This is a genomic window from Nocardia sp. NPDC058640 (assembly GCF_042716995.1).
Classification (GTDB): Bacteria; Actinomycetota; Actinomycetes; order Mycobacteriales; family Mycobacteriaceae; genus Nocardia.
The window spans coordinates 1-112,800 of the sequence record NZ_JBHXRG010000005.1 but is presented as its reverse complement, the minus strand read 5'-3'; the positions used below and the strand labels follow the sequence as shown (position 1 = coordinate 112,800).

The following is a 112,800-nucleotide window of genomic DNA, read 5'->3' as shown; positions in this document are numbered from 1 at the left end:
CCGGGCCATGGTGGTCGTAGACTCGGTCGGTACCACGCTCACCAAATCCGGGGACACGCTGCTGGCCATCGCCGAGGGCGCGATCACCCAGGACGCGGTGAGCACCGAACTGGGCGAGGTGATCGTTGGCCGGGCACCCGGCCGTCGCACCGACCGCGACATCACCCTGTTCAATTCGGTGGGCATCGGCCTGCAGGACCTGGCCGCCGCCCGCCTGCTGATCGACAAGGCCCGCGCCAACGGCATCGGAACGGAAGTGGATCTCAGCACATGAGCGAACTCACCGATAACGACATCACCCACCTGCGACGCGCCATCGACCTCGCCGGGCACGCCCTGGCACTGGGCGACCGCCCTTTCGGCGCGGTCGTCGTCGACGGTGACGGCACCGTGCTCGCCGAGGGCGTGAACGCGGTGAACACCACCGGCGACGTCACCACCCACGCCGAACTGGTCGCGATCACCCTGGCCACCGCGGCCGGCCACGCCGAGGACCTGCGCGGCGCCACCGTCTACGCCAGTGGCGAACCCTGCCCGATGTGCGCCGCCGCGATGGTGTGGGCGCAGGTGGGCCGGATCGTGTTCGCCGCTGCCGCAGCCGAATTCGGCCCGATCGTGCCCGGTGGACCGAGTTTCGCGCTCACCTGCGCGGACCTGGTCGCGACGTCGAACGTCCCCGTGCAGGTCAGCGGACCACACCTCGGCGAGGAAGCTCTGGCGGTCTTCCGAGCGGCTGCGAAGGCCTAACCGCGCGAGATCGTGCCTGAATCGCAGGGCTGACTCAACGGTGCCGCGAAGGCCTAGAACACAGCAAGGGCGCGGCGCCTGATCGACGTCGCGCCCTTGGTGGACGATCTACTTCACCGCGACGAACTCCTCCGGTTCGCCCAACTCCTTCTGCTCCTCGATCGCCTCGGGCGTGCCCGGCACCTGCGTACCGCGCAGCGACATCCCCTTGGTCTCGATGAGGAAGAACGACGCGATCAGCCCGACCGCGCACGCCCCGAACATGTAATAGGCCGGGATCATGTCGTTGCCGGTCGCGCCGATCAGTGCCTCGTTGACCACCGGTGCGGTGCCGCCGAACATCGACGTGGCGATGTTGTACCCGATCGCCACCCCGGCGAAGCGCACGATCGTGGGGAACATCGCGGGGAAGGTGGCCGAGATCGTGGCCAGTTGCGGGGCGTAGAGCAGGCCGAGGACGGCGAAACCGACGATCGCGCCGGTGAGGGAGGAGCCGATCAGGTGGTAGACCGGGATCACCGCGATCATCATGGCCGCGCACGAGAACATCCACATCGGCTTGCGCCCGATCCGGTCCGACAGCGCACCGAGGAACGGCAGTAGGCACAGCATGGCGATCTGGCCGATCAGTGGTACCAGCAGCGCGTCGGATTCCTTCATACCGAGAGTGGAACCCAGGTAGGTGGGGGTGTAGCTCAGCAGCGTGTAGTTCACTACGTTCAGGGCGATGACCAGGCCGAACAGGGTCAACACCGGGCGCAGGTACTTGGTCACCAGGTCGCGGTAGACACCGACCGTCTCCTCGGTGTCGTCTTGGCGTTCGACTTCGAGGAAGACCGGGGATTCCTCCACCCGGCTGCGCAGGTACATGCCGATCAGGCCCAGTGGTCCGGCGACCATGAACGGAATGCGCCACCCCCAAGAATCCATGGTCGCGTCGTCGAGCACGTTCACCAGCAGCAGCGCGACCAGGTTTCCGAGGGTGAAACCGGCCAATGTGCCGACTTCTAGGAAACTTCCATAGAAGCCGCGTTTGCGATCGGGTGCGCATTCGGCCATGAATGTCGCCGCGCCACCGTATTCGCCACCGGCGGAAAGTCCCTGGATCATGCGCAGCGCGTAGAGCAGAATCGGCGCCGCGATGCCGATGGTTTCGAAACTGGGAATCAGGCCGACAGCCATTGTCGAGCCGGCCATCAGAATGATCGTGGTCGCCAGGACCTTCTTGCGCCCGATCCGGTCACCCAGCGGGCCCCAGATCATGCCGCCGACCGGCCGGATCAGGAAGGAGACGGCGAACCCGAGCAGCGTGTAGACCAGCCCGGACTCCCCGTCGCCGGGGAACAACGATTTCGCGATATAGGTCGCCAGATAGGCGTAAACACCGTAGTCGAACCATTCGACCGCATTACCGATCGCCGACGCACCGATTGCCCGGTGCAGCACCGATTTCGATTCCTCTGCCATCCCACAACACCCTCTCGTCGTCGCCTTTCACGGGTACCCGGCCCCTTTGCCGACAAACGTTACGAGCGCGCGAAGAACCGCCGTTATGGCCTCTACACTGCGAAGATGAGCCTTCGACACGGGGTATATCTGGCGCCGTTCGGCGAACTCGCCGACCCGCGCGCACTGGCCGAAATCGCCGTGGAAGCGGAGGCGGCGGGCTTTCACGGAATATTCGTCTGGGACCACATCGTCCGGCCCGAAGAACCGAATCTGGCCGTGGGTGACACCTGGATCGGGTTGGCCGCGATCGCCGCGGCGACCACCCGCCTGCGGTTCGGTCCGCGCGTGACGCCACTATCACGGCGGCGGCCGCAGGACGTGGCGCGCGAAACCGTGGCGTTGGATCTGCTCGGCGACGGGCGGCTGGACCTCGGCGTGGGCCTCGGCTCTGATTCGACCGGGGAGTTCTCCCGGCTCGGTGAAGTGGGTGCGCCTCGTGAGCGGGCGCAACGTCTCGACGAGGCGCTCACGGTGATCACCGAACTGTGGTCGGGCGAGGTCGTTCACCACGACGGCCCCCACTACCGAGTCGACGGCCTGCGGTTCCTGCCCCGCCCGGTCCAACGCCCGCGCATCCCCATCTGGGTCGCCGCGCAGTCGCTGCATCAGGGGCCGTTGCGTCGGGCCGCGCGCTACGACGGGCTGTGTCCGGAGGCGACACCCGATGAGTTGGTGCAGATGTTGGCGATCATCGCCGACCATCGTGGTGACCTGGACGGATTCGACGTGGTCGTGGCGTCACCGACCGACTCCGAGCGTGACGCGTACGAACGCGCGGGCACCACCTGGTGGTTGGCGCAACTGCCGATGATCTGCCCTCGCGCCGAGGCGATCGCTCGCGTTCGGCGCGGACCGAGCTGAACATATCGAATTATCTTTCTCGACAACAGGATTCAGCCCAGGGCATCGAGTTTGCGCGCCAGTACCGCACGTTCGCGCTCGTTGCCGCACCGGTGATGCGCCTCGGTCAGTTCGGTCCGGGCTTCGTCGGTGCGGCCGAGGCGGGTGAGCAGTTCGCCGCGCACACTCGGCAGCAGGTGCGAGGTGGCCAGTTCGCCCGCGGCGGCCAGCTCGTCGATGATCGGCAACGCGGCGGCCGGACCGCTCGCCATCGAGACCGCCACCGCCCGGTTCAACTCGACCACCGGCGAGGGCGCGAGTCGGCCGAGCGCTTCGTACAGCAGCACCACCCGATCCCAGTTGGTCTGCTCGACAGACGATGCGACAGCATGACATTCGGCGATCGAAGCCTGCAGACCGTACGCGCCCAGACCGCGACCCACCGCGCCGGCTTTCACCAGCGCGGCCCGTCCTCGCACGATCGCCGAGCGGTCCCAACGGCGGCGATCCTGCTGTTCGAGCAACACCGGCTCACCGTCGGGACCGGTGCGCGCCGGGAACCGGGCGCAGGTCAGTTCGAGCAGCGCGAGCAGGCCGTAGACCTCGGGTTCGGTGGGCATCAACTGGGCCAGCACGCGCGCGAGTCGTCGAGCTTCGCCTGCGAGGTCGAAGCGGATGAGATCGTCGCCGGCGCTGGCCGACGAGCCCTCCGTGAAGATCAGGTAGATCACCCCGAGCACCGATCCGAGCCGGGCTTTGCGCTCGGCCGTCGGCGGCACCTCGAACGCGACTTTCGCCGCGCCGAGGGTCTTCTTCGCACGCGTGATCCTGGCCTGCACGGTCGCGGTCGGGACCAGGCAGGCCTTGGCGATCTCGTCGCTGGTCAGGCCGCCGACCACACGTAATGTCAAGGCCAGCTGGGCTTCTCGTGACAGCACCGGGTGGCACGAGATGAACATCAGCGCCAGCACGTCGTCGTCGATCTGATCGGGATCCCACAGCACCTGCGCAGTCGGCACCGGTTCGCCACCTGTGAGCGAACCGCCTTCTTCCAGGTCGGCAGCCATCGCCGCATACCGGTCATCGAGTGCCGCCCGGCGGCGGAACGCGTCGATCGCGCGCCGCCGCCCCACAGTGAGCAACCACCCGGCCGGTTGACGCGGCACGCCATCGCGCGGCCACGTCACCAACGCCTCCGCCAGCGCTTCCTGGGCGAGATCCTCGGCCATCGCGAAATCGCCGGTGTACCGCGCGAGCGCGCCGACGATCCGAGCCGATTCGATTCGCCAGACGGCAGCGACCGCTTCACGGCCGGTGTGCTCGGTCATCACGGTTCAGAGCTGGCCGGTGGCTTCACGCCACGCGCGCTCCTCCACGATCCACTTGTTGTCCTGCGGGAATTCGTCGATGCTGGGCACCCGACGGATCTCGGTCTTGGTGCCGGGTACGACGACGGGCATGCGCTTGGCCCACTCGATCGCCTCTTCCTTGGAAGCTACGTTGAGGATATAAAAGCCGCCGAACAGCTCTTTCGTCTCTCCATAAGGTCCGTCGGTGACCACCGGCGGCTCCGACGAGTAGTCGACGACCACGCTCTCGGCGGCGTCGTCGAGTCCCTCGGCCGCCACGAGCACCCCGGCGCTGATCAACTCGTCGTTGAACTTGCCCATGGTTTCGAGCATGTCGTTGAAGTCGACGTCGGCCATCGCGGCCCAGGCTTCGTCGGTGGCGCGCATGATCAGCATGTACTTCATGGTTTCGTCTCCTCGGATCGGTGTGGACCCGCGTGCCGGGCCCTGCGTTCATCCCTAGGTCGAACGGGCACCGGTGCGAATCGACACCAGGCCGAAAATTCTTTTCACGAGTACCCGGCAGCCTACGACCAACGGGCCCGGCGTGTGACCGTGAAAGACCCGATTCGGGTATCCACGATCGTGTGGCGTGATACAGATCGAGAAGGTTTGTCAGGTAGACAGGCAGGAACAGAAGGAGTCACTCGTGAGCGCAGTTCTCGTCGAGCAACGCGAGCATGTGCTCGTGATCGTGCTGAATCGGCCGCAGGCCATGAATTCGGTCGACGCCGAGTTGAGTGCCGGCGTCGGTGAGGCGCTCGAGCGAGCCGAGGCCGATCCGCAGATCCGCGCGGTGGTCCTCACCGGTGCGGGTGAGCGGGCGTTCTGCGCGGGCGCGGATCTGAAGGCTTTGAGCCGCGGCGAGTCGATTCTGTCTGCGGGACACGAGGATTGGGGTCTGGCCGGGTATGTGCGGCACCCGATCAGCAAGCCGACCATCGCGGCGGTGAACGGTTTCGCGCTCGGCGGTGGCACCGAACTCGTGCTGGCCAGCGACCTCGCCGTCGCCGCCGAAACCGCCACCTTCGGCCTGCCCGAGGTCGCGCGCGGACTGTTCGCCGCGGCCGGTGGCGCGTTCCGGCTGCCCGAACAGTTACCGCGCAAGATCGCGATGGAAATGATCCTGACCGGCGAGCCGATCACCGCGGCCCGCGCGCTGGAACTGGGCCTGATCAACCGGGTCGTGCCCGCCGCAAACGTGCTCGATGCCGCTCTCGAACTGGCCGGTCGGATCGCGGAGAACGCGCCGCTGGCGGTGCAGGCGAGCAAGCGGGTGGCACTGGGCATCATCGACGGCAAGCTCGCCGACGACGCCGCCTGGGACCAGACCAACCGCGAGATCGTGGCCGTCGCGGCGACCGAGGACATGCGCGAAGGTGGCATGGCGTTCGCGCAGAAGCGCAAGCCGAACTGGCAGGCGCGCTGACCGATGCGGATCCTGGTTCTCGGCGCCTCCGGTTTCGTCGGCAGTGCGCTGCACGCGCACTTCGCCGCGCACCATGAGGTCGTCGGGACCAGCCGGGGCGGGCACGGCCTGACCCCGGTGGATCTCGCCGACGCCGATGCGGTGCGGGCGCTGGTCGGACAGGGGTTCGACCTGGTGATCCACACCGCCGGTGTCGTGGATCTCGGTGCGGCGCAACGCGATCCGGCGGCCGCGTTTGCGGCCAACGTCGCACCGATGGTGCCCCTGCTCGACGCGATCGGCGGTGCGAAGCTGATCTATCTGTCCACCGACAATGTCTTCGACGGCACCCACGATCACTACGACGAAACCGCCGCGCGCGCACCGATCAACGTCTACGGCGAAACCAAAGTGGCCGCCGAGGATCTGGTGCTCGCGCACGACCGTCACCTGGTCGTGCGCCTGCCGCTGGTCTACGGACGCAGCCCACTGTCGAACAAATTCCTGGCCCGGTACGCCGCGTCCGAGATCGCCGCGCGCACCGATATCGTCTGCAATCCGCTGTACCTACCGGCGCTGGCACCGGCGCTCGAGCAGCTCGTCGACGAATCGGGCGTCGTCCACATCGCGGGCACGGAAACACTGAGCCGCTACGAACTGATGGTGCGAGTCCGCGACCGGCTCGCCGCACCGGCTCGCATCGTGGCGACTGATCGCTTGTCCGCGGTCCAAGACTGTCCGAGGCCGTTGCGCTTGGTCATGCGCAGCAACAGGCACAGCCTGACCGGCCCGGACGTGGACACCGCCCTCGACGATCTGTGCTCGAACCACCACTGAATCATTCAGTGCCCCAACCGATTCGGATCGTCAGTGCTGCGCGCTGATCGCTGACCCCATCCATCGACGCAGGTACCGGCGCAGTTCGTCCTCGGACCGTGGCGGGTCGCCCGGCGACAGGAAGAACGACTGCATCGTGCGCAGGACGTACTCCACGAGTTCACGCAGGGCAGGTTCGTCGTAACCGTGTGCGCCCCAGTCGACATCGAACCGGCGGATCATCGTCATGCCGAAAGCCTGTGATTCCGCGGAGGTGAGGCTGTCGGGATGGGCGTTGGCGTACGAACTCGATAGCAGAATGCCCAGGTGCGGGGTGCGGCGGACGTCGGTGAGGGTGAAGACTACGGCCTCGGTCATCGCGTCGACGGGGTCGGTGCGGCCGCTGACGTGCCGGGTGAGGCGGTCGAGGAAATCGTCGACCGAGGCGATGCCCGCGGCGGTCATGAGCGCGTCGGCGCTGGGGAAATACCGGTAGACAGTCTGGCGGATGACGCCCAGCGATTCCGCCACGTCGGCGATGCTGATCTCCGCACCGGTCGCGCCGATGAGTTCCACTGCGGCAGCGATGATTCGGCGCGCGGCCTCCGCATCGTCCGCCGGTGGACTACCACCCCATCCACGTCTTCGCGCCACCGGCCAGACGGTAGCACAAGCCCAGGTCAGGGCGAATTCCACGAAAGCAATCATACACACGACGGCTTGTTCGTATGATTGCCTCATCAATCGAGTGATGAGGTAGCTCCCGTGACCGAACTTCACGTTCGCAAAATGGATTTCGCGTTCGCCGACTACGACGTGCCGTTTCTGTGGAACCCGCGCAACCCGGCGTTCTCGTCGATGGCCAATGCCGTGTCGTTCCTGGCGATCGGCTTCGAGAAGATGATCGTGCAGCTGATCACGCAGGCGAAACCGCTGATCACCGACCCGGAAGTGGCCGCGGAGGCCGATGCGTTCATGCGCCAGGAGGGTCAGCATTCCAACGCGCACCGCCAGCATGTGAAGGCGCTGATCCGCCGGTATCCGGGTCTGCAGCAGACCCTGGACGCGGTGATCGGCGAGTTCGACAAGCTCACCGCCGAAACCCCGGTGAAGTACCGCCTGGCCTACACCGCCGACCTCGAGGCCACGTTCACGCCGGTGTTCAAGCTAATGCTCGACAACGACGCGACCCTGTTCGCCCCCGGCGACGATCGGGTGGCGTCGCTGTTCATCTGGCATTTCGTGGAGGAGGTCGAACACCGCAGTTCCGCGCTGATCATCTTCAACTCGGTGGTCGACAGCGAGCTGTATCGCATGCGGGTGGCGCTGCCGATCTTCCGGCATGTGATGCGAGTGATCCGCGTGGCCTGTGAAGGCTTCAACGAGCATGTGCCGCTGGAAGATCGAGAGGTCGATGCGATGTCGATGTTCGCGATGTACCGCAACCAGCAGACGCTGCGACGGTGGCTGCCGTGGCTTCGTCCCGCCGAAAACGGCACGATGCCACGCGCTTTCGACGATCTCGGTCTGCGCGAACAACTCGTCGCGATGGTGGGTATCGCGCGCAGTCAAATGCCCGGACACAATCCCGAGCACGAGGTTCTGCCCGCACTGGCCGACCGATGGTTCCGTCGCTACGACGACGGCTATGACGTAACCCGTTGGTACACCGCCGATTCCGTCAGCTCGTAGAAGGTACCCCGATGGCCGACCACTGCTCCCCCACCTTCGCCGACCTCGCCGGACAACTCGGTTTCTCCTGCGAGGAAGCGGGCGGACTGGTCGAATTCCGCAGCCCGTTCGCCCTGGAGAACTGGACCCTGCCGGTCCTGGAACTCACCATCGTGCTCGGCGCCCTGCTGGCCCTGTGGTACGCGATCGTGCGCCTGCGCCGCCACGGCGACCCCACCAACCTGGTGCTGTGGTTCGGCGCCACCGCCTACCTGTTCGTCATCGAACCGCCGCTGTACTTCCCGGCCGCGTTCGGCATCGAAGACCACGTCGACACGATGTTCGCCCACAACGTGTTCACCGTGGACTTCCTCTGGGGACGACTGCCCCTCTACATCATCGCGATCTATCCGCTGATGGCGACGATGGCGTTCGGCATCATCCGAATGCTGGGCATCTTCCGCCGCTACGGCGTACTGATCGGCGCGGCCTGCGTAGGTTACGTCCACCACGCCTTCTACGAGATCTTCGACCACCTCGGCCCCCAATTGCGGTGGTGGGAATGGTCTTTGGACAACCCACTCAACCAGCCGATGTTCGATTCGGTCCCGATGGGCAGCGTCGTGGTGTTCGCCGCTCTATGGCCGATGTCGCTGGCCTTCTGCGTGCAGTACTTCGTCGGCCGCCACGTCGACGACGGCAAGAGATTCACCGGCATCGAATTGACTTGGCGCACAATCGTCATCGGCCTCCTAGCCTCGGTAGGCACCTTCCTACTCCCCCTCCCCGCCACCGTCATCGGCATGAACAACACCACCATCCGCGGCATCGTCTACGCACTGGAACTGGCCGTCCTCGCGATAGGCGCCGCCCTCGTGATGATCCGCCAATGGACCGCACTGCGCCGGGGCACCGCGACACCCCCGCAGTACACCGACCCCTTCGTCCAACGATTCGCCACCCTCTACCTCATCATCTTCGCCGCCCTCTGGATCGCGGCCCTCCCCGATTTCTTCGCCGCCATCAACGGCGAAACCACCAACGGCGACCCCATCGGAAACCTCTGGTACACCGCCGCCTGCTTCGTAATCGCCACCGCGTCGGTCCTTGCCACCTTCACGGTGCCGCGTTCACAGGCGACCCCAGAAGCCCCCGCCTCGGCGGTATCGACAGTGCCGAGTTGATCAAAGCTCGCCGTCGCAGTATCGCGGTGCGCGCGGCGGTGAAGGCGATAGTGGTGCCGGTGACTGCCATCCAGATCGGTAGGGGGTAGAACACCAGGCGTTCGGTGATGCCGATCTGTAGGCCGACCGTCATCAGGACGGTGCCGGTGAGGCCGGCGGTGGCGCACAGGCCGGACCAGATCGCGGCGAGGCGGCGGTGCTTCCACAGCCAGATCGCGAGCAGGATCAGCACGATGTGGCGGGAGATGAAGGCTGGTAGCACGGCGAGAAAGTGCACGACGATGCCGTCGTTGGAGGGGAACAAGCCGGTTGCCGCGGTGCTGAGTCCGATGATGGTCGCGAGGGCGACGATCGACCATTGGCGGCGGCCTCGGGGTAGATAGTCCAGCAGTCCTACCGCGCCGACGATGGTCAGTGCACCGAGCGCCACGAAGGTCGCGTTCATCACCAAATGCAGTGGGGAGCAGGCATTGTGGGTGCAGGTGGTGATGCCGAGGTCGCTGATGGTGTCGTAGCGGAAGCTGTAGGGCGTTGTCCATGCGGTGGCGGTGACGAGTTCGGCGAGCAGGTAGGCCAGTGCCAGCGTCCACGTCAGTCCCGCGGCGATGTGCCGAAGACCGTGATGCACGGGGTCGACTACATCTTGGTGTATCGCGCCATGGCGAAACTGTAGAGACCGTAGGTGATGATGCCCAGTCCCGCCACGATCAACAGGGACGCTCCGAACGGTTGCGCGCCAAGGGTTTTGAACGCGCCGTCGAGTCCGGTGGCTTCGCCGGGATCGGATCGAACGACCGCCAGTATCACCAGCAATCCGATGGCCGCGACGGCTGAGCCCTTCGCGATGTATCCCACGGTGCCCAACCGGCGAACCAGATCGCTCGGGGAGCCTTCCAAGTCGGCGAGGAAACTGCGCGTGGCTCCCTTGTAGACGTGATAGCCGCCGATCGCGATGATGATCAACCCGGCGGCGACCAGCGCGATCGTGCCCACAGTGGTGGCCATCATCGTGGCAGTGATCCCGGTGCTCTGGTTACTGCTGGAAGTGCCTGCGCCCCTGGCGAATCCGACGGCGGAGAACGCGAAAGCGAGGTAGACCACCGCCAAGGAGAAGGCCTTTACCCGATTGACAGCCTCGGATTTCTTGCTGTCGGCATCGGGTCTGGACGAGCTGCCGAGCACCGCTTCGGCCAGCCGCCACAATGCCATCAGCGAGAACGCCACCACACCCACCCAGAGCGCGACGACGCCACCCGGCTTGGCGGCCAGTTCGGTCATGGCACCCGATTGGTCGGCGGTGCCCGTCCCGCCGCCGAGGGCGAGCCGGATGGCGATGTAGCCGATGATCAGGTGCACGATGCCGCTCATCACGAAGCCCGCGCGGGCGAATCGTTCGAAGATGCTGTTCTGGGCGACCCGGGCCACGGCGGTGGAGGAGTTGTCGTAGGACGGTGGGGAGTGCGGCATGGTGGTTACCCTGCGTGTGGTGGATCCGTCGACGTGGACCGCGACGGTCGTCGCGCAGGATCTACTGCGGGGGTCTGATCGGGCTAGTTTTTGAAGGCGTCCTTGATTTTGGCGCCGGACTGTTTCAGGTTGCCCTTGACTTGTTCGGCTCGACCTTCGGCCTCGAGGCGTCGGTTACCGGTGGCTCGGCCGACCGCCTTCTTCACCCGGCCCCTGGTGGCCTCGATGGAATTCGCGATCTTCTTGCTCGTGCTCATGACGGTTTCCTCGCTGTGTGAAACCAAGTCAACGCCGTATTACCGCTGGTGTCAACGATGTTGATCTACCGTCTGGTTTCCAGGCGCCGCAGCGCGCTGTCGTCGACCCCCACCCGACGACGTCACATCTGGCTTTGATGCAGAATGTGAAGGTGAGTATTACCAAACGGACGCAGGCCGGAACACCGACCGCTACGGGATCGACGGGTGTCGCGGCGCCCGTGCGCGGCTAGTTCGATGTCGGACCAGGAAGACAGGCCGGAGTTCACCACCGAGGGCAAGCAGTCGAACGTTGTTCGACTGCCGAAGCGGCCACGGCGAGGTCGAGAGGACTCGGGTGAGGGTCCGCGTCGGACATGGTTCCCCGACCCCGTCGACGATCCCGCGCAGACCCGCCCCGTCACCCGGGCCGAATTGCAGCGCGAGACGGAAACGCGACCGCTGGAGACGGTGGATCACGACGACAGCGTCATCGACCTCGCCGCGTCGCGTCGCAAACGTGCGAACACCCCGCCCGGAGTCGCGCGCCCGATGGTGCGGCCGCGCAGAATCGGGCGTAGCGAAGACCGCTCACAGCCGGACGGACCTGTTCAGCAGCCGTAGTGGGTGACCGCCGGTCCGCGGTGACGGCTGCCGGCGTGGACCCGGCATTTTCGTCCACTTTGCCGCGTCTCAGGTCGGAAAACAGGTTGAAGCGGGCCGAAGTGGTCGAAAATGCCGGGGTGCTGACATCGCCGTTTCGTCAGACCACCCGCACGCTCAAGATTCGCGGGCGGCGATGGCGGCTTGGATTCGCCGCAGGGTTCGTAAACCCTTCTTCGCGGCGACGCTGACCATGCCGTCGAACACCGTCTGACCTCGGTCGTTGGCCATCAGGCGTTCCAGGGTCGGCACGGCCTGGTCGTTGCCGGTCGACCCGAGGGCCACGGCCGCCCAGTAGCGCTGGTCCGCGTCGTCGCTGTCGGCGGCGGCGATCAGTCGCGGGAGGATTTCCGGGGCGAATTCGGACAGCGCGCTGGCGATGTAGCCGATCCGGTAGTACTTGCGGTGCTCGAATTCCTCCCACAGCGCGGACAGGGCCGCGTCGCCGCCGATCATGCCCAGCGCCTCCGCGGCCCGTTCGCGCATTCCCGCCACCGCGTCCTGCAGCAACGGCACCAGCGCCGGCACCACCGATTCGTCACCGAGCGCACCCAACGCGATCACCGCTTGTTCGCGCGCCATCTCCTGCGAGTGGTCCAGCATCGCGACCAACCCCGGAACCGCGTCCCGGAAGTCCAACGCCGCACAACCCATCGCGGCCCACGCCTGGCAGTTGTACCGAGTGTCGCCCAGCGACGCCAGCAGCGGCGCCCTCAGGCTTTCGTCACCGAACACCGCCGCCCGATTCAACGCCCGGCTGTACAGCGACCGGTGATAGTCGGGATAGTCGCGCACCAGCGCCCGCAGCGCTTCCTTGGCAGCATCGTCACCGTCCCCGGCCTGCTCGAGCAGACGCCGCAGATTCTCCTCACGGGTCTCTAGATCGCCGTCTTTGAGGGATCGCGCATCAGCTGGGTTCACCCCCCAACGGTACCTGTCGACGATCTTGTCCCCCGCCCCGTTCCGGTGTCAATCGGTCGGGAGCTATTGAATCCGGCGGGTTCGGTCAATGTGAGTTCGAGCAGGACTCCTGCCTTCACCCACGAAATGTTCGGCTCGATAAGCTGGCAGTCATGAAGCCGCCCGGCCCGGAGTCTGCGTCGAGCTACGAGGAAGCGCTGCGTGCCGCGCGGGACTTGGCGCAGGATCCCGACACTGTCATCCCGTACCCCCACCACGGGCTCGAGAATGCCCGGTACGGCCGAGGCTTCGCCTTCTTGGACACGATCAGAACCGACGGCGGCGACACCGACGGATACATTCTGGTGACCACGACCGCCTACGGTGGCGGACTACTGTCGACGGTCGGACGCACCATCGAGACGGCGATCGCCGAACACCTGGCCCGGGCCGAACACTCCCACCGGGACATCCCCGACAGCGAACTCTCGCCGGCGCACCACGTGGCGATCGAGGCCTACGACACCGGCCTCGCACGCATCGATGACCTGCCCGGGCGTGCATCGATCGATGACGCGACGGCCGACTACGCCGAGTTCGTTCTGATCAACCTGCGACGCGGTCCCGACCGTGGTGACACCGGGCGTAAAGTCCTCGCCCGCAACGACTCCCTGATGCCGGGGCCCACCGCGGGCCGACGTTACACGCAACCCTGCCCGCGCTGTGAGCAGCCCGCACTCTTTGCGGCCCGCTACCCCCGCGCAGTCTGCGGCGACTGCATCACCCGGGCCACCGACCGTACCGGCCGCCGAATCACCGGCTTCAACACTGATCTCAGTGGCGGAGTGATCGCCTACTACACAGACACCCTCGAGGATTCCGCCGGCGTCGGCTCCCAGCGGGAAGAATGCGTCGAGGTCACCCGAACAGGCGCGTGTTTTATCGACGGGCATCCGGCCACCATCCAGGAGGCGCGCTTCGGTGGGATCGTCATCGAGATGGCCTCCAACGACCGATCACGTCGCAGATGGTTTCGACGGCCGAAGAAGATCTGACGAACGGCGGCCGCGGTCGATAGTGTTGTCCGGGACAGGGATTGATCGGACGGGGTCATGGTGGACGGATCGGTAGTCACACGGGTGTCGGGGTATTGGGCTCGGTCTCGGTCCGCGCGTTATCCGCTCGCGGCAGTATTGGGGATGCTCGGCGCGGTGCTGTGGGCGATGCAGGCGTTGGGTGTGTGGATGCAGTCGCAGGAAGGCAAGTGGCAGGACGACTATCTGTCGGTCGGCAGCTCGACGGTCGCTACCGACTCCCTGCTGACGATGCTGGCAGTGGTGTTCTTGCTCATCGCCGGGCTGCTCGGTCGGGGAGCCGTACTTCTGTTGCGGGGCAAGCGGTCCGGATGCTCGTGGCTTGTGACCGGTGCATGGATGGTGATCCTCGGTCAGCTGTTCGCGGCCGTCCTTGCGTGGATCCCCATCGACGCCTTTTACCACTCCGCGCCCGCCAACCTCGTCTTCGCTACGCCCTTGGTGGTCTTCCCGTTGCTCACGGTCTTGTGTCTGACGGAAGGCCGGCGGGCGCCGACAGGAGCGGACTGACCTGACTTCCGATTCGGCTGCCGAACCCTCACGAATTCGAATGGGGTGGTACCGGATTGTCGATTTGTTCGCGGAGGATGTCGCCGTGACCTGCGTGTCTGGCGAACTCTTGGATCATGGCCAGCAGGGTGAATCGCATGCTGACGGTTTCGCCGGGGATTTCTACGGTGTCGTCGAGGTCGAAGTGGGCGGCGATGTCGCGGGAGCGTTGGCTGGCGCGTTCGAACTCGGCGATGACGTCTTCCAGGGATTCGTCGTCGGCGACGGCGAAGTTGCCCTCGTCGCGGCGTGAGTATCCGTCGCATTCGGATTCGGCCAGCCCTGCCCAAAACCGTTGGAACCAGATGCGTTCCGCGCCGGCGGCGTGCTTGATCAGTGAGATCGGTGTCGTCAGTGACACCACGAGCCGCCGACGGGAGTCGGTGTCGGACAGGCCGCGTGCGGTTTCGATGAGGGCTTCGCGGTTGCGGTCGAGCATGTCTTCGAGGATTGTTCGCTCGTCGCCGTTGGTGATTCTGTTGGTAGTCATGGAGTTTCGCTCCGTTCCCGGTGTTGCGGGCGCAGTGCGCGCAGCACGACGCGGTATGTGAGGACGGCGGGCACGACGGTCAACAAGAGTATGCGCAGGGTCAGTACGGTGGCGGCGAGAATCGGGAAGGCGGTGCCGAGGCCGTCGGGTGAACCGAAGCCGTGGCGGGCCGACATGGTTGTCAGGAGGGTGTGCAGGGCGAGGTACAGGGCGAGCAGGATCAGGGGGACGCGAATCAGCCGCCAGCCGAAGGACATCGGGCTCGACATTTTCATCGGGCCAGCTCCGGTCCTGAGGTGAGGAAGGCGAGTAGCAGGGCGTTGCCGATGACGCCGCCGGTGGCGAAACGCGTGCGATCGCCGCTGCGCAGGGGCAGGCCGAAGAGGTCTGTCGTGCGGTACAGGCGGGTGAACTTTTCTCGGTGGCCGAAGGCGCGGGCGGGGGCGAGTGCGAAACCGGTGGCGGACATCGATATTCCGAGGATCAGGGGGCCGCTGTCCATGTCGCCGTTGCCGCTGTGGCCGTCGCCGTACTCGTCGATTGCGCTGAAGCCCAGGAGGTTTCGTTGCTGATCGAACAGTTCCGCCGCCAGTTCCTCGGCCAGTGCCCGGTCCGCGAAACCGGCGAAGTAGGCGGCCAACCCGGTCCCTGAGGCGCGTGGGGCATCATGGGCTCGGCCGTCGACTCCCATGCGTTGGATCACCAGCCCGGTATCCCGGTCGATCTGCACCGCACGCACCTGCTGCGCCCAGTGCGCGATGACGGCCGTGTGATCGGTGCCGGTGGCCCGACCGTGCACCGCGATCGCGGCTGCCACCGCCGCCACGTCGGTCGGGTAGGCCTCGCCCGGAAAGGTGTCGAGCAGACCCGTCGGTGAAGCGAGCAGTCGCCGTTCGAAGGCCCGGATCAGCGCATCGTGCTGGGCCGCGAGGTGGGGTGGGAAGGCCGGGTCGACCAGTCGCGCCATCCCGAGCGCCAGCGCCGGGTAGGAGAGGTAGGCGTGCCCGTCCGGGCTGTCGAGCTCGGCCAGTCCGTCCCGGCCGTGCCAGGACGACGTGAACTCGCTGCGCAACTGCGGCAACAAACTCTTGACCGCCGCACGGGTGACGACGGGCGCGTACCGGTCCCGCCATTCGGGGTGCTCGAGCGACACTTGAGCCAGTCCCAGCGCCGTCATCTGGTGCGCGAGCAGCCCCCACATGCCGACAACCCGATCCGCCCCACCGCCGGCACGCCACTGATCATCATCGTCTTCGAAGGCCACCATTTCCTCGGCGAGACCACGCACGGTCGCCGGATCACCCCGATACCACTGGTCGGCGTCACGACCGCACCACCACCGCGGCAGCAGGCACGCGACCGCAACCGCCGCCACCAGGGCAACAACTATCGTGAACCGACGGCGAAAGCTGTGCCGCGCCGTGCCGGTGGAACTCCCCATGCCCCGAAGGTACCTGCGCGGCGCGGACTTTCGCCCTGAGCAAGGTGTCTACTTTTCGGGAAGCACGCATCCGGCGTCGAGGATGCCCACGTCGTAGAACAGTTGGTAGCAGGACGGGTCGTCGGGCAGTTTCCAGTGGAAGCCTTCCAGGGCGAAGACCACTACCAGGTTGGCGGCAATGACCAAGCCGCAGAACAACAGTGCGCATTTTCCGATGGTGGCAAAGGAAGAGGGAATCCTGGTCGCGGCGGTGGCGTGCGACAGGCTCAGGACCACGCCGACGGTGGTGATGGCGGCGACATAGAGGACCAGAGCCCAGACGTAGAGGTGCAGGCCGAGGACTTCGCCACCGTAGCCGGAATCGCCGGGCAGGATGTGCAGCATCGTCTGACGCCAGGCGGTGAAAGCGCCTCCGACACAACCGACTATGGCCAGACCCCAGCCGACCGCGTAGTCGCGCGGCGCGATGTGACCGTTCATGCCTTTGCGGACGATGTACGCGCCGCCGAGTGCGGCCAGCACCATGAACATGCGCTGCAGCATGCACAGCGGGCACGGATATTCCCAGTTCAGGAATTGCACGGCGAAACCGCCGCAGATCACCGCACTCCACCCGAACACGAAAATGACCGCGAGCCAATACTGCAGCGACCCGAGCGGGCCGGACTTCTCCTCGGTGGCGGCCACGGCCGCTGTTTCGCTCACCATGTCAATCCGAGGCCGAGTCCGCTGGTGATGTGCACTTTCAACAGCACCGCGCACAGCACGAAACCGATCCACCACGCGGTCAGCACCGCTCGCCGTGAACTGTCGCGAAAGATCAGCACCAATGCGATCAACAAGGCTGCGAATATGACTGTGTCCATGTGCCCCGACGCTACTCGGCGGCAGGGCGAAATCAGCCCGACGCGCCCGGATAACGCCAGCTCAGGAGGCTGTCAGATCAGTGCCTTCTGTGTGCGGATTCGGCGGCGCACGTCGCGGATCATCGCGTGGGTGCCGGCGAAGCGAATGAATCTCGGGATGAAGCGGTTGATGAAGCCGACGAACAGGAAAAGGTGTTCGAAACGGCGTTGGTCGGCTTCGGACCAGTCGATGGCCATTTGGTCGCGGAAATGCGGGGGCAGGAAGCCCGCGGTGAGAAACTGCAGGAGGTTGCCGAACAGCAGGCGCGTGGACCAGTGGATCATGCGCAGGTGCAGCAGATCGTCGATGTAGGCGCGGAATTCGTCGTCGCAGACTACTTGTTCGCACGCTTGCAGCCAGTAGCGGTCGAAGTCGGCGCGGGTCGGTGGCCACATGTCGGGGTGGACCTGCAGGGTGGTGCCGAAGGTATCGGAGCCCTGGTAGAACACCTCGAGTTCTTCGGGTGTCATTTTGCCGCACAGCAGTTGGTGGGTGTCTTCGAAGCCGACGTAAATGGCGGCGGCGACGTACATTTGGAGATCGCGGTCGAAGGCGTTGTACTTCACCTTCGAATCGGGGCCCGACTTGACCTGGCGGTGCGCCACGTTCACCGCCTCGCGCATGGCCAGCTTGTCCTCGTCGGTACCGAGCACGGCCACCGCGAGGTAGGCGGAAGTGGTGCGCAGGCGCTTCCACGGGTGGACCATGAGGGCGCCGGACTCGACCTTGCTCTCCAGCACCCCGGCCGCGACACCTTGGTGCGCGAACTGCATCGCCACGTTCGCAGCCGCACCCGCGAACATCCAGAAGTCCAGGGCGTCGGCGAGTCGAGCGGGGCGTTTGCGGGGTGATCGGTGGGTGTCGGGGATGTGCAGGCGCACGCGGTCCAGGGTCAGCGTGGTCATCGGCGAACCTCCTGCGGTCACCGACAGTCGGCGACCTTCCGCCACTAAGTTAATCACCATTCTCTACCCATCGGAGAGAATTACTAGTAACTTAACTCGCAGCACGGGGGTGGCTCAGCCTGCCTCACGGCTCTCACATCCTCCTACTACGAAGAATTACCGGCAACATCGTCGATTCGATGACGAATTGTCGGCAGCATCGTCGAACGGTCGACGACGTCGGCTCCCAGCCTGCACCACCGACCGGCTCTCGAAGGAAGGAACACCGGTATCGCCATGTTGCGACGACTGGACAGGTTTCTCAGTTACGAGATGAAGGTGTCGGAGTTCCTCGGCACGATCGTCATCCTCGGCATCCCCTATGGTCTGGTCGGGATCATCTGGACCTTCACCCATACCGACCATCTGCGCGACCTGCACGGTGTCGATCTGGTCATCTCGTTTCTGGGATCCATCGTGTGCTGGCCGGTGCTCACCTTCGCGAACGTGACGATGACCTGATGATGGCGGCGGTCTGGGTTATCGACATCGTGGTAATCGTGATCAAGATTCTTGGTGGTGTTACCAAGGTGAATCCTGTTCTGCGCGTGGGTATGTGGATTGCGTTACTGTGCGTGGCAGCGTTGAGTGCAGCGGCGGTGGGTGCACTGATGGTCGCGCTGGAACGGTGGTTGAGCGCATGACGAAACCCGAGACATCGGAAGTCGACAAGATCATCGACAGCGCCGCCGGACTGTGGCGGCGACACCCGCAGCAGTCGATCGAGACCCTCGGAAGGCAGGTCCTGCTGGCCAGGGCCGCGATCGCGCAGTTGTTCCTTTCCCTTGTGCAGCGGCGGTTTCCGTTCCACGAGTTCATCAAACAGTGCGCCTTCATGGCCAATGTGTCCGCGCTGCCGACGGTGTTCGTCGCGATCCCGGTGGCGGTGGTGGTATCGATCCAGGTGGGCGCGCTGGTCAACCAGGTCGGTGCAACCACCTTCATCGGAGCGGTCGTGGGTCTCGGGATCATCCGGCAGGGTGCGCCGCTGGTGACCTCGCTGATGATCGCGGGCGCGGTCGGTTCGGCGATCTGCGCCGATCTGGGTTCGCGCACCATCCGCGAGGAGATCGACGCGATGCGGGTGATGGGGGTGGATCCGGTGCGCAGGCTGGTCGCGCCGCGCCTGGCCGCCGCGGTGCTGGTGAGCATGCTGCTGTGCGGGTTCATCGTGTTCGTCGGCTTCGCGACCGCGTACCTGTTCAATGTCTATGCCCAGCACGGCACTCCGGGATCGTTCATCGGTTCGTTCGCCTCGTTCGCGGTGGCCAACGACCTGATCGTGGCCCTGTTCAAGGCGGCCATCTTCGGCTTGCTCACGGCGATCATCGCCTGCGACATCGGATTACACACCAAGGGCGGGCCGGGCGGGGTGGCGAACTCGGTGAACTCCGCGGTGGTGTCGTCGGCGCTGATGCTGTTCGCCACCAACATCATCGTCACCCAGCTCTACAACACCTTCTTCCCGTCGAAGGTGGTCTGAGATGGCCGCCGAATATGTGCCGCCCGCGATGAAGCCGGTGCGGATGGTGGGTTCCGCCGCCAAGGTGCCGATCCGGGCGAATCAGCGCGTGGGGCATCAAGCGATCGTGTTCTTCCAGGCGTTGTTCGCCGTGCCGTTCGCGCTGCGCCACTATCGCAAAGAAGTGTCGCGGCTGATCGCCGACGTCGGGTGGGGTAACGGGTCGCTGATCGTGGGCGGCGGCACGGTCGGGGTGGTGGTGGTGTTGTGCGCGTTCGGCGGCATCACCGTGGGCGTGGAGTCGTACACCGCGCTGAACCTGTTGACCATGGGACCGCTCAGTGGTGCCATCTCCGGTTTCGCGACCACCCGCGAAATCGCGCCGATCCTGGGCACTCTCGCGTTCGCGATCCAGTCCGGTTGTCGGTTCACCGCCCAGTTGGGGTCGATGCGGATCTCGGAGGAGATCGACGCTCTGGAATCCATCGCGATCCGGCCGCTGCCGTACCTGGTCACCACCCGGATGATCGCGGCCACGGTGACCATCGTGCCGCTGTACACCCTCGGACTCGCGGTGGCGTACATCTCGACCAAGCTGTCGGTGCTGTTTCTCGGCGGCACCACCGCGGGCACCTACGACCACTACTTCTTCCAGTTCCTGGTGGGCGGCGACGTGTTCTTCTCGGTGCTCAAGGTGGTGGTTTTCGTGCTGCTCGCCACGTTCATCCAGTGCTACTACGGGTATGTCGCCACCGGCGGTCCCGAAGGTGTCGGGGTGGCGGCGGGGCGGGCGATCAAGATGGTGATCGTGGTCATGGTGTTCACGAATCTGTTTCTCACCCTTGCTATCTGGGGCATCGACCCCGGATTCCGGATCTCGGGATAGGTCGATGATTCTCGATCCCAGTGGGCGCGGGCCCAAACCGTTCCAGCTCACCCTCGCGGGCCTGGCCGTGGCGGTGACGCTGGCCGCGGCGATGTATCTGCTCGGGATGCGCTACAACGGCGAGTTCGAAGACACCGTGGTGGTGCGCGCGGAGCTGACCAGCACCGGCGACGGGCTACCGCAGCGCGCGGACGTGAAGTATCGCGGGATGCACGTGGGTGCGGTGTCGGCGGTCGACATGGTCGCCAAGGGCAGGCTGCAGCACGCAACCTTGGAACTGAAACCCGGTCTGGCCGAAACGATTCCGAATACCGTGACCGCGCGGGTGATCCCGGACAATATCTTCGGCGTCACCTCGATCCAGCTGGTGGACAACGCACCCTCGACCACCACTTTGCGCGCGGGCGCCACCATCCGCGAAGACACCAGTTCGGCCACAGTCCAACTGCAGACCACGCTGAACACCTTGCGCGAGGTGCTCACCACGATCCAGCCCGAGAAACTGGGCCGGGTGCTGGCCACTCTGGCCGCCGCGCTCGACCCTGCGGTACGGGTTCCCGGTTCCACCATCGAGCGCCTGGATACCTGGCTCACCGAGGTGCACCGGATTCCCGAAATCGGTGGTCTGCTGGGCGATCTCGGGCGCGCGTCGATGGCGTTGAGCCAGTCCGCGCCGGAACTGGTCGGGATGCTGGGCGACTCGCTGACCGCCGCGAACACCCTCAACGAGCACCGCACCCAACTGGTGGCGCTGCTGACCCAAGGCAGCTCCACCGTCGACGCGGTGAACAGTCTGTTCGCCGCGAACCCGAACTCGGGCAAGGAACTGGTCGACGGGTTGGACACGGTATTCGGTGCGCTGGCACAGGATCCCGACGCGTTGCGCACCACCGCGGTCAATTTCAATGCCTCGTTGCGAAAGCTGCAGCAGGTATTCCACTTCGGGCCACGCAAGCAGATGGTGTGGAAGATGGATGTGTCGTTCACGCCGTTCCAGCAGTACACGGCGGCGGACTGCCCACGCTATGGGGACATGGCGGGGCCGCGGTGTGGTGGGCCGACGGTGCCGGAAGTGGCTCCGCCGCAGGAGTATCCGGCGCAGCAGCTCCCCCGGCGTCTGGAGTCGGCGGGCCCCGCGCCGATCGTGCAGATTCCCGGCCTGCCCGGCGCACCCGTGATTCCGGGCCTGCCCGCGCTTCCCGGCCCACCCGTGATTCCCGGCCTGCCTACGATTCCGGGCTTCCCGACGATTCCCGGGCTGCCCGTTATTCCCGGCCTCACCGCGCCAGCCGCCGCACCGCTACCCAATTCCGGTGCTGCCGTGCCGATCTCGGTGCGAGGAACGGACGCGGTGGCGGCGGTGGTCGGTGGCCGACCCACCGTCGCCCAACTGCTGCTACTGGGTCCCGTCCTCGGAAATGTCACCCTCGTCCCCGAAAGCGCGGTGTAGCAGATGAAATCGGCCAAGCCACTGATCGGGTTCAGCTTCTTCGTCGTTCTCACGGTGGTGCTCACCTACACCGTGTGGTCGACGCTGCAGCGCAGCGTGCCGGGCCCCACCAACAGCTACTCGGCACTGTTCACCGACGTGCTCGGCCTGCGCGTGGGCGACGACGTGCGCATGGCCGGTGTGCGGGTGGGCCGCGTGGACAAGATCGATTTCACGCACGACTACACCGCCCGCGTCGACTTCCAGCTCGAGGAACGTCAACACCTCACCGATACCACGAAAGCCCTTGTCCGCTACCAGAATCTGATCGGCCAGCGCTACATCGCTTTGGCCGCGGGCGAGACGGCGGGCATGACCGTGCCGCCGGGTTCGCAGATTCCGCTGACCCGCACCGAGCCGTCCTTCGACGTGTCCGCGCTGCTGTCGGGTTTCGAACCGCTGTTCAGCGTGCTGCAACCCGACCAGATCAACTCCCTGTCCGAAACGCTCATCCAAGCGTTGCAGGGTAACGAGATCTCGTTGTCCGCGTTGATCACTCAGGCCGCGGAGCTGGCGAACACCTTCGGCCAGCGCGACGAGATTCTCGGCGACGTGCTGGTCAATCTCAGCTCCGTGATGGCGGGCCTGGCCAACCGCAGCGGCGAACTGGAAACCCTGATCACCCAGACCCGCAGCCTGATGGACGGGCTGTACGCGGAAGGACAGTCGTTGAAGAGTTCCGTCGACCGGGTGGCGGTGGCCACCGACTCGCTGGTCACGCTCATCGGGCAGGTGAAACCGGGCATGGGACAGGCCCAGCGCACCGCCACCCAGGGCGTGATGATGTTGCTGTACAACGGTGTCGCGCTGGATCAGGCCGCGGTGGAACTGCCCGATTTCCTCAACGGTGTCGCCCGGTTCACCAGTTACGGCGCCTACGGCAACGCCTACATCTGCCGCCTGGACGTCTCGCTGTGGAACACGGTGTTGCCGCCGGGGATCTTCTCGCAGGTCGGCGGCGATTCGCAGTCGGGGGTGTGCCGATGAGAGGCTTCCTGCGCGACAACCGCAACCTGCGACTGGGCCTCGGCGCGGTGCTCGCGGTGGCGGTGCTGCTCGGCGGTTCCAGCCTGTTGGCTCAGCTTCGATTGGGCGACAAGGTGATTCACGCCGAGTTCGCGCAAGCGGCCGGTTTGCGGCCCGGCGCCACCGTGGACATCTCCGGTATCGAGGTCGGGGCGGTGCGCGCGGTCGACCTTGTCAACGACCGGGTCGATGTGACCATGGCCGTGCGCCGCGACCTGCGCCTGGGCGCCGACGCGACCGCGGCGATCAAGATGTCGACCATCCTGGGACGCCTGCACATCGACTTGAAGCCGGGCAAGGACACCGCCCCGCTGCCGGGTAACCGCATCACCGTCGAAAAGACCGCTGTCCCTTACAACTTGAGCAAGGTCATCCAGGACCCGCAGTACACGTCCTCGTTCGAACGCATCGAGCGCCTGGACCCGACGAAGCTGCGGACCGCGCTGGACCTGCTCGACAAGCAGATGGGCGACTCCCCCGCGATGGCCGTGCAGGCCATGGACAGCGTCGGCGCGCTGGCCAGGGTGATCAATGCTCGCCGCGACGAAGTCGACGTGTTGCTCACCAGCATGGATCAGGTGTCGCAGCTGGCGTCGGACAACCGCAACAGCGTGCTGGTGCTGCTCACCCGCGGTGAGGCGATCGGCGCCGCGGTGCAGACCAGGCAGACGCTGTTGTCCCAGCTGCTGGACAATGTCGCGGCACTGTCGAAACTGTTGCAGGACATGGGTATCGAGAACAACGGGGAACTCGGTCCGCTGATCACCAACCTCAACACCATGGCCGACGGCCTGACCAAGAACAAGGGCAACCTGGACCGGCTCTACGAGATCGCCCCGGTCACGTTGCGCCAGTTCAACAACGTGGTCGGCAACGGCCCCTACGGCGACGTGTGGGCACCGTGGCTCTTTCCCGACAACTGGCTGTGCTTCGCGCAGGCGATACAGGGGTGCAACTGATGAGAAGCAGAGCGAAACTGGCCGCGCTGTGCGTGGCGGCCGCCGTGATGTCGGGCTGTTCGCTGCTGCCCAGCAGTGTGTCGAATCTGGGTGAGCGGTATCTGGGTGAGAACAAGCGGATCAGCGCCGATTTCGAGAGCGTGGCGGGGCTTTATGTGGGCAACGAGGTGGCGGTGCTCGGCGTTCCGGTGGGGGTCGTCGAATCGGTGACGCCGCGCGGCAGTTATGTCGAGGTGGTGATGTCGGTGAAGGGCGACGTGCGCATTCCCGCCGATGCCATGGCCGCGTTGATCTCGCCGCAGCTGATCACCAACCGGCACGTCGAACTCGCGCCCGCCTACACCGGGTCCGGTCCCGAACTGGCCGACGGCGCGCATCTTCCGTTGGCGCGCACCAGAACTCCCGTCGAACTCGACCGCATTCTGGAGAACTTCGACCAGCTCGGTGCCGCGCTCAAAGGCGACAGCGAGGCGGGCCCGATGGCCAGCCGGGTGCTGTTCCCGCTGCTGGACGGCAATGGCGACCGACTCCGTGAAACCCTGGACTCGCTGTCGGGGGCCTTCGAGGTGACCCTGGCCAACAAGGACCAGATCGCGAACACGGTGATCCGGCTCAACGAGATCACCCAGATCATCGCCGACAACGACCAGACCGTCCGCGATTTCAGCGGTCGCATCACCGAACTGATCGCCCTGCTCGGCGAACAGGCACCCGGTTTGCAGGCGGTGTTGAAACAGCTCGACGACTTCATCACCAACACCTCCACGGTCGTGGGTCAGAACCAGGATCAGCTGGCGGGCGCGCTCACGAAGTTCGTCGCCATCGCCGCCCAGATGCGGGCCAACGCACGCGGTCTCACCGAGATCGTCGACGTCGGGCCGCTGTTCTTCGACAACATCGACAACGCCGTCAGCCGCGAACACCAAGCGCTGCGCCTGCACGGGCTGCTCGAGAAGGCGGTGCTGGACGGCGAGGCACTGTCGCTGTTCTGCGAACGCGTGCAGCTGCGCCATGACGGGTGCCGCACCGGCAAGATCGCCGACTTCGGACCCGACTTCGGGCTGACCGCCGCACTGCTGGGCATCACCAAATGAGCGCGCGCACAGGGCTTTCCGCTGCTTTCCTCGCGCTCGTGCTCGCGGCGAGCACCGCGTGCTCGCTCACGGTGCGGGAGCTGCCGATGCCCGAACCGGGCATCGGTGGCCCCGGCTACACCCTGCACGCCACCTTCCGTGATGCGCTGAACCTGCCCGACCGTGCCCAGGTGAAGATCGGCGGCACCGATATCGGTGTGGTGACCGACATTTCGGCGACATCGTTTTTGGCGAATGTCGAAATGCTGATCCGGCAGGACATCCAGTTGCCGCGCGGCACCACCGCCGAACTGCGGCAGGCGACGCCGCTGGGCGATGTGTTCGTCGCGATGACCCTGCCCACCGACGCGCAAGCCGGTGCACCACTGCGCGCGGGGGAAACCATCAGCCTCGAACACACCGGCTCGGCCGCCTCGGTGGAACAGTTGATGATGTCGATCTCGATGCTGATCAACGGTGGCGGCATCAACCAGGCCGCGCGGATCACCTCCGAACTGGATTCGATCTTCGCCGGGCACGCACCGCAACTGCGGCACCTGGTCACCGAGATGACCGATGTGATCGCCGCGCTCAACGCGCGCACCGGCGACCTCGACGCCACCCTGCACGGTTTGCAGGTGCTCACCGGCGAACTCGCCGGCCGCAAAGCCGAACTCGGTGCCGTGGCCGACAGCTTTCCGCAGGTCATCGGGCTTGTCGCGGAGAACAACCAGTCGATCGTGGACCTGATCGGCAAGGTCGCGGTCACCATGGACGCGCTCGGCGACTTCAGCACCAGCAACGGGCCGCAGTTCGTGAGCCTGTTCTCGAGCGTGCAGAAGCTGATGCAGGGGTTCACCAGCATGGGTGACGACCTCACCGGCACCCTCGACGGGCTGCACACCCTCTACCCGTCGCTGATGGCCTCCCTGCAGGGGCCCACCCTGGCCGTGGCGGCCACGGTGTCCTATCTCAGCATCGGCGCACTCACCGACCCTTCGGGCAGTCGCTTGCCCGAAGGCGGCGACGTGCCGGCGTTCATCGGCAGCCTGGCCGAGGTGCTGGCCAAGGTGTTCGGGCGCGTGACCAGCGTGCCGCAACCCGCACCGCAGGAGGGTCCGCGATGAACTCACCACTGTGGAACTGGTTGGTGCGCAAGCGGATTGCGGTCGCCAATGCCGGGTTGGTCGTGGTGCTCGTGCTGGGCTGTCTGTATCTGGGTGGTGCGGTGTTGCGGATCGATCCGAGCCGGTCGCAGTACGGCGTGACCGTGGAGTTGGCGTCCTCGGGCGGGCTGTCGGTCGGCAGCGATGTCACCTTTCGCGGATGGCGGGTCGGGCGGGTCAGCGCTGTTCGGGTGTCCGGTGACGGGGTCGCGGCGGTGGCCGAAATCGACGGTGGCACACAGATTCCCATCGGGGGAACCGTTGCGGTGAACAGGTTGTCGGCGGCAGGCGAGCAGTATCTGGACTTCCGGCCTGTCTCCGACAGCGGGCCGTATCTGCGCGACGGCTCGGTGGTCGAGCGTGCGCGGACCTCGGTGCCGGTGCCGATGCAGTCGCTGTTGGCGAATATGAGCGGACTGGTCGGTGGGATGAATCCCGAACGGCTCACCGTGATCGTCGACGAACTCGACAAGGCACTCGCAGGCGGCCCGGATCGGTTGCGCAACATGATCTCCGGGATCAGCCAGGCCATGGCGGGGATGACCGAACTGCTGCCGCACACCCAGCAGCTGTTGCACAACCTGCAGGTCATCGCCGAGACGACCTCACACGCGCAACCCGACCTCACCACGCTCACCGGGTCGGGCACTGCCCTGTTCCGCCAGTTCACCGCCGCCGACGCGGAGTTGCGGCACCTGCTGCAACAGGGGCCGGGGCAACTGTCGACGTTGGGTGGGTTCGTGTCGCGCACCCACGACCCGATCACCGATCTGGTCACGAACTTCGTCGCGATCACCAAGGCCGCCAAGCTCCGGCAACCGGCGCTCCAGGCGCTGTTCCCGTCGCTGAGTCGCTTCGCTGATGCACTGGGCGTCCCGGCGCACGATGGCGGCTTCTTCACGCTGATCGATCCGTGGCCGCGGCCGTCGTGCGAGTACGAGACCCTGCCCGTGGTGCCCACCATCGAGACCACCGATACCCGGGTTCGGCTCTACAACTACTGCGTCACCACCAATCCCGCTCTGCAAGTACGTGGTTCGGCCAACGCGCCGCGCCCCGCCGGCCCCGACAACGGCGCGGGCCCACCGCCTGGCGTCACCGGCAACGAACTGTCCCAGCCCGCAGTCCCCGCACCACGTTGAGGAATTCGACCATGAGCAACGACGACACCGTGACCCCTGACGATTCCGACGCGACACCTGCGGGCCCCGCTGTCGAGATGGCGAAGGTCGCCGAATCGACCACCGCCGCGGCCGCTGAACGACCGACACCGGAAGCGTTGGTCGACCGCGAGGCACCCTCCTCCTGGTTGCGCGGGCGCACCGCCGAACGAGCGGGAGTGGCCGTGGTGCTCGCCGCGGCGCTTGCCACCTCGGTGGTGTTCTTCGTGCAGAACCACCACAGCCAGAGCCTGCTGCAAGCCCACGAACAAGCACGCGAGGCCGCCTGCCACTACGGCCCGATCATGGCCGAATACGACAGCGAACACCTCGACACCTACTTCAAGTCCGTGCTCGACGGTGCCACCGGTGACTGGAAGAAGCAGTTCGAATCCACCAGCACCGAGTTGCGGGAAGTGCTCATCAAGGGCGAGGTCACCTCCGAGGTCACCGACACCCAGTGCGCGATCCGCACCGCGAACGAGGACGCCGCCGAGGCGATCGTGATGGTCCGGCAGACCATTACCAGCCTGGGCACCGGGCACAAACCCAAGCCCGGCCAGCTGTCGATGATGCTGAGCCTGCGCAACGACAACGGCCGCTGGCTGGTCGAGAAGGTGAACTCCCCCACCCCGCCCACCCAGGCGCAGTGAGCGAATCCGGTGAGCTAGCCCCCGGCTACCGGGCGATATCATGACCAGCGAGATGGGCAGGACAACGAGCGAACACGCAGCACCGGCGACCGCGGACACGCCACCACGGGTGGTCAAGCGCAGGCCGAAGAACCGTCGTGCGCAGATCGCGGCGGAATCGGCGGCGGCGTTCGGCGCGCACGGCTACCACGGCGTGAGCATGGACGACATCGCCCGCAGGCTCGACATCAGCTCCACCGCCCTCTACCGGCACTTCCCGAGCAAATACGCGCTGTTCCGGGAGGAATTGCTGCGGTTGTCCGGGCTGGCGATGACCGCGGTCGAGCTGCCCGACGACGCGGTGCACTGGTCCCCACGTGCGCGCCTCGATCATGTCCTGACCGCGGTCATCGACCTCACCATCACCAACCGACCCACCGTCGCCCTGGCCCGGTGGGAGCGCCGCTACCTCGCGCCCGCGGACTTCCACGAACTCATCAACCAGTTCACCGCCGCGCTGGCCGCCATTCGCGCCCTCCTTCGTGAAGTACGCCCCGAACTCGACGGTTACGACCGGGTGGTCCGCACGGTGTCGATCCTGGCGATGATCAGCAGTATCGGCGACCACCATGCGACGGTGTCCGCGAAAGCCCTTGCGCCGCTGTTGAAATCGACCAGCTGGGCGTTGATCGATGCCGATCTGTCGGGCGAGAGCACTGCCGTCCCGGTCGACCAGGCCGTGCCACGTCCGCAACCGTTCAAACACGAACTGTTGCTGCGCAAGGCGGTGGAACTGTTTCATGAGCGCGGGTATCCCAACGTCAGCATGGAAGACATCGCGGTGGCCGCGGATCTGTCGGCCGCTTCGGCGGTGTATCGGTATTACCGCAGCAAGAGCGACCTGCTGGCCGCGGCGTTCCGACGCGCAGCGGACCGGGTGTCGGGGGCGATCGCGCCCGCGGTCAGCGCCGCCGAGACGCCCGCGCAGGCGCTGGGGACGCTGATCGACCTGTACGTGCGCGGGTCGTTCGAGGAACGGGCGCTGACGTTCGTCTACTACGCCGAGTTCGCCCACGTGGACCCCGCTGATCAGGTGACCCTGCGCCACCTGCAGCAGTTGATCATCACCGAATGGGCCGAACTGGTGGCGCGAGCCCGACCGGAACTGTCGATCGGCGAGGCCAGGATTTTGGTGCACGCGTCGTTCAGCCTGGTGGTGGACCTGGCCCGCACCTTCGGTGACAACGGAATCTGCCCGCAGCACACGGTGATCCGGATCCTGCAGACCATCGCGCTGGGTGAGCCGCTGCAACGCTGATCGCGTGGTCATTATTCCCGATGTCGTGGCACCGCAATATTGTCGGACTACGCTGGCCCGCAATGCCGCCCATCGAAGAATTGAGGGGAATAAGCGTGACCAGCAGCGAATTCGCGTACACCGGGTGCGACAACCTGGAGGCGATGACCGAAGCGGTCAACTACAACAGGTTTTTGATCGACTGCGTGGATAAACATGTCACGTCCCCGCAGGAACGAATATTGGACTTCGGTGCGGGTCGGGGCACCTATGCCGACATGCTGGCGCAACGGGGCACCAAGCCCGATTGTCTGGAACCCGACGGCGAGTTGCAGCAGTTGCTGGAGTCGAAGGGGTACCACGTGGTCGACTGTGAGACCCCGCCGGCATCGGAAGCCGAAATGTACAGTCTCATCTACTCTTTCAACGTTTTCGAACATATCAAAAATGACCAGGAAGCCTCGGAGCACCTGATGTCGCTGTTGCGTCCGGGCGGCACCATGGTGATCTATGTGCCCGCGCTCGAGGTGCTGTTCACGTCGATGGACACCAAAGTCGGACATTACCGGCGTTATCGCCGCACCCAGCTCAACCGGATTCTGCGCAACGCGGGCTTGGAGATCGTGGAGTCGCGCTATTGCGATCCGATCGGGTTCTTCGCCACGCTGGCCTACAAGTTCGCCGGCAACGACGACGGCACGATCAACACGCGTGCGTTGAAACTCTACGACCGTGCGGTGTTTCCGCTGAGCAAGGCGTTGCAGCGGGTGACCGGCAAGATGTTCGGCAAGAACATTCTGGTCGTGGCCACCAAGCCGTGATCGTCGACCTCGTCGCCACCCCCCGACGGTGGCGACGAGGTCAGCGGGTCACAGGCCCAGCGTGCGGCCGATGATGTCGCGTTGGATTTCGCTGGTGCCGCCGAAAATGGTGGACACCAGCGCGCCGCGGACATGCTTTTCCATGTCGAATTCGCGGGCGTAGCCGTAGCCGCCCATCATCTGCATGCCCTCCAGTGCCACCCGTTTGCTGGTTTCGGTGGCTTTGAGCTTGGCCATCGACGCTTCGCGCGCGAGTATTCTGTCCGGGTTGGCGTCGGCTTCGCGGGCCACGCTGTAGATCAGCAGTTTGGTGCATTCGATCTCGGTGGCCAGGTCGGCCAGGCGGTGGCGCAGGGACTGAAAAGTGCCGACGGGGCGACCGAATTGCTTTCGCTGCGTGACGAATTGGAGGGTGTCGTCGAAGGCGCGTTCGGCGGCGCCCAGGCTCATCGCGGCCAGGATGAGGCGTTCGAAATTCAGGCCCGTCATCAGTTGGCGCCAGCCGTTGCCTTCCTGTCCGACCACCGCATCTTCCGGCAGCAGGCAGTCGGTGAAATAGAGGTCGTTGGTTTCTCGTTGGTTGCCCATCAGCTCGATCGGGGTGATCTGCAGGCCGGGGGTGTTGGCGGGCACGTGGAACATGGTGAGCCCCTCGTGTTTTCCGCCGTCCTTGGAGGTGCGGGCGACGAGGAGGATGTTCTCGGAGATGTGGGCGTTGGAGCACCAGGTCTTCTGGCCGTTGATCACCCAGCCGTCGGCGGTTTTCACCGCCTTGGTGGACAGGTTCGCCACATCGGAGCCGGCCTCGGGTTCCGACATCGAAATCGATTGCGACGCACCACGAACGATGCCGCGCAGCACTTCGTCTTTCTGCGCCTCGGTGCCGAATTTGGCGTAGGCGCCGCCGGTGATCAGCGTCGGACCGATCGCGCCGATCGGCAGCATGCCGCGCAGGGATTCCTCGAGCAGGATGCACATGTCGACCATGGTGGCCGCGGACCCACCGTATTCCTCCGGGACGGTCAGCCCGAGCCAGCCCAGCTCGGCCATTTTCGCGTAGACGCCCGGGTTGTGTTGTTCGGTGTCGTTGGCGGTCAACGCGTCTCGCTGTTCGCGGGTGCCCGCTTCGCGCTTGGCGAAGGCGGCCACGGCCGCGGCGAAATCCCTGTGCTCCTGGCTGAATTCGACGCCCATCGGTGTTTCGTTCCTCATCTTCGAGTCGTGGTGGATTACTTGGCGCGCCCGAAACGGCGGGCGGTGATCTTGCGAACCAGCTGCATGGTCTGTTCGGTGCGCGCGAACGACTGCAGGGCCATGCCGGGGATGGCGAAGCGCTGCCGGGCGATGGAGTGCGGACGGGAGAAGCCGAGAAGTCCTGCGGCGCCGTGGATTCGGCCGATGCCGGACTCCCCCACGCCGCCGAACGGCAGTGCCGGGATCCCCCCGTAGGACAGGGGGCTGTTGATCGAGGTCGCGCCGACTCGCAGCGCACGGGCGATCTCCGTGCCGCGTTTGCGCGAATACACCGAGGAGGCAAGGCCGTAGCGCGACGCGTTGGACAGCTCGATCGCTTCGGCGACATCGCGGACCCCGCGCACGGTCAATGTCGGTCCGAAGGTTTCCTCGCGGACCGCGGTGGAGTCCTCGGGGACGTCCAGCAGCACGATCGGGCCCACGAACGGTGCGTTGATCGACTCGGACCCGCCGAAGACCGCGGTCGCGCCCTTGGCCAATGCGTCGCCGACGTGTTCGGCGACCACGTCGATCTGACTGGGCAACGTCATCGGACCGTACGACGTGCCCGGCGTGAGTTCACCGACCCGCGCGGTGACCTCGACGAGGAACTCCTTCAGTACGGATTCGACCACGTAGCAGCGTTCGGTGCCGACGCAGGTCTGGCCGGAGTTCGCCATCGCCGACCACACGATCGCGTCGGCGGCCGCGGGGATATCGGCGTCCTCGGCCACGATCGCCGCGTCCTTGCCACCGCATTCCAGGACCACGGGCGTGAGTCTTTCGGCTGCGGCGGCCATGATCCGCTTGCCGGTGGCGGTCGACCCGGTGAACGCGATCATGTCCACCCCGGACTCCACCAGCGCGCGACCGGTATCGCCAGGACCGGTGACCGCGCTCAGGATGCCTTGTGGCAGTGCGGGATTGGCGGTGGTGAAGGCGTCGACCAACCAGTGCCCGATCGCGGTGGTGAGCTCGCTGGGCTTGAACACCACGGTGTTGCCCGCGGCCAACGCGTAGGCGATCGATCCGGTGGGTGTGTAGACCGGGTAGTTCCACGGCCCGATCACCCCGACCACGCCGTGCGGGCGCTGCTCGATCACCGCTTCGATGTTGGCCATCAGCAGCCCCGGCCGCACCTTCTTCGGCTTCAACACCTTGTGTGCGTTGGCGCCCGCCCAGGTCATGTGCTCCACCGCGAGGATCACCTCGAGATAGGCGTCATCGGTGGGTTTGCCGTTCTCCGCGGTGATCAGCGCGCAGAACTCGTCGACATTGTTGATGATCTGCGCGGCCCACCGTCGCAGGGCCCTTTTCCGCTCGGCGAATCCGAGGTCACGCCACTGCTGGGCGGCGCTGCGAGCACGCTCGACGGCGGCATCGACAGCGGCGGAATCGTCGATGACCCAAGAACCGATCTGTTCACCGGAAACAGGGTTGACGCTGGTCAGCGTTATCGCAGAAGCGGTTGTGGCAGTGGGCGTTTCGGTCATCTTCGACCATCCTTCGAGTAGTCACGACGCGGACCGCCTCACACTGTTGACAGTCCACCTCAGCGGCCGTTAAGTTAATCCCAATTCTCGCTAAGTTAATCACGGTTCTCGCCGGTTGCACAGAGCTTTTCGAGCTTTCGCGACATCGGGGAAGAAACGTCGAAACCGGACGGAGGGCGCGATGTTGCGCACCCGATTCACCGAGGCATTCGGTGTCGAGCACCCGATCGTGCAGGGCGGAATGATGTGGGTCGGTCGCGCCGAACTCGCGGCCGCGGTCTCGGAAGCAGGCGGCTTGGGGATCATCACCGGCCTCACGCAACCCACTCCGCAGGCCTTGCGGGAGGAGATCGCCCGTGCCCGGGATCTCACCGACAAGCCGTTCGGCGTGAATCTGACCATCCTGCCGTCGATTTCGCCGCCGCCGTATGCGGAGTACCGGCAGGCGATCATCGACAGTGGGGTGCCGATCGTGGAGATCGCGGGCGGCAATCCGGCCACGCACCTGCCGTTTCTCAAAGACGCGGGAATCAAGGTGCTGCACAAGTGCACCAGCGTCAAACACGCGCTCAAAGCCCAGCAGGTGGGTGTGGACGGGGTCAGCATCGACGGGTTCGAATGCGCGGGTCATCCCGGCGAAAACGACACGCCGGGGCTGGTTTTGATCCCCGCCGCCGCGCGTGAGCTCGAGATTCCGATGGTCGCCTCGGGCGGCATCGCCGACGCGCGCGGGCTGGTCGCGGCGATGGCGCTGGGTGCGGACGGGGTGAATATGGGCACCCGGTTCCTGTGCACGGTCGAGTCGCCGATCGCGCAGGTGGTGAAGGAGCAGATCGTGGCCAATACCGAACTGGATACGAAGTTGATCTTCCGGACGCTGCGCAATACCGCGCGGGTGGCCGACAACGCCGTCAGCCGGCAGGTGGTCGACATCGAGCGTGGCGGTGGCACTTTCGACGATCTGCGCGATCTCGTGTCGGGGGCTCGTGGCCGCAAGGTCTATGAGGACGGGGATCTCGATGCCGGGATCTGGAGCGTAGGGCAGTGTCAGGGGCTGATCCACGACATTCCCACCTGCGCCGAGCTGATCTCGCGGATGGTGCGCGAGGCCGAGGAACTGATCGCGGGTCGGCTGGCCGGTTCTATCGTCGAGGCGGTGGCGCGATGAGCCTGCTGGTCAACGAAGAGCGCGGGGTCCTGCGGATCACGATCGACCGGCAGGCGCGGATGAACGCGGTCGACCTCGCGACGATGAGCGAACTGGGCGAACTGATCATCGCCGCCGAGACACGGCCCGAGGTTCGGGTGATCGTGCTGACCGGAGCGGGCAAGGCGTTCTGCACCGGTGCCGATCTGGCCGCGGCGGCTGCGGCCGGGGGCAACGAGGCTTCGCCCGAGGTGGTGATGGATCGCGCGAACGATGTGGTGCGCGCGATCGTCGACTCGCCGCTGCCGGTGATCGCGCAGGTCAACGGTCCTGCCGCGGGGGTGGGTGCGCCGATCGCGCTGGCCGCGGATCTCATCTACGCCGCGGACACCGCCTATCTGCTGCTGCCGTTCACCTCCATCGGGTTGATGCCCGATGGAGGTGCTTCGGCGATGGTCGCCGCGGCGATGGGACGCGTGCGGGCCGCCGAACTAGCGCTGCTCGGTGCGCGGTTGCCCGCGGCCGACGCCGCCGCCGCCGGGTTGATCACCCGCTGTGTGCCCGCCGACCGGCTATCCGACCAGGTCGAGGCCGTGGCCGCCCAACTCGCGGCGGGTCCTCGACGCGCGTTGCAACTGACCAAAGCGGCCATCAATGCCGCGACCCTCACTCAGCTGGACGACGCGCTGGCCCGTGAGAAGACCGGCCAGAGCGAACTGCTGACCTCCGCCGATTTCTACGAAGGCATGACCGCGATGCTCACCCGCCGCCCACCGCACTTCGACGGCGCCGTGCTACCGACCACCGACCCGGTCTAGGTCAGGCAGGAACTGTGGCAGGTTCGCGGCTGAGGAATTCCTCGATCGCGGGCCAGGTGGTGTCGGCGGCGGCCGGGCTGGCGAGCAGGCCGAGGTGGCCGCCGCTGACCTCGACGAACTCCACCTCGGCATTGGGCAGGACCTCGAGGCCGCGGCGGATCGCGGCGGCGGGCACGACCACGTCGCTGCGGCTGCCCGCCAGCAGGACCCGGCAGGTGACCTTGGACAGTTCGATCACCAGGTCCGAGCGCAGGCGCAGGGAACCGTTGGCCAGCTCGTTGCCCAGCACCAGGCCGCGGTGGATCTGCCAGTAGGACCGACCGGGGTAACCGGGCATGGTCGACATGAACCGGTCGGTGGCCTCCATGCGGGCCAGCGCCTCGGGATCGAAAGCGTTGCGCGCCATGTACATCGGACGGGCGAGCTCGCGGTCCAGGGCTTGGATGCGGAAGCCGAGGCGCACGAATTCCTGCGGGATGCCGCCCATGATCTTGACCGCCAGGGCCATCTCCCGGCCGCCGGTGACCTTGGCGAGCAGGCGCAGCGGCATCAGCATCGCGGTGCCCGCCTGGTCGATCGGCGAGGCGAGGCAGGTAATCGAGGCGATCGGCAGGTCCGCGTGCGACGCCGCGGTGAGCAGGGCGAACACCCCACCCAGCGACCAACCGATGAGGTCGACTTCGGCACCGTCGTGTTCGGCACTGACCCGACGGATCGCCTCGGGCAGGATGTCGTGGGTCCAGTCCTCGAGGCCCATATCGCGGTCGGCATAACCGAATTCGCCGTAGTCGACCACGTAGGGCTGGCGACCCTGATCGAGCAGATAGCGCACCAGACTCTGGCCGGGGCGCAGGTCGAAGCACGAGGCGGTCACCGCGAGCGGGGGCACCAGCAGCACCGGGTTGCCCTTGGCGGGCGTGCTGCGGTGGTAGCGCTTCAGCTCGCGGTGCGGGCCATCGGCCACAGTGGTCGACGGCGCGGGACGGTAGGGCTCAAGCCCGCCGCCGAACGACACCGACCAGATATTGCGTACCGCGCGCGGCACCTCATCGATGATTCCCACCGGTATATCCCCTTAGCTGACCACGTTCCGACCCTGCGTTTCCCGTATCTTACCCTGGAGTAAGTTACCGGACGCAAATCGGCGGTCAGGCGGCCCGACGCCGCCTGCGTGGGTGCCGACCATCGCCGCGAAGGGCGTTCGAGGCGGTCAGTGGGCGGCCGAACAGCGCGCGCAGTGCGGCTCGGGCCAGCGCGGCGAAACCGTGCCGGCCGGCCGGAAGGGACAGCACAGTGCGCACGGTGCGCGTCTGCGACGGCGTGGCGGGCACACCCGCGAAGCGGTCGGACAGCCAGTTCAGGCTCAGCGGTGTGGACAGTGGGAGCAGGGTGAGGTGTTCGCTGGTGCGGTCGCGCAGGTAGGTCACGTGGGCGCCGTTGTCGCGGTAGCGCTGGACCAGCGCGTCGATGTCGGCGACCGCGATGATCTGGTCGTGCACCGCCTGCACCACCAGCAGCGGCATCGCGGGCGCTTTGTCGCCCAAAGCCAGGTCGGCGAACACGGCCAACATCGCTTCCATCGCAAGGACTTCCGCGAACGGTGTGGTGGCGTGTCGGTTGACGTTGTAACGGGCCAGGCGCAAAACCGCGGCGGCGGTGGTCGACCGGGCGGCCTTGTCCAGGACCGCGCGTCCTTCGTCGCTGAAATGTGTGGCGACCAGCTCGTCGAAGGCGGGATAGACCCGGCGCAATCCGGCCACGACCAGGGTCGGCAGGCCCGCGTGCAGGGTGCCGTTGAGTCGGTGGAAGGTCGACACGAGGTCACCGACCGGGGAGCCGAGGACCGCGCCGACGATGTCGAGTTCGGGGGCGTAGGTCAGTGCCATTTCCGCGGTCCACGCGGTGGCAAGGCCGCCGCCCGAGTAACCCCACAGGCCCACCTGGGTCGTGGAGTCGAGGCCGCCGGGTTCGAAGGCCAGTGCGGCGCGGATGCCGTCCAGGGCGCGATAGCCGGGTTCGCGTGGTGCGCCCCAGGCGCCGAGCATCCCTTCGTGATCGGGGATCGAAATCGCCCAACCCCTGGTCAATGCGTCGGCGAAGCACAGCATTTCGATGTGGGCGAAGGTACCGATGGCGCGGGAGCCGCGTTGCAGCGCGTAGGAGGGGAACGCGCGCGGGGAGACCGCGTCGATGGCGCACTGGAACGACAGCAGCGGGGCACCGGCGGTCACTCCTCCGGCCGGTGCGAGCACGGTGGTGACCGAGGCTTCGGGGATTCCGTTGAGATCGGTTGTGCGGTAGAGCAATTGCCAAGCTTGCGCCTTCAACCCGATCAGGCCGAACGCGGCGAGTCTGACCGGTCGCCAACGCAGGATGGTGCCTTCGGGCAGTCGCTCGAAGCCGGGGCGTGGTGCGTAGAACGGATCACGGTCGGGCAGCACCGGATGTGTTGGTGCGGGCCAGCTTTCGGCGGTCATGCGGCCCGGCACGCGGGTTCGCTGGACAGCGTCATCGATGTCTCCTCGGTACGAGTTGCCGCTCAGCTTAGTAGTACCAGCGGTACCGAACAAGGTTTGACGCTACCGCGTGTCACAGTTAACTCGGCGGGTCACACCTGACTGGAGGCGGTGAACTCCGCGATCGACGTCAGGGGGTCCAGCGTGATGCCGACCTCGCGCAAGCTCGCGTCGATGATCGCCCAGATGGCGATTTGTAGATACGCCGACAGTTGCGCGGCGTCCATCGGTTGCATGGAACGGCTCAGCCAGCGGTTCACGCTGCCGTCCACGAAGCTGACCAGGCCGAAGGCCATCGGTTCGGCTACCGCCACCGGGGCGGATTGGGCGCGTAGTGCGGTTTCGAAGACCTCGCGGACGGTGCCCGCGATGGCGATCTTGGTGCCGGAGACGATGGGTGAGTTGTGGTCCTTGGTGCCGCTCGAACCCGCGCCGAGGAAGTAGTGCAGGCGGGGGTTGGTGGCGATCCAGCCTATGTAGGCGTCTACGGAGCGGGCTATTGCCTCGGTGACGGTGCCTTCGGGGTTCAGGGTGGGGGCCAGGACTGCCATGAGGTCTTCGACGATGCGGGTGCGGAGGTGTTCGTCGAGGTCTTGGCGGTCTTTGAAGAGGCGGTAGAGGACTGAGCGGGGGACGCCTGCTTGGTCGGCTATTTCTTGGACGCCTACTGAGGGGCCTTGGGATTGGACGGCTTTGAGGGCGGCGGCGAGGATTAGTTCGCGGCGGTCGGCGCGGTGGCGGTCCCAGCGGCTGGCTCTGCCGTCTGTGTTTTGCGCGGTCACTGGTCCTCCTCACTGTGTACCTGGTCTGTGTGGCTGGGGGGCTGTGTTTTTGGAGCGCTGGCGCGCTCGAGCGGGCCCCAGGGGGCCCTGATCTTCCCTCCCTCCGGGTACTCCTTCGTCGCACCCTCCGGTCAGTCCAGATCAGGGCGGGGCCCTTTGGTAGAGACTTCCTGGTGATTTCCCGAACCGAAAAGGCGCTGCCCCTTTGGGTCTGGCCTTGTCGGTCGTTACCCGGATCGAAAAGGTGATGTGTCCTTTGGGTGGGGACTTTCTGGTGATTGCCCGGCCCAGAGGGATGTAGTTGTGTTGCTACGGACTGTAGTACGGGGGGTTTCAGCTATCCCTCCGGGAGGGGTGGGATCGGTCGGGCGTTGGGGCGTACGACTATCCCTCCGGGAGGGGAGGGTTGGGCGGGCGGCGGGGGTTGCCGACGCCCGACCGGGGTTACGTGGTTGCTGTGGCGTCTCGGGGGAGGCCGAGCATTCGTTCGCCGATGACGTTGAGTTGGACTTCGGTGGTGCCGCCGTAGATGGTGGTGGCTCGGCCTGCGATGAGTTGTTCCATGGCGTGGTCGCTGCGTTCGCCGGGGACGGAGACGACGCCGGCTGTGCCTAGTTCGGCTACTACGTATTCCGAGATGGCTTGTCCGAGTGCCATTCCCAACAGCTTTCCTACGCTGGAGGTGGTGGATACGTCTATGCCGGATAGTTGTTTGAGGACTACTCGGGAGCCGATGACGTCTACTGCTCGGCTTTCGGCCATGAGTTCGCCGAGGTGGTAGCACGCTACCGGGGAGAGGTCGCGGTCGGTGGCGAAGCGGAGTAGATCGGTGTCGGTGGCGTAGGCCTCCATTTTCTGGCTCAGGGCTACTCGTTCGCCTGCGAGGGTGGTGCGGGCTACGTGCCAGCCTTGGTCTACCTCGCCGACTACGTTCTCGTCGGGGATGAAGACGTCGTCCAGGAAGACCTCGTTGAACAGGGCCGAGCCGGTCATCTCGCGTAGGGGGCGCACGGTGATGCCGGGGGTGGTCATGTCGAGCACGAAGTAGGTGATGCCTTCGTGTTTGGGCTTGTCGGGGCTGGTGCGCGCGATCAGCATGGCCCAGTCGGAGAACTGGGCGACGGTGGTCCAGATCTTCTGGCCGGTGACGCGCCAGCCGCCGTCGACCTTGGTGGCCTTGGTGGTCAGGCTTGCCAGGTCCGAGCCGGCGCCGGGTTCGCTGAATAGCTGGCACCACACCAGTTCGCCGCGCAGGGTGGGCACGACCAGTTCTTGTTTCTGCCGGTCGTCACCGTGCGGGACGATCGCGCCGACTGCCCAGGTGCCCATCAGCAGCTGCGGCATCTGGATGCCGGAGGCTTTGATCTCCTGCGCGATCACGACCTGCTCGAGCGGGGTGGCCGAGCGGCCGTAGGGGCGGGGTAGGTGCGGGAGGTTCCAGCCGCCGTCGCCGAGGGCGATGAGTTGGTCGTCCTCGTCGTCGATCGCCGCGATCTCGGCGAGCTCGGATCTGATTGCGGCGCGGAGGGTTTCGGCTTCGGGGGGTAGTTCCAGTTCGCTGGACAGGGTCAGGCCCGACAGTGCGTAGTCGGCTACTGCTTCGGCGCGGGTGTCCCGGGTGCCGAGTTGGCCGCGTAGGGCCAGGGCGCGGCGGTAGTACAGGTGGGCGTCGTGTTCCCAGGTGAAGCCGATGCCGCCGTGGACCTGGATGCATTCCTGGGCTACCTGCACTGCGGCGTCCGGAATGATCAGTGCGGCAATGGATGCCGCGTAGTCGGCGGTGTCGTCGTCGCGGTCCAGTGCGGATGCGGCATCCCAGAGGACCGCTCGCGCTTTCTCCAGGGCGATGCCCATCTGCGCGCACTTGTGTTTCACGCCTTGGAATTGGCCGATCGGCCTGCCGAACTGTACGCGGGTCTTGGCGTATTCCGACGCTGTCGCCACGCACCACGACATCACGCCGACCGCCTCGGCACCGAGTACCACCGCGGCCAGCGAGCGCACGCGCTCCGAGCTCACGTCCAGGACGCGATCCGCTGAGATCTCGACCGAATTCGCTTGCAGCGCAGCGGTACCGCGCAGGACGTCGATCGATTCCTGCACTGTGACCGTGAGGTCGACGGGGTCGAAGGCCACCCACCGTTGTGTGCCGTCGATGAGCACGGGCGCGATGATCACATCGGCCGACAAAGCCCCCAGCACCCCATCGGCTGTGCCGTCTACGACGAGGATTCCGTCGCGCGACACTGCGGTCAGCTTCGAGGTCAACGCCACCGCGCCGGTCAGCGACCCGTCTGCCAGACCGGCTAGCTGCGTGTCGAATCGGAAGGGGGCGATCGCTGCCTGCGCGAGGACCGCACTTGCCAACACGGTCGAAACGAACGGACCGGTGTGCAGGCCCCTGCCCAGCGGTTCCAGGGCGACGGCCAGCGTTACCAGCCCGGCACCCTGACCGCCGAGGTCCTCGCCGATGTGCAGGCTCAGCAGGTCCTGGCCCACGAGCGCGTCCCAGTACGGCACCTTGTCCGAATCGCGGGATTCGACTGCGGCACGCACGATCTCGCTGGTGATGGTCCGTTCGACGAAGCCCGCGACCGAGTCGGCCAGCGCCAGATGATCTTCGCTGACGCCGACGCCGAGTTCATAACTGTTGCGCGCCATGGCTACTGGGTCACTTTCAACTGGGCGGCGACCTCGTCGATGGTCCACGGGCCGTCGGTTTCCACGGTGCGCACGTCATGCCAACCGGCCAGTTCGACGATCGCACCGCCCTGCACCGCGAACACCTTGCCGGTGAGCGCGCAGTCGGCCTCGGCCAGGTGCGCGACCAACGGGGAGATGTTGGCCGGGGCGAACGCGTCGAACTCACCCTCGGGAACCTCGGCGGCGAACAGCGCGCCCATGCCGGGGGTGGCCAGGGTCAGGCGGGTGCGCGCGATCGGGGCGATCGCGTTCACGCGCACGCCGTAGCGTTCGAGCTCGTCGGCGGCGACCAGCGTCAGCGCGGCGATGCCCGCCTTGGCCGCGCCGTAGTTCGCCTGGCCCGCGTTGGGCATGAAGGTGCCCGATGCGGAGGCGGTGTTGATCACCGACGCGTTCACCGCATTTCCTGCCTTGGATTGCGCCTTCCAGTACGCGGCCGCGTGATGCAGGGTGGCGGCGTGGCCCTTGAGGTGCACCGCGATGACCGAGTCCCACTGCGACTCGTCCATGCCCGCGATGAACGCGTCGCGCAGGATGCCCGCGTTGTTCACCACGATGTCGAGGGTGCCGAATTCGGTGATCGCCTGGTCTACAAGGGCTTTCGCGCCGTCCCAGGTGGCGATGTTGTCGGTGTTGGCCACCGCGGCACCGCCCGCGGCGACGATCTCGTCGACCACCTGCTGGGCCGGGCCCGCGTCGGTACCGGTGCCGTCGTTGGCGCCGCCGAGGTCGTTGACCACGACCTTGGCGCCTTCGCGGGCGAACAGCAGTGCGTGTTCGCGGCCGATGCCACGTCCCGCACCGGTGATGACCGCGACGCGGCCGTCAAGCTTTCCCATGAGTGTTGTCTCCTAGTTGATTTCGACGCGGCCGTCGGTGATCGCGATCTGGCCGGCCGCCTCGGTGTCGAAGGCGAAGGCCTTGGTGCCGGGCTCGGTGGCGTCGGTGGGCCAGAACGTGGTGGTGATGTCCTGGCCGGGCAGCACCGGTTTGGCGAACCGCACGGCCAACCTGCGCAAGCGGGTGGTGTCGCCGTCGGCGAGTTCGGTCAGTGCGGCCCACGAGGTGAACGCCATGGTGCACAGGCCGTGGTTGATGATGCCGGGAAGCCCTGCCATGCGGGCGATTTCGTCGTCGAGGTGGATCGGCATCGGGTCGCCCGAGGCCGGTGAGTAGCGGAAGGTCTGGTCTTGGTCGATATGCGCGGTGACCTTGGCGGCCGGGTCGCCTGCCCGACCCTCGTCGGTGATCCGGTGGGTGGGCGCGAGCTCCCCCTCCCCCGGTCCGGCGTCGACCTTGCGGAAGAACGCCGTCATCCACTGCTCGTTCACCAGTTCGCCTGCCGCGTCACGGGTTTCGGCGTAGATGACCACGGTCGAACCGTTCGGGCGGCCCACGTAACCGATCGGCTTGGCCTTCACCACCAGTTCGTCGCCGGCGCGGATCGGCCGGTGGAACAGGAAGTCCTGCTCCCCGTGGACCAGCTTCATCAGCAGCTCCACCGGCGCGACCGACAGCGCGGCCGGCGCCATCGAGGTGAACACCGGCACCACCGCGAACACCGGCGGCGCGATGTCACCCGACAGGTGCGCGGGGATCGGATCATTGGTCGCCGCAGCGTATTCCGCGATCCGTTCGGCGGTGACCGAGAACCGTTCTTCCTCGGTCCACTCCCCCAGCGCGGAGCCGTCGAAGACGACTCCCGCCGATTCCGAGGTGGTCACGCGGCCGAACCGACGAGCTCGGTGAACTTGGCCATCGATTCCTTCAGGTCGGCCTCGGCGTGCTTGGCCACGGCCTTGCCGATCGGGCCCACGATCATCGCGCCCTTGAAGCTGGCGTCGAACGCGGCCGAGGAACCCGTGTCGGTGGCTTCCACCTTGAGCACGAATTCGATGGTGACACCGGCCATTCCGGCGCCGGTGATGCGCAGGAACGAGTTCGGCACGACCTCGGCCACGGTCCACTCGATCTTGTTGGCCATGTTCATCACCGACACGACCTCGGTGAAACGCGAGCCCGCGGCGAGCTCGGCGGGCAGTTCACCGCGCCAGCCCTCGTGGATGGTCAGCCACTGCTCCCAGTTCGCGAGATCGCTCAACCGGGCCCAGGCCAGCTCGGGGGCGACGGGCAGGGCGGTGGAAACGGACACAGATGCCATGGTGTTACTCCTGGTGTGATTCGGAAGGGGAAAGGTCAGCGGTTGGCGGGGCGGTAGGCGGTCACCACGACGGCGCCGCCGAGACCGATGTTGTGCTGCAACGCGATTCGCGCATCGGTGACCTGGCGTGCGTCGGCGTCGCCGCGCAGCTGCCAGGTGAGTTCGCTGCACTGGGCCAGCCCGGTGGCACCAAGGGGGTGACCCTTGGAGATCAGGCCGCCCGACGGGTTCACGACCCACTTGCCGCCGAAGGTGGTGGCGTTGTCGTCGACGAGCCGACCACCCTCGCCGGGCGCGCACAGGCCCAGCGCCTCGTAGGTCAGCAGTTCGTTGGTGGAGAAGCAGTCGTGCAGTTCGATGACGTCGATGTCGTCGGGGTCGATCCCGGCCTGCTCGTAGACCTTCAGCGCCGCGGCACGCGACATGGAGGAGCCGACCAGGTTGATTGCGGTGGGTTCGCTGAAGGTGGACGCCAGGTCGGTGACCATGGCCTGCCCGACGATCTCCACGGCCCGATCGGCCAGGTTGTGCCGGTCGACGAAGGCCTCACTGGCCAGGATCACCGCGCCGGAACCGTCGGAGGTCGGCGAGCACTGCAGCTTGGTCAGCGGGCCGTAGATCTGCTTGGCGCCCAGCACTTCCTCGAGGCTGTATTCCTTCTGGAACTGCGCGTACGGGTTGTTCACCGAGTGCTTGTGGTTCTTCACGCCGATCTTGGCGAACTGCTCGGCGGTGGTGCCGTACAGCTCCATGTGCTCCTTGCCGGCGGCGCCGAACATGTACGGCGCGGGCGGCATGGCGAACTCCTGCAGTTCGGCCAGCGCCAGCAGGTGCTTCATCATCGGCTGTTCGCGGTCGTCGTAGGTCGAACCCAGCGACCCCTTCTGCATCTTCTCGAAGCCCAACGCCAGGGTGCAGTCGGCCAGCCCGCCGCGGATCGCCTGGGCCGCGAGGTACAGCGCGGTGGACCCGGTGGAGCAGTTGTTGTTGACGTTGACCACGGGAATACCGGTCAGGCCCAGTTCGTAGACCGCGCGCTGACCCGAGGTCGACTCGCCGTACACGTAGCCGACGTAGGCCTGTTCGACCTGGTCGTAGTCGATTCCGGCATCGGCGAGGGCCTTGGTCCCCGCCTCGCGTGCCATGTCCGGGTAGTCCCATTCCAGCGATCCGGGCTTCTCGAACTTCGTCATGCCGATACCGACGACGAACACCTTCTGAGTCATCTACGCACTCCCATATGCCGCGTGCCCCAGATAGGTGAGACACCGTGTACAACCAATTTAGGTTGGACACGGCGTCCAGGTCAATACCCGGGGGAATGCGGCGGAAAACGCAGCAGGGGCCGCACCTCGAGCGGTGCGGCCCCTGCGGTGACGGCGAAGATCAGCCGGCACTCAACGACGTCAACAGACTCACGATCGTCTTGGTGATCACTTCGGCCAGGAAGTCGGCAGCAGATCCGGTCATAGGTAGAGCTCCTCCTCGGTCGGGCGAAACTTCATCAGGTTGAAACGATCGAACGTCGAAAGTCTGCAACACAATTCTGTTGCCCGTCACAAGAATTCGCGAAAAATCGCTGTCGGACTTGTGAAGTAATTCGCCTACTCGTCGGTGTTGCAAACAATCAATGACAGCGGGCGGACCGGTGCCGGCAACCGTGGCTCTGGCATTTCCTCGAGGTCCGCCAGTGTGGTATGCACGAAGGCCGCAATCCGATGGCGCGCAGTAGGACTGAGCCGACTCACCCGGTCCGAGGTCAGTGGACTCGTCGTGAAATCCTCGCTATCGAGGACCTCGATTTCGGGCACCGGCCAGTTCCGTTCCAGCTCTTCCGAATCCATCGCCAATCGTGCATGCACAGCCACTCACCCCACTGTCTCGCGTCATAAATTCGTATCTCGGGCGAATTACAACACGCACGCCGCAGCGCCAACAAGGATTCTTATTGCGAAGCTTGTGCGTATCGCGCACGGGCGCACCGTGGTCGCGTCCCGACCTCGCGCGGCGCGGCTGCCTAAACTGGGCGGTCAGTGTTGTCTACGAGGGAGGCCGGTCGATGTCGGGTTTCGTGTACAACGGTGAAATCGTCTCGTTGAGCATCGCGGACGGCGATACGAAGTTTCTCGCCCATCTGCAGCTGGTGACCGAGGTCAAGTTCCAGACCGACGAGGGCTTCCAGGTCGGCCTGACCGGCGTGGACAGCGCGGGCAATCCCGTGCGCAACTACTACTGGTTCCATCCGTCGATCCCGCTGAAGTTCTTCTACGACGGCACCGGTCAGGTCGACTTCGATCAGGATTACTACGACACCATGTCCGAGATGTCAGCGGGCCCGTTCGGGGTGTTCCTCGGCCAGGTCAGCGACCTGCCGTTGGCCTTCCCGGCAGACGAGCCCGCCGCCGACGACGACGCGGCCAGCGAGAACGCCGGGTAGGTCGGCGCGGGTTCCCGCTCGGTCGATGCCACCGGCCAGTGGCCCTGCGTCTGCGGGCGCACCGTGGAGTTCAGGCGCATCTTGGGCAGCGATTCCTTGTTCTCGACCTCGGACAGACTCACGATGATCAGCACGAACATGGTGACCACGCAGATCACCCCGATCAGCGGGCCCAGCAGCTGCATCGCCTGCGCGCCCGAGGGCGGCGGCGCGTTCTGGTGACCTTCATGCGCGTGCATGGCCGACATGCCGGTGTAGTGCATTCCGCACACCGCCACGCCCATGATCGCTGCCGCGCCGATCGTGGCGGGAAGGCCCTTCACCCGCAGCGTGAACCACAGCGCGACGATCGAGGCGACCACCGCGATCACCATCGACAGCGACACCACCCACATGTTGTAGCCGACCGCGGCGGTGGATTTCATCGCGTACATGCCGGTGTAGTGCATGCTGCCCACGCCGAGACCCGCGATCGTGCCGCCGCCGACCAGTGCGGCCAGGGTGGGCTGCGGCTTGTTCACCATGAACAGACCGATGCCGACCACGATCATCGCTGTCACCGCGCTGAACAGCGTCAGCGGGATGTCGTAGCGGATTTCGGAGCCTTCGATCGTGAAGCCGAGCATCGCGATGAAGTGCATGACCCAGATGCCGGTGCCGCCGATGGCGATCGCCGAGCTCACCAGCCAGCCGGTGCGTCCCTGTTCGGCATTGCGGCCGCGCGCAGCGCACTGCAAACCGAGCAGGCAGCCGACGAACGACATGAAGTACGCCAGGACGGGAGTGATCCACCCGTAAGAGAAGTGATAGATGTCGAGCAACGCCGTGTGAACCCTCGAATCAGTGCCGCAGCTCTGCCACGGCACACCGAAATCCGACCGACGACAGACAATACTGTGCCGCGGGCAACATTTTGGCTCTGGACGAGCGTCCGGTTTGTTTTTGAGCTACGACCTGGGGTTATGCCGCGAGATGGTGAGCTGATTCACGTTTAGCCACGCTAACTACTGGCTAGGGTTGATCTTGCTGACGGGCCGTGGCATTCAGCCAGTTACTACCTTCATCCCTGCTGACCCGACCGTCGCGATTTCTTCGCGCCCATGATGTCGGCCCACCACGATTGCAGCGGACTCGGCTCGGGCCAGTGGACGGTCGGGTCTTCTTCTTCGGGGTCGATGGGCGTCAGGTCGGAGGGGTCGTCGGCGAGATCACTGGTCATGCGAATGTTCCTCGAAGCGATCGACGGTGCGCTGCGGCACCGACAGAGCAGGAATGGAAGCCGTGACTCGGCTCGAGCACCTACGGCCAACCGTACACGGCGCCGGTAAACCACCGGTCTCGATTCAACCGCGCACCACCACGATCCGAGTTCGCTTCCGCAGCAACCGGTTTGGTGATCTCACTTGGGCACGAACACACCCGTCAGATCCGCTTCACGAATAGGAGCGTCGGGGTTGGCCTGCGCGCCACACATCAGATCTATTGCGGCGATGGACAAGTCGACGGTGTTCGGGTCGGTCTTCGCGTTGTCGCCGCGCTCCTGCTCGAGGAACTTGGTCACCGTTGTCCGCCGGTCGTCGGGGTTCTGGGCGGTGTATTCGCTGCATGGCGTGTCGCCGCCCTTGTTGACCGCCTTCTCCACCTGATCGCAGCCCGTGGCCAGCAGGGCGGTCGCGGCGAGTGCGGTTGTCATATAGCGCAGTGTCATCGTGTGGTGCAGTGTCGTCATGTGGCGGGTTTACCCGGTTTCGCCCGATGCACGCAGGGCGAATCTTGTACTGTCGCAAACAGATCAGATGCTATGCCGCTGGTGGTTCCCGAGCTGGGTGGGCGCCGCTGTCACAGTCGCAGAGGAGCAAGGCTCATGGCCGAAACGCAGACCCCGATGATCCGGACCGACATCCCCCATTCCGCGCGGATCTGGAACTACTGGATGGGGGGCAAGGACCACTACGAGATCGACAAGATCGCCGGTGACGCCGGGCTGGCGGTGGATCCCGACATCTCCACCATGGCCGTGCAGTCACGGCAGTTCCTGATCAGGACCGTGCGGTTCCTGGCGAAGGAGCGTGGCATCAAGCAGTTCCTCGACATCGGCACGGGGCTGCCCACCATGCAGAACACCCACGAGGTCGCCCAGGGCGTAACTCCCGACGCGCGCGTGGTCTACGTGGACAACGACCCGCTCGTGCTCACCCACGCCCGCGCCCTGCTGACCAGCACCACCGACGAGGGCGTGACCACCTACATCGACTCCGACTTCCACGATCCCGAACAGATCGTGGCCGACGCCCGCAACGTGCTCAACTTCAACGAGCCGATCGCGGTGATGTTCATGGGCGTGCTCGGTCACGCCAAGACCTACGACGATCTGCTGCGCATCGTGCGCACCGTGGTCGGCGAGGTGCCCTCGGGCAGCTACCTGATCTACTGGGACGGCACCGACGACAGCCAGGCCTACGTCACCCTGTGCGAGAACTACACCGGCACCGGCGGCACCCCGTACGTCCCTCGCCCCCAGGCCCAGATCCGCAGCGTGTTCGACGGCATGGAACTGGTCGAACCCGGCGTTGTCTCGATCACCCAGTGGCGCCCGGAGACAACCCAGGTCGGCGAAGTCCGCCCGATCTCCGCCTACGGAGCGGTGGCCCGCAAGCCCTGACCGACACCCACATCGCCGAGCCCGTCCCACCTTTCGCCGTGCGGCTTCGGCCGTAGGTGGCGGTGTCGGCCCGGCGGTTCCGCTAGTGTCCGAACAGATTCGTCTGAAAAGGTGCTGGTCGGAAGGATTCCGGTGTCGCTGTCACGTCGAAAGTTGTTCGCTGCCGCCGCGGCTGGGGGTGCGCTGGCCGCGGTCGGCATGCCTGTGGGGCGGGCGCAGGATCGGCTGGGTGCCGAGGAGTTCGCCGCGCTGGCCTCGCGCGGGTACAACCGGCGGTTTCAGGCGCGGCCGGCGAACATCTTCGTGCCGGGCAACACCGAGGAGGTTCGGCGCGCTGTCGCGGACGCGGTGGCGCGGGATTCGCGGATCGCGGCGCGTTCGGGCGGGCATTGTTTCGACGATTTCGTGGACAACGCGCAGACCCGGTCGCTCATCGACCTCGGCCGGTTGAACGCGGTGGGGTGGGACGAGCAGCATCGCGCGTTCTCGGTGGGTGCTGGTGCTGACATCGGGTCGGTGTACAGCGCGCTGCATCGGTGGGGTGTCACGTTGCCCGCGGGGATCTGCCTGGGTGTGGGGATGGGCGGGCACGTGTGCGGTGGTGGTTATGGACCGTTGTCGCGGCGGTTCGGGTTGGTCGCGGATCATCTTGCCGGGGTGGAGGTCGTCACGGTCGATGATGCTGGTGAGGCGAATGTTGTTGTCGCGACCAAGGATTCACCTGCTCGCGACCTGTGGTGGGCGCATACCGGTGGCGGGGGCGGCAACTTCGGTGTGGTGACGCGCTATCTGCTGCGGTCACCGGACTCCGATGGTTCCGACGCCGCGCTGGCGTTGCCGAGACCGCCGCGCACCATGCTGAACGCGCGGCTGATCTTCCCTGTCACCACCCAGGATTCGTTCGTGCGCTTGCTGGGCAACTATCTCGGATTCTTCGAGCGGCACAGTGCGCCGGGCAACGAGTTCGCCGGTCTGTACGCGCCGTTGATGATCAGGACCACCGGAACCGGCGCGGCCGAGATGTTGATCCTGCTCGATGGTGAAACACCTGATGCGCGAAGACGTTTCGACGATTTCGTGGCGACGGTCAGTGCAGGTGTGTTCCCGCCGCCGATTCTCACGCCCGTCGCGGAGCTGTCCTATCCCGACACCGCGGCACAGGTCTATTACGCGAAGGGTGTGAACACCACGCGGGTCAAGGTGAAGGCCGCCTACTTGCGCAGGGCCTACTCCCCCGAACAGCTGCGAATCTTCTACCGCTACATCACCGATCTCGGTTTCCTGGGCGAATCACAGCTGGAATTCCTGCCGTTCGGTGGTGCGATCAACGCGGTTGCCGCTGATGCCACGGCGATGCCCGCGCGGGATTCGTTCATGAAGGTGCTCATTCACGCGTCGTGGCGGTTGCCCGGCGACGATGACCGGTATGTGCGGTGGGCGCGCGAGATGTATCGCGACGTGCACGCTTCGACGGGCGGTGTTCCGGTTCCTGGCGGGGAGTATGGGGGCAGTTACATCAACTACCCGGACCCTGATCTGGCCGACTCGGCATGGAACACGTCCGGATTGCCGTGGCACGCCTTCTATTACGGTGACAACTATGCGCGGCTGCTGCGAGTCAAGCAGGCATACGACCCGAAAACTGTTTTCCAGCACCGTCTTTCGATCGGTCGGCCCGACTGGTGATGGTCAGGTGAGGGCGAGCACGCGACACGGGCCGCCGGTGCCACCCGCGTGCTTCGGCGCGCCGATGACGACCGTGGCACCCTTCGCCGGCACAGAGGCGAGGTTGGCCAGCATCTCCACGCCGTAGCGACCCGCACCCAGAAGTGCTGTGTGCGCACCGTATTCGGGATCGACGCCGCAATCGAGACTGAGCGTGTCGACTCCCGCCCCGACGATTCCGCATTGTGCGACAAGGTATTCCGCTGCCGCAGCGGAGAATCCAGGCGCGTGTGGCGTGCCGCGGTGGTCGAGGTTGAGGAAGGTCGACGGTTGCGTGATGCGCTGTTCCCACCCGGAATACATCGCCACGAAGGCCCGCGGCGGAATCTCTCCGTGCTGCGCACGCCAGCTGTCGATATCGGCGACGGTCACCACCGCATCGGCATCGACGGCGGCCTTGGCGCTGATATCGATGACGACCAGCGGCGCGACCAGGTCCTCGACGGGCAGGGCTTCGGTGGTGGCGGCGCCGGGGACCCGATGCGCGGGCGCGTCGATGTGCGTGCCGGTGTGCTCCCAATATCCGAGCGCGAACTGCCCGAACCCGCCCGACGCGTGCCAGGCCACGGGCACCATTACCATCGGCGGATTGCCCGGCCAGACCGGCAATTGCGGGGTGAGGGTGTGCGTGAGGTCGACAACGCCGGTGCGAGGCGCGGCGACAGCGGGGGCGGCGGCGGCCGCGACAGCGGTCAGTCCCGCCAGACCGAACAGCGCCCGTCGGCTGGGACGTAGCGCACCGTCATGGGCGAGACGAACGATCTCGGGCGTGCACATCGGACTCAAGATAGTCCAGTGCAGCAGGTCCGGCGCCTACTTACCCGGTTCTCCACCGACAGGAATCAGGGCTCGGTGCAGATTGTGGGGCCCCAGACCACGCGCGAGCCCGAAACACAGTGCAGCACAGCCGAGTCCGGATAGAACAAGCCCAATAGTGAAGATCGCCGGATACCCGGCCAGGTCGCCGACCACCCCCGCAACCATCCCCGCCACTCCTTGAACGATGACGATCGCACACGCGAACAGCGTGTAATCACTGCCCGCGTGATCGGGTTCAGACGCATCCATCATCAGCGCGAACACCGCAACAGTGGCCGCCCCGCCGAAGACGTGCTCGGCCAAGCTCGCGGTCACCAACAGTTCGAAGCCTCCGATGCCCAGCGAGGCGAACAGGAACAACGAGATGCTCGCGGTCTGCGTGACACCGCCGATCAGCAATGCCCGCTGCCGCCCGTAGCGGTAGGCCAACCACCCACCCAGCGCCGCACCAGCCAGCGCACCCGCCGAGGACAGCACGCCTTTGATCAGCGCGATCTGGCCCAGTGTCAGGCCCGCATCGGACATGAACGGCCCGGTGAGCGCGGACGCCATCGTGTCACCGAATTTGAACGCGCCGATCAGCGCGATGAACGCGAGCACACCCGGCCGCCGCAACCTGCTCCACCAGGCACCCACCAACCGCACCGGCTGCACACGTGGCAGCTGATCCGCGACCGGTTCCCGCAACAACCACACCGGCACCGTGGTGAGCACGATCAACCCAGCCATGGCCAGGAACAACGCCCGCCACCCGGCCAGCGCGTACAACCACAGCAGCGCCCCGCCACCCACGATCATCCCGACCCGATACGCACCGACCTGAATCCCATTGCCCAGCCCACGCTGCCGCGGACCCAACAGCCGCACCGCAAGACCGTCGGTGGCCACATCCTGGGTGGCCGACAGCAGGTTCACCACCACGATCCCAACGAACATCCACCGCAACGACGACGACAAATCCGCACAGGCCAACACCAACGCCACCGCGGCGGACAGCAGCTGCAACACCAACAACCAGGTGCGCCGAGTGCCGTACCGGTCCACATACGGCGCCCAGAGAAACTTCAACGCCCACGGCAGGAACAGCACACTCGACGCGCTGATCGCGGTCAGCGAGTAGCCCGATTCGCGCAACACCACCGGCAACGCCTGGGTGAAGAAGCCGTAGGGCAGCCCCTGCGCGAAGTACAGCGACGACAACAGAACCAGCGTGCCCGCGGTGATCACACCCGGTCGGGTGGTGGTGCTCATGCGCACATCGTCGCAGACGATCACCGCGTGGGCGGTGCGCTGCGAATGTGTTCGAAGACCAAACTGGTCTCGGTGGACGCGAATTCGCGGGTCGCGCTCAGTTCCGCGGTCACGAACTCGCGCAACGCATCCGGTGATGCCGCCGACACCTGGATCAGGAAGTCGACGGTGCCCGCGAGGAAATACACGTTCACCACCCCGGGCAGCGCGGCGAGCTTGGCGCTGAGTTCGCCGATGCGCGCGCGGGCCGCCGGTTGCACCTGCACGGAGATCATCGCCTGCAGCGGCAATCCCAGTGCCTCGGGTGCGATGTCGGTGTAGAAGCCGCGGATGGCGCCGAGCTCGCGCAGTCGCCGCAGGCGCAGCGAGCAGGTGGACGCGGCGATGCCCACGCGGGCGGCCAGGACGTTGTTGGGGACACGGGCGTCCTCGGCGAGTTCCGCCAGCAGGTGCCGGTCGATATCGTCCAGACTCGACGGTGAACCACGGAACGGCTGCACGGGGTTCGGGCGGTGCTGCTCAGGCGAGGGCATGACCGCACAATACGCAAGTTTTCGACCAAATTTCGCTGATCGTACAGACATGTCGCAGATCACCGCACCAATGCTCGACTCTCATGTCAGAACTCGACCATCCTGAGTAGGAGAAATCATGCGCATCGGCGTCCCCAAAGAAGTGAAGAACAACGAATTCCGGGTGGCGATCACGCCGATCGGTGTGCACGAACTGGTGGCCAACGGCCATCAGGTGACCATCGAAGCCGGGGCCGGCGTCGGGTCGTCGATTCCCGACGAGGAGTACCTGGCCGCGGGCGCGCAGATCCTCACCGACGCCGATCAGGTGTGGGCGGGCGCGGAGATGGTGTTGAAGGTCAAGGAGCCGGTGGCGCAGGAGTACCACCGCCTGCGGGAAGGTCTGGTGCTGTTCACCTACCTGCACCTGGCGGCGGATCGGCCGTTGACCGACGAGCTGCTGGCCAAGCAGGTCACGGCCATCGCGTACGAGACCGTCCAATTGCCTTCGGGCACACTGCCTTTGCTGTATCCGATGTCCGAGGTCGCCGGTTGCCTGGCACCCCAGGTCGGTGCGCACGCGCTGATGAAGCCGTACGGCGGACGCGGTGTGCTGATGGGTGGTGTCGGCGGTGTCGACCAGGCCAAGGTGGTCATCATCGGCGCCGGTGTCGCGGGCCAGAACGCGGCCAATATCGCGTTGGGCATGGGCGCGGACGTCACCCTGCTCGACACCGATCTGGACAAGCTGCGAATGTCGTTCTGGCGCTATGACAATCGCGTACACGGCCTTGCCTCGTCGAAGTTGGCGATCGCCGAGCAGGTGCGCGCGGCCGACATGGTGATCGGCGCGGTCCTGATCCCCGGCGCCGCCGCGCCGAAGCTGGTGAGCAACGAGCTGGTCGCGCAGATGAAGCCCGGTTCGGTACTGGTCGACATCGCCGTGGACCAGGGCGGTTGCTTCGAGGACACCCGCGCGACCACCCACGCCGACCCGACCTACCAGGTCCACCAGTCGACCTTCTACTGCGTGGCGAACATGCCCGGCTCGGTCCCCCACACCTCCACCTACGCCCTGACCAACGCCACCCTGCCCTATGCGGTGGCGCTGGCGAACAAGGGTTGGGAGCGCGCCTGCCTCGAGGACCCCAGCCTGGCGCTTGGTCTGAACACCCTGGCCGGCACCATCACCTACGCCCCGGTCGCCGCCGCCCACGGGCTGGGGGCGCGCGCAGTAGTGTGAGTCGTTCACCTGCGGGGACAGGTGTCGAGTCGGACGAAGGAACTGCGGATGATCCACGAGCAACAGATCCTGATTCCCGGCGACACCTGCTGGCAGATCGCGCGAGCCGACCGGCTGGCCTGCATCGTCGACGCGGCTGACTATTTCCGTCATGCCAAGTCGGCGATGCTGCAGGCCCGCCGGCGGATCGTGCTGATCGGCTGGGACTTCGACACCCGCATCGAATTCGAACCACGGGGAAAGACCCTCGAAGGGCCGAATCAGTTGGGCAAGTTCTTGGCCTGGCTGTCGAAACAGCGACCAGATCTCGAGATCTACGTGCTGAAATGGAAGGTGGGCGCGTTCGCCGCGATCGGCCGCGGCATGACGCCGATCTTCGTGGTGAACTGGATGACCGACCGGCGCCTGCACTTCGAAATGGACGGCGCGCACCCGATCGGTTCGGCCCATCATCAGAAGATCGTGGTGATCGACGACCAGCTCGCGTTCTGCGGCGGCATCGACATGACCGTGGACCGCTGGGACACCAGTAATCACCACGACGACAACACCTTTCGCGCCGAACCCAACGGCAATCGCTACGGCCCGTGGCACGACGCGACCACCGCCGTCGACGGTGCCGCGGCACAGGCCATCGGCGAATTGGCAAGGGCCAGATGGGAATCCGCCACCGGACAGCGACTCGAACCGGTCACCGCCGAGCACACCCCGTGGCCGGAAGGACTCGAGCCGACGATGCGCTCGGTCGACGTCGGCATCGCGCGAACACTGCCCGAACTGGCCGAGCGCACCGAAGTCCGTGAGATCGGGGCGCTGTATCTGGCCGCGATCGCGGGCGCGCGCCGGTCGCTGTATATCGAGAGTCAGTACCTGGCCTCGCGCACGCTCGCCGAAGCGATCGCCGCCCGGCTGCGCGAGACCGACGGCCCCGAAATCGTGCTGGTGCTGCCCCGAAACGCCGACGGCTGGCTCGAACAACAGGCCATGGACGGCGCCCGCCGACGCCTGCTGCACCTGCTGTGGGAGGCCGACACCGGCAACCGCCTCGGCGTCTACTACCCCGTCACCGCCGCCGGTGCGCCGATCTACGTGCACGCCAAGGTGTTGGTCATGGACGACCGTCTCCTGCGCGTGGGCTCGTCGAACCTCAACAACCGTTCGATGGGCTTCGACACCGAATGCGACCTCGCTGTCGAGGTCACGCCTACCACCCCCGACGCCGAACACCTGCGCGAAACCATCCTGGGCATCCGCCGCCAACTGCTGTGCGAACATCTCGGTGCCGAACCCGCGAAGTTCGACGCGACTCTCGCCGAAACATCGTCGCTGGTGCGCACGGTGGAGGCCCTGCGCGGCGAGGGCCGGACGCTGGTGCGGTTCGAGCCCGACACCGTCGCGAACGAGGACAGTCCCCTTGCGGAGAACGAACTGATGGATCCTGAGCGCACCCCAACGACGCTGTGGGGCAACCTGTTTCCGAGCCGGGGTGTCCGGGCGGACTGAGCTCAGGTCTGGAATGTCAGGAGGCCGCGATGTCGGGCAGATCTATGGCGATCGCGGTGCGCGCCTCGGACAGCATTGTGCGGCACTCCGATTCGGCCGCAGTGATCGAACCGCTGGGTGCGCCGTGGGCGCGCAGGTCGGCCAGGCGTTCGCAGGCCGTCAGCGCGGCGCCGAGCACCCCGTCGGCGAGATCGGGCCGATACAGCTCGATTCCCGCCACCGCTCGACGCAACTCACCCAGCGCGGTCTCGGCTTCTTTCGAACGGGTGCGATCACCGGCCGCCCGCAATAACCGAGCGGCCGCCAAAAAGGCGCGACAGGCATCGACATACTCCTTGCGATGACCGTCTCGGCGATCGACTTCGCGCATCTTGATCGCCAGTCGCGTGGCATTACGAGCGCTGAGCAGACCGTTGGCGACCACGGCCACATTGCCCACGATCGCGACCGCCGCAGTCAACCACAATTGCAGAGTCATCTCCCCAATGAACCACGAACTTCCCGACCCCGCAGGATCACCATCGCGCGGCCCCGACGCCGGTGCGCGGCGCGGCCACGATACTGTGGGGCAACGATCGGCCAGTGGGAGAGTCAGGTGTACCGGACGCCGGAGCAAGTCGAACCGTCCGGATCGGGGCATCCGCACTGGATCACCGTGCAGACCACGCGAACGGTGCTGATCGTGGTCCACACCATGACGGCGTGGAATCGACTGGCGGATATCCTTCCCGTTTTCGATTCCGACCGCCGAATTCAGCTGCTCTTCACCTTTCCTGATGTTTCCCACGTGACAGGCGATGTGGAACGCCACCTCGACGAATCCGGGGCGATTCGCATTGCGTGGAGCCGCGCGATATCCGACGAATTCGACCTGGCGATATCGGTACATCACAGCGGTGATCTTCATAAAATTTCTGCGCCTTTAGCTGTGCTTTCGCACGGAATTGGCTATACTAAAATAGCTCAGGAAACAGGAAACAGGAAACAGGAAACAGGAAACAGGAAACAGGAAACAGGAAACGTCTACGGCTTGGGGCGGCGGTGGTTGGTGCGGGATGGGTCCATTCCCGAAGCCATTGTTCTTTCGCACGAAGACGACCGCGAACGCCTGGCCCTGACAGTCCCCGAAGCCCTGCCCAACGTCGTCGTCGCCGGCGACCCCTGCTTCGACCGTATGCGAGCCAGCCGTCACCTGATCCACGCCTACCGCACGGCACTGGGCGCCACCGCCGACACCACCGTGGTGACCGTATCGTCCACGTGGGGACCGGGTTCGGTGCTCGGCCGGCATCCTGACTTGATCAATGACCTGCTCGCCGAACTCCCCCTCGACGACCACATCGTCGCCGCGATAGTCCACCCGAATGCCTGGTTCGCGCACGGCCCGTTGCAGCTACGCACGTGGTTCGCCGACGCGCTGCGTGCGGGCCTTCGCCTCATTCCACCCGTCACCGGCTGGCAGCACACCGTTCTGGCCTCCGATATCGTCATCGGCGATCACGGCTCGGTCACCGGATATGCGGCAGCACAGGGCATTCCGACCGCGCTGGCCGCCTTTCCGCGTGACGAGGTAGCCGACGGCTGCACCATCGATCTGCTGGGAAACCTGGCGCCGACACTGCATCCCCTGCGGCCCCTGCCCGAGCAGATCGCGCGGACGATCACCGAGTACGACCCGGGCACGATGGGTGACCTGCGCGCATCGGCCACCTCACACCCCGGCGCCTGTCTCGATACGCTGCGAGCCACGTTCTACCGCCTGTTGCAGTTGCCCGAACCCGATCGCATCGCCCCTGAATTTCCCTATCCCGCAAGTGATCTCGTGCCTTATCAGGAACACGTCGGTGCCTGCTGGATATCTTGTGAATGGAACCCGGACGGTCTGGGTGGCAATATCGCGCGAATCCGTCGCTGGCCGGCCGACGTCACCGCACGTCGGCGACGCGGTCACCGCACCACCGACGCGACACTGGTCGTGCACGAAGACCATCCGCGACGCGATCTGAGCGCCAACGCCGATGTGGTCGTGGTTTCGAAAACAGACGCCGATTCCGACGAATTGCTGTGCCGCACACTGGAACAGCGGCCCGGATGCTCGATGGCTGTGATCGAGGTCGGTCCCGGACGAGTGCGGCTGCGATACCGGAACGGCACCACGCTGGAGGCGTTCTCACAAGGCTCGCTCACCGGGCCGCTGCCTGTCGCCTACATCGCCGCCGTCGCGCACATCGACCCGGACACAGCCGCCGGTGAAGAACCAGAGGCCTACACACTTATGGTCGGAGAGCACCGAATTACGTTCTCACTCACCAATATTGACTCCTCTCCTGAGTAGCCCAACCCCGCACACGGACAGTCGACGCGTGGACAGGCGCCGTATACAGTGAGGCATCCGTCTCGAAGGCCGGTCGCGGGGAGGGCATGTCAGTGAGCGCGAGCATGGTCCCGCCGTGGGCCGATCCTTTCCTGCCTCGACAGCCCGTCATGGACGACATGGCCGCGCAGATCGAACTAGACCACCACCGCGGCAAACCAGCCCTGTTGTACCTGCACGGCCTCGAAGGACTCGGGGTCTCGTGCACCGTGACCCAGTTCTGGAACCGATACCAGCACCTGATCAACGGCCCGCTGGTCTGGCTGTCCGGACGCCACCCCGACGGCAACACCGTGCCGCTAGGCGAATTGCTCTCGCGCGCCCTGCTGAAATTCGCAGTGCCAGAAGCCGATCAGGGGACCACCGAGTTCGAGAAGGCCGATAGTTTCCAGGCCGTGGCCAGCAGCCACAAGAAGTTCCTTCTCGTCGTGGACGACATCGACAATATCGCCCAGATCCTGCCCTTCATCCCGGTCGACGCGCCAGACGCGATCATCATGGCCACCAGCGCTTTGCGGTCCAGCACACTGGAGCAGCGGGGGTTCGCACCGTTCACGCCGGACCTGCTGTCCGCCGAGGCGGCCGAGGAGCTGTTCCGCGCCGGGCTCGGCGATACCGCCCTGTCACTCGACGATGCCACGATCGACCAACTGACAACGTTCTGCGGCGGTATCCCCCTGCTGATCAAGGTGCTGGCCGCTCAGATCTGCGGCAGGCCGCCGAAAGCGCGAATACTGTTGTCGCAGTTACGCAAGTCAGGCGTCCGGCTGCTGAAGCTCGATGACGAACAGCGCATGCAGCGCTTCCTCGACACCGCCTACGACAACCTCACCGACGCCGAGAAAATCGCGTACCGCCGCCTCGGTTCCCTCCCCGCAGCGCATTTTGGCGTCGACGCGGTCGCTGCGATCCTCGGCATCGAAGCCGACGCCGCCTACGAATTGCTCGAACGCCTCACCGAGCTGAGCCTGCTCACCTGCACCGACCCCGCCCGCGACCGCTTCGCATTCCACCCGGTGCTGCGCGACGACGCACGCGCCCGAGCGCTGGCCACCGATGACCCGACTGTGTTGCGGCAGGCCGTCGAAGACTGGGTCACCTGGTTTCTGCGCGAGGCGTTGCCTCGGGCCGCGGTGATCTCGCAGCGCTGGTGGGTGTCGCCGGTGTCGGACCTGATGGTGGCCCTGCATCCGGACGGTGTTCCGCTGTTCACCCGTCCGGCGGCGCTGGCATGGTTCGACGCCGAGGACGCCAACCTCGTTGCCGCAGTACGAGCCGCGCACCGGGCTGAACTGCACGGCCTGGCCTGGCCGTTGTGTGTCGCCCTGTGGAAGTACCTGCACCTGCACGGCCGGTACGAGGCCTGGATCGACACGCACGTGCTCGGCCTGGCGTCCGCGGAAGCAGCAAGTTGCGACCTGGGCATCATGCAACTGTCCTCGCAGCTCGGCAGCGCCTACCTGGAACTCACCGAGTACGCCGACGCGCGCGAATGCTTCACGCGCGCACTGCAGTTGGCGCGCACCACCGACCACCTGCTCGGTGAGCAGAGCGCACTCGAGTGGCTGGGCAAGATCGCCGCGGCGCAGGGACAGTTCGCCACCGCGCTGGCGGCGTACCAGCAGTCGTGGGACGTCGTCGTCGCCTCCGGCAGCCTGATCAGCCCCGCCGAACAGGCCAGGGCGTTCGCTATTCTGCTGCTGCAGCGTGCTCGCGCCGAATACGCCTCGGGCAACCTCGCCCGCGCGGTGACAGACGCCCAACAGGCCATCGACTACTTCGTCGACGAGCCGACCGAAACCGACAACACCGCGAAGGCCCGGCTGATCCTCGGACGCGCACAATCGGACCTCGGCTCGACCGACGAAGCGATCGCCACCTTCACCGCGGCTTTGCGGGGTTTCGAGGCAGAGGACGTGCGTAAACAGCAGGCGCACACCCGCCGCCTGCTCGGCGACGCCTACCGCGCAGCGGGCAGGCCGACCGAGGCCATCGACCAGTACCGCAGTGCGCTCGACTACTACCGCAGCGTCGGCAACGCGCTGGCCGACGCTGTTGCCCGCGCGATCACCGAACTGTCCGGGACGCCACCCACCGAGTAGGAAAATCACCGGCGATCGCGCACGCTTACTCTCGAAGGTATGGAGTTCCGCAGAACAGCGTTTCTCGTCGTGGCTGTCGGTGTGGTGTGCGCGTGCTCTGCCGGTCCGGAGGACGGTTCCCAGCTGTCGACCACCCGGACCGGGTCATCGGGCGTCAACTCCACTGTCACCGATGGGCTCGACGCGCCGTGGTCGATCGCCTTTCACGGCGCGACCGCGCTGGTGAGCGAGCGGGACAGCGGGCGGATCCTCGAAATCGGTTCCGGCGGAACGCAACACGAGGTGGGCGTCATCGATGGTGTCGAAGCGGTAGGTGAGGGTGGACTGCTCGGAATCGCTGTGCGCGATGGACAACTGTTCGCCTACTACACCGCCGCCGACGACAATCGCATCGAGCGCTTCGACCTCACCGGAGTACCGGGCAGCCTCCAACTCGGCAGCGGGACAACAATTCTCACCGGGCTGCCTGCCGCGACCAATCACAACGGCGGTCGGATCGCATTCGGTCCCGACGGGATGCTCTATACGACAGTCGGCGACGCGGGCAACCGCGCAGCCGCCCAGGATCGCGCCGCCTTCGCCGGAAAGATCCTGCGAATGACCCCGGACGGGAAAGCCCCTGCCGACAATCCCATCCCCGGCTCGCTGGTCTACAGCTACGGTCACCGCAACCCGCAGGGCATCACGTGGGCTCCCGACGGCCGGATGTTCGCCAGCGAATTCGGTCAAAACACTTGGGACGAACTGAATCTCATCCAACCCGGCGGCAACTACGGTTGGCCCGAGGTCGAAGGCCTCGCCGGGCGCGCGGGTTTCATCGACCCCGTTCAACAGTGGAAGCCGTCCGAAGCCAGTCCCAGTGGCATGACGATCATCGACGGGTCGGTCTACATCGCGAACCTGCGCGGCGAGCGACTGCGTCAGATCCCGCTCGACAACCTGACCCACTCGACCGAGCACCTGGTCGGCGAGTACGGGCGCCTGCGCGATGTCGCCGTCGCCCCCGACGGTTCCCTGTGGTTGCTGACCAACAACACCGATGGGCGCGGCGATCCGGCCGCCGGGGACGACCGGATCGTGCGCCTGCCGATCGACAGGTGAGGTTCAGCGCTGCGGGTGCAGCACCAGCACAGTGATCTCACTGGGTGCGAAGACCCGCATCGGCGGCCCCCAGTAGCCGGTGCCGCGACTGGTGTAGAGCTGAGTGTTGTCGGCGTGCTTGCTCAGACCCTGGACCACCGGCTGATCGAGGCGGACCAGATAGTGGAACGGCCAGATCTGACCGCCGTGCGTGTGCCCGGAGATCTGCAGTTCCACCCCGGCCGCGGAACTGTCGGCGACCTGTTTCGGTTGGTGCGCCAGCAGGACCACCGGCAGCGCGGGGTCGGTGCCGGCGAGCGCGGCGGGCAGGTCGGGGCCGTGACCGGCCACGTCGGCGCCCGCCGGGTCGTCGATACCGGCCACGACCAGTCGGTCACCGTCGCGATCGACGGTTCGGTGCGCGTTGTGCAGCGGCTGCCAGCCGATGGACGCCATGTAGTCGATCCAGCTCTGCGCGTCGTCGAGGTACTCGTGGTTACCGGTGATGTAGAACCGGCCCAGCGGCGCTTCGACCCCCGCGAGCGGCGCGACCTGATCGCGACGCTTGTGGACCGAACCATCGACGAGATCGCCTGCCAGACCGACGATATCGGGCCGCTGCGCATTGACCTTGTCGACAACTTCCTTCGACCATTGCTCGCGATCCAATGCCGCGAAGTGGGTGTCGGTGATGACCACCACGCGCAACCCGTCGAGCCCGTCGGCCAGCCCCGGAATCGCGATATCGACGGTGCGCACCTGCGGGATCCGCCGCGCCTCGTACACCCCGAACACGCTGAGCCCCAACGCGATAACCACCACGGCCACCGCCACACCCCACACCCCGGCTGACCCGCAACCCCTTTACCCCCGCGACACCGAGCCCGCCCCGCACCACCAGCCCGATCAACGACCAGACGAAAACCACCCACAACACCCCGAGCGCGACGTCACCGACGATCGCCGCGGGATCGAACTGCGGCGGCCCGTGCCCGAGGACCATGGCGACAGGGACACACACATACCCGACAACACATGCCCCCGTGCCGATCCGGTACGCGGTCCCGCTGCGCCCGGTCGGCCCCGCGACCAACACCCACCACGGCACCGCGAACATCACTGCCAGGACCAGCACGATCGATATCAGAAGTACAGCGGTGCCCACGAGTTCCCGTCCCACACAGGGCCACCCCGGTCGAGCGGCACTGCCCCCGATCATTCCAGCTCGGGTTCGCGGGCTTCGGCGGCGTCCTGTGTCCGGCCATCGCGATCACGGTCTCAGCGGATCCGTTCGTCGCACCGGCGATCTCTGATTCCTCCCACCTCCCCAACAAACAAGAGCACTGCTCTTGCTTTGCCCGCGCAGGCGTGCGACCATTGCTCCAAGCAATAAAAGAGCACCGCTCTCGTAAATGAACGGTGCGGATCGAAGGAGCATCATGTCCTCACCCGCTCGTCTCCGAAGCCGCATGGGCGCCGTCGCCTTCGCACTCGCGGGGGTCCTGTTCGTGATCTACGAGGTCGCCGCCCCGCGCGTCGCCGACCAGACCACGCTCGAAAGCGCCCAGTCATGGGCGAGCACCGGCTGGTCGCTGGCCCATCTGGCCGCGATCATCGGACTCGTCCTCATCCCGCTCGGATACAGCGCACTGCGCGACCATCTCGCGGACACCCGCAACGAGGCCACGGCCGCGAAGGCCACCACAATCGGCTACATCGGGTCTGCGCTGACGATCTCGTACTACGGCGCGGAGACTTATGGCCTGGCAGCGATCGGTCGGCGGGCGGTAGCCGACGGCGACGCCACGCTCACCGAGGTCGGCAACGCCTTCCGGTACGACGCGACCGCGATGACCGTGTTCGCGCTCGGCCTGACACTGATCGCGGTCGCCGCGGTCCTGGCTGCGGTGGCGGTGTGGCGTTCGGGCACGCTCGATCGTTGGAGTGGCGTCCCGCTCGCGGCGCTGCTGGTCACGATGCTGCCGCAATTCTTCCTGCCGCAGATCGGCCGGATCGCCTGGGGCGCGATGGTGGCAGCGGCGACCTTCTGGCTCGCGGCACAGCTGTGGAATAACACCACCCGGCACTGATCCACCGCATGATGGTGGGATGGCCGAGAGGGTGAACGTATGCGCGCACTGCTGATTCTGCTCATCGTGCTCGCGATCGCGCTGGTCGTGGGCGATCGGGTCGCGGTCGGGGTGGCGCAGAACGAGATCGCCCGCAAGATCGCCGCCGAATACCACCTCCCCCACCAACCCGACGTCGTAATCCGCGGGATTCCGTTCCTGACCCAGGCCGTGGACGGCAACTATCGCCACATCGACATCCGGGTCGGCGACTGGAGTGGCGAGGGCTTGTCCGTCCACGACCTCAACATTGCGTTGAACGATGTGTCGGCGCCGTTGGCCGACATCATCGACAATCGCACGTCGAATCTCGTCGCGGGTACGGCGACCGCGACGGCGGTGGTGCCCTATGACGTCGTGCGGAGCTTCGCGCCCGACGGGGTCGAATCGATCTCCGACAGCCCCGACGGTCTGCGCGCGACCGGCACTTTCTCGGTGGCGGGGCTGCATGTGCCCGCGACGGTGTTCGTCACCGTCGCGCCGGTCGAGCAGGGTATCGAGGTCACTCCGGTCTCGGTCCAACCCGCGGCCGGTGGGCCGACGATTTCGCTGACCATGCTGCAAAGCGCCCTGACCTTCGTCGTCCCGCTGCAACGGCTGCCACTGGGCGCCCGGCTGACCGCCATCCAACCGGGCGCTGACGGGCTGCACGTTACTGCTGTGGCCCACAACGTCCGGTTCGACAGCTTGCCGTAAGCGTGAATTATGTTGTTGCACTGCGGGATTAGCGCTCAGAGTGTCGCAAGGGCGCGCCGACTTGGTGCAGGTGCGTCAGTGCCTCGCGGTACGAGGCGATCAGGCCGGTCTCGTGATAAGGCACGCCGATTTCGGCGCAGTAGTCGCGCACGATCACCTGGGCGTGACGCAGGTTCGGCGTCGGCATGCTCGGGAACAGGTGGTGCTCGATCTGATAGTTGAGACCGCCGAGGGCGATGTCGGTGAACGCGCCGCCGCGCACATTGCGGGAAGTCAGGACCTGGCGACGGAGGTAGTCGGGTCGATCATCGCCGGTCAGCGTCGGCATGCCCTTGTGGTTCGGGGCGAAGATGCAACCCATGTAGAGGCCGAACAGGCCCTGGTGGACGGCGATGAACGCGAACGCCTTGTCCGCGGGCAGCACCGCGAACAAAGCGGTCAGGTAGAGGGCGAAGTGGCCCAACAACAGCGCACCTTCCACACCGCGCCGTTTGACCGACTGATTGCGCAGCGCACGCACACCGGCCAGATGCAGGTTGAAGCCTTCCAGCAACAGCAGCGGGAAGAACAGAAACGCCTGCGCCCGCCCGACCAGACGCACCAGACCACGGCTGGACCGCGCCTGCCGCTGCGACCAGACCAGAATGTCGGGCGCGACGTCGGGGTCCAGTTCCTCGTGGTTCGGATTGGCGTGATGGCGGGTGTGTTTGTCCTGCCACCAGCCGTACCCGAGGCCGATACCGGCATTGCCGAACAGGCGGCCCACCAGCTCGGTCGGTCGGCGCAGTCGGAAGACCTGGCGGTGCGCGACGTCGTGCATGACGAGGGCGACTTGGGCGAAGGTCACCGCCATGAAGGCCGCGACCAGCAACGTCCACCACGAATCGCCGATGAGGAAGAACGCCGCCCAACCCGCCGCGAACGCTCCCCCGACGAGGCTGAGTCGCGCGGCGTAATAGCGGGGACGGCGGTCCATCAGCCCGGCGTCGGAGATTCGGCGCAAGAGACGGGCGTAATCACCGTCGGCGCCACGCCGCGCCTGCCGTGGGGTCGACTCGGGAATCAGAGCAGTCATAGATCGTCCTCAGAGCGTGAGTCGGCGACGCCCGCCGCTTGCCTGGGGCGCCGATTTCGATACTCCGAAGCTATCGACGGAATTCTCGTCGGCCGTAATCCCTTGGTAGGGGATCGAATCGGACTGCGGGTTGATATCTGCGGGCTGGTTGCCGGACTGCACGACGGCGTCACCGAGGCAAATGCTCGGTTATGCCGCCTCTCGAGAGCAATCACACATCGACCGCCCCCGGCGCGCATGTTCTCGAGATCTAGGGGTTCAACAGTGACGTCGGTGGGTAAAAAGACTTCGATACCGTTCGCGAATCCGGCGAACGGGACGTCTTAGCGGGCGTTTCACAGTGTGGAGTACAGGTTGCTGAAACTGATCGAGCTCATGCGAAGACCAGCCCCGACCACGGTCGCCACCGAGCCATCCACCGAGGTGGGGGCACTGCAACCCGGCGATGTGGTGGTCACGCCCAAGCGTAGCTACCGGGTGGTCAGCACCAGTTTCGCCGACGACGCGCGCCGCGCGGGTCGCGTGGTCGCCGACACGGTCGACCTGGTGACCGGGCGGCTGCGCGTGCTCGATTTTCCCAGCGCCGACACCATGGTCACCGTCAAACGGCGCGGTCAGACCGGTCGTTTCTGGACATCCAGCGGCGGGCGCGTCGTAGCCTGAGCGCCGTCGGCGGGAACCACGTCGTCCTCGACCACACGGTGGTGATCGTCAGCGCGCGCACGTTCGGCGAACCTGATGTCACGGGCGCTGCGCACCGACAGGCGGCCCAGCGAGGTCGCGGCGAAGAACAGGATCAGCGCGCCGAGGCCGTAGAAGTACGTCAGCTGCAGTAGCGCGCGCTTCAGATCCGTGGTGGCAACCGGTTCACCCACGGCGCCCAGGCTCAGTGACGCGGCCAGGAACGGCCCGATCACGAACCACGCACCCGCCGCCACCGACAACCAGCCACCGAAGCTGGCCACCAACCGGTTGCGGCTCATCAACATGAGCAGACCACCGACGATCGCGACCACGCCCGGCAACACCTGCAACCAGCCGCGCGCCGCCGACCACGCCCACGCCCGGTCAGGGGTGTACGCGAAGTCGAAATACGGGCCGAGGAACGGGATCAGCGCGCCCCAGATTCCCAGCAGCAGCACCGCCAACCCGCCCAGCGCGCCCCGGCTGCGGGGAATACGCAACCGACCACCGCGCACTTTCTCGCCTGCGTCCACCATGACGTCTCCCTACATCGACAACCGAAGTATCAGGCGCATACCCCCAGTTCGACCGCCTACGCACCGACCACGCAATCGCACCCTGTGTTGTGATCGCGGCCTTTCCCGACTCTCGCGAGCAGGTACGCGCCGAGCCCGGCACCCGCGGCGTTCATCAGCACGTCGTCGACCGACGACACCCGTCCGATATCCAGGACGAACTGGGCGATTTCCAGGGTCGCCGACAGCGCCGCGCCCAGCGCGAACATTCGCCACACCCCGGTGAAGCGAGGGCAGCGCAGCGGAAGCAGGAATCCCAGTGGGAAGAAGATCGCTAGATTCGCGCCGATCTGCACCACCGTGTCGAACGACAACTCGCCCACCGTCGCGGTCAGATCACGCAGCGGGATCGCGCTGATCGCGCGGGTGCCACCGGTCGGCGTCAGGATCATCCAGACCCACGGCAGCGTGCCCGCGACAATGCCCACTTCGGTCAGGCTGTGCCGCAACGCAATTGGTCGCGGCACGCCCGCGCGCAACCTCCACCACACCAACAACCCCACGATCACGGGAAGCACCGCGACCCCGATCCCCCACGCCACCAACACCGGCCCCCAGGCCTGCCACACGTACCCCATGCACGAAACTTACGTCGCTGCCGTGAGATCCGGCGACCGGCGTGCCAGACTGGCGACGTGAGCGAGCCGGTGAACAAACCCAGTGGGACGCAATCGAAGACCGAACCGCGACGCGACCGAGGGGACGTGATCGGCGGCGGGGTCCTATGGCTGGCCAAATGGGCGCTGTGCATCGTGGCGATCGCGGCGGGCGCGTGGGTGCTCGGCACGATCATCGGCCAGCTGTGGGTGATCATCCTGCCCGTGGCGCTGGCCGTCGTGGTGACCACGATCCTGTGGCCGCTGACCCGCTGGCTGACCGGACGCAAGGTACCGCCCGCGCTGGCCGCGACGATCACGCTGGTGGGATTCCTCGGGCTGCTGGGCGGGGTCATCGCGCTGATCGTGCCCTCGGTGGCCGATCAGGCACCCGAACTCGCCGACAAGTCCACCGACGGCGTCAACCAGATCCGCGACTGGATCCAGGGACCGCCGCTCAATATTCGCGACGAACAGCTCGACTCCGCGGTCGACGCGATCGTGGCGCGACTGCAGTCCAGCGGCGCGCAGATCGCCAACGGCGTGTTCAGCGGCGTCTCCACCGCCACCTCGGTCCTGATCACCGTGTTCCTGCTGTTGGTACTGGTGTTCTTCTTCCTCAAAGACGGCACCCGGTTGCTGCCGTGGATCGGCCGGGTCTTCGGCAACCCCAGCGGCCGTCACATCGAAACCGTGCTGGAACGGGTCTGGGCCACGCTGGGCGGGTTCATCCGCACGCAGGCGATCGTCAGCATGGTCGACGCGGTCCTCATCGGCTCGGCGCTGTTCATCCTCGATGTTCCGCTGGCACTGGTGCTTTCGGTGATCACGTTCGTCGGCGGGTTCGTGCCGATGGTCGGCGCGTTCGTGGCGGGCGCACTCGCTGTGCTGGTCGCGTTGGTCGGCAACGGGTTCACCACGGCGCTGATCGTGCTGTGCGTGGTGTTGGCGGTGCAGCAGTTGGAAGGCAATGTGCTGCAGCCTGTTCTGCAGAGTCGCAGTATGGAATTGCACGCGGTGGTCGTGCTGCTCGCGGTGACCGCGGGCGGGTCGCTGTACGGCATCACCGGCGCTTTCCTCGCGGTGCCGGTGGTTGCGATGGTTGCGGTGGTCGTTCGGTACTGCGGTGAGCAGATCGACGCGGCCACCGAACCGGAAGTGGACGACGCAGCGGACGCTGATCCTGGTGCGGTGCCGGAGCCGGATGCACGGTGACGGCGTAACGCCGGCGGGGCCGGATCCGACCGCATTAGTGTGAACTGGGAGACCGAGGGCAGGGCGGAGGGCACGTGACAGCTGGTCGGATGAGACGAACAGCTGCGGTGGCCGGGGCCGTGGGGGTCCTCGGGTTGCTCGGTTATGGCGGGGTCGCTGGCGCTCAGCCGGGCGTCGTGCCTGGTGAGGGCACTGAGTTCGTGGCAGCGCCGGGAGACCATGGGAATGGGAACCCGGGGAACGGCAACGGCAACCAGGGCAATGGTGGCGGGAACCAGGGCAACAACGGGAACGGCAATCAGAACCCCGGCAACGGCAATGGCAATCAAGGCAACGGCGGCGGTAACCAAGGCAACAACGGCAACCAAAACCCCGGCAACGGAAATGGCAATCAAGGCAACGGCGGCGGCAATCAGGGCAACAACCCGAACCCCGGCAGTCCGCCCGGCCCACAGGCACCTGACCCAGAACCCGCACCCGGATCCCCCGGCGAACCTCCCGCGCCCTCACCACCCGCCCCGCAGGCTCCCCAACCCGCCCCGCCAGCACCCGGCGAAGCACCGGGCAACGCCTCACCCGACGGTGGCGGTGGCGGTGGCGGTGGCGCTCCTCCCGTCGCCCCGCCCGCCGAATCCGCTCCCGACGGAACCGGACAGTCCCCCGCGCCCCCAGCAACACCTGGCAACCCACCCGCCGCACCCGCACCCGCCGGCGGCACGCCTACCCCCTCCCACCAGGTCGTACCCACCAGCGACACCGGCATCCTCCCCGAGCCCGACCTCCTCTCGGTGCTCGGCGGCCTACTCGCCCTTGGCATCGCCGGCGGCGGATCAGCCGTGGTCAGTTTCCAAGGCGCCGCAGCAGCCCAAGCCCGCATCAACGCCGCCCGCGCCGAGTTCTTCGGCCCGCGCGCATAGACCTAGCCCAGATCGAACAAATTCGGCTGCCCCGCCCGAAAACGCGCGGCGTCGGCCTGCCGTAGCGGTTCGAACGCCGGAATCGACTCCCTGGTGAACAGCTGGGCGGGAGTCGCCGGGGACCCCGCCGCCGCGAGCAGCGCGTTCGCGGCCGTGCGCCCGGCTTCGTTGGCACCCTCCATGGTGGCCAGGTCGAAGTTGGTCTGCACGTAGTCAGCGGCCAGGAACAGGTTCGGGACGCGGGTCTGTGCGGTGGGCCGGTTGTCCCACGAGCCGATCGTATTCACCAGCAGCGGTTCATCATTGGTGTTCTCGTACCCGTTCCACACGATGCCGGGATCGAGCATCCATTCCCGAACGACGCCGTCGGGCAACTGGATTCGGCCGTCGTCGTTGAGAGCGGCGGTCATCTGCGCCCACGTCTCCTGGTAGATCTGCTCGTGCGTGCACTGCTTGGCGGGCTTGCCGAACAGGATGCCCGGGGTGTCCCAGTCGGCGATGTCGATGGTGAGTCCGTCGGCGATCGCGCCGTCACCGTAGACGGCGGAGTAGTCGACGTCCCAGAACGCGCGCTGGGTGTACGAGGTCAGCCGCCACGGCGCGTCGAGGTAGATGTTGTACCCCTTGCCGAGGTCGAGTTTCTCGCTGACGAACATCTGCAGGCCGTTCATCCAGTCCAGGTTCAGCGCGTCCATCCGGCCCAGCGCCGGGTCCAGTTCCCGCAGTTCCGGTGTCCACAGCGCTCGCGCCCGGTCGGTGGGCACCGCGCACACGTACCAGTCGGCCTCGACATGCGCGGAGCCGCCGGTCGCGCGCCGAATTCGAGCGCCACCGATACGCCCGTCGGTGACCAGGAGTTCCTCGAGCGCCTCGCCCGGCCGAAACTGCACGCCCATGCTCTCGAGCAGCGTGATCCATGGATCCAGCCAGGTCTCGTTGGTCGGCCCGTTGAGCACCTCGTAGACCTTCGGCCCGCCGGTCAGCTCGCGCATGAGCGCGATGAAGAACCCCTCCATCATGTTGCCCATGGTGCGGGTGCTGGCCAGGTATTCCTTGGCCGCCACCAGCGCCCGGGTCAGGCCGGTCGCGGCCAGGGCCTGGAACTGCGCTGATCTACTGCCCGCGCCGATGAAGTCCCACCAGCTCACGTGCTCCCACTGTCCGAAGCGACGTTGTTCGCTCGAGGTCAGATAGGTGACCACCCGACCCGCCATATGAATGGCTTCGGGCAACGGAATGAGGTTGTTCTTCATGAACACCTCGGTCAGAATCCGTTGCAGCCCAACAGGTGTGAGCGCTTCCTCTGGGTCGAAGTAGAAGCCGAACATCAACGGGAAGCCATCGGGCAGGTTTCCCGCACGCGGGTAACGCGGATCGGTGACCGAGAACGGAACCAGGTTGTCGTACACGGTCTTTCGCGTGCCAGGAACCGGGATGCGACGCATCGTGTCGTGCACGTGGTGATAGAACGAGGTGAACCCACGCGCACCATGTTCACCCGGCAAAGCCGCCCGCCCACCGACTCCCGTGCCGACCATCGGAATCGTGCGCGACTTCCCGCCCAGCTCCTTCCGGTCGTAAACCGTCACCGCGAAACCACGTTCGGCAAGTTCGTGCGCGGCAGTCAATCCCCCGATCCCGGCCCCGAAAATCGCAACGGAATTACCTGCCGGGCTATCGCGCCTGCGCGGACTCGCGTGCGCCGGGCCTGCCATCCCGACACCCGCCGCCATCGCGGCCGCACCACGCAGCAACGCACGTCTATTGACCTGGAAAGTGTTCTGGCGAGCTGCCATCCATCGACTCTGTTCACTGCGACGATCACGATCGTCACATGCTGACACAGGTTCACCCCCACGTGAGAGACATTTCTACGAATCTCTCACGAACACAATGCAATCGGACTGCTCCGACCGAACCACGGGATGGCGCTCGACCCCCGTTCGTTCAGATCGCCATTTCCTGTCGGACCTTGGCGCTACTGTCACGCGCATGGACGCAGTGCAGGTACAGAAGAAGCTCGAACTTTCCCCCGATGAGGACTTTGTTCTCACGGCATGGCAGTACCGGATGATGCAGCGCGACATCGCCGCGTCGAAGGGCAAGTTTCTTCCGTCCAAGCGCGAAGTCCGTAACTGCTTTCGGGACAACGCAGTTGCGGCCATTGTGGCCCGCAACCAATTCGACTGGTCACCCGCTGTTGCCGAGGTTGTCGACCAGATCGCCGCGGATGGTGAGTCTCCGAATCTCGAAGCGCTCGAATCCGCTGGGCCCGAGGTGTCTTCGGTCGTGACGAGAAGGTCTCGAGCACTGCTTCTGCTCATCGACTTGTATGGCTTCGAGCCGTGGGTGGAGGGCAAGTGGGACAAGGCCGTCCGAGCCGAAGCTCTCGTCGCCGCTCACGGGTCGATGGATCAACTGCATCCCGAAGACCTCCAAGCTGTGGAAACCGCGTACAAGGACGCGATCAAGAAGCTGTCCAAGGCGACCAACTGGACCAAATACGCACTGCTCGCCGGTGCCGGCCTCGGGCTCGGCGTCTTGACCGGGGGCCTCGCCGCACCAGCAATCGCCGGAGCCTACGGCGCGCTTGTTCTCGGCTATTCGGGCGCGGTGGCTACTTCGGCGGGCCTGGCCGCGATCGGCGGCGGTTCCATCGCTGCCGGCGGGCTCGGCATGGCAGGTGGTGCCGCCCTCATCACCGGATTCAGCGGCGCAGCGGGAGTTGGGGCAGTCACGCTTGCTGGTAAAGCTGCTGGGTTCACGGCAGCGCGCATCGCAGCCGACGCGATCCGGCTCCACGTCGTGACCCAACTTGTGCTTCGCGATGTCGACGGCAACGAAGAAGCGGCCAAAGCGGTCATTGTCAGTCTTCGCGAGAGGGTCACCAACCTCGGCAAGACGGTCGTGACGTTGGCGGAGCGGATCGAAACTCTTCGTGCGCAGCTCGAGATCAAGCAGGCGGAGGTGAATGCGGAGAGGGATCAACGCGTGGTGGCCGAGGATCGCGTCGCGCGCTTCCGGGTCGTCGCCGACCGGCTCAAAGAACGTGTCACAGGCCCCGAAAACGATGAGCTTCAGGCCTTGCTTGCCGAACTCGAGGAGCTCGAGGGCGAGAAGAAGACTGTGGAGACCCTTGCCGAAGGTGTCTCCGTTCTCGCGGACGATCTCGAGATTGCAGCGTGAGCACCGCTAGCGGCAAACCCGACGATCGGAGCTCGCCGATCGATGACGACTACGTCGGCAACTTGGACGCACTCACTCGCGACCTGGACGACATCGAAATGATCGCTGCAGCAGCGCTTTCGGACAGCCCGATCGACGATGCGGCGACCCAGCGCATCACCAGCACTCAAACAGGTTTCACCTATTCAGGTCTCACCACACACCATCAGCAGCGTCGCGAAGTCGAGGGATGGGGCGAGGCCGAGATGGCCGACATCCTCGACCCGATCGCGCTGCAGCAGCTCGATGGATGGCGAGCAGCACAACGGCTTCGGTGGGAACATAGCGACTTGGTGGTCGTCGGAATCTCTGGGCTCATCGGCGCACTCGGGAACCTCTACGATGACCAGGTAGACGCTGCAGTACTCAGTGGCTTGTCCCTGTTGAAGAAGAGCGATCTGCTGCGCCGGTGGGAGAAGGAGACCGCCCGTCTTCCCATCGATTACACCGGCCCGAAGTTCGGCGGCCCGGCACATCGTGTCCGGTCTGCAGGCCACGACGTCGGCCGACTCTTTGCCGCCCTCAATCAGATCCGCACGGGAACATTCGAAGGCACATGGTGGCAGGACGGACAGCGGATGGTCACGAAGGTTGCGACAACTCGCTCCGGTCTGCCGTTCGCTCGAGCGCCCGAGCCTCATCTCGCCGTCGCGCTTCTGTTGAAGCACTGGGCTGCCGACTTCGTTACCCCGATGAACCTTCCGCTGCCGGGCTGGACCCTGCTCACCGAGATGTCGAACCCTGACCTGCGGAAGTTTGCCAACGACGCATACGCCGGAACGAATTCCGGCGACGGGCTGAATCTTCGCTCCGGCGTTTTGACACCTGGTCTGGGGATGCTCGCGACCGAAGTCGTCATCCGAACCCACACGCACCTTGGGGCCTACCGTTCCACCGGCACCGCACGTCTGGCGACGGCCGCAGCGGCCAAACACACAGAGATGCTGCTCGCGGCGCATGCCGCAGCCGGAGCGATCAGCTTGTCGAAGACCGCTGCAGCGGCAGTCGCCGGCGAAACCGTCGTGGCCGCACGACATCTCAACATCCCTGTCCTCATGAGGATCGGCATGCTTTCACTGAAGGTCCGCTCCGACGCCGCGGCACGAGCAAAAGCCGGAGCGCCGTCGTGGGAACAACTGCTCGCTGACGAAGCCGCGACATGGACTCTGCCGGAGGCGGTCACCATCGCGGACCTCTTGTCCGAGTCCGTTGGCCAATCGTCAACCGATGAGCCCCTGCTGCTCGAACAGAACCTCACTGATCGGTCGCGCTGAACCGCCGCCTGATCCGGAGAGTAGTTCGCCAGGCATCGGTACGCTCGTGGGCATGGGTGGGGACTTGTTGCTGCTGGTCGGTACTGTCGGCCCGTTGGTGCTGTTCGGGTGGGCGGCCGCTCGGGCGAAGCATCGGGGGTTGGGTGGGTCGTTTGTCGGGCCGTTTCAGGAGATGTTCGATCCGGGGGCGGCGCGGGCGCAGATTGTTGTCGAGGAGATGGCGGAGTTGCCGGATCCTTCGGAGTCCGGGGACCCGGATAATGACGATGGAATGCCGAATACTGTGGTGTACAAGGGTATTCGGCTCATTATAGACCCTGATAAGGGGCGGCGGCGTGGAGGGGATGGGTGCACCAGACGGGTTGGGTGAGTGCCCGGTAAGGCTGTCACCGGCGCGTTGGCGTTATCGTGAAGGACAAGGTGACCATTCAGTCGCACCTGGACCGAGGTGACTCGTTGATCGGAAAGAGCGGCTTCGGAGCATGGCGGAGGACCTGACGGTGACTCGGGGGCTGGTGATTCCCGGGTCCGAGTTGCGGGAGCGGTTCTCGCGGTCGTCCGGGCCGGGTGGGCAGCATGTCAACACCACCGATAGTCGGGTGGAGTTGTCGTTCGATCTTGCCAACTCGCCTTCGGTGCCGGAAGGGTTGCGCGCTCGGATGCTGGAACGGCTGGCTACTCGACTGGTCAACGGGGTGATCACGATCGCAGCCTCGGAGCAGCGCGCGCAGCTGCAGAATCGTGCGGCCGCGCGGGAACGCCTGGCAACGTTGCTGCGTGCTGCCGCTGCCGCCCCTCCTGCTGTTCGCCGGGCCACTAAACCTTCGCGTGGTTCGAAGGAACGTCGGATTTCCGCGAAGAAGCGGCGTGGTGTGATCAAACGCAACCGCCGCGCCTCACCTGACGACTAGCCGATGTGGACCGGCACGGCGCGTATTCTCACTGTCGTGCCCACCGGCGGAAGCAAACAGGTTCGCGCCGCACGCAAGCGTAAGAAGCGGATGGCGCAGGTCACCCACGACCTCACCGACTTGCAGTGGGACGCGCTCAAGACCTCGTGGGCCGGGTGCGCTTACTGCGGCTCTCCGGCCGGTTCGTTGCAGAAGGACTGCGTGCAGGCCATCTCGCGCGGCGGCCGGTACACGCTGCGCAATGTCGTGCCCGCGTGTGGGTCGTGCAACGCCAGCAAGTGCAATGCCGAGGTGACCGGCTGGCTGCGACGCAAGAAGCTGGACGAGCGTTCGTTCCTCGTCCGCCACTACGAGATCTCCACCGAGCTGACTACCCGGTTCGCCCAGTGACCTGAAGAGCGGCCGCGATCACACCACCGTCGGCTTGATACCGTGGAGCGACAGTTGTCGTACCCAAGCGAGGTTGCCCGAATATTCTTCCGAGCTTTTCACCCGACCCCGCGGCCACGCCCGCGCCGTCCTCGAATGCTTCGGAGAGTGCCATGCCAACCCAGATCACCGCGCTGTCGGTCAGCAAGTCTTTCGACGGCAATCCCGTCCTCGCGGATGTGACGTGCTCGCTCGACGTCGGCGAACGCACAGGCATCATCGGCGAGAACGGTTCCGGCAAGACCACCCTGCTGCGGCTGTTCGCCGGACGGGTGCAACCCGACAGCGGCGAGATCGTCGTTCAGGCCGACGGCGGCGTGGGTTACCTCGCGCAGGACGAGCAACTCCCCCAGCACCTGACCGTCCAGCAGCTCATCGACCAGGCCCTGCGCGAGCTGCGCGTCGTCGAAGCGAAGATGCGCCGCATCGAGGCCGCGATGGCCGACGGCGACGAGTCCGGGATCGACGAATACGGCGAGCTGACAATACTTTTCGAACACCACGGCGGCTACGACGCCGACGCCCGAGTGGAACAGGCGTTCCACGGACTGGGCTTGGGCCTGGTCGATCGCGACCGGGTGATCGGTGAGCTGTCGGGCGGCGAGCAGGTCCGACTGCGGCTGGCCACGGTGCTGGCGGCGGCGCCGGAACTGCTGCTGCTGGACGAACCGACAAACCACCTCGACGACGTCGCCCTGACCTGGCTCGAAGACCACCTGCTCGCCCGACGCGGCACCACGGTGGCCGTCTCCCACGACCGGGCCTTCCTCGAAAAAGTGACCACCAGCCTGCTCGAAGTCGACGCGGACCGGCGCCGCGTGGTCCGCTACAACGACGGCTACCCCGGATTCCTGGCGGAGAAGAAGGCCGAACGCGCCCGATGGGTGCAGGCGCACGCGCAATGGCTGGCCGACACCGACCGCTACCGCGAAGCCGCCGACACCACCGCCCGCCGAGTCGCACCCGGCCGTGGCATGTCCGACAACAACAAAATGGCCTACAGCCGCGCCGGTGGACGGGTGCAGCAATCAGTGGCCAGCCGGGTCCGCAACGCGCAGGAACGGCTGCGTCGCCTGCTCGCCGACCCGGTGCCCGCGCCGCCGCAACCCCTGCGCTTCGCGCCCACCCTCGCGACCGCGGGCGCACAGGGCACGATGGTCGAAGCCACCGACATCTCCGTCGCGGGCAGGCTCGAACCGACCAGCCTGAAGCTGGCCGCGGGCGACCGACTGCTGATCACCGGCCCGAACGGCGCCGGCAAGACCACCCTGCTGCGCGCGCTGGCCGGTGAACTCACCCCCGACACCGGCACCGTCACCCGAACCGGCACCATCGGCTACCTCGCGCAGGAACCACCGCCCGCCGTGCGCGGACGGATGATGTTCGTCGCCTTCGCCCGCGACCGCGCCGGCGACCCCGAATTCCACGGCGAACAACTGCGCTCGCTGGGCCTGTTCGACGTCTCCCAGTTCACGACGCGGGTCGAGGACCTGTCCACCGGCCAGCGCCAGCGCCTCGCTTTGGCACGCTTGGTCACCGAACCCGTGGACGTACTGCTGCTCGACGAGCCCACCAACCACCTGTCGCCCGCCCTGGTCGAGGAGTTGGAAACCGCCCTCGCACACTTCCCCGGAGCCATCGTGGTCGTGAGCCACGACCGGCGCCTGCGCAGCCGCTGGGAAGGAAGCCACCTCGCCTTGCAGGCGTCAGCCTCGGTGTGAATCGCCTACCAATGTTGCGGCCATGAACCAGCCGTCCCCGCCGCCCTGTATGGATATCGACGGTGGCGACTCCGGCCCCTTTTCGACCGCCACTTTCCGGCGGTGGGGAAGCACGGTCAAGCCCGCAGTGGCGTTGCGATCAGGCTGACGCCAACCCCTTGCGGATGCGAAATGCCCAGGTGACAGGACCTGCGTAGCGGTCGGTGCGGGTCCGGTCGGAATCGGTAGCGAGGAAAACGAACTTACGATTCCGTCTATGCCGCAGCCGATTCGGGCCTTCCGATCCCTCACGCCGCGCGCTGCGACGTCGATCGTCGTGGTCGCGCTGATCGTGGTTCTCGCGGTGGGTGCGCCGGTGATCACCGCCGCGATCGGGGTGGATCCGTACACGTACCACCCCGAAACGCTCGGTCCCGACAGCGCGCCGGCCGGTGCTTTCGGCGGTATCAGCGCCGAGCACTGGTTCGGAGTGGAGCCGTTGAGCGGGCGCGACCTGTTCGCCATCGTCGTGTACGGCGCGCGAACCTCACTGCTGGTCGGAGTGGTCAGCGCGCTGCTCACCACGGTGGCCGTGCTCGTCATCGGGCTCACCGCAGGCTATTTCGGCGGGTGGCTCGATCGGGTCGTCTCGGGAATCACCAACGTGCTGTTCGGTTTTCCAGCGTTGCTGTTCATGATCGCGCTGGGCGCGGTGGTGCCGCCGGACGCGTCGAGGGTGGCGCTGGTGATCGCGGTGATGGCGATCTTCGGCTGGGCCGGTGGGGCGCGGGTGATCCGCTCGCAGACCATGACCCTGCGCAACCGCGATTTCGTCCGCTACGCCGAGGCGACCGGCGCGTCGACCTGGCACATTCTGGTCCGGGAACTGCTGCCGAACCTGCGAGGCACGGTCATCGTGTTTCTCACGCTGTATGTGCCCGCGTTCATCGGAACCGAAGCGGCACTGTCGTTTCTGGGTGTGGGGGTACCCGCGCCGACCCCGTCGTGGGGCCGCAGCATCGGCGATTCGATCAACTGGGTACAGACCGACCCGTGGTATCTGCTGTTTCCCGGGGCGGCGCTGGTGCTGATCACCTTGGCGATCAACGAGATCGGTGAGGCGCTGCGTCAGCGACTGGCCACTCCTGCGTGGAAGTCGGTCGCATGAACCGGTCGTTCGCCCTCGCGCGCCACGCGGCCGAGGCGGTGGCAGTGCTGGTGGTCGTCGCGCTGCTCACCTATCTGGTGTTCTATTTCCTGCCTGCCGATCCGGCCCAGTTGGCGTGCGGAAAGCCTTGCACGCCAGGCACTTTGCAGCGCGCCCACGAGTTCATGGGCCTGGACCGCTCGTGGTACGAGCAGTGCTGGGATTTCCTCGCCGGGTTGCTCGTCGGCCGATCCTTCGGTGAGGGAGGCAACGTGATCGAGTGCGCCGCACCGTGTCTGGGCTATTCGTTCCAGGAGAACCAGACGGTCCTCGCGTTGATCGGCGAACGCCTCCCGGTCACCCTCTCGGTGACGCTGGGTGCGGCGGTGCTGCTCCTGGTGTCCGGTGTGGGCCTGGGGCTGGTGGCCGCGGTGCGGGAGGGCTCACGCTGGGACAAGGTCCTCACCGATGTGAGCGCGATCGGGCTGTCCATGCCGACGTATCTGGTCGGCTTGCTGGCCATCTACGTGTTCGGTTTCCAGCTCGACATGATCCCGGTGGGCGGCTACGTGCCGTTCACCACCGATCCGGTCGACTGGGCGTGGCATCTGGTCGCGCCGTGGTTCGTGCTGGCCTGGACCGGCGCCGGTGTCTACGTGCGGCTCACCCGATCGAACCTGATCGACGCCCTCGGTCAGGACTACATCCGCACCGCGCGCGCCAACGGCCTGCCCGAGCGCCGGATTCTGCTGCGACACGGGCTGCGCAACGGCGCGGTGCCGGTGCTGACCTACTTCGGGATCGAGGTGAGCCTGCTGCTGGGTGGCGCGGTCATCACCGAAACCGTGTTCGGGATGCCCGGCTTGGGACGGCTGATGCTCGACGGCGTGAGCCAGGTCGATCTGCCGGTGGTCGTGGGCATGACAGTCTTCTCGGCCTTCTTGGTCGTGGCGGGAAACCTGTTGGTGGACACAGTTGTTCGAATATTGGATCCGAGAATGGTAGGTCGATGAGAATCAAGTCTGTTGCGATTGCCGCGACGCTGGTGACAGTGCTCGCGGGATGCGGGGCGAACACGCAGGATTCGGGTAATGCCGGGTCCACGGAGTTCAAGCGAGGCGGAACCCTGACGATTCCCGTCGAAAGCGCCAATTTGGATCTGGATCCCGCGAAGTCGTCGAACCTCGCGATCACCACCCAGTCGCTGTTCAACCGTAGGCTCACCACCTGGAGCTCCGAACCGGGCAAACCCGTTGTTCCCGTGCCCGATCTGGCCACCGACACCGGGACGACGACCGACGGCGGGCAGACCTGGAAGTACACACTCAAGCCGGGACTGAAGTTCGAGGACGGGACCCCGGTCACCGCGGGCGACGTCAAGTACGGCCTCGAACGGTCGTTCGCGCCGCTGCTGGCGGGCGGCTTCAACTACCACAAGCAGTTTCTCGTGGGTGGCGACAACTATGCGGGTCCCTACGACGGCAAGCACCTGGATTCCATCGAGACACCCGATGATTCGACGCTGGTGTTCAAGCTGACGCAGGCGTTCGGCGACTGGCCGTGGATCGTGTCGCAGCCCGCCTTCGCGCCGGTCCCGAAGGCGAAGGACAACCCGCAGACCTACGGTCGCGCACCGGTGGCGACGGGCCCCTACCGCATCGCCGATCGTGCCGACGGCCAGGTCGTGCTCGAACGAAACCCGCACTGGGACCCCGGCACCGACCCCAACCGCACCGCGGGTCCCGACAAGGTGATCTTCAAACTCGGTGTGTCCAAGGAGACTTCGGTCCAGTCGGTGATCCACGGTTCCGGTGACGGCCGGTTCTCATTCGCCGGTCCGGTGCCCGCCTCGCAACTGGCAGCGCTGACGGCGAATCCGTCCGCGAAGAGCCGCACCGCGGAGGCCGGTGGCGGTTCGATCGACCAGGTGGCCATCAATACTGCCAAGCCGCTGCTGGCCGACTTGCGCGTCCGGCAGGCGATCAATCTAGCCACCGACAAGGCCTCCTACCTGGTCGCCAGCGGCGGCAAGAACCGCGGGTCGATCGCGACGACGAACATCCCGCCCGCGCTCGAGGGCTACGAGAAGTTCGACGTCCTGCCCGCCCCGGAGACCGGGGATGTCGAGAAGGCCAAGACCTTGCTCGCCGAAGCGGGGCACGCGAACGGCGTGGATCTGGTGCTGGTGCACCAGAATTCGGCTGAGGTCGTGGCCCAGGCGCAGGCGCTGCAAGCCGGTTGGCAGCGGGCCGGGATCCGGGTGACGCTGCGCACCGTCGACCGCCCCACCTACACCGACATCACGATGCACCAGGACGGCTCGGGGTACGACCTGGCGCTGTCGCGGTGGCAGGCGGACTTCCCGTCACCGTATTCGATGCTGCAGCCCAGCTTCTCGTCGAAGGAGATCGGCCGCGGCGGATACAACGCGGCCCGGTTGTCCGACCCCACCGTCGACGCGGCGATCGATAACGCCGCGCGGCAAGTGGATCCGGCCGCGGCCAAGGCCGCATGGGCGAAGGCCGATCGGGCGATCACCGCGCTGGCACCGAATGTTCCCTTGATCAATTCGGTGAACACCTGGATCTACGGCGCGGGCGTCGCCAACTTCCTCGTGCCACCTTTCCCGTCCTACCCGAACTACTTCCGGATCTCGCTGCTGCCATGAGTGTCGACTCCGGACAAGCCCTGCTGTCGGTTCAGAATCTGACCGTTCGCGGTCCCCGCGGCATCCTCGTGCGCAATGTGTCGTTCGAGGTGCCGCGGGGTGAGGTGCTCGCGCTGGTCGGTGAGTCCGGCGCGGGCAAGTCGGTGACGACGCTGGCAGTCCTCGGGCTTCTCGGCCGGGGCCTGACAGCGTCGGGATCCATCGAGTTCCGTTCCGCGAACGGCCCTTCGGTGGATCTGCTGCGATTGACACCACCGCAGCTGCGCCGGTTCCGGCTGGAATCGGTGGGGGTGGTGTTCCAGAATCCGTCCTCGGCGTTCGACCCGGTGCACGCCGTCGGCGCCCAGATCGGCGAGGTGCTGGCGGCCAGACTGCGCCTGTCGCGGGCACAGCGCCGCGCCCGCGTCACCGAATTGCTCGAGCGGGTGCGGCTGCCCGATCCGGAGCGGGTGGCGCGGTCCTATCCGCATCAGGTGTCGGGTGGGCAGTTGCAGCGCGCGATGATCGCGATGGCACTGGCGCACGAGCCGGAACTGATCATCGCGGACGAACCGACCACAGCCCTCGATGCCTTGGTGCAGCGGGAAATCCTCGACCTGCTGCGCGAGGTCCGTGCTGAAACAGACTGCAGCACACTGCTCATCACTCATGACATGGGCGTGGTCGCCGACTCGGCCGATCAGGTAGCGGTCATGTTCGAGGGCGCCATCGCCGAGCAGGGGTCGGTGAAGGCGGTACTGGGAGCACCCGAATCGGACTACACCCGCAGCCTCGTGGACGCGGTCGCCCGCCTGGACGGCACGAAAGCCCCCGAGCACCGCGAATTCGGTGAACCGGTGGTGCGGGTGGAGAAGGCGAGCGTAACCTATCGCGGCCGCACGAAAGTCGCTGCGCTGCGTGATGTTTCAGTGACTGTTCGCGCGGGCGAGATGGTGGCCTTCGTGGGCGAATCCGGAGCGGGCAAGTCGACGCTGGGCCGGGTCGTCGCCGGGCTCGAGCCTTTGACCGGCGGAACGGCGACAGTCGCCGACGTGGACCTGCCGGTGCGTCGTGCCTCGGGCCGACGGGCGCTCGGCGCTGTGATCGGCATCGTCTTCCAAAACCCCGCGTCCTCGCTCAACCCCGAACACACGGTGCGCCGATCCGTGGAATTGCCGCTGCGGGTCCACACCGACCTGTCCCCCGCCGACCGCGATCGGCGGGTGCGCGAACTCCTCGCCGAAGTCGGACTCGGCGCGGAATTCGCGGATCGGCGCCCGCGCGAACTGTCCGGCGGACAACAGCAGCGGGTCGCCATCGCCCGAGCCTTGGCGCTTGACCCAGAGGTTCTCGTCGCCGACGAGCCGACCAGTTCACTCGACGCACGCATTCAACGCGATGTGCTCGATCTGCTCACCCAGATCAGACGCCGACGCGGCCTCGCCGGAATTGTGATCACCCATGATTTCGCGGTCGCGGAGGCGATCGCCGATCGGATCGTCGTGCTCAGAAACGGGGTGGTCATCGAAGACGGTCCGACCAGCACCGTGCTGAGTTCCCCGTCCCACGACTACACCCGCACGCTGATCTCCGCGATCCCACTAGTGGATTCCAACGCGGAATCCACGCACCACACGTGCCGACTCGCGGTGTGAGAAGTTCGACGAACACTCGTTCCTCGTGCGTCACCACGCAGTGAGATCAACACGACACCGCACCTCTGGCGGAGGTGTCGAGGCGCACCCCCAGCACTCTGGACAACTCGCACACACTGTCGCCACTGGGGGTCACCACACCGCGTTCCCACCGGCTGATCTGGTTTCCGTCCGCGATTCCGATCCAGTCGGCCAGCTCCGCCTGGGTGAACCCGGAGGCCATCCTCGCTGCCCGAATTGCTCTTCCGATCGTCGACATGGTCTCCCTCTCTCGATGCCCTCAGCACGGATCGCATCGGTGCGGGTGTCCGTCGGCGAACACTCCCCGCCTGATGCGTTCTCCCGCAGCCACATTCGAAAGGTATCGGGAATCGCGTCGTCACAGGAGGCTGTGACTGCACGGCACCTGACTGTGCACGCACAAACGTGCTTGCAGTCGGGCGGGAAGCCCGGCTATTTCGGCGGGTTGTCCGCCTCGGTGGCACTGCGGCGCCAGTCACGGGGCGTCATGCCGTACGTTTCCCGGAATCGCCGGGCGAAGTGGGCGGCATCGCGGAAACCCACGGCACCGGCCACCGACGCGATGGACCGGTGCGCGTAGCCCCTGTCGATCAGCATGTCGCGGGCGCGGGCCAGGCGGTGTTCGATGATCCATTGTTCGAGACTGATGCCCGACTGCGCGCACACCTTGAACAGGTGCCGCACGGAAATATTGTTGGCGGCGGCGATTTCGGGGATCTTCAAACCCGAATCGGACAGGTGTGCCCGCACATACCCCAGGATCTGCTCGATCAGCAGTTGGTCCGGGATGGCGCCGCCGTCACCGGGCCCGCGCCCGGCCGCCGAGATCAGCAGCGCCCGAACCATTTCCAGACACGACTCACCCACCGACGCGGCGGCAGGATCGGTTTCGAGTTGGTCGGCGATGGCGACCAGATGCTGGATCTGCGCGGTGACCATCGGATACAGCGGCGATGCCGCCAACCGGCCGTGGGCCGCGATGACCGTTTCCGCGGAAATCCCCAGGCGGTCTCGCGACAGCTGCAGGCACAGGGTTCCGCCCAGACCATGCCACCCGGAGGCGAAGGCAGGGGCCAGGTCGATCACTTCGCACGCGCCGGGTTCGATCAGCGTTTGCGCACCGAACTGTTCGTGCCTGCGGACCTGCCCGGTCTGCACGGTCACCGTCAATGTGTCGCTGGGCGTGGATCTTTCATGCCGACGGGTTCGGCTGACCTGGTGACCGGACACCTCCGAACGCGTGAGCGCGATCGGCCCCAGCATCCATGCTTGGTGCCGACTGACCACCTCGGCGGCCGAATCCCACATCTGCAGGTTCGCCCCGATATCGGCTTCCTGCAGGATCGCGGTGACCGCCTCGCGCCGGTCGGAAGGCGTGAAGTAATCGGAGTCGATCAGCACTGCCATTTGTGATCTCAGCTTCGGATTCTCGCCGGCGGTGGAGCCCCTCCCGTCGCCGGCCGCTCCGCGTTTCGGGCAGGGTGATTGCACGAGCCTGTAGTCGGCGATGCTATCGCGCGGTGGCGCGCCCCGAGCCCGATTCGGCAGAGTTCAGGACCGACACGCGGTGGCGTGTTGTCTTGCCGTTGCGGGCCGTAAGGCCAGGATTCGACGTTCGGCAGGGGTCGCCGTGGCAACCCATTCCGGGCGCAGCGCGGCATAGGTGCACACGTCGCGCCACCGACCCTGGGTGCGGTACAGCTGTCGCAGCCGCGCCTCCGGCGTCAAGCCCACTCCCGACATGACCGTGTCCATCACCGGATGATCGTCTCGGTGCCCGGCCCACACCCGGTGAATCCCCAACGGTCCGAAGGCGAATGCCGCCATGAGTCGCGCCGCCTCGATGCCGCCCGCACGCAACGCCGTTTCCGGGACCACGACCAGTCCGCCGATCATCGCGTTGCTGCCGAAGTCCTCGACCAGCAGGCTGATGGTGCCGACCATGGTGTCCTCGCCCGGTGCGGTGATCGCGAGCGTGTACTTGCGGCGCGGGGTCTCGAAGCGGGAGCGCAGGGTGGCGTCGAACGCGGCTGCGGCCGCCCGGACACCCATGCTGTCGGTGCCCATATATCTGGTCAGGTTCGCGTCGGTGAAGATCCGCTGATAGACACCCAGGTCACCGGCTTCCAGCTCACGCAACCGCAGCCGCGCTCCGACCAGTTCCACGTTGCTCAGATCGACCGTCACCGGACTGCTGCCATCGCCCGCACGAAGGCGGTCTGTGGGTCCATCGCGGGGATGAGCTCGTCGAGGTCGATATACGTGCGCCCCGACGGGATCTCCTCTCCGAGCAGAATCCGGCGAGCCGTGTCCGCGACCAAGGCGCCCCCGAGCATCACCCCGGAAGCGAGTTGCGGCCAGCTGGACAAGCTCCGACCGATCTCCCCGACAGCCTCGCGCATCGCCGGACTCAGCCGCGGCTCATCGACCACTGCCAGCAGAAACGACAGCAGCTCGCCCTGGTTCATCTTCGCGACATCAGCTGAGGTCGACCCGCCGCCGCGGCCGTGGAACAGCGGACGATCGGGTTCGCGATCGAAACGCTCCACATCCAGCAGGCCGCGATCGTTGGCGTCCATCAGAACGGGGATTCCGCGGCTGCGCGCGTACTCACGGGCGGCGACCTTCGCCCACACGGTGTCGCATTCCTCCACCAACAGATCCAGCGTGCCACCGGTTCCGTCGAAGAACGGCCCGATCGACTCCTCGGTCAACCCGTCGGTGAACACCTCGATGTCGAGATAGGGGTCGATCTCGAACATCTGACGCGCGGCCAGCACCGCCTTGGACACGCCGAGATCACCTATCCCCGCCCGCAGCCGGTTCAGATTCGACAATCCGAGAGTGTCGAAGTCGGCCAACCGGAACGATCCGCCGACCCCTTCCATCGCCAGCGTCACCGCGGCACTGTTGCCCACCGACAGCCCCACCACACCGATCCGCCGCTCACGCAGGTCTGCCTGTTGCGCCCGGTCGATCTTGTTGCGATTTCGATCGGTGCGCAGCTGCTGGAAGTCGTTGCGCGGCAACACATGTACCAATCGGCCACTCCACGGGTAGAACACCCACGTACCCCACCGCCACAACGGCGTCTCGCCACAGATCCGCTCGCGCATCGCCGCCAGCGATCCCGTCGTCTGCGCGGCAGCAGGATCCTGGCAGCGGATCAGTTCGTCGAGCTGCTCTTCGATCGTGTCCTGCACTGCCCCAACAGAACTCGACGCTGCCAGCGCTTCCAGCTCACGCAGTCCTTCCGGTCTGGACGCGTCGAGCAGGACCGGACGGAATTGCGATGTCGCAGCGCTGGGCGTGAGTACCGCCGGCCGCGGAACCGAGCGATGCTGAACCATGTGTGCACGAACCTCCGACTCTGATGAGACGAACGTCTCTGTCGACCAGGACGCACAAAGGATACCCGCAGCACACTCTCAGCTAACTCAACCTCGGTCCATCGGCATGGCGCGAAAGTAGCTCAGCCGAAATGACTTACGACCAGTTCGGCCGACGTTTAGCGCCCGGATGTCCATGGCGCACATACGCTGAAGCAATGAACCAGCCACCGCTAACACAGTCGATGCCACCCCACGGCACACCGCCGCCGACCGGACAACAGTTCCCGATTCTCGTGTCGACGATGAACGACGTACCAGGCCACGAAGTGGTGCGGGTATTCGGTGAAGTCGCGGGGCTGACGGTGCGCACCCTCGGTATCGGGAACAGCTTTTCAGCTGGCTTCCGCTCGATCAGCGGCGGCGAGGTCCCCGAGTACACGAAACTGCTGTACCAGGCCCGATACGAGGCGATCATGCGAATGTGCCAGCACGGCATGGCTTTCGGTGCCAATGCGATCATCGCGATGCGGTTCGATTGCAACGGGATCGCCGGCTCGCTGAGCGAGGTGGCGGCCTACGGCACCGCCGTCGCCATTCGGCCCGTACAGCAGGCACCGGTCGATCAACCGGTATGAGGACTACGCTCCCGCGCAAACGTCTGCGGCACCGCAGCGGTGAACGGCGCCTCGAATAGCAGCTTCGGGTCGATTGCGCGGGTCAGTTGAGGCGGCCGACGATGAGGTTGACTAAGTCGATCTGGCTGGCAGTGGGACAGAGATACGGGCTCGGTTGCCGAAAGGCGTCGACGTTCAGCCTCAGGAGGTTCTACCCTAGAACCTGGCGAGTCGTCGCATTGCGAAGAGCGGGGGGTTGGCGTGGCTGTCACAGCTTGGACCGGCGCTGAGGTCCGCGCGATGCGTACTGCCGCGTTGCGGATCACGCAAGCGGATCTGGCCGAACGTCTCGGATTTACGGAGTCGGTTGTTCGCAAGTGGGAAAGGCGCGGTGCCACAATCACACTCACGAACCAGCACGCCGCCGCGATGGACACCCTACTGGCGCGTCTGGACGACGGTCAGCGCCATCGGTTCGAGTCTGCCCGATCTGCGGTTTCGCCCACCATCGTGCCGGATGTCGGTCAGTTCGACAGGTCGGATGCGATCGTCGGTCGGCTGCATCAGCTTGCCGAGCTGCGTGGTGATGGTGATCTCGTCGACGGGCTGAGTCTTGCGCTCGGCGACGTCGTCGACCGTTACGAGGCGGAGGGACCACGCCATCTCGCGGGCGAGGTTCAAGAGCTACGTCAGCGGGTGAATCTTCTTCTCCAGCAACGTCGCCACCCTGCCCATGTCGAGCAGTTGTATCGGATCGCGGCACGGCTGTCGGGAGTGCTGGCGTACATGGCGGTGAATTGTGGTCGGTTCGGCAGCGCTCGGATGTACTGCCGCGAAGCACAGGTACTGGCATCGCTGATCGAGGATCGCGAGATGCTGGCGTGGGTTAAGTCAACTGAGAGCTTTTGCGCGTATTACGCAGGCGATTTCGCGCTGTCGGTGACGTTGGCCGAGGAAGGGATCGCGCTGGCCGACTCAGGGTCTCAGGCAATCCGGTTGTATTCCAACGGGTTAGCCCGCGCTTGGGGGAAGCTGGGCGACACCGTAGAGGTCGAGCGCGCTATCGAGCAGGCGATGTCGCTGGCGGATCACCACAATGTGGTCCCTGGCCTGACTCCCGCGCTGACCTTCGAGTCCTACGGCAAAGCGCGCCTCATGGCCAATGCCGCCACCGCGTTCCTGTCGGCCGGGCGATTCGACAAGGCCCTCGAGTTCGGCGAGTTGGTCGAGGACCATGTTTCGCAGTCGGACTCGGTGTGGAGTGCAACGTTGGTGCGCTTGGATGTGGCGACTGCGCTTGTCCTGCAACGCCACCCGGAAGTCGAGCGGGCGGTTCGGCTCGGCGTCGAGGCTCTCGACGCGTCTTCGGATCGTCCGATCAGGTCGGTGTGGCAGCGGGCCGATGAACTCGGCGCGCTGCTGGAATCCCGGCATCGTGCACCGTCGCGCGATTATGCCGAGCGGTTGGCGCAGTGGCGTCGTTCGGCCCAACCCCTGATCGCGCCGGAGAGCCGGATTCAACCACCCAGCGCAAGCACTGCTCGGGTCGTCCAGCGATAGGCGTGGCCATCTCGTCGCAACACGACCAGCTCGACCTGGTTCACCCGCACGGTGACGCTTCTGGCGGTACGAACTGCCGCGACTGCGTCGATGACCGCAGCGGCTGCGCGGTCAGTGTTGTTGTAGGCGATGCCCAAATGCGGGCGGAACCGGGAAGAATTCGGTGCCGACGAGTTCGGCAAGGCTTGTGCCGTACAGACTGACAGGATCTGATGCAGGTCCAGCAGCGGATCCCATGGCGCGACCGAGAATCTGATCGCGCTGCGCGAGCCGCTCAACGGTCCCACGGTCAAATCGAACGGCTTCACCTCCGAAAGGCTTTCGCGGGCAAACGAAACCAGCTCGTCGATCTGCTGGTCAGAGACAACGTTCGTGTCGCCGACCCCCATCATCGTGAGGTGCAGCGCATCCAATGGCACCGGATCAACCCCACCGATTGCCAGCGCTTTCTGGCAATCGGCGGCGAGTGCGTTCAGGTCCGAGTCATCGAAGGTGAGGTACCAGTAGTAGCCCGTGCGACCTGGCGTCCACTGCTTCACCGCCCAATGGTCGCGAAGGATCTCGATCTCGGCGAAGGCGTTCCAATCATTGCGCGCGATGGCATCTGGATCCGACGTCGAGTCCGGCGGCTGCCGGGGAAACGGGCCACTGGATGCCATGTCCGTCCTCTCCACGTCGAAGGTCTTGTCGGCAAGTTTACGGACTGGGCCGGACGGCGCGCTGATGCGGGCGAGCGTCCGGCCGCGGGGTCACATCCGCTGCGGAGCCGCCATCCCCAACTGACCCAACCCGAGTTCCAGTGTTCGCGCCGTCAACTGGCACAACGCGATTCGATTCGAACGAATCGGCTCATCAGCTGCGATGACCGGGCACAGGTCGTAGAAGGTGGTGTAAGCGCGGGCCAGATCGTAGAGATAGCCCGCCAAACGGTGGGGCTCCAACGCATCAGCCACCTCCTCCAGCACGGTGCCGTAGCCATCCAGGACCAGTGCGAGTTCCCGCTCTGCCGGTTCGAGCGGACCGGCAGTGTCGACCGTGATCTGCGTGGGGGCGTTAGCCTTTCGCAAGATCGAGCACACACGGGCATGGGCATACTGCAGGTAGACACCGGTATTGCCGTTCAGCGTTGTCATCCGGTCCAGGTCGAAGCTGTAATCCTTGACCCGCGACGTCGATAGATCCGCGTACTTGACCGCACCGATCCCCGCCTGCTCAGCGATAGTGTCGAGCTCAGCGCCAGACAGGTCCGGGTTCTTTTCGGCGACCACAGCGCGGACACGGGCGGCGGCCTCGTCGAGCAGGCCCATCAACCGAACCGTTCCTCCCGCACGGGTTTTGAACGGTTTGCCGTCCGGTCCCAAGATCGTGCCGTAAGCCACGTGATCGACTTGGATCGCGTCGGTGAGCCACCCGACTCGCCGGGCGGCTTCGAAGATCAGCTGAAAGTGCAACGCCTGCCGCGAATCGGTGACATACAGCAGGCGGTCTGCGTGCAGCGAGGCGATGCGGTATCGGATGGTGGCCAGGTCGGTGCTGTCGTAGCCGTACCCGCCGTCGCGTTTGCGGGCCATGAGCACGACAGGCTGATCATCGGGGCCGGTGACCTGTTCCGATAGCACGACGATCGCGCCATCGCTGTCGACTGCTACGCCCTTGTCGATGAGTTCGGTGACCGTGTCAGCGAGTTGGTCGTTGTAGAACGACTCCCCGACATAGTCATCGGGGGTGAGCAGGACACCGAGTCGGTCATAGATCGCGCCAAAAGCCTTCTCGGACTCGGCGACGATCTCCCGCCACCGCGCGACCGTGTCCGCATCGCCAGCTTGCAAGGCCACCACGCGGTTTCGTGCACGGTCGGCAAAAGCCGGGTCGGCGTCGAACTGGGCACGGGCAGCCTTGTACAGGCTGTCCAGCGCCGACACCGCACTCGTCTCAGAATCCAGTTCTTCTGTGTGCCAAGAAGATTCGGGATGCTCGTCGATGTACTGGATCAACATCCCGAACTGGGTACCCCAGTCGCCCAGGTGATTCGCGCGCACGACATCAGCACCGAGGAACCCGAAAACCCTCGCGAGACTGTCACCGATGATCGTGGTCCGCAGATGCCCGACATGCATCTCCTTGGCCACGTTCGGCGCGGAGTAGTCGATAACCACCCGATGCCCATGCTCGCTGGCCGGCACACCGAGCCGATCATCAGCCAACCGTGCGGCCACGCTTTCCCAGATCGCCTGGTCAGCGAGGGAGATGTTCAAGAATCCGGGGCCCGACACCTGCACATCAGCGATCACGCCACCGCTGAGATCGAGATGGGCCGCGAGCTCGCTACCGAGCTGGGCGGGTGGCATCCCGACCTTCTTCGCCAACGGCAACGCGGCGTTGGATTGAAAGTCGGCCCGATCGGATCGTCGCACTACCGGGTCCGCATCCGCCATTTCCGGGCGGACTCGCACGATCGCCTCCGACACAGCGGCAGCGACACGTCCGAGCAGCGGCACAATACCGGCAGAGCTCACCTTGGATTCCTTTCGATGGGGATGGTGGGCCCATTGTCGCAGGCGTGTGAAGTGGAATAGCTGCGGCTGACGTGGCACCGGCGGAATCGCGCGCCATCGACGACCTCGACCAGGTTCCGAGCGACCAGCGACGCCAGCCCCGACTGGACCGTGGACCACAGGCGGGCAGGGTGGGTGTAGCCCAAGAAATCCTTTCCCTGCGCACCACCGGCCACGCCAGTCAACGCCCGCACCGCACGCGGAACTGTGATCTCCGGCGTCGCGAGCATCGAGATCGCGAGCACCGCCACAGCCTGCTCCGCCCGCGCACGATCAGCGCGATACCGGCTCACGTTCCCACCGAGGAACACGTGCTCGCTGGTGAGAGCGTTGAGCACCAGGCGCTGCGCGAACGCGGGCGAGTTCAACCAGCTCGCTTCGACAACCACCGGATCAGGGCTGAGCACCCCATCGATCCTCGGAAAGCACCGCAGACTCACCGCACGATCGACATCGGCATAGGTCGCGAAAAGTTTTGTCTCGTAGTCGACTTCCATGTCGTCGGCCAACCCGAAATCATCGTGGATGCGCCGAACCGCGCCCAGCAGGCCGTCCATCAGGTAGCGACCAGGGCGATCGCGTCCGACCAAGACGAGGTCCAGATCTGAGCGCGAGTCTCCCGTGCCGGCCTGTGAGCCGTAAACGAGTCCGTACCCTCCCGCAGGGGTGAATGTTCGACACAGCTGCGCTGCCGCGGCAAACAGCTCGGGCGTCATGACGACAAGCCGATCGGCAGCGACGCATACGGGTGCGCGGCGGCGTGGAAGTCGATGAGGTGGACTCCGCTCGGCAGCGCGACCCCGCCACCTGCGATCTCGTATCGGTCGAGGAACTCCTCCACCGTTTCCGCGAGCTGTGGATCATCGAGCAATAGCGGATGGTGTTTGAAATGCACCCCGAAGAACCACTCACGCGCCGCATCCCGGCTGGGTGCCCATGCCACTCCCCCGAGGCGCGTGTGTGTCAACGTGCCGTCACCTCGACCTTCGGCTTCGCGGAGTGCGTCGACCAGTACGTTCCTGGTGTAGGCGCGGCCACCATCGGGAAATGGCGCGACGACTTCCCAGCCACGGGTCACCAACTGCTGTTCCGGGCTCTCGGCGTCGAACAACATGGCGAGCAGGTGTCCGCCCGGCGCGACCAACCGGACCAGGTCGAGCACGAATTCCCGCGCCCGGGCCTGCGCGCGAGCCTGATCCTGTCGAGGTCGCACACCCGAAGGAGAGAGTTCCTCGAAGAACTCCCCGATCGGGTAACTCAGCGACCAGAACGCCGTCACCAGGTCAAAACTGCTCGACCGGCCCTGCCGCAGGAGCACGGTCACGGCGTCGCTGGTATCCGCGCAGATCGTCCGAGCCTCAGGGAATTTCTGGGCAACGGCGTTCACCATTGTTTCGCTGTAGTCGGCGAGCACAAGGTTGCGTGCGTAGGGCGCGATCGTCTCGGTGATCCGACCTGTGCCGCAACCGAACTCGACAACTTCCAGCGAAGCGGTTGGGGCATGGTGGTGTTCGGTGAGCCAGTCCGCCACCAGGTCGATGTCTTCGGTGCCGCCGTAGTAGTGGCGCAACAGAAGCTGGTCGTAGACGCCCTCGGTCTCGTAGACGGCGCGAAAGCTCTTGGTACTCATGGCATTTCTCCGTCCAGGTCCAGGGCGAGGTGGTCGAGGTAGGCAAGGACGTCACGCATGTGGGCCTCGGTGACCGCGGGATTGTTCGCCATGAACCGCAACGGATGCACGACCGCTCCCGCGCATAGGCGGCCGAGGTCATCGGGGAGGGTGAATTGATGCAGATGCCAGCGGCCCTCGGCCAGCATCCGTGCATGGATCGCGATGTTCAGCCGGTTGAGTCGACCCAGTTCTGCCGCGTCCAGATTTCCAGCCTCGATGCCCGCCGGCAGGTACGCGAACACCACTGCCGCAAGGTCCGGGTTGTTGAGCCGCACCAACCGTGGATGCGTATCGACCAACGCCGCGAACGTTTTCGCCACCTCATGTCGGTGATCAGCCAACTCCGCCAGGCCTGCCCGTCCACGACCGAGCATCATCATCCACAACTTCAGCGACATCCACCCTTTGGTGCCGATGAACGGGGTGACCTGCCCGAACGCGAAGTCTTCCTGCATGATCAGGTCTGAGTGCGTCGAAATCGTCCGCACCACAGCCGGATCCCGCACCAGCAACGCACTCAGCCCGTACGGCACTGCCATGATCTTGTGGGGGTCCACGGTGATGCTGTCGAACTCGGAGATGCCGTCGATCTTGTCCCGCAGGCTCGGACTGAACGCCGCGAGCAAACCCCAGCACGCATCCGCGTGCAACCAGATCTTCGCGTCGATCTCCCGCACCACATCGTGCACGGCACGCAGGTCGTCGACGGTCTGCGTTCGGCTGTCGCCGGCATAGGCGATCACTGCCATCACTCGACCACGATGCTCCCGCAGTATCCGCGCGAGTTCGTCTGTGTCGTAACGGAACCCATCGGTAGCGACGTCGATGATGTGGGCACCACAACCAATCCAGGTCAACGCGGCTTTCACGCTGTAGTGCCCGATCCCCCGCGGCACGACCACCGCGAACTGGCTCGGATCGACAATCCCGGACTGCATCGTGCCCGGTGCTTTCGCCTCACGGGCGAGCATCATCGCCACGGTATTGCTGGTCGTCCCGCCGGGCGTGATCATGCCGCCCACATCCCACACGGAATTCACCTGCGCGACTAACGGATTCGCATAGCCGAGCAGCTCCCGCAACCACCGGAGAACCGTGATCTCGATGAAAGTCGCACTCGGACTGTCGAACGACTGGTTGATCATGTTCTGCTGAGTCAAGGTTGCGAGCACACTGCCCGCCAGCGCGAGCTGATCATCGCCGGTGTCACCGAAACCCATGAACCGCGGCGATGCCTCGTTCTTGCACAGCGGCAACACCCGGTCCACGAAGTCAGCCAACACCTCGTCATCCGTCATCGGTTCGACGGGCAGATCAGCGACCAGAAGGTCGCGGATCTGCCCCGCGGTGCTGCGCCGTCCGAAGATCTCCCGGCCGGCTTTGAACTGCAACCCGATATCGAGGCTGCGATGAAGTAGCTCGTGAGGATCGGTTGCGGTCTGGTTGGGTGTGCGAATTGCGGGAGCGTGCATCGGGTTTCGCCTTCCGTGCGGTGCGAATCTGTTACCCACAACGATCCGCCCGAAGACCCGAAGCCAGAAGCCACGCCACCGCTACGGAACCGCCACGACACCGCCCGCCATGACATCAGTTTGACGATGGCCCGTGCGGACGTCAGGCTGTCGCCACCACCGATTCGTTGATCGAAGGAGTGTGATCCCATGCTCATCGAGGACCTCGCTGTTCTCGTTGCACGCAGCACACCGCGACTCGGCTCAACCAGATTGGTCGCCATAGATGGCCCAGGAGGCGCCGGAAAGTCCACTCTTGCAGCCCAACTCGCCGCCGCGTGCAGTGCGACGCTGCTCCACACCGATGACTTCGCGTCCTGGGACAATCAATTCGATTGGTGGCCCCGGCTCGAGCAACAGATCTTGTCACCCATCGCCAACGGGCAAGCGGGCCGGTATCAGCGATACGACTGGGGTACACAGACTTTGGCGGAGTGGCACGACGTCGTCCCACCGAAGGTCCTGATCCTGGAAGGCGTATCCGCTGCCCGGAATGCCGTCCGTGACCGGTTGTCCCTGTCGATCTGGGTCCAAGCGTCCCCCGCGGTCAGGCTCGCACGAGGGCTCGCCCGCGACGGTGAGGTGGCCCTGCCGCTCTGGCAGCGTTGGATGGCCGCAGAGGACGTTCACTTCGCTGCCAACCGAACACGAGCACATGCCGATGTCGTCATCAGCGGCCAGGCTGATCACACAGCGCCAGAATCGCAATAGCGGCAGCGGCGATCTCACGCCGGCTCGGTCAATGTCGTCCCGCGGATGGTGGCATCGGTGGCAGGCAGCAGCGCCGTCGGTACTGCGGGAGGGATGGTGGAAAGCCTGGCGAGCCTGCATGATCGACACCCGGAGGATTCCTGGACCTCAGGCCGAAGCCGGGAGTCGATTCGGATGCGCAAACTGTTGGCAGCACCCCGAACCAGCAGCGGGCACGTCAAGATCAGCCACGATTGCCAGACTCCCCGCCCGGCCCCACCGAGGTACGTGAGCTGGTTCGACGTCCGCGGCGACGGCCGCTACCTCTACTCCCGCCGCGGCGAAGACATTCACATCGACCCGTGCATTGATCAGCGGTTCCACGACGGCCTTCGCCAGCTGATCGGGGGTCGATCGGAGGCGTCGTCCGCCGGACGGCACTAGACATTCTGGTCTTGCGTCCGGGAAACCGCGCCAGTCGCACCGCTTGTCGACGACGACATCCGCGAACTGAAGAAGACCGCCGAGGGAATCCTCGCCCTCTACAAGGAGGAGACCGATGAGCAGCACACCCATTCAGCCACGCCCACTGACCGACCTCGAATCCGCAGTCGTCACCAAAATGCTGTCAGGCGGGGGAACGGGCGCAGACGAGTTCCGAGCACAGATCCCGTATTCGCAGGTCGTATCGACTTGGGGAATTGGGTCGCCCAGCGTCGATCTGGTTGTGCAGCAAGGGGCGGCACGAGCGGTCGACTCCGCCGATGGGATCTTCGCGAACGGCGCGGTCACCGACGAGCGCCCTCGCACTCTGCCGGAACCTGACCTGATAGAAGTCGGCGACCAACCCTCTAATAGCACCATCGGTGGTCAGGCAGATGGGAAAGAATGAGCAGAGCACAAGTACGCCCACGTCCCCTCAATACTCACGAAGAGTCAATTCTTCGAAAGTTGCTATCAGTAGAATTTCCCGGAGCGGACAACTTTGTGTCCCAAGTTTCACACGTCCAAGTGGTTGCCGCCTGGGGAAAAGGGTCCCAAAGCCTGGACTTCCGCATCGCCCCCGAAGCATCAAAGGGCCCTGCCGGGGATGGCGAGCTGCCGGTATTCGGAGAAGTCACGGACGCTAACGGGACCGTGACCGGATTTATTACACTTTGGGTAAAGGATGGTCTCCTGAGTTCGCTCGAATACGGATCGCACACCGATGACAGTCCGACATCATTGCCGGATCTTTCGGCTATCTCCGTTAGTCGATTCAAATAGCCGCAGCGTCGACGTGGTCGAGACTGCCACGGCACCGCGTCGGCCCGAACGGTAGCTTTCCGCTATGACCAAGAAGCCGACGAACCCACCACGATGCCTACGACAGCGGCACGGCTGGAAGCACGCGGAGAGGTACGCGGGGAAGCCCGTGGAGAGGCCCGTGGACGCGTGGCAGGCCGTGTCGAGATGCTGGGCGAACTGTTGACCGTCAAGTTCGGTCCATTGCCCAGCGCTGTGACTGAGCGGGTTCAGGACGCTGATGCCGATGAGCTTCGTGTGTGGGCAAAGCGAGTGCTGACCGCTGGTTCGTTGGCAGAAGTGTTCGCGTAGTTTGCTCCCGCCCGGCGGGTCGGATCTCTCGACCGGTCGTGGTCGGCGGCCCGTCGGTTGGAGTAGTTCCTTTCAGGAAGGGTGCCAGAAAAACACCATTGCCGAGATAGGCGATAGGCATCCACACCGCCGATGCGCGGGGGCTTGACCAGCTTGGGCTCGATGTGCTCGTGCTGTAGAACCGGAGCATTGGCCTTGGCTTGCGCGCTTGAGTCACATTCAACATCGGGCTTTAGCCCCAAAAATTTGAGGCTAGGACTGGTCACCCGAGTACCCTTTCCAAGGGTACTCGGATTTATTTTGCAAGTCGGCCCAGCCAGCTTTACGATAGCCGACAATGCTATCGCCATCACATACCTCCGTGACTCCCCGATCGGTGAAGTATTGCTCGACGTCAGGTTCGTCGGAAACACGGCCTGGATCACACCAAACCGTATAACACACATCACACATAACAACTAGCCGACCGCTCTCGAAAACGACCGGTTCGACCAAACCTTGATCCAGATATGGACATTCACACAGGTAGATCATAATCACCTCAAGTATTAATGGCTTTCATTTTCCCAAACGGTCGCATCCTCCATGTATAGCGGATCCACACTTTCGGCGCCGGAAACATACAGTGCCCACAATAGTTCGTCGTGCGGAACGTGTGATTCGCCGAGGGTGTCAACCCATACAGCCACACCATCTTCCCGAACCGTGACGTAACACCATGCCCACGCACGAAGATCGGGGTCGAAGCAATAGATCCATTCCTCCGGATCCCAGGGGTCACCCAGACCCGCATTGCTGTAACTGCTGGCGCCCTCACCAGCAATTACGTCAGACATATTCCGAAACCATTCTGGCAACGAATCTATCGCGACTGTTGAATCTTCATCGAAGTTCACAGTACGAGAAATGTCGACAGCCGCCGAGATCAATGCCCTCAAGCGTTCAATGTACAGTTCGAACGAAACAGCTGGATGTACCAGAATGACCGCTAATGTCACAGTAGGACTGGTAGACGGGACTGCCAGAATCCGTGCGCGCTCATTCGCATCAATATTCTCACCCATCGCGCGTACCCTCCCTGTAAAGAAGGAGCGTATCCACCGCGCCAATGCCGTCGGGAATCGCCCCAGAAAGACTCAACAGGGCGTTGTGAGGCGGGTCGAGAAGATCGCAACTCTTACCATATCGAAGAATCCTTGAGATCGATTGACTGATAGAAATGTCCTTGCCGACACTAGACTCAACAGAAACTACGATATCGCCGACCACAACAGCGCCCGACAAACATCGAACAATACACTCCGCCGTTTCTGGCCCAGACCGATGAAACTCGACTACCTCTAGAGTTGAACTAATTTCCATTCCTACCCACCCACCCTGTCTATGAATTCTTTGATTTGCACGGGCGTCAATTTTGGTGGTTCTCGAAGCAGTGGCGAGAGGTCATCTATTCCAATAGTGAGCTATCGACTACTTGTTTGGGGGTTCGGGGCGAATCTCGTACACCAGCGCTGCCGAAAGGTGTCACGGATATCCATGCCGAAAGGTGCGCAACGACCTTCGGCTATTGGTTGCCGGGCGCCCTGTTCCATTCACCGAACATTCGCATCCAGTGAAGAATTTCAGAGGATTCGCGATCAGCGAGGAGAAAGGTATGGTAACCATTACGGCCGGATACTTCGATCATTACCAATTCATCATGTGCATACGCGGCGAGGAAATCTACAAGCTCCTCAGTCAATCTTAAGAGTTCGAGATCGCCACCCGTATGCTTCAACCTCCGCCTGTACACACGAAGGAGATTGGGCCTCGAAGCAGGGAGTGCACTGATTTCAGATGCATGGCGCACCTTATCAAGGAGGTCCGACCCCGCAATACCCCGCGGAATTGCCGCCGCTACTAAAACTTCTAATGTCACGCTATCCATGGAGATCACCTTCGGCGCCCAGCAACGCCGACGCGTTCGCCGAATATTGGGCGCACTCAAGTCGTAGCGCTTCCAGTTTCGCGGGATGATCTATTGTCACCTTGGCAAACAAAAACGACTCACTCCGGCGCGTACGGCAGCAAAATTCCCGCAGACTTCATCATCTCCTCGTAAGAGCTTTGCATTCCGCCCAGCCGGAGACTTAGATCTTCGAGAACAAATTTCGTCTCGTCAATATCGCCCTCTTCGAATAGATCCCTTGCCTCTTTTAGTATCGAATTAAGTATGCTTAACGTATCCCCTGAATCCGCCGGATATCGGCTGATCGGGAACTCCATTCGACTGCTGTCAGTCAATGACGTCAGGTGATACCACAGATCGCCAAAGGCGCTCCAACTCATCCTCCGGAACGATTGGACAAAGGAATTCGTCGAGGAGCGACGTAATTTGGCGAGCCTTGGACACAGATAGCCCGTATATTTCATGCAATGCCTTGGCCACAGCAATCTTCATTTGGGGAATATCGCTGCCGCCTCGGATCATCGCTAATATCTCAGTTAGCGTGGTCGATTCTTTAGGTGGCCAGTTAGTCGCCTCGATCCATGTCACCGGTCGCGACATTGGATATTTTCCCGCGATGACCCAATAGCCATCGTCTTCAGCCGTCACGCCGCAGTATCTTGTTCCGTCCATTGATCTGCCGACGAACTCCACGCTCCCCCTCGCGTCCACCATCGAGCTGAGGTTGATTCGGTCGGTCAACCTGACTGGGATCCAGTCCCGAATGTCAGCTCCGTTCCCTTGAAATGGAGAGGCTATCAGGAGGTCATCGGTGACGGAAACGATCTGATGGCCGCGTACAACTTGCAACCATGCTCCGGTCAGAGAAACAGCGCTATCTGCGAACGGAACAGTAACATCAGGTGTCACTGCTGAACCCGCAATAAGGCGCCAAGTCTCATCGATTGTCGGCGCTGTGACAACTGGGTCGCTCGATCGGATGACGAATCCAGCGGTCCGGATACGATCCAGCCGAGCGTCTGATTGTTCCACTGTCGGTCCTCGCTACTCGTAGAAGAAGTGGTGGTCTCCGCGGGGCTTGTTCATCTTGTCATATCGCTCCAATGGGTCTGCGTTGCGAGTGATATCCCACCCGAAGTTGACGTAGTTCCGATCTGGGTCACCTTTTGGCCGTCCCGCGTGGAAATGTGGCCCCTTCGGGTCGCCCGTATGTTCAACAACAACCCTTGAACCCATTCCATCAACCTCGAACTGACGGAAAGTTCCCCAATGCGTCGGATCATTTGAGTACTGGTAACCGGGCACCCCATTGAGAGACCTATCCCCGGTCACCGACCACTGAAAATCGGGCGTCGTGCCATATGGCACGCCTGCGAGTTCGTATGCTGCGCGTTCGGCTGAGTCTCGATCGGGAAATGGATTGGCATGGTCGCCTTGAGCGACATAGTCGGGCTCTAGGCCGAGCGGGTCCGACCAGGCTGTCGGATTGCGCGGGTATGCATGTGGGTTCGGAGAGGGAGTCAGGCCCAGCGGGTCGGATGTCAGGTAACGACCCGTGTCTGGGTCATACGCGCGGTAGTAGTTGTGATGTAACCCTGTCTCAGCATCTTCGTACTGACCTGGATAGCGCAGTTGTGTGCCTTGGCCGCCCACCCAAGTGGTGCGGCCCCATATTTGGTGGGTTGCGCCTGCAACCGGGACCGCCGTTGCCGGATCTACCATTTCGATCGGAATTCCGGACAAGTCGACAACAATGGCCAGAACGGTCGATCCCGCATTGCTTTGCGCAGCCTGAGTTATCGGAACGTAAGTTCCCGGGAGGTAATTCCACTGCAATGATTCGAAATCATCTATCTGCCCAATCAAATTTGAAGCATCGTAAATAAACTCCGTCCGCCCAATTTCAGTACCATTTTTGTTGTCAATTAGCTGCTTACTGGTGCGACGCCCCATTGAATCGAAGCTGTACTTCCACCATCGACCGTCAGCCGTGTACACGTCGGTGAGTTGATCGAAGGCGTTGTAGCGGTAGTGCCAGACATCCGGTTTGCGGGAGATTCGCGTGGTGACCTTGCGGATAAGACGACCCGCTGGGTCGTAGTAGTAGTGGTTACGACCGTCGCGAACAAGGAGATTGTTGTGGTATTCGCGACCCTCCAATGATTCGGGAGGGGACGGTGTCTGCCGAGGCTCCTCAGCGCGGGCGGGGAGGCTGGCGGTGATGTTGGAGAGGGAGTCGTATTCGTAGGCTTCGGCGATCTGGTCGTTGCGGGTGATGGTGTTGACGCGACCGATGGGGTCGAGGTTGTAGGTGGCGCGGGAGGGCCCGGCTTCAGGTCGAGTGGTCGTGTGGGCGGTGAGATAACCGTCGGGGCGGTAGGTGTAGTCGTCGCGTCGGACCATGAACGGCGAGGGGCGGGCGGTTGGGGTATCGCCGAAGTCGAGGGAGAAGGTGGCGGCAGGAAAGCCCGTGACTTCCTGGGTCGCGATACTCCCGCCCGAGGTGAAAGCGCGATCAAACTGGACTTCGTCGATGCGCCAACTGGTTAGCCGCCCAGCGCGGTCATGGTTGAACGAGATGTCGGTGTCGCCGACGTCCATCGCCGTAACGTGGCCGAGCACGTTGTGACGCCAGGTGGTGACCGACCCATCCGGGGTCGTCCGTCGGATTCGTCGACTGCGGTGATCGTAGTCGTTGACCATCGGCGGTTGGTCGTCAAGCTTTTGGGTCGCGACACGTCCCGTTGGGGTGTAGGTGAATTCCAGGGCGTGAGTGAGGGTTTCATCGATGCCGTTGATTGCAGTGAGGACGCGACCGGCAGGGTCGTGGGTGTAGGCCAGGTATTCGCCGGAGTCGGCGGTGACCGCGGTGAGGTTGCCGAGGATGTCGTAGCGGTGATGGCGGGTGATCCCGGTCGCGGGGGTGACGGTGGAAATGCGGCCGGTGACAGTGTGGGTGTAAGTGGTGGTGGCGCCGGTGTAATCAGTTTCCGAGATCAATCGGCCAACGAGGTCGTAGTCGTATGACCAGCGTTGACCGAGCGGGTTGATTACCGCGGTCAGGCGCCGTTCGGTGTCATACAGGTATCGGGTTGTTGATCCGTCGGGTTCGGTCCTGCCCGCGACCTTGTCGAAACTGCCGTAGGAGCAGGTTGTGACGCCACCGTTTCGGTTGGTGTGGGTGAGGAGGTTGTTTTCCCCGTCGTAGGTCCACGATTCAGCGAGGCCGTCGGGGTCGACTCGGCGAGCGGGTCGACCTTCGGCGGTCCACTCGTAGCAGGTGGTGTGTCCGAGCGGGTCGGTGACCTCGGCAGGGCGACCGAAGGGGTCCCGACGGATTGTGGTGGTCGCACCGTGGGGGTCGGTCACTGCGACGGGGAGGCCTGCGGGGTCGACTTCGACGTGGGTTACGGCACCGTCAGGATCACGGACTTCGGTGACCGCACCGCAGGCGCCGTGAGTGTATTCGGTTCGCGCGCCTGCTGGGTCGGTGACCGCGACGAGGTTTCCTGCCTTGTCCCATTCCCGAATCGCGGTTGTGCCATCAGGATTGGTGATGGTGGTGGGCCGGTTGCTGTAGGCGTATTCGATGCGGATGTCGCTGCCGTCGGGGCGCGTGATCATCGCGACGTCACCGTCTTCGGTGTAAACGTAGCGGGTGACCGCGCCGTCGGGTTCGGTGACGGCAAGGGGTTTGCGTGCGCTGTTGTAGTCGATGTGGCGGTGGCCGCCGTCGGCGTTGCGGAAGTCGCGCAGGCGGAGGTCGTTGTCGAAGCCGTAACCGGTGACTCCGCCCCGGGAATTGGTGAGTCGGGTGAGGCGGCCGGTGCCGTTGCCGAGTTCGAGGTATTCGAAGTCGGCGTTCATCACTCCGTCGAGGCCGCGTTGGGCGATAACGCGACCGGATTCGTCGTAGGTGTTGGCAACCCAACTCCCGTTGGAATCGGTCCACGACAGCATGCGGTGGTGCTCGTCGTAGGCGAAGCGGGTGGTGCCGCCGACGCCGTTGACCACGGTGGTCAGCTCGCCGTGCTCGTAGCCGAATTCACGGACGCGGGTGAGAGTTTCGAAGCCGTTCGCCTCGCCCGCGACCGAGATCGCGGTCACGCGACCGTTGGCCGAGTCGAGCACGACACGGTAGCCACCGGAGTGGGTGACCTCGGTCGGGTCGCCGTTGGCGTTGTAGTGGAACCTGATTCGGTTGTGATGTCGGTCGGTGATCGCGGAGATCGCGTAGTTGCCCAGCCGGGTGTCCAGGCCGTCGAGGACCGGTTCGGGGGCGAAGTGCCACACCAGTTCTCGGTCGGGGTCCCAGAGGCGGTAGCCACCGGCTTCAGTACGCGTCAGCTTCCACCGTTGACCGCCAGCGATCGGCTCGACTCCTACGCCGACTTCGGCGTGGGGGTAGGCCAACAGCATGCCGTCTTCAAAAACGACGGTCACGCAGTCAGCTTCGACGACGACACGCATGTCGAGGGTGGCCGACCAAGAGGGCCCGAACCAGCGACCGAATCGATAGTTCGAGTGGTGGGCCCGCTTCAGAGCCAGACGCAGGATGCCCGGCAGGTCGAGATCGGTGAGTGGTAGCAGGAATTCCCCGGTCGCGAGATTGACCGGGTCGCCGCCCTCCGCGGTTTGGTCCCGGGTGGAATCGGTTTTCGGTGGATCCTGCTGCGCAGTGTCGCCGACGCTGTCCTGACCGTTCGCACCGCTGTCGGCTTGGGCGCGGGGTTCGGGTGCGTTGTTCTGATCGGGGGTGGTTGGGTCGCCGTCGTGGGCGCCTGGACTGGTTCCGTCTCCGTCAGGGTTGCCACTGTTGTCAGGGTCGGGTGTCGGCTTCCCGGGTTCCGGGTCGGCCGGTCCGTTGTCACCGTCAGGACTGGCGCTGTTGTCCGCGTCGGGTGCCGGTTTCCCGGGTTCCGAGTCCGACGGTCCGTTGTCGCCGTCTTGGTGGGTCGGCGTGCCGTCATGGCGGTCAGAGGTGGAATTGTCGCCGTCCGGTGACGGCGAGGACGGTGAGTCCTGGCTCGGGCTGCCACCATCGGTCTCGGGGGCAGGCTTGACTGGCGCATCGGTACCGCTCGGCGACGGCGCGTTTTCCGGCGACTCCGGTGAACTGTTGGTCGGGGCCGCGGAATCGTTGTCCGGATTTCGTGGGGTCTCAGGAGCAGATTCAGGATTCGGATTAGGAGAATCCGACGGAGTACCGGCCGGGTTGGTCGGCGCAGCGTCTCCGCCTTGCCCGCTGGGGCTGGCTGCTGGCGCATCGGGTGCGGTAGCAGCTGGACTGGGTGCAGGTGAATCGCCGGCGGTTTCTGCAGGATTCGTGCCCGGCGACGATGGGCTGTCCGGCATGCTCGCTGGCTGAGTGGGCGAGGTCGGGGCGCTGGGTGCCTCGGGCGCATTTCTGCCCGTGGCACCGGCAGCATTGTCGAGCACGTTGCGCCCGGTATTGCCCGCCCCGATGACATCATCGACCCGATTCACCACCGTGGCAGTAGCTTTCGCCGCACCACCGGCACCGCCGGTAGCCACCGTGGTCAACAGATCACCGGTCAGCGCACCCAACGCCTCGGATGGATTAGCTTTGAACCCCGCCAACATCGCCGACGCTGTCGCTTTCGGATCGGCTGCCGCGAGCACCATCCCGGTGCCCATGTCCGACATCTTCGACAGATACTCCGCCGGGTGGGTCAGGTTGTAGATATCGACCGGGTTGATCGCCCGCACGAACTGCACCAAACCGGTCAACGAGGTCAACAACCCGGACGTGAAGTTGAGCCTCGCGTGCTCCATCGCCGCGCCCAGATCCTCGAAATTGCTGCCCCACCTCGACAGGAACGGCGGTTCGGTCGGCGCGGTCTCAGTCGCGGCGGTGATCGCGGCTACCGCGGCGTTGGCAGCGTTATCTCGTTGGGTCCGAGCACCATTGAGGATCGCACGCGCTTCGTTGCGGATGTCGGTCCAGGTATCGGTGAGGTTTTTACCCTTACGCTGATCGTCGGTTTGCGCGTTCCACGCGTTCTTGCGGTCACGCTCCTCGGTATCGGCGGCCTGCCATTTCGCGATCGCGTCCGACGCCTTGGCTTGGGCCGCGGTGACCTCGTGATACCAGGCATCCAACGCGCGTTTGGCCTTGCCCATCGCGTCGGCACCGTCCCACCACAGCTTCGGCTGCTTGGCGAACTCCTCATGAAACGCCGACGACGCGTCACCGGACCAGTCCGCGACATCGATCTTGCGCAACGCGTCGCCGGTCTGGTCGATCGCGGTCCCGATCTTGCCCACATGCTCACTGACCTCGGAGATCTTGGCCGGTTCGCCTCGGATCAGCTCTTTCGGATCAGTGGTCTCGCCGAGCTGCTTTTCCGGCACCGCCCCACCGGTAGCATCGACGACCTTGTCGCCCAGATCATCGAGCCAGTTCGACAACCGTCCGCGCCAACAGCTTTCGCTACCTTGGCCTCAGCATCGAGAACTGTGTTGTAAGCCTGACCGACCTTCTCGGTCGCGGTTTCCAGCCCGTCTTCGATCTTGTCGCCGACACTGTTGATGAAATCGCCGATACCCACGAACTATTTCCCCCCACGCGCCGCTTGTTGTGCTTGCTGAATCTCCGCGGCCTTGGCCGCGGCCCCCGTGTCGGCCAGGAACATGTCACCCAGCCCGCTCTGCTTGGGCACATCATCGGAGACCAGGTACTGCCCGACCTGGCCCAACATCGACACGTTGTCGTCCATATGCAAGAACGCGTTAGTGAACGATTCCGCGGTGTAGTCGGGTTGCCGAGACGTGTTGAAGTTGCTGTTGTCCCAGACCTGACCCCAGTCCATCTTCTCGATATCGGCTTTGCCCAGGTGCGGGTTGCCCGCCAGATGGGTGAACATCTGCTTGAACGTGTTCGAGAACTGCTCATCCATCTCGTGATAGCGGCCCGCCGACAAATCCAGGATCTTGGCGATCTCGTTGCCCGACTGCACCAGCGCCCGCACGCCCCACGACCAGCGTTCGGCGAACGTTTCGAAACAGGTTTGGACGTTGCCTTTTCCGGCTTCCATGGCCGACATCGTCAACTGCGCGAACCCGCGCCCTACCGCACCGGTCTCGCCCACACCCAGCTCCGACAGCTCGCTGATGATGGTGTTGATCCCGGTCGCGGCTTGCGTCAGCAAAGCCGGATCGACGTTCAGATCCGCCATCAGCCGCGCCCGCCATCAGTCGGCGGTTCTTCCGACACCTCGGGTGGGAAGGTCATCGGCGCCGCGCCGAGCATGTCCACAGCGACACCGGTGGGCTCGGGCAGATCTGCGGCGTACTCGCGCAATCGCCGGCCAAGAAATGTATGGAACCGGTAGGTCTGATCGGCCACGACACCGCGCGCGGTCATGAACTGCGCGTACTCCTGCACACCAGTGAACGCGCACAACCACGCCAATCCCCCGGTCTGCACCGTGAACACCCGGTCCTCCGGGCCTGTCAACGGCACCAACAGCGCCGAGGACTCGAACGCCGACAACAGCTCGCCCGGCACCCCGAACCCGGCGTAGAACGCCGCGATCTCCGACTTCAGCCGTGCGGAATCGACATCAACCTCGAACATGCCCGTTGACACCCTCCCCCTCGGACACCATTGCGTAGCCACCGTAACGAACCGGCGACGGCGATCCAAAGCTGAGAATGAAATGTCACATAGTCCTCATGAAAACGGGTCGTCGCCGAGGCATCCGCGGCTCCTGAGTATCAGGCCGCCTTCTCCACCGGGTGACGTCCGCGCGAAGCGATCGGCGCGCCGATCAGCGGCCGCCCGGTCACTACCGCCAGCGCGGTGCCGACAACACCGATCAATCCGCGCCGACTCGACGCCGAGATGCTCGAGGACAGCACGGTTCGCGTGCTCGGCGCAGCCAAGGGCTGGCCGGCGAAGCGGTCGGACAGCCAGGACAGGCTCGCGGGGGTCGACAGTGGGAGCAACGTGAAGTGGTCGCTCAAGCGGTCGCGAATGTAGGTGACGTGGGTGCCCGCGTTTCGGTATCGGTCGACCTGCTCGTCCACACTGCCGCAATGGATCACCTGATCGTTGACCGGCTGCATCACCAGCAGCGGGCAGGTCGGGGCGGACAGTCCCAACCGCAGGTCGGCGAGCACCGCGCGAACTTTCGGTTCGGCGAGAATCTCGTCGAGCGGGCGGCGTAGATGGTCGTCGAAACGCTGCCCGGACATGCGAAGCACCGCGACGATCGGCGGGAGTTTTTCGACGGCTGCCAGCAGCGCCTCCCCCTCGGGCAAGATGTCGGCGTCGATGGCAGCGGCGAGGTCTGGGTAGAGCCGACGCAGGGCGGCCACGACCATCAGCGGAAAGCCGGAGAATCGGCTGCCGTGCAGGCGAAGGAACACCTCACCGGGATCGCCCACCGGTGCGCCGAGCACCGCACCGACCAGGTTCAGCTCGGGCGCGTAACTCGGCGCCATCTCGGCGGCCCACGCGCTGGCCATCCCCCCACCCGAGTACCCCCACAGCGCGATCGGCGTGTGCGGACGCAGCCCGAGCGGCGCGAACGACAGCGTGGCCCTTGCACCGTCCAAGCTGCGATAGCCCGGCTCCCGTGGTGCGCCGAAACTACCCTTCATACCACCGTGATCGGCGATGCTGACCGCCCAGCCGCGACGCAGCGCATTCGCGATCAGGGGCCATTCGAGGCGAGTGATCGAACCCGGCGCCCGCGTGTGGTGGCGCAACACGTAGGACGGTGCGCAACGCTCGGTCACCGAGTCGATCGCGGACTGGAACAGCAACAGCGGGCGGTCCTGGTTCGGGACGGCACCGGCGGGGAGCACGACGGTTGTGATCGCGATCTCCGCCCGGCCGAACAGGTCGTTGCTGCGGTAGGCCAACTGCCAGGCTTGGACACGTTGCCGCACTGATCCGAACAGTGACAGTTCGACACGCCTGCTCCGGATCAGCGAACCCGGCGCGTAGGCGGCGATATCGGCGGGGCAGCGCGTGAAGGGGTCGAGCGAGAGCAGTTGCGGGACATCGCGATTCGGTCCGGCAATTCTCGGCGCTCGCGAATGATCAGTTTCTGACACGATTCCACGGGTCTTCCTGGGTTCGATACGAGCTGTGCGATATCGGAGCCCAGGTCCACAGACCTCATCTCACAAACGGCCGAAGGCGACCTTGCCCACTTCGAACCCTAGACAGCTGCCATCCGCTTCGCGGGAAGCGGAGCACGAATTGTGTTATCTCACAGCTTGATTGACGGGATGATGTCTCGCGATGCAACAGGTGGTGCTTCACCGAGGTTCGGGCGTCGCCGGGAATTGGCGGCCGATCTCGGCCGCTCGGAGGAACAGGTCGGTGGGCAGCGGGCTGCCATGGCACATCGCGGCAGCGCAGGCGGTCTCGGCATAGGCGCCGGTGCCGAGGAGGATTGCGAGCACGGTGTTCTGGTCGAGCAGCAGTGCGCGTTCTTCGGGGGTGGCGCCGACGCGGTGGATCGGGTCGGGTGGGATGTTCGGATCGTCGAGCGGTTCGGGTTGGTCGTTGATCGCGGCGACGATTCGGTAGAACAGCATCCGGTTGTCGGGATTGCTTGTGCTGGTGAGGAATCCGGTGATGTTGTTCGGATCGAACGTCGACGGCACACCCATGCGCACGATGACCAGGTCGCGGCTCGGGATGACGATCGCGAACTGACCGAGCGCGCCGGCGAACGCGACGGTGTCGTGCGGGAGTCCGGGAAAGAGGCGGTGGTCGTAGTGGGCGGGCATCGGGACATTGGTGCCGCGGTAGGTGTCGCCGGCGTTGAGCCACCATAGGAAGCCGTAGCCGCCGTTGGCTTCGGTCGGGGTACTCGCCTGCCGCAGGTAATCGGCGTCGATCAACCGGCGCCCCTGCCAAACCCCTTGCTGCAGTATCAGTCTGGCGATTCGGGCCAGGTCGGCCGGGCGCATGGACAGGCCGCCCGCGACCGCGGTGGTCGCGTCGCGGTCGCGCAGCCAGGTCCAGTGGTCGCGCGGGATGCCGATCGGATCCATCAATTCTCGCTGGACGAAGTCCTGGTAGTCCTGCCCTGTGGTGATCTCGATGATCCTGGGCAGCGGGCTCAGAACCGCTTGGGCGTACTGGAATGTCGTGCCCGGTGCGAAGTCGACCGGGGAGTCGAGCGTTCGCGGCACCGTGCTGGTGCCGATCGTCGCGATATCGGCAGGCCAGGAGAAATGCAGGCCGCTGGTCTGGGTGAGCACTTGACGCACGGTGATCCGCGCGTGCTCGGCGTCGGCCTCGGGAAAGAAACGGCCGATCGGGTCGTCGACGCCGAAGTACCCCAGCGTCACCGCCCGGCCCACGGCCACGGCGGTCACGCCCTTGCTCGCACTGAACAGGGGCATCGGCAGATCGCCCGTGGGCGAGTGGTCCGCGACCAGACAACCGTGCCGATAGACCTGGATCGCATGGGCTTTGGCGCCGATACCGAAGTCGATCGCCGCGGCGACGGCGGCGTCATCCATGCCGACCTCGGCAGGCGCGCGGCGTTCGGGCGCGGCGCCGGGTGCGGGCTCAGCGCACTGGGCTTCCGCTGCCGCAGGCGCAGCCAGGACCAGCGCCGAACTCAACACCAACCCAGCAGCCAGCACAACCGTGTTCACACGGGCTGACATGCGCCACCGACTGTTCACCATGGTGGTGAGCCTAGATTCCCCGAACCACCCGAACTCGGCCGCCGAACCAACTTTTGTTTCGGTTCACATACCGCCGAGAATCCGCCGCTCCCGGACTGGCGGGCCGGATGACAACGTACAGCTGGTGGACTACCGCCTGATTTCCAGTTGCCTGTAGTCCTCGACAGGGACGTCGTAGAGCGAGGCGGCCGCCGCGACCGGGTCGTCGTGATGCGCGGGAACGACGAGGCCGAAGCGCCGACGAGTACCGTCGCGATCGGTACTACCGTTGACGCACAACAGGATTCGCACCGCCACGGTGAACGTATCGTCCAACTCGTCCGGCAACTCGTACAAGCGCAAGGTGTACGGCGGATTGCCGGGATCGGGGACCTCCGGCCCCACGGGCGACATCCCGGATTCCTCGATGAACGCGTGCCAGCCCATCCGCTCGATCGCGCACCGCCGAACCTCCACGTTGTATTCCCGCAGGATGCGCTCGACGTCCCAGTCGGCGGTGATCGCGTACTCCGGGACAAGGGTGCCGTGCCACGCCCACACCGTGAATCCATCCGGATAGGCGACGGCGGGCCCGGTCGCGTTGTGCAGACGTCCGGCGTCGTCGCGGCTGATCACGGTGGGCCGCTCGGTCAGGATCAACCCGCCGTCCATGGGCCACCACCAGCCGGCGTTGCGAACCACCCGCACCACATCGTCGAACAAGCCACCCAGATCGATACCCAGCCGTTCGACCGCGTCGTAGAAGGCGAGCGAATCGCCCAGCTGGGGTCCGAGGTCGCCGTCCCACCAATACACGACCGATTCTCCCGGCATCTGCTCGCCGACAGCCGAACCGACCTGCTGCCAGACGGGACCGTCGAGGCCACCGGCGACGGCCGCCCGGATTTCCGCCAGCACCTGCTCGGTGGCCTGCTCGCCGATCAGCGCTCGAGCCCGCGCTTCGAGCTGAGTCCACACCTGCTGTCGGGCATGGCGCCGGGTCACGGCGCGGATGCTCGCCCATGCTCTCGGACCCGCCTGGTCCCAGATCCGGTCGCGGAAACCGGCCAAGCGGATCGCCTGGTCCTGGCCGATCGCCCCGGCCAGCGGCGATTCCAGCCACACGATCACCTTCGGCGGTTCCATGCCAGCCGCCCGGTAGGCCGCAATCGCGCCGTGTTCCGCGGCTTCACGGTCGGCAGGCTCGGTGCACAACCCCACCTCGATCCAATCGTCGCGCACCGAGGCGAGCAGCGCCCGCTGCGCGGCCGTCAACGAGTCCAGGCGCATCAGTCGACTACCGTCCGCCACACGCCGGCGAACTCACGCTGCCGCCGCACCTCATAGGTGCCCGGCAGCACCTCCAACGCGCCGTGCTCTTGATGGATCAACACCGCAGTCGACCCGTCGAAGACAGTGAGCACACCCAGCAGCACATCATCGGCGCCCGTGGGGCGATGAGCTTCCCAGGCGCAGGGTCCGCAGGGGTGCAGGGTGTGCGCGTGGCCGGAGAGCTCCGAGCGCACCACGGCCACCGCTTCCCGCATCGGCGCGACGGCCACGGGTCCCTCCACCCGCAGCACCAAGACGTCCCCCTGTGCCGCGGCCCGCGAAACGCGAGGCACCTCCGCGGCGGGGTCGAGATGGTCGTGCACGCGAACCCCGGTGGCTGCGACGGCATCCGAAAGCGTCGTCATGAGTTGCCCTCCACCCTCGACACAGATTCACGATTCCGTCGAATTTCGATCTTCACACCACAAGCCTTGCGCGTCAATCTGTTTGAGAATCGAATATCGAGGCATATCCGGAACACGAGGCTCATCGAAGGAGAACTTGTGAATTCCGAAATATTGATCATTGTCATCGTCATCGCGGTCGTGCTCGCCGGTGCGGCCGTGCTGGTTCCACCGTTGCTGCGCCGAAAGCGTCTGCGCGACCGATTCGGGCCCGAATACGATCGGACGCTCGAGCACACCGAGGGTCGCCGCGCCGCCGAACGTGAACTGTTGCAACGCGAGCGCAGGCACGATTCGCTCGAGCTGCGCGAACTGACTCCCGAACGCAAGAACGAGTTCACCAGGGACTGGGCGAGCGTGCAGGAGCGCTTCGTCGACGAGCCCGCCGATGCCGTGCGCGAGGCCGACCGGCTCGTGACGACCGTCATGGCCGAACGCGGTTACCCCACAGAAGGTTTCGACCAGCAGGTCGCCGACCTGTCGGTCGAACACGCCGCGACCCTGGGCCACTACCGCGACGCGCACACCATCGCCGTCGCGCAGGCGAACGGCCAGGCGAGCACCGAGGACCTGCGCACTGCCATCGTGCATTACCGCGCGCTGTTCCTCGAACTGACCAACGGCCATACCGCGCAGACGAAGGACACCGTGTCATGAGCACCGAATACGACCGAACCACCAACGACGCACGCACCGATGACAAGCACCACCGTCACCAGGTGATCGACATCGACGGCATCGATCTGCCGAAGACATCCGGCACCGTGCACGACGGCGAGCTCGCGGCGACCCACGGCGCAGGCGAGACCGGCCTCGTCGACACGACCGGTACCGAGCGTGAACCGGTTGTCGCGCAACATGATCCGGCCTCCACCACGGACGAAGACATCGTCCCGCTGGTCGACGAACAGTCTCTCAACCGGCTGCGCGGACGTTGGCGCGATCTGCAGGGCGAGTTCGTCGACGATCCCCGTCACGCCGTCGCCAACGCCGACCACCTGGTCACCGAACTGATCCAGGAGCTCACCAGCACCTACGCCGAACGGCAGAAGATCATCGCGAACCGGTGGTCGGAGAGTCCGGATACCGAGTCGATGCGGCGCGCGCTGCGTAGCTACCGCGCGTTCTTCAACCAGCTGCTGTCCCCCATCGGCTGATTTCGGTCGAAGCCCGTAGAGCGCGCTCGGCCCGCGCTCTACGGGCTTGTGTTCGGATGCGACCGAGTCCGCGATCGTCGCCCAACATCAGTAGATGGCACTCCAGTACTCGTTCACCGCCCATGTCACCGCACGGAATTCGGGGTGCTTCGGATCGTCGGTGACGGTGATCGTCGCGCGCGCCAGATCGATCTTCATGCCATCGGCTACGAACTGCTGGCTGTTGGCAGTGAAAGTGAAGAAGGTGCCTTCCAAGGGGTCCGGGCGCAGCGACGGCGCCACCGCCCGCATGATCCGGGTGGCGCTGCGGTCCTCGCAGACGACGAATCGCTGATCGCCGCCCACTTGGTTGCCCTTGAACGTGGTCACCGGGCGCCCGGTGGTCTGGCTGACCAGCAGTACCAGCCGTTCGGTGTCTTTACATCGGGCGAACGAGTTGCGGTAGCCATGCGCGTCGGTGCCGTCGGGCAATGTGCCATCGGTCTGCTTGGGCCCGGCCGTCGTGGTGGTGGGCGGTGTGGACGGACGTAGCGAGGTCGCGGCGGTGTTCTCGCCGGAACACGCCACCATCGAACAGATCAACGCAACCCCCGCCACCGCCCGAAACCCTTGCGGTGCTGAAATCATCCACGGAGATTAACAATTCGGACAAAACTGACGTCATGGGGCTCCGAGGAACAACCCGTTTTCTCACCGAACACTCTAGGAGCCATCATGCCCGGACGACCTCCACGTCCGATCGGAACCTTCAGCACCCCGTCGAAGCCACGCCGGCAACCCAACGGCACCTGGCGCACCACCGTCCGCTACTACGGAGCATGGCGGATCACCCAGATCGGACGCTGCGGCGCCACCCCGAGCGAGGCCGCCAACAGACTCGCCGAGGCGATGCGGGACTTCCGCGACATCTCCGCCGACGCGCCGGTCACCCGCACCACCACCTTGATGGAGCTGGCGCGCCAACTGCTCACTGCGATGAGAAGGGACCCCGATATCGGGCCCGGTCTGGTCGAGGACTATCGACGCGAGATCGAGGTCTCCCACGACAGACGCGCCAAGCCGGATACCGTCAAGATCGAGAACACCATCGGCCGCCTGCAAATCTGGCAGGCCACGACCGGCGTCCTCGACCGCCACCTCAAAGAAATCGTCTCTCACGGGCACCGCCGAAAAGCCAAGCAGCACAAGCTCGTTCTGCGAGCGATGATGCAGATCGCGGTGCGCGACGATGTTCTGCCCATCAATCCCATCAGCGGCGTCGACAAATTCCGGCGCACGCGCCCACCCGCGCGCGGGAAAGTCGTCGACATGGACGCGCTGCCGGCATTTCGCAGTCAGGTCAGCGCCTGGGCCGACGGTGACGAGATCCCCGGCACCCCCGGCTACGTCTGCGGTCCTGCCCGTGACCGGACCATGACATGGGTCGTCGACGTCATCACCGGCACCGGGATCCGCCCTCAGGAAGTGTTCGCGCTGCTGATCGAAGAGATCAACCTCGAAGCCCAGACACCTTTCCTCGACGTCACGGGGACGCTCGTTTTCGAGCCCGGAGTCGGCTGGATCCGCAAGCCCACCCCGAAAAGCGAGAACGGGTGGCGACGAATTCTGTTGCCCGAGCACACCACCGAAGCGATCGCCGAAGCTCTCCGAGATCTCACAGTCAACCGAAGACCCAACCCCAAAGGGGTGCTGTTCCCCGCCCGCAACGGATCCTTCCGCAGCCCCGACAACTTCGGCCGGATCTGGCGCGCCGCCAGAGGCGACAACTTCGCCTGGGTCACGCTCCGCACCTTCCGCCGAGGCGTGGCCACTGCGGTCGACTCTGCCACCGGTGACCCTGAACGCGCCGCCCGACAACTGGGCAACACGGTTGCCGTCGCCAAAACCCACTACATCGACCGACCCGAGACCGCACCCGACAACCGCGACATCCTCGAACACTGGGCACGCGGCGCACCGGAGAACCCCTGAATCCGACGGTCACGCGGGGTCCCTGCAGTTCTTGTTGGGTTTTTGTGAGATTCGGCTGATGTCAATGGCCATGTAGGTCTCCCCGCTCGCGGTCACGAAACATGACACATTCGCGGACACTAAAACTCCCCAGCGAGTGGGGAATTCCATTGAC

Annotated in this window: 112 protein-coding genes and 1 pseudogene (1 of these 113 only partly in view); 55 read left to right on the top strand and 58 right to left on the bottom strand. The window is 65.2% G+C overall.

Translation table 11 applies throughout. From position 1 onward, the window contains the following. Positions 1-274, top strand: the end of a protein-coding gene (locus ACFWU5_RS09830) for an ornithine cyclodeaminase family protein (RefSeq protein WP_379266805.1). 707 nt of this gene lie to the left of the window's left edge; 274 of the gene's 981 nt are visible here — the last part of the coding sequence; the start codon falls outside the window, past its left edge; its stop codon occupies positions 272-274. After that, positions 271-747 (top strand): nucleoside deaminase, encoded by a 477-nt coding sequence (locus tag ACFWU5_RS09825; protein ID WP_379266804.1) that lies wholly within the window; start codon positions 271-273, stop codon positions 745-747. The genes ACFWU5_RS09830 and ACFWU5_RS09825 overlap by 4 nt, the downstream gene beginning before the upstream one ends. Positions 748-855: 108 nt before the next feature. Here the strand turns inward: ACFWU5_RS09825 and ACFWU5_RS09820 are convergent, their stop codons facing one another. Continuing rightward, positions 856-2,214 carry an MFS transporter gene (locus ACFWU5_RS09820; protein WP_379266803.1) on the bottom strand — a complete coding sequence of 453 codons (1,359 nt, stop codon included), beginning with the start codon at positions 2,212-2,214 and terminating at the stop codon, positions 856-858. Between the two features lie 105 nt (positions 2,215-2,319). On the opposite strand from ACFWU5_RS09820, the gene ACFWU5_RS09815 reads away from it, so the two are divergent. Further along, entirely contained in the window at positions 2,320-3,117 is a 798-nt protein-coding gene (locus ACFWU5_RS09815; RefSeq protein ID WP_379266802.1) for an LLM class flavin-dependent oxidoreductase, read from the top strand. A gap of 32 nt (positions 3,118-3,149) precedes the next feature. Here the strand turns inward: ACFWU5_RS09815 and ACFWU5_RS09810 are convergent, their stop codons facing one another. Next, positions 3,150-4,424 carry an RNA polymerase sigma factor gene (locus ACFWU5_RS09810; RefSeq protein WP_379266801.1) on the bottom strand — a complete coding sequence of 425 codons (1,275 nt, stop codon included), beginning with the start codon at positions 4,422-4,424 and terminating at the stop codon, positions 3,150-3,152. Between the two features lie 6 nt (positions 4,425-4,430). Beyond that, complete coding sequence (locus ACFWU5_RS09805; RefSeq protein WP_379266800.1) at positions 4,431-4,850, bottom strand: YciI family protein; 420 nt, start codon at positions 4,848-4,850, stop codon at positions 4,431-4,433. Between the two features lie 244 nt (positions 4,851-5,094). On the opposite strand from ACFWU5_RS09805, the gene ACFWU5_RS09800 reads away from it, so the two are divergent. Continuing rightward, positions 5,095-5,874: a crotonase/enoyl-CoA hydratase family protein gene (locus ACFWU5_RS09800; RefSeq protein ID WP_379266799.1), complete on the top strand. Its 780-nt coding sequence runs from the start codon at positions 5,095-5,097 to the stop codon at positions 5,872-5,874. A 3-nt stretch (positions 5,875-5,877) separates the two neighbouring features. Then, positions 5,878-6,690 (top strand): SDR family oxidoreductase, encoded by an 813-nt coding sequence (locus ACFWU5_RS09795; RefSeq protein ID WP_379266798.1) that lies wholly within the window; start codon positions 5,878-5,880, stop codon positions 6,688-6,690. A gap of 30 nt (positions 6,691-6,720) precedes the next feature. Here the strand turns inward: ACFWU5_RS09795 and ACFWU5_RS09790 are convergent, their stop codons facing one another. Further along, positions 6,721-7,323: a TetR/AcrR family transcriptional regulator gene (locus tag ACFWU5_RS09790; protein WP_379266915.1), complete on the bottom strand. Its 603-nt coding sequence runs from the start codon at positions 7,321-7,323 to the stop codon at positions 6,721-6,723. Between the two features lie 111 nt (positions 7,324-7,434). On the opposite strand from ACFWU5_RS09790, the gene ACFWU5_RS09785 reads away from it, so the two are divergent. After that, complete coding sequence (locus ACFWU5_RS09785; RefSeq protein WP_379266797.1) at positions 7,435-8,361, top strand: metal-dependent hydrolase; 927 nt, start codon at positions 7,435-7,437, stop codon at positions 8,359-8,361. Between the two features lie 11 nt (positions 8,362-8,372). After that, the gene (locus ACFWU5_RS09780) at positions 8,373-9,524 is read left to right on the top strand and encodes a hypothetical protein (RefSeq protein ID WP_379266796.1); all 1,152 of its coding nucleotides are present in this window, start codon (positions 8,373-8,375) and stop codon (positions 9,522-9,524) included. Here the strand turns inward: ACFWU5_RS09780 and ACFWU5_RS09775 are convergent. From ACFWU5_RS09775 to ACFWU5_RS09765, 3 genes are all read right to left on the bottom strand, one after another. Then, positions 9,457-10,152, bottom strand: a complete 696-nt coding sequence (locus ACFWU5_RS09775) for a DUF998 domain-containing protein (protein WP_379266795.1) — start codon at positions 10,150-10,152, stop codon at positions 9,457-9,459. The genes ACFWU5_RS09780 and ACFWU5_RS09775 overlap by 68 nt on opposite strands. Before the next feature lie 8 nt (positions 10,153-10,160). Then, the gene (locus tag ACFWU5_RS09770; RefSeq protein ID WP_379241656.1) at positions 10,161-10,991 is read right to left on the bottom strand and encodes a DUF1206 domain-containing protein; all 831 of its coding nucleotides are present in this window, start codon (positions 10,989-10,991) and stop codon (positions 10,161-10,163) included. A gap of 83 nt (positions 10,992-11,074) precedes the next feature. Beyond that, positions 11,075-11,248 carry a CsbD family protein gene (locus tag ACFWU5_RS09765; protein WP_379241655.1) on the bottom strand — a complete coding sequence of 58 codons (174 nt, stop codon included), beginning with the start codon at positions 11,246-11,248 and terminating at the stop codon, positions 11,075-11,077. Between the two features lie 237 nt (positions 11,249-11,485). Between ACFWU5_RS09765 and ACFWU5_RS09760 the strand changes: the two genes are divergently transcribed. Continuing rightward, entirely contained in the window at positions 11,486-11,851 is a 366-nt protein-coding gene (locus ACFWU5_RS09760) for a hypothetical protein (protein ID WP_379266794.1), read from the top strand. Positions 11,852-12,007: 156 nt separating this feature from the next. Here the strand turns inward: ACFWU5_RS09760 and ACFWU5_RS09755 are convergent, their stop codons facing one another. Then, positions 12,008-12,811, bottom strand: coding sequence for a HEAT repeat domain-containing protein (locus tag ACFWU5_RS09755; protein ID WP_379266793.1), 804 nt, complete (start codon positions 12,809-12,811; stop codon positions 12,008-12,010). 152 nt (positions 12,812-12,963) lie between these two features. Here ACFWU5_RS09755 and ACFWU5_RS09750 point away from each other — a divergent pair, with 152 nt between their 5' ends. Then, entirely contained in the window at positions 12,964-13,845 is an 882-nt protein-coding gene (locus tag ACFWU5_RS09750) for a hypothetical protein (RefSeq protein ID WP_379266792.1), read from the top strand. Positions 13,846-13,902: 57 nt separating this feature from the next. After that, positions 13,903-14,394, top strand: a complete 492-nt coding sequence (locus ACFWU5_RS09745; RefSeq protein ID WP_379266791.1) for a hypothetical protein — start codon at positions 13,903-13,905, stop codon at positions 14,392-14,394. 28 nt (positions 14,395-14,422) lie between these two features. On the opposite strand, the gene ACFWU5_RS09740 is transcribed toward ACFWU5_RS09745, so the two are convergent. The 6 genes from ACFWU5_RS09740 to ACFWU5_RS09715 all read right to left on the bottom strand — a co-directional run bounded on the left by ACFWU5_RS09740 (position 14,423) and on the right by ACFWU5_RS09715 (position 18,175). Next, positions 14,423-14,923 carry a DinB family protein gene (locus tag ACFWU5_RS09740; protein ID WP_379266790.1) on the bottom strand — a complete coding sequence of 167 codons (501 nt, stop codon included), beginning with the start codon at positions 14,921-14,923 and terminating at the stop codon, positions 14,423-14,425. Continuing rightward, complete coding sequence (locus ACFWU5_RS09735; protein WP_379266789.1) at positions 14,920-15,198, bottom strand: hypothetical protein; 279 nt, start codon at positions 15,196-15,198, stop codon at positions 14,920-14,922. Before ACFWU5_RS09735 ends, ACFWU5_RS09740 begins: the two co-directional genes overlap by 4 nt. Then, positions 15,195-16,364: a hypothetical protein gene (locus tag ACFWU5_RS09730; RefSeq protein ID WP_379266788.1), complete on the bottom strand. Its 1,170-nt coding sequence runs from the start codon at positions 16,362-16,364 to the stop codon at positions 15,195-15,197. Before ACFWU5_RS09730 ends, ACFWU5_RS09735 begins: the two co-directional genes overlap by 4 nt. Positions 16,365-16,412: 48 nt before the next feature. Beyond that, positions 16,413-17,069: a disulfide bond formation protein B gene (locus ACFWU5_RS09725; protein WP_379266787.1), complete on the bottom strand. Its 657-nt coding sequence runs from the start codon at positions 17,067-17,069 to the stop codon at positions 16,413-16,415. Beyond that, entirely contained in the window at positions 17,066-17,230 is a 165-nt protein-coding gene (locus tag ACFWU5_RS09720) for a DUF5993 family protein (protein ID WP_379241649.1), read from the bottom strand. Before ACFWU5_RS09720 ends, ACFWU5_RS09725 begins: the two co-directional genes overlap by 4 nt. Before the next feature lie 72 nt (positions 17,231-17,302). After that, the gene (locus ACFWU5_RS09715; RefSeq protein WP_379266786.1) at positions 17,303-18,175 is read right to left on the bottom strand and encodes an oxygenase MpaB family protein; all 873 of its coding nucleotides are present in this window, start codon (positions 18,173-18,175) and stop codon (positions 17,303-17,305) included. A gap of 276 nt (positions 18,176-18,451) precedes the next feature. On the opposite strand from ACFWU5_RS09715, the gene ACFWU5_RS09710 reads away from it, so the two are divergent. The 13 genes from ACFWU5_RS09710 to ACFWU5_RS09650 all read left to right on the top strand — a co-directional run bounded on the left by ACFWU5_RS09710 (position 18,452) and on the right by ACFWU5_RS09650 (position 30,185). Beyond that, a complete protein-coding gene (locus ACFWU5_RS09710) occupies positions 18,452-18,676 on the top strand; it encodes a hypothetical protein (RefSeq protein WP_379241647.1) in 225 nt (74 codons plus the stop codon). Further along, entirely contained in the window at positions 18,676-18,858 is a 183-nt protein-coding gene (locus ACFWU5_RS09705) for a hypothetical protein (protein WP_379266785.1), read from the top strand. Before ACFWU5_RS09710 ends, ACFWU5_RS09705 begins: the two co-directional genes overlap by 1 nt. After that, a complete protein-coding gene (locus ACFWU5_RS09700) occupies positions 18,855-19,697 on the top strand; it encodes an MlaE family ABC transporter permease (protein ID WP_379266784.1) in 843 nt (280 codons plus the stop codon). The genes ACFWU5_RS09705 and ACFWU5_RS09700 overlap by 4 nt, the downstream gene beginning before the upstream one ends. A 1-nt stretch (position 19,698) precedes the next feature. Next, positions 19,699-20,562 (top strand): ABC transporter permease, encoded by an 864-nt coding sequence (locus ACFWU5_RS09695; protein WP_379241644.1) that lies wholly within the window; start codon positions 19,699-19,701, stop codon positions 20,560-20,562. A gap of 4 nt (positions 20,563-20,566) precedes the next feature. Further along, on the top strand, positions 20,567-22,012 hold the full coding sequence (locus ACFWU5_RS09690; protein ID WP_379266783.1) for an MCE family protein: 1,446 nt from the start codon (positions 20,567-20,569) through the stop codon (positions 22,010-22,012). A gap of 3 nt (positions 22,013-22,015) precedes the next feature. Beyond that, positions 22,016-23,038 (top strand): MlaD family protein, encoded by a 1,023-nt coding sequence (locus tag ACFWU5_RS09685; RefSeq protein WP_379266782.1) that lies wholly within the window; start codon positions 22,016-22,018, stop codon positions 23,036-23,038. Further along, positions 23,035-24,036: an MCE family protein gene (locus tag ACFWU5_RS09680; RefSeq protein ID WP_379266781.1), complete on the top strand. Its 1,002-nt coding sequence runs from the start codon at positions 23,035-23,037 to the stop codon at positions 24,034-24,036. Before ACFWU5_RS09685 ends, ACFWU5_RS09680 begins: the two co-directional genes overlap by 4 nt. Beyond that, a complete protein-coding gene (locus ACFWU5_RS09675) occupies positions 24,036-25,130 on the top strand; it encodes an MCE family protein (RefSeq protein ID WP_379266780.1) in 1,095 nt (364 codons plus the stop codon). The genes ACFWU5_RS09680 and ACFWU5_RS09675 overlap by 1 nt, the downstream gene beginning before the upstream one ends. Next, positions 25,127-26,236, top strand: coding sequence for an MCE family protein (locus ACFWU5_RS09670; RefSeq protein WP_379266779.1), 1,110 nt, complete (start codon positions 25,127-25,129; stop codon positions 26,234-26,236). The genes ACFWU5_RS09675 and ACFWU5_RS09670 overlap by 4 nt, the downstream gene beginning before the upstream one ends. Next, complete coding sequence (locus tag ACFWU5_RS09665; RefSeq protein WP_379266778.1) at positions 26,233-27,417, top strand: MCE family protein; 1,185 nt, start codon at positions 26,233-26,235, stop codon at positions 27,415-27,417. Before ACFWU5_RS09670 ends, ACFWU5_RS09665 begins: the two co-directional genes overlap by 4 nt. A gap of 11 nt (positions 27,418-27,428) precedes the next feature. Further along, a complete protein-coding gene (locus tag ACFWU5_RS09660; protein ID WP_379266777.1) occupies positions 27,429-28,088 on the top strand; it encodes a hypothetical protein in 660 nt (219 codons plus the stop codon). A gap of 52 nt (positions 28,089-28,140) precedes the next feature. Next, positions 28,141-29,385 (top strand): TetR/AcrR family transcriptional regulator, encoded by a 1,245-nt coding sequence (locus ACFWU5_RS09655; RefSeq protein ID WP_379266776.1) that lies wholly within the window; start codon positions 28,141-28,143, stop codon positions 29,383-29,385. Positions 29,386-29,480: 95 nt separating this feature from the next. Next, positions 29,481-30,185 (top strand): class I SAM-dependent methyltransferase, encoded by a 705-nt coding sequence (locus ACFWU5_RS09650; RefSeq protein ID WP_379266775.1) that lies wholly within the window; start codon positions 29,481-29,483, stop codon positions 30,183-30,185. Positions 30,186-30,233: 48 nt separating this feature from the next. On the opposite strand, the gene ACFWU5_RS09645 is transcribed toward ACFWU5_RS09650, so the two are convergent. Both ACFWU5_RS09645 and ACFWU5_RS09640 read right to left on the bottom strand, forming a co-directional pair. Then, positions 30,234-31,379, bottom strand: a complete 1,146-nt coding sequence (locus ACFWU5_RS09645; RefSeq protein WP_379266914.1) for an acyl-CoA dehydrogenase family protein — start codon at positions 31,377-31,379, stop codon at positions 30,234-30,236. Positions 31,380-31,414: 35 nt separating this feature from the next. Then, positions 31,415-32,911: an aldehyde dehydrogenase family protein gene (locus ACFWU5_RS09640; protein WP_379266774.1), complete on the bottom strand. Its 1,497-nt coding sequence runs from the start codon at positions 32,909-32,911 to the stop codon at positions 31,415-31,417. A gap of 181 nt (positions 32,912-33,092) precedes the next feature. Here ACFWU5_RS09640 and ACFWU5_RS09635 point away from each other — a divergent pair, with 181 nt between their 5' ends. Further along, positions 33,093-34,079, top strand: coding sequence for an NAD(P)H-dependent flavin oxidoreductase (locus ACFWU5_RS09635; RefSeq protein WP_379266773.1), 987 nt, complete (start codon positions 33,093-33,095; stop codon positions 34,077-34,079). Next, a complete protein-coding gene (locus tag ACFWU5_RS09630; protein ID WP_379266772.1) occupies positions 34,076-34,876 on the top strand; it encodes an enoyl-CoA hydratase in 801 nt (266 codons plus the stop codon). The genes ACFWU5_RS09635 and ACFWU5_RS09630 overlap by 4 nt, the downstream gene beginning before the upstream one ends. A 1-nt stretch (position 34,877) precedes the next feature. Here the strand turns inward: ACFWU5_RS09630 and ACFWU5_RS09625 are convergent, their stop codons facing one another. From ACFWU5_RS09625 to ACFWU5_RS09570, 12 genes are all read right to left on the bottom strand, one after another. Beyond that, the gene (locus tag ACFWU5_RS09625) at positions 34,878-35,939 is read right to left on the bottom strand and encodes an alpha/beta fold hydrolase (protein ID WP_379266771.1); all 1,062 of its coding nucleotides are present in this window, start codon (positions 35,937-35,939) and stop codon (positions 34,878-34,880) included. A gap of 85 nt (positions 35,940-36,024) precedes the next feature. Then, complete coding sequence (locus tag ACFWU5_RS09620) at positions 36,025-37,353, bottom strand: lipase family protein (protein WP_379266913.1); 1,329 nt, start codon at positions 37,351-37,353, stop codon at positions 36,025-36,027. 131 nt (positions 37,354-37,484) lie between these two features. Then, complete coding sequence (locus tag ACFWU5_RS09615; protein WP_379266769.1) at positions 37,485-38,174, bottom strand: TetR/AcrR family transcriptional regulator; 690 nt, start codon at positions 38,172-38,174, stop codon at positions 37,485-37,487. A 444-nt stretch (positions 38,175-38,618) separates the two neighbouring features. Next, positions 38,619-40,835, bottom strand: coding sequence for an acyl-CoA dehydrogenase (locus ACFWU5_RS09610; protein WP_379266768.1), 2,217 nt, complete (start codon positions 40,833-40,835; stop codon positions 38,619-38,621). 2 nt (positions 40,836-40,837) lie between these two features. Continuing rightward, positions 40,838-41,716 (bottom strand): SDR family oxidoreductase, encoded by an 879-nt coding sequence (locus ACFWU5_RS09605; protein WP_379241628.1) that lies wholly within the window; start codon positions 41,714-41,716, stop codon positions 40,838-40,840. A gap of 12 nt (positions 41,717-41,728) precedes the next feature. After that, positions 41,729-42,601 carry a MaoC/PaaZ C-terminal domain-containing protein gene (locus ACFWU5_RS09600; protein ID WP_379241627.1) on the bottom strand — a complete coding sequence of 291 codons (873 nt, stop codon included), beginning with the start codon at positions 42,599-42,601 and terminating at the stop codon, positions 41,729-41,731. Beyond that, entirely contained in the window at positions 42,598-43,038 is a 441-nt protein-coding gene (locus tag ACFWU5_RS09595; RefSeq protein ID WP_379241626.1) for an SRPBCC family protein, read from the bottom strand. The genes ACFWU5_RS09600 and ACFWU5_RS09595 overlap by 4 nt, the downstream gene beginning before the upstream one ends. Before the next feature lie 35 nt (positions 43,039-43,073). Beyond that, positions 43,074-44,264, bottom strand: a complete 1,191-nt coding sequence (locus tag ACFWU5_RS09590; protein ID WP_379266767.1) for a lipid-transfer protein — start codon at positions 44,262-44,264, stop codon at positions 43,074-43,076. 378 nt (positions 44,265-44,642) lie between these two features. Next, on the bottom strand, positions 44,643-44,906 hold the full coding sequence (locus ACFWU5_RS09585; RefSeq protein ID WP_379241624.1) for a hypothetical protein: 264 nt from the start codon (positions 44,904-44,906) through the stop codon (positions 44,643-44,645). A 436-nt stretch (positions 44,907-45,342) separates the two neighbouring features. Then, a complete protein-coding gene (locus ACFWU5_RS09580; RefSeq protein WP_379241623.1) occupies positions 45,343-46,296 on the bottom strand; it encodes an MHYT domain-containing protein in 954 nt (317 codons plus the stop codon). A 239-nt stretch (positions 46,297-46,535) separates the two neighbouring features. Further along, complete coding sequence (locus ACFWU5_RS09575; protein ID WP_379266766.1) at positions 46,536-46,694, bottom strand: hypothetical protein; 159 nt, start codon at positions 46,692-46,694, stop codon at positions 46,536-46,538. Positions 46,695-46,874: 180 nt separating this feature from the next. Further along, positions 46,875-47,168: a hypothetical protein gene (locus tag ACFWU5_RS09570; RefSeq protein WP_379266765.1), complete on the bottom strand. Its 294-nt coding sequence runs from the start codon at positions 47,166-47,168 to the stop codon at positions 46,875-46,877. A 171-nt stretch (positions 47,169-47,339) separates the two neighbouring features. Here ACFWU5_RS09570 and ACFWU5_RS09565 point away from each other — a divergent pair, with 171 nt between their 5' ends. Together ACFWU5_RS09565 and ACFWU5_RS09560 are read left to right on the top strand one after the other, a co-directional pair. Next, positions 47,340-48,137, top strand: a complete 798-nt coding sequence (locus tag ACFWU5_RS09565; RefSeq protein ID WP_379266764.1) for an SAM-dependent methyltransferase — start codon at positions 47,340-47,342, stop codon at positions 48,135-48,137. Between the two features lie 132 nt (positions 48,138-48,269). After that, on the top strand, positions 48,270-49,823 hold the full coding sequence (locus tag ACFWU5_RS09560; RefSeq protein ID WP_379266763.1) for an FAD-binding oxidoreductase: 1,554 nt from the start codon (positions 48,270-48,272) through the stop codon (positions 49,821-49,823). A 3-nt stretch (positions 49,824-49,826) separates the two neighbouring features. Here the strand turns inward: ACFWU5_RS09560 and ACFWU5_RS09555 are convergent, their stop codons facing one another. Genes ACFWU5_RS09555 through ACFWU5_RS09545 form a run of 3 tightly spaced genes read right to left on the bottom strand, consistent with a single transcriptional unit; the run spans position 49,827 to position 52,465 of the window. Continuing rightward, the gene (locus tag ACFWU5_RS09555; protein ID WP_379266762.1) at positions 49,827-50,639 is read right to left on the bottom strand and encodes a cyclase family protein; all 813 of its coding nucleotides are present in this window, start codon (positions 50,637-50,639) and stop codon (positions 49,827-49,829) included. A 36-nt stretch (positions 50,640-50,675) separates the two neighbouring features. Further along, the gene (locus tag ACFWU5_RS09550) at positions 50,676-51,932 is read right to left on the bottom strand and encodes an MFS transporter (protein WP_379266761.1); all 1,257 of its coding nucleotides are present in this window, start codon (positions 51,930-51,932) and stop codon (positions 50,676-50,678) included. 20 nt (positions 51,933-51,952) lie between these two features. After that, complete coding sequence (locus tag ACFWU5_RS09545; protein WP_379266760.1) at positions 51,953-52,465, bottom strand: Lrp/AsnC family transcriptional regulator; 513 nt, start codon at positions 52,463-52,465, stop codon at positions 51,953-51,955. A 118-nt stretch (positions 52,466-52,583) separates the two neighbouring features. Here ACFWU5_RS09545 and ald point away from each other — a divergent pair, with 118 nt between their 5' ends. Both ald and ACFWU5_RS09535 read left to right on the top strand, forming a co-directional pair. Beyond that, positions 52,584-53,687 (top strand): alanine dehydrogenase, encoded by a 1,104-nt coding sequence (ald, locus tag ACFWU5_RS09540; protein ID WP_379266758.1) that lies wholly within the window; start codon positions 52,584-52,586, stop codon positions 53,685-53,687. Positions 53,688-53,735: 48 nt separating this feature from the next. After that, positions 53,736-55,190, top strand: a complete 1,455-nt coding sequence (locus tag ACFWU5_RS09535) for a phospholipase D-like domain-containing protein (protein WP_379266757.1) — start codon at positions 53,736-53,738, stop codon at positions 55,188-55,190. Between the two features lie 16 nt (positions 55,191-55,206). Here ACFWU5_RS09535 and ACFWU5_RS09530 read toward each other — a convergent pair whose 3' ends face one another. After that, on the bottom strand, positions 55,207-55,560 hold the full coding sequence (locus ACFWU5_RS09530; protein WP_379266756.1) for a hypothetical protein: 354 nt from the start codon (positions 55,558-55,560) through the stop codon (positions 55,207-55,209). Between ACFWU5_RS09530 and ACFWU5_RS09525 the strand changes: the two genes are divergently transcribed. From ACFWU5_RS09525 to ACFWU5_RS09515, 3 genes are all read left to right on the top strand, one after another. Next, complete coding sequence (locus ACFWU5_RS09525; RefSeq protein ID WP_379266755.1) at positions 55,531-57,525, top strand: hypothetical protein; 1,995 nt, start codon at positions 55,531-55,533, stop codon at positions 57,523-57,525. The two genes, ACFWU5_RS09530 and ACFWU5_RS09525, sit on opposite strands and share 30 nt — an antisense overlap. A 92-nt stretch (positions 57,526-57,617) precedes the next feature. Then, positions 57,618-59,666 carry a tetratricopeptide repeat protein gene (locus tag ACFWU5_RS09520; RefSeq protein WP_379266754.1) on the top strand — a complete coding sequence of 683 codons (2,049 nt, stop codon included), beginning with the start codon at positions 57,618-57,620 and terminating at the stop codon, positions 59,664-59,666. A 39-nt stretch (positions 59,667-59,705) separates the two neighbouring features. Then, complete coding sequence (locus tag ACFWU5_RS09515; protein WP_379266753.1) at positions 59,706-60,767, top strand: PQQ-dependent sugar dehydrogenase; 1,062 nt, start codon at positions 59,706-59,708, stop codon at positions 60,765-60,767. Positions 60,768-60,770: 3 nt separating this feature from the next. On the opposite strand, the gene ACFWU5_RS09510 is transcribed toward ACFWU5_RS09515, so the two are convergent. Beyond that, on the bottom strand, positions 60,771-61,574 hold the full coding sequence (locus ACFWU5_RS09510; protein WP_379266752.1) for a metallophosphoesterase: 804 nt from the start codon (positions 61,572-61,574) through the stop codon (positions 60,771-60,773). A gap of 611 nt (positions 61,575-62,185) precedes the next feature. Between ACFWU5_RS09510 and ACFWU5_RS09505 the strand changes: the two genes are divergently transcribed. Together ACFWU5_RS09505 and ACFWU5_RS09500 are read left to right on the top strand one after the other, a co-directional pair. Next, positions 62,186-62,836, top strand: coding sequence for a hypothetical protein (locus ACFWU5_RS09505; RefSeq protein ID WP_379266751.1), 651 nt, complete (start codon positions 62,186-62,188; stop codon positions 62,834-62,836). 39 nt (positions 62,837-62,875) lie between these two features. Beyond that, the gene (locus tag ACFWU5_RS09500) at positions 62,876-63,571 is read left to right on the top strand and encodes a DUF2993 domain-containing protein (protein ID WP_379241610.1); all 696 of its coding nucleotides are present in this window, start codon (positions 62,876-62,878) and stop codon (positions 63,569-63,571) included. A 28-nt stretch (positions 63,572-63,599) separates the two neighbouring features. On the opposite strand, the gene ACFWU5_RS09495 is transcribed toward ACFWU5_RS09500, so the two are convergent. Beyond that, positions 63,600-64,646, bottom strand: a complete 1,047-nt coding sequence (locus ACFWU5_RS09495; RefSeq protein ID WP_379266750.1) for a fatty acid desaturase family protein — start codon at positions 64,644-64,646, stop codon at positions 63,600-63,602. 375 nt (positions 64,647-65,021) lie between these two features. Here ACFWU5_RS09495 and ACFWU5_RS09490 point away from each other — a divergent pair, with 375 nt between their 5' ends. Further along, complete coding sequence (locus ACFWU5_RS09490) at positions 65,022-65,309, top strand: hypothetical protein (RefSeq protein ID WP_379241608.1); 288 nt, start codon at positions 65,022-65,024, stop codon at positions 65,307-65,309. Here ACFWU5_RS09490 and ACFWU5_RS09485 read toward each other — a convergent pair. Both ACFWU5_RS09485 and ACFWU5_RS09480 read right to left on the bottom strand, forming a co-directional pair. Continuing rightward, the gene (locus ACFWU5_RS09485) at positions 65,261-65,866 is read right to left on the bottom strand and encodes a hypothetical protein (RefSeq protein WP_379241607.1); all 606 of its coding nucleotides are present in this window, start codon (positions 65,864-65,866) and stop codon (positions 65,261-65,263) included. The two genes, ACFWU5_RS09490 and ACFWU5_RS09485, sit on opposite strands and share 49 nt — an antisense overlap. A gap of 56 nt (positions 65,867-65,922) precedes the next feature. Next, complete coding sequence (locus ACFWU5_RS09480; protein ID WP_379266749.1) at positions 65,923-66,483, bottom strand: VanZ family protein; 561 nt, start codon at positions 66,481-66,483, stop codon at positions 65,923-65,925. A 57-nt stretch (positions 66,484-66,540) separates the two neighbouring features. Here ACFWU5_RS09480 and ACFWU5_RS09475 point away from each other — a divergent pair, with 57 nt between their 5' ends. Continuing rightward, on the top strand, positions 66,541-67,716 hold the full coding sequence (locus tag ACFWU5_RS09475) for an AI-2E family transporter (RefSeq protein ID WP_379266748.1): 1,176 nt from the start codon (positions 66,541-66,543) through the stop codon (positions 67,714-67,716). Positions 67,717-67,805: 89 nt separating this feature from the next. Then, positions 67,806-68,633 carry a hypothetical protein gene (locus ACFWU5_RS09470; RefSeq protein ID WP_379266747.1) on the top strand — a complete coding sequence of 276 codons (828 nt, stop codon included), beginning with the start codon at positions 67,806-67,808 and terminating at the stop codon, positions 68,631-68,633. A gap of 2 nt (positions 68,634-68,635) precedes the next feature. Here the strand turns inward: ACFWU5_RS09470 and ACFWU5_RS09465 are convergent, their stop codons facing one another. Next, positions 68,636-70,429, bottom strand: a complete 1,794-nt coding sequence (locus tag ACFWU5_RS09465; protein WP_379241604.1) for an FAD-dependent oxidoreductase — start codon at positions 70,427-70,429, stop codon at positions 68,636-68,638. Positions 70,430-70,625: 196 nt separating this feature from the next. Here ACFWU5_RS09465 and ACFWU5_RS09460 point away from each other — a divergent pair, with 196 nt between their 5' ends. From ACFWU5_RS09460 to nikE, 9 genes are all read left to right on the top strand, one after another. Continuing rightward, a complete protein-coding gene (locus ACFWU5_RS09460; protein ID WP_379241603.1) occupies positions 70,626-71,819 on the top strand; it encodes a hypothetical protein in 1,194 nt (397 codons plus the stop codon). Further along, a complete protein-coding gene (locus ACFWU5_RS09455; protein WP_379241602.1) occupies positions 71,816-73,132 on the top strand; it encodes a hypothetical protein in 1,317 nt (438 codons plus the stop codon). The genes ACFWU5_RS09460 and ACFWU5_RS09455 overlap by 4 nt, the downstream gene beginning before the upstream one ends. A gap of 482 nt (positions 73,133-73,614) precedes the next feature. Continuing rightward, a complete protein-coding gene (arfB, locus tag ACFWU5_RS09450; RefSeq protein WP_379241601.1) occupies positions 73,615-74,043 on the top strand; it encodes an alternative ribosome rescue aminoacyl-tRNA hydrolase ArfB in 429 nt (142 codons plus the stop codon). Between the two features lie 3 nt (positions 74,044-74,046). Continuing rightward, the gene (locus ACFWU5_RS09445; protein ID WP_379266746.1) at positions 74,047-74,433 is read left to right on the top strand and encodes an HNH endonuclease; all 387 of its coding nucleotides are present in this window, start codon (positions 74,047-74,049) and stop codon (positions 74,431-74,433) included. Between the two features lie 152 nt (positions 74,434-74,585). Beyond that, entirely contained in the window at positions 74,586-76,193 is a 1,608-nt protein-coding gene (locus ACFWU5_RS09440; protein WP_379266745.1) for an ABC-F family ATP-binding cassette domain-containing protein, read from the top strand. 256 nt (positions 76,194-76,449) lie between these two features. Further along, on the top strand, positions 76,450-77,340 hold the full coding sequence (locus ACFWU5_RS09435; RefSeq protein ID WP_379266744.1) for an ABC transporter permease: 891 nt from the start codon (positions 76,450-76,452) through the stop codon (positions 77,338-77,340). Further along, complete coding sequence (locus ACFWU5_RS09430) at positions 77,337-78,332, top strand: ABC transporter permease (RefSeq protein WP_379266743.1); 996 nt, start codon at positions 77,337-77,339, stop codon at positions 78,330-78,332. The genes ACFWU5_RS09435 and ACFWU5_RS09430 overlap by 4 nt, the downstream gene beginning before the upstream one ends. Continuing rightward, entirely contained in the window at positions 78,329-79,987 is a 1,659-nt protein-coding gene (locus ACFWU5_RS09425) for an ABC transporter substrate-binding protein (RefSeq protein ID WP_379266742.1), read from the top strand. The genes ACFWU5_RS09430 and ACFWU5_RS09425 overlap by 4 nt, the downstream gene beginning before the upstream one ends. Then, positions 79,984-81,621 carry a nickel ABC transporter ATP-binding protein NikE gene (nikE, locus tag ACFWU5_RS09420; protein WP_379266741.1) on the top strand — a complete coding sequence of 546 codons (1,638 nt, stop codon included), beginning with the start codon at positions 79,984-79,986 and terminating at the stop codon, positions 81,619-81,621. Before ACFWU5_RS09425 ends, nikE begins: the two co-directional genes overlap by 4 nt. Positions 81,622-81,667: 46 nt before the next feature. Here the strand turns inward: nikE and ACFWU5_RS09415 are convergent, their stop codons facing one another. From ACFWU5_RS09415 to ACFWU5_RS09400, 4 genes are all read right to left on the bottom strand, one after another. After that, positions 81,668-81,880: a multiprotein-bridging factor 1 family protein gene (locus ACFWU5_RS09415; RefSeq protein ID WP_379241594.1), complete on the bottom strand. Its 213-nt coding sequence runs from the start codon at positions 81,878-81,880 to the stop codon at positions 81,668-81,670. Between the two features lie 194 nt (positions 81,881-82,074). After that, positions 82,075-83,049: a helix-turn-helix transcriptional regulator gene (locus ACFWU5_RS09410; protein WP_379266740.1), complete on the bottom strand. Its 975-nt coding sequence runs from the start codon at positions 83,047-83,049 to the stop codon at positions 82,075-82,077. Positions 83,050-83,193: 144 nt separating this feature from the next. After that, the gene (locus tag ACFWU5_RS09405) at positions 83,194-83,829 is read right to left on the bottom strand and encodes a GNAT family N-acetyltransferase (RefSeq protein WP_379266739.1); all 636 of its coding nucleotides are present in this window, start codon (positions 83,827-83,829) and stop codon (positions 83,194-83,196) included. Then, positions 83,826-84,992, bottom strand: a complete 1,167-nt coding sequence (locus tag ACFWU5_RS09400; protein ID WP_379266738.1) for a ThiF family adenylyltransferase — start codon at positions 84,990-84,992, stop codon at positions 83,826-83,828. The genes ACFWU5_RS09405 and ACFWU5_RS09400 overlap by 4 nt, the downstream gene beginning before the upstream one ends. A gap of 197 nt (positions 84,993-85,189) precedes the next feature. Here ACFWU5_RS09400 and ACFWU5_RS09395 point away from each other — a divergent pair, with 197 nt between their 5' ends. Then, complete coding sequence (locus ACFWU5_RS09395; protein WP_379266737.1) at positions 85,190-85,609, top strand: YbjQ family protein; 420 nt, start codon at positions 85,190-85,192, stop codon at positions 85,607-85,609. Between the two features lie 279 nt (positions 85,610-85,888). Continuing rightward, positions 85,889-85,987, top strand: a pseudogene (locus ACFWU5_RS09390) (helix-turn-helix domain-containing protein); the annotation flags it as partial. A 39-nt stretch (positions 85,988-86,026) separates the two neighbouring features. On the opposite strand, the gene ACFWU5_RS09385 reads toward ACFWU5_RS09390, so the two are convergent. After that, positions 86,027-86,251: a hypothetical protein gene (locus ACFWU5_RS09385; protein ID WP_379266922.1), complete on the bottom strand. Its 225-nt coding sequence runs from the start codon at positions 86,249-86,251 to the stop codon at positions 86,027-86,029. Between the two features lie 33 nt (positions 86,252-86,284). On the opposite strand from ACFWU5_RS09385, the gene ACFWU5_RS09380 reads away from it, so the two are divergent. After that, positions 86,285-87,148 (top strand): hypothetical protein, encoded by an 864-nt coding sequence (locus ACFWU5_RS09380; protein WP_379266921.1) that lies wholly within the window; start codon positions 86,285-86,287, stop codon positions 87,146-87,148. On the opposite strand, the gene ACFWU5_RS09375 is transcribed toward ACFWU5_RS09380, so the two are convergent. From ACFWU5_RS09375 to ACFWU5_RS09355, 5 genes are all read right to left on the bottom strand, one after another. Next, a complete protein-coding gene (locus ACFWU5_RS09375) occupies positions 87,106-87,807 on the bottom strand; it encodes a 2'-5' RNA ligase family protein (RefSeq protein ID WP_379266736.1) in 702 nt (233 codons plus the stop codon). The two genes, ACFWU5_RS09380 and ACFWU5_RS09375, sit on opposite strands and share 43 nt — an antisense overlap. 90 nt (positions 87,808-87,897) lie before the next feature. Further along, entirely contained in the window at positions 87,898-89,664 is a 1,767-nt protein-coding gene (argS, locus tag ACFWU5_RS09370; protein ID WP_379266735.1) for an arginine--tRNA ligase, read from the bottom strand. Then, positions 89,661-90,293, bottom strand: a complete 633-nt coding sequence (locus ACFWU5_RS09365) for a hypothetical protein (RefSeq protein ID WP_379266734.1) — start codon at positions 90,291-90,293, stop codon at positions 89,661-89,663. Before ACFWU5_RS09365 ends, argS begins: the two co-directional genes overlap by 4 nt. A 122-nt stretch (positions 90,294-90,415) precedes the next feature. Continuing rightward, positions 90,416-91,333 (bottom strand): methyltransferase, encoded by a 918-nt coding sequence (locus tag ACFWU5_RS09360; RefSeq protein WP_379266733.1) that lies wholly within the window; start codon positions 91,331-91,333, stop codon positions 90,416-90,418. Continuing rightward, a complete protein-coding gene (locus ACFWU5_RS09355; RefSeq protein ID WP_379266732.1) occupies positions 91,330-92,847 on the bottom strand; it encodes a pyridoxal phosphate-dependent decarboxylase family protein in 1,518 nt (505 codons plus the stop codon). The genes ACFWU5_RS09360 and ACFWU5_RS09355 overlap by 4 nt, the downstream gene beginning before the upstream one ends. A 189-nt stretch (positions 92,848-93,036) precedes the next feature. Here ACFWU5_RS09355 and ACFWU5_RS09350 point away from each other — a divergent pair, with 189 nt between their 5' ends. From ACFWU5_RS09350 to ACFWU5_RS09340, 3 genes are all read left to right on the top strand, one after another. Beyond that, positions 93,037-93,597, top strand: a complete 561-nt coding sequence (locus tag ACFWU5_RS09350) for a uridine kinase (protein ID WP_379266731.1) — start codon at positions 93,037-93,039, stop codon at positions 93,595-93,597. A gap of 57 nt (positions 93,598-93,654) precedes the next feature. After that, the gene (locus ACFWU5_RS09345) at positions 93,655-94,020 is read left to right on the top strand and encodes a hypothetical protein (RefSeq protein ID WP_379266730.1); all 366 of its coding nucleotides are present in this window, start codon (positions 93,655-93,657) and stop codon (positions 94,018-94,020) included. A gap of 115 nt (positions 94,021-94,135) precedes the next feature. Then, on the top strand, positions 94,136-94,468 hold the full coding sequence (locus tag ACFWU5_RS09340) for a hypothetical protein (protein ID WP_379266729.1): 333 nt from the start codon (positions 94,136-94,138) through the stop codon (positions 94,466-94,468). 1,252 nt (positions 94,469-95,720) lie between these two features. Here the strand turns inward: ACFWU5_RS09340 and ACFWU5_RS09335 are convergent. The 10 genes from ACFWU5_RS09335 to ACFWU5_RS09290 all read right to left on the bottom strand — a co-directional run bounded on the left by ACFWU5_RS09335 (position 95,721) and on the right by ACFWU5_RS09290 (position 109,479). Continuing rightward, positions 95,721-96,236 carry a hypothetical protein gene (locus tag ACFWU5_RS09335; RefSeq protein ID WP_379266728.1) on the bottom strand — a complete coding sequence of 172 codons (516 nt, stop codon included), beginning with the start codon at positions 96,234-96,236 and terminating at the stop codon, positions 95,721-95,723. A gap of 500 nt (positions 96,237-96,736) precedes the next feature. Beyond that, positions 96,737-97,099 carry a hypothetical protein gene (locus ACFWU5_RS09330; RefSeq protein WP_379266727.1) on the bottom strand — a complete coding sequence of 121 codons (363 nt, stop codon included), beginning with the start codon at positions 97,097-97,099 and terminating at the stop codon, positions 96,737-96,739. 348 nt (positions 97,100-97,447) lie between these two features. After that, the gene (locus ACFWU5_RS09325; protein WP_379266726.1) at positions 97,448-98,152 is read right to left on the bottom strand and encodes a hypothetical protein; all 705 of its coding nucleotides are present in this window, start codon (positions 98,150-98,152) and stop codon (positions 97,448-97,450) included. 12 nt (positions 98,153-98,164) lie between these two features. Then, positions 98,165-103,552 carry a putative T7SS-secreted protein gene (locus ACFWU5_RS09320; protein ID WP_379266725.1) on the bottom strand — a complete coding sequence of 1,796 codons (5,388 nt, stop codon included), beginning with the start codon at positions 103,550-103,552 and terminating at the stop codon, positions 98,165-98,167. A gap of 143 nt (positions 103,553-103,695) precedes the next feature. Then, a complete protein-coding gene (locus ACFWU5_RS09315; protein WP_379266724.1) occupies positions 103,696-104,319 on the bottom strand; it encodes a hypothetical protein in 624 nt (207 codons plus the stop codon). Further along, on the bottom strand, positions 104,319-104,720 hold the full coding sequence (locus ACFWU5_RS09310; protein WP_379266723.1) for a hypothetical protein: 402 nt from the start codon (positions 104,718-104,720) through the stop codon (positions 104,319-104,321). The genes ACFWU5_RS09315 and ACFWU5_RS09310 overlap by 1 nt, the downstream gene beginning before the upstream one ends. Before the next feature lie 140 nt (positions 104,721-104,860). Continuing rightward, the gene (locus ACFWU5_RS09305) at positions 104,861-106,207 is read right to left on the bottom strand and encodes a lipase family protein (RefSeq protein ID WP_379266722.1); all 1,347 of its coding nucleotides are present in this window, start codon (positions 106,205-106,207) and stop codon (positions 104,861-104,863) included. 207 nt (positions 106,208-106,414) lie between these two features. Then, positions 106,415-107,803, bottom strand: a complete 1,389-nt coding sequence (locus ACFWU5_RS09300) for a serine hydrolase domain-containing protein (protein WP_379266721.1) — start codon at positions 107,801-107,803, stop codon at positions 106,415-106,417. A gap of 129 nt (positions 107,804-107,932) precedes the next feature. Beyond that, on the bottom strand, positions 107,933-109,072 hold the full coding sequence (locus ACFWU5_RS09295; protein ID WP_379266720.1) for a DUF6745 domain-containing protein: 1,140 nt from the start codon (positions 109,070-109,072) through the stop codon (positions 107,933-107,935). Next, on the bottom strand, positions 109,072-109,479 hold the full coding sequence (locus ACFWU5_RS09290; protein WP_379266719.1) for a hypothetical protein: 408 nt from the start codon (positions 109,477-109,479) through the stop codon (positions 109,072-109,074). Before ACFWU5_RS09290 ends, ACFWU5_RS09295 begins: the two co-directional genes overlap by 1 nt. Positions 109,480-109,617: 138 nt before the next feature. Here ACFWU5_RS09290 and ACFWU5_RS09285 point away from each other — a divergent pair, with 138 nt between their 5' ends. Beyond that, entirely contained in the window at positions 109,618-110,175 is a 558-nt protein-coding gene (locus ACFWU5_RS09285; RefSeq protein WP_379266718.1) for a hypothetical protein, read from the top strand. Then, complete coding sequence (locus tag ACFWU5_RS09280) at positions 110,172-110,675, top strand: hypothetical protein (protein ID WP_379266717.1); 504 nt, start codon at positions 110,172-110,174, stop codon at positions 110,673-110,675. The genes ACFWU5_RS09285 and ACFWU5_RS09280 overlap by 4 nt, the downstream gene beginning before the upstream one ends. 87 nt (positions 110,676-110,762) lie before the next feature. On the opposite strand, the gene ACFWU5_RS09275 is transcribed toward ACFWU5_RS09280, so the two are convergent. Next, positions 110,763-111,302, bottom strand: coding sequence for a hypothetical protein (locus ACFWU5_RS09275; RefSeq protein WP_379266716.1), 540 nt, complete (start codon positions 111,300-111,302; stop codon positions 110,763-110,765). 87 nt (positions 111,303-111,389) lie between these two features. Between ACFWU5_RS09275 and ACFWU5_RS09270 the strand changes: the two genes are divergently transcribed. Continuing rightward, positions 111,390-112,646, top strand: a complete 1,257-nt coding sequence (locus tag ACFWU5_RS09270; protein ID WP_379266714.1) for a tyrosine-type recombinase/integrase — start codon at positions 111,390-111,392, stop codon at positions 112,644-112,646. Positions 112,647-112,800: the final 154 nt, after the last annotated feature.

What these genes read in the sequence shown, in the direction of transcription:
- ACFWU5_RS09655 (WP_379266776.1), top strand. Translation starts at nt 28,141, where the DNA reads ATGGGCAGGACAACGAGCGAACACGCAGCACCGGCGACCGCGGACACG.
- ACFWU5_RS09620 (WP_379266913.1), bottom strand. Translation starts at nt 37,353, where the DNA reads ATGACCGCCGAAAGCTGGCCCGCACCAACACATCCGGTGCTGCCCGAC.
- ACFWU5_RS09605 (WP_379241628.1), bottom strand. Translation starts at nt 41,716, where the DNA reads ATGGGAAAGCTTGACGGCCGCGTCGCGGTCATCACCGGTGCGGGACGT.
- ACFWU5_RS09300 (WP_379266721.1), bottom strand. Translation starts at nt 107,803, where the DNA reads ATGGTGAACAGTCGGTGGCGCATGTCAGCCCGTGTGAACACGGTTGTG.
- nikE (WP_379266741.1), top strand. Translation starts at nt 79,984, where the DNA reads ATGAGTGTCGACTCCGGACAAGCCCTGCTGTCGGTTCAGAATCTGACC.
- ACFWU5_RS09350 (WP_379266731.1), top strand. Translation starts at nt 93,037, where the DNA reads ATGCTCATCGAGGACCTCGCTGTTCTCGTTGCACGCAGCACACCGCGA.
- ACFWU5_RS09730 (WP_379266788.1), bottom strand. Translation starts at nt 16,364, where the DNA reads ATGGGGAGTTCCACCGGCACGGCGCGGCACAGCTTTCGCCGTCGGTTC.
- ACFWU5_RS09290 (WP_379266719.1), bottom strand. Translation starts at nt 109,479, where the DNA reads ATGACGACGCTTTCGGATGCCGTCGCAGCCACCGGGGTTCGCGTGCAC.
- ACFWU5_RS09555 (WP_379266762.1), bottom strand. Translation starts at nt 50,639, where the DNA reads ATGTGCACGCCCGAGATCGTTCGTCTCGCCCATGACGGTGCGCTACGT.
- ACFWU5_RS09535 (WP_379266757.1), top strand. Translation starts at nt 53,736, where the DNA reads ATGATCCACGAGCAACAGATCCTGATTCCCGGCGACACCTGCTGGCAG.
- ACFWU5_RS09375 (WP_379266736.1), bottom strand. Translation starts at nt 87,807, where the DNA reads ATGGCATCCAGTGGCCCGTTTCCCCGGCAGCCGCCGGACTCGACGTCG.
- ACFWU5_RS09550 (WP_379266761.1), bottom strand. Translation starts at nt 51,932, where the DNA reads ATGAGCACCACCACCCGACCGGGTGTGATCACCGCGGGCACGCTGGTT.
- ACFWU5_RS09810 (WP_379266801.1), bottom strand. Translation starts at nt 4,424, where the DNA reads ATGACCGAGCACACCGGCCGTGAAGCGGTCGCTGCCGTCTGGCGAATC.
- ACFWU5_RS09695 (WP_379241644.1), top strand. Translation starts at nt 19,699, where the DNA reads ATGGCCGCCGAATATGTGCCGCCCGCGATGAAGCCGGTGCGGATGGTG.
- ACFWU5_RS09685 (WP_379266782.1), top strand. Translation starts at nt 22,016, where the DNA reads ATGAAATCGGCCAAGCCACTGATCGGGTTCAGCTTCTTCGTCGTTCTC.
- ACFWU5_RS09355 (WP_379266732.1), bottom strand. Translation starts at nt 92,847, where the DNA reads ATGCACGCTCCCGCAATTCGCACACCCAACCAGACCGCAACCGATCCT.
- ACFWU5_RS09815 (WP_379266802.1), top strand. Translation starts at nt 2,320, where the DNA reads ATGAGCCTTCGACACGGGGTATATCTGGCGCCGTTCGGCGAACTCGCC.
- ACFWU5_RS09270 (WP_379266714.1), top strand. Translation starts at nt 111,390, where the DNA reads ATGCCCGGACGACCTCCACGTCCGATCGGAACCTTCAGCACCCCGTCG.
- ACFWU5_RS09645 (WP_379266914.1), bottom strand. Translation starts at nt 31,379, where the DNA reads ATGGGCGTCGAATTCAGCCAGGAGCACAGGGATTTCGCCGCGGCCGTG.
- ACFWU5_RS09770 (WP_379241656.1), bottom strand. Translation starts at nt 10,991, where the DNA reads ATGCCGCACTCCCCACCGTCCTACGACAACTCCTCCACCGCCGTGGCC.
- ACFWU5_RS09425 (WP_379266742.1), top strand. Translation starts at nt 78,329, where the DNA reads ATGAGAATCAAGTCTGTTGCGATTGCCGCGACGCTGGTGACAGTGCTC.
- ACFWU5_RS09660 (WP_379266777.1), top strand. Translation starts at nt 27,429, where the DNA reads ATGAGCAACGACGACACCGTGACCCCTGACGATTCCGACGCGACACCT.
- ACFWU5_RS09780 (WP_379266796.1), top strand. Translation starts at nt 8,373, where the DNA reads ATGGCCGACCACTGCTCCCCCACCTTCGCCGACCTCGCCGGACAACTC.
- ACFWU5_RS09710 (WP_379241647.1), top strand. Translation starts at nt 18,452, where the DNA reads ATGTTGCGACGACTGGACAGGTTTCTCAGTTACGAGATGAAGGTGTCG.
- ACFWU5_RS09275 (WP_379266716.1), bottom strand. Translation starts at nt 111,302, where the DNA reads ATGATTTCAGCACCGCAAGGGTTTCGGGCGGTGGCGGGGGTTGCGTTG.
- ACFWU5_RS09740 (WP_379266790.1), bottom strand. Translation starts at nt 14,923, where the DNA reads ATGACTACCAACAGAATCACCAACGGCGACGAGCGAACAATCCTCGAA.
- ACFWU5_RS09610 (WP_379266768.1), bottom strand. Translation starts at nt 40,835, where the DNA reads ATGGCGCGCAACAGTTATGAACTCGGCGTCGGCGTCAGCGAAGATCAT.
- ACFWU5_RS09720 (WP_379241649.1), bottom strand. Translation starts at nt 17,230, where the DNA reads ATGGACACAGTCATATTCGCAGCCTTGTTGATCGCATTGGTGCTGATC.
- ACFWU5_RS09280 (WP_379266717.1), top strand. Translation starts at nt 110,172, where the DNA reads ATGAGCACCGAATACGACCGAACCACCAACGACGCACGCACCGATGAC.
- ACFWU5_RS09640 (WP_379266774.1), bottom strand. Translation starts at nt 32,911, where the DNA reads ATGACCGAAACGCCCACTGCCACAACCGCTTCTGCGATAACGCTGACC.
- ACFWU5_RS09435 (WP_379266744.1), top strand. Translation starts at nt 76,450, where the DNA reads ATGCCGCAGCCGATTCGGGCCTTCCGATCCCTCACGCCGCGCGCTGCG.
- ACFWU5_RS09440 (WP_379266745.1), top strand. Translation starts at nt 74,586, where the DNA reads ATGCCAACCCAGATCACCGCGCTGTCGGTCAGCAAGTCTTTCGACGGC.
- ACFWU5_RS09735 (WP_379266789.1), bottom strand. Translation starts at nt 15,198, where the DNA reads ATGAAAATGTCGAGCCCGATGTCCTTCGGCTGGCGGCTGATTCGCGTC.
- ACFWU5_RS09315 (WP_379266724.1), bottom strand. Translation starts at nt 104,319, where the DNA reads ATGGCGGATCTGAACGTCGATCCGGCTTTGCTGACGCAAGCCGCGACC.
- ACFWU5_RS09545 (WP_379266760.1), bottom strand. Translation starts at nt 52,465, where the DNA reads ATGCCCTCGCCTGAGCAGCACCGCCCGAACCCCGTGCAGCCGTTCCGT.
- ACFWU5_RS09445 (WP_379266746.1), top strand. Translation starts at nt 74,047, where the DNA reads ATGTGGACCGGCACGGCGCGTATTCTCACTGTCGTGCCCACCGGCGGA.
- ACFWU5_RS09530 (WP_379266756.1), bottom strand. Translation starts at nt 55,560, where the DNA reads ATGCGCGAAGTCGATCGCCGAGACGGTCATCGCAAGGAGTATGTCGAT.
- ACFWU5_RS09505 (WP_379266751.1), top strand. Translation starts at nt 62,186, where the DNA reads ATGTCCTCACCCGCTCGTCTCCGAAGCCGCATGGGCGCCGTCGCCTTC.
- ACFWU5_RS09385 (WP_379266922.1), bottom strand. Translation starts at nt 86,251, where the DNA reads ATGGCGTGGTCCCTCCGCCTCGTAACGGTCGACGACGTCGCCGAGCGC.
- ACFWU5_RS09670 (WP_379266779.1), top strand. Translation starts at nt 25,127, where the DNA reads ATGAGCGCGCGCACAGGGCTTTCCGCTGCTTTCCTCGCGCTCGTGCTC.
- ACFWU5_RS09715 (WP_379266786.1), bottom strand. Translation starts at nt 18,175, where the DNA reads ATGACCACGCTGACCCTGGACCGCGTGCGCCTGCACATCCCCGACACC.
- ACFWU5_RS09630 (WP_379266772.1), top strand. Translation starts at nt 34,076, where the DNA reads ATGAGCCTGCTGGTCAACGAAGAGCGCGGGGTCCTGCGGATCACGATC.
- ACFWU5_RS09635 (WP_379266773.1), top strand. Translation starts at nt 33,093, where the DNA reads ATGTTGCGCACCCGATTCACCGAGGCATTCGGTGTCGAGCACCCGATC.
- ACFWU5_RS09340 (WP_379266729.1), top strand. Translation starts at nt 94,136, where the DNA reads ATGAGCAGCACACCCATTCAGCCACGCCCACTGACCGACCTCGAATCC.
- ACFWU5_RS09525 (WP_379266755.1), top strand. Translation starts at nt 55,531, where the DNA reads ATGACCGTCTCGGCGATCGACTTCGCGCATCTTGATCGCCAGTCGCGT.
- ACFWU5_RS09675 (WP_379266780.1), top strand. Translation starts at nt 24,036, where the DNA reads ATGAGAAGCAGAGCGAAACTGGCCGCGCTGTGCGTGGCGGCCGCCGTG.
- ACFWU5_RS09705 (WP_379266785.1), top strand. Translation starts at nt 18,676, where the DNA reads ATGATGGCGGCGGTCTGGGTTATCGACATCGTGGTAATCGTGATCAAG.
- ACFWU5_RS09750 (WP_379266792.1), top strand. Translation starts at nt 12,964, where the DNA reads ATGAAGCCGCCCGGCCCGGAGTCTGCGTCGAGCTACGAGGAAGCGCTG.
- ACFWU5_RS09360 (WP_379266733.1), bottom strand. Translation starts at nt 91,333, where the DNA reads ATGAGTACCAAGAGCTTTCGCGCCGTCTACGAGACCGAGGGCGTCTAC.
- ACFWU5_RS09490 (WP_379241608.1), top strand. Translation starts at nt 65,022, where the DNA reads ATGCGAAGACCAGCCCCGACCACGGTCGCCACCGAGCCATCCACCGAG.
- ACFWU5_RS09760 (WP_379266794.1), top strand. Translation starts at nt 11,486, where the DNA reads ATGTCGGACCAGGAAGACAGGCCGGAGTTCACCACCGAGGGCAAGCAG.
- ACFWU5_RS09575 (WP_379266766.1), bottom strand. Translation starts at nt 46,694, where the DNA reads ATGACCAGTGATCTCGCCGACGACCCCTCCGACCTGACGCCCATCGAC.
- ACFWU5_RS09565 (WP_379266764.1), top strand. Translation starts at nt 47,340, where the DNA reads ATGGCCGAAACGCAGACCCCGATGATCCGGACCGACATCCCCCATTCC.
- ACFWU5_RS09825 (WP_379266804.1), top strand. Translation starts at nt 271, where the DNA reads ATGAGCGAACTCACCGATAACGACATCACCCACCTGCGACGCGCCATC.
- ACFWU5_RS09415 (WP_379241594.1), bottom strand. Translation starts at nt 81,880, where the DNA reads ATGTCGACGATCGGAAGAGCAATTCGGGCAGCGAGGATGGCCTCCGGG.
- ACFWU5_RS09570 (WP_379266765.1), bottom strand. Translation starts at nt 47,168, where the DNA reads ATGACAACCGCACTCGCCGCGACCGCCCTGCTGGCCACGGGCTGCGAT.
- arfB (WP_379241601.1), top strand. Translation starts at nt 73,615, where the DNA reads ATGGCGGAGGACCTGACGGTGACTCGGGGGCTGGTGATTCCCGGGTCC.
- ACFWU5_RS09745 (WP_379266791.1), top strand. Translation starts at nt 13,903, where the DNA reads ATGGTGGACGGATCGGTAGTCACACGGGTGTCGGGGTATTGGGCTCGG.
- ACFWU5_RS09495 (WP_379266750.1), bottom strand. Translation starts at nt 64,646, where the DNA reads ATGACTGCTCTGATTCCCGAGTCGACCCCACGGCAGGCGCGGCGTGGC.
- ACFWU5_RS09515 (WP_379266753.1), top strand. Translation starts at nt 59,706, where the DNA reads ATGGAGTTCCGCAGAACAGCGTTTCTCGTCGTGGCTGTCGGTGTGGTG.
- ACFWU5_RS09465 (WP_379241604.1), bottom strand. Translation starts at nt 70,429, where the DNA reads ATGGCAGCTCGCCAGAACACTTTCCAGGTCAATAGACGTGCGTTGCTG.
- ald (WP_379266758.1), top strand. Translation starts at nt 52,584, where the DNA reads ATGCGCATCGGCGTCCCCAAAGAAGTGAAGAACAACGAATTCCGGGTG.
- ACFWU5_RS09470 (WP_379266747.1), top strand. Translation starts at nt 67,806, where the DNA reads ATGAGACGAACAGCTGCGGTGGCCGGGGCCGTGGGGGTCCTCGGGTTG.
- ACFWU5_RS09460 (WP_379241603.1), top strand. Translation starts at nt 70,626, where the DNA reads ATGGACGCAGTGCAGGTACAGAAGAAGCTCGAACTTTCCCCCGATGAG.
- ACFWU5_RS09330 (WP_379266727.1), bottom strand. Translation starts at nt 97,099, where the DNA reads ATGGATAGCGTGACATTAGAAGTTTTAGTAGCGGCGGCAATTCCGCGG.
- ACFWU5_RS09410 (WP_379266740.1), bottom strand. Translation starts at nt 83,049, where the DNA reads ATGGCAGTGCTGATCGACTCCGATTACTTCACGCCTTCCGACCGGCGC.
- ACFWU5_RS09820 (WP_379266803.1), bottom strand. Translation starts at nt 2,214, where the DNA reads ATGGCAGAGGAATCGAAATCGGTGCTGCACCGGGCAATCGGTGCGTCG.
- ACFWU5_RS09700 (WP_379266784.1), top strand. Translation starts at nt 18,855, where the DNA reads ATGACGAAACCCGAGACATCGGAAGTCGACAAGATCATCGACAGCGCC.
- ACFWU5_RS09430 (WP_379266743.1), top strand. Translation starts at nt 77,337, where the DNA reads ATGAACCGGTCGTTCGCCCTCGCGCGCCACGCGGCCGAGGCGGTGGCA.
- ACFWU5_RS09400 (WP_379266738.1), bottom strand. Translation starts at nt 84,992, where the DNA reads ATGGTTCAGCATCGCTCGGTTCCGCGGCCGGCGGTACTCACGCCCAGC.
- ACFWU5_RS09795 (WP_379266798.1), top strand. Translation starts at nt 5,878, where the DNA reads ATGCGGATCCTGGTTCTCGGCGCCTCCGGTTTCGTCGGCAGTGCGCTG.
- ACFWU5_RS09485 (WP_379241607.1), bottom strand. Translation starts at nt 65,866, where the DNA reads ATGGTGGACGCAGGCGAGAAAGTGCGCGGTGGTCGGTTGCGTATTCCC.
- ACFWU5_RS09310 (WP_379266723.1), bottom strand. Translation starts at nt 104,720, where the DNA reads ATGTTCGAGGTTGATGTCGATTCCGCACGGCTGAAGTCGGAGATCGCG.
- ACFWU5_RS09805 (WP_379266800.1), bottom strand. Translation starts at nt 4,850, where the DNA reads ATGAAGTACATGCTGATCATGCGCGCCACCGACGAAGCCTGGGCCGCG.
- ACFWU5_RS09690 (WP_379266783.1), top strand. Translation starts at nt 20,567, where the DNA reads ATGATTCTCGATCCCAGTGGGCGCGGGCCCAAACCGTTCCAGCTCACC.
- ACFWU5_RS09680 (WP_379266781.1), top strand. Translation starts at nt 23,035, where the DNA reads ATGAGAGGCTTCCTGCGCGACAACCGCAACCTGCGACTGGGCCTCGGC.
- ACFWU5_RS09590 (WP_379266767.1), bottom strand. Translation starts at nt 44,264, where the DNA reads ATGACTCAGAAGGTGTTCGTCGTCGGTATCGGCATGACGAAGTTCGAG.
- ACFWU5_RS09500 (WP_379241610.1), top strand. Translation starts at nt 62,876, where the DNA reads ATGCGCGCACTGCTGATTCTGCTCATCGTGCTCGCGATCGCGCTGGTC.
- ACFWU5_RS09480 (WP_379266749.1), bottom strand. Translation starts at nt 66,483, where the DNA reads ATGGGGTACGTGTGGCAGGCCTGGGGGCCGGTGTTGGTGGCGTGGGGG.
- ACFWU5_RS09765 (WP_379241655.1), bottom strand. Translation starts at nt 11,248, where the DNA reads ATGAGCACGAGCAAGAAGATCGCGAATTCCATCGAGGCCACCAGGGGC.
- ACFWU5_RS09295 (WP_379266720.1), bottom strand. Translation starts at nt 109,072, where the DNA reads ATGCGCCTGGACTCGTTGACGGCCGCGCAGCGGGCGCTGCTCGCCTCG.
- ACFWU5_RS09665 (WP_379266778.1), top strand. Translation starts at nt 26,233, where the DNA reads ATGAACTCACCACTGTGGAACTGGTTGGTGCGCAAGCGGATTGCGGTC.
- ACFWU5_RS09335 (WP_379266728.1), bottom strand. Translation starts at nt 96,236, where the DNA reads ATGGGTGAGAATATTGATGCGAATGAGCGCGCACGGATTCTGGCAGTC.
- ACFWU5_RS09595 (WP_379241626.1), bottom strand. Translation starts at nt 43,038, where the DNA reads ATGGCATCTGTGTCCGTTTCCACCGCCCTGCCCGTCGCCCCCGAGCTG.
- ACFWU5_RS09395 (WP_379266737.1), top strand. Translation starts at nt 85,190, where the DNA reads ATGAACCAGCCACCGCTAACACAGTCGATGCCACCCCACGGCACACCG.